The sequence below is a fragment of the Dyella lipolytica genome, from assembly GCF_030160075.1.
GTDB lineage: Bacteria > Pseudomonadota > Gammaproteobacteria > Xanthomonadales > Rhodanobacteraceae > Dyella_B > Dyella_B lipolytica.
The window spans coordinates 913418-1025873 of sequence record NZ_BSNQ01000009.1; the positions used below are offsets into that span (position 1 = coordinate 913418).

Genomic DNA, 112456 nt, shown 5'->3' on the forward strand with positions numbered 1-112456 from the left:
CCGTCTATACGCAGCCCGATCGTCCCGCGGGTCGCGGGCGCAAACTCACACCTAGTCCAGTGAAACTGGCTGCACTGACGGCAAACATTCCGGTCGAGCAGCCCGAAACGCTGAAATCCACCGAAGCTCGCGACACGCTCGCGGCTTATCGACCTGACCTGATGGTGGTGGTCGCCTACGGACTCATTCTTTCGCGCAAGGTACTGGCGATTCCGCGGCTGGGCTGTTGGAACGTGCATGCCAGCCTGCTGCCGCGCTGGCGCGGCGCGGCGCCGATCCAACGTGCGATTCTTGCGGGCGATACGGAAACCGGTGTCGATCTGATGCACATGGAAGCCGGTCTCGATACCGGCCCAGTGTTGCTGGAACGACGCACGCCGATCAGCCGCGACGACACCGGCGGCTCGCTGCACGATCGCCTTTCGCTGCTCGGCGCCGACGTGTTGACCGAAGGTTTACGCCGCACGCTTGCGGGCGAATCGCTGCACGCAACGCCACAATCGGACGACGGCGTGATGTACGCGCACAAGTTGGAGAAGGCCGAAGCGCGGCTCGACTTCACGCGCCCGGCCATCTCGCTGGAGCGTCAGGTGCGTGCTTTCGATCCGTGGCCCGTGGCCGAAGGCGATATTGCCGGAGAAAACCTGCGTATCTGGGCGGCGCGAGCGGTCGAACAAAATCATCAGAGCACCCCAGGCAGCGTGGTCGCCGCACAACGCGACGGCATCGATATCGCGTGTGGCGAAGGCGTACTACGGGTGACAGCACTGCAGCGCGCCGGCGGCAAGCGCATCAGCGCCGCCGACTACCTCAACGCCCGTCCCGAATTGCGCGTCGCGCGATGAACGATACCCGCGCCCTCGCTGCGCAGGCGCTGGCCGATGTCGCCTTGCACGGCATGTCGCTGCGCGAAGCGATGGAACAACGCGCGCCGAAGCTACGCGACCCACGCGACCGCGCGCTGTTGATGGCCTTGCTGAGCGACGGCGCACGCTGGTGGCTGCGCTTCGACGCCGCACTCGACCGCCTGCTCGACAAACCGCTGCGTCGCAAAGAACCCGAAGTGCACGCACTGCTGGTCCTGGGCCTAGTGCAACTGGACATTCTCGAGCTGCAGGATTACGCCGCCGTAGCCGCCACGGTGGAAGCTACGCGCGCACTCAACCGCCCTCGCCTGGCCGGGCTGGTGAATGCCGTATTGCGTCGCTGGCAACGCGAACGCATCAACCTGCTTGCGGATTTGGATACACAGCCGCAGACACGCTACGCCATGCCGCCATGGTTGGTGGACGCCATCAGCAGCGATTGGCCTGCGCAGGCCGATGCCGTGCTTGCGGATGGCAATCGCGAACCGCCGCTGATGTTGCGCGCCAACCGCCGCCGCGTCACGCGTGAAGCATTGATCGAACAATTACGTGCAGATGGCTATACCGCCGATGCACATCCCTGGCTTGCCGACGGCATCGTGCTGCCTCACAGCAGCGATGTCACACGTATGCCCGGTTTCGCACAAGGGCTTTTCGCCGTGCAGGACGGCGCTGCACAAGTGGCCGCCGATGTGGCCAACGTGCGTGATGGCCAGCGCGTGCTCGACGCTTGCGCTGCGCCGGGTGGCAAGGCCTGTCATCTGCTGGAGCGCGCAGACGTTGCATTGACCGCGCTGGAATTCGACACTGCACGCGCCACGCGTATCCGCCAGAACCTGGATCGCCTCGGCTTGCAGGCCGATGTGCGTATCGGCGATGCGGGCGATCCTTCCGGCTGGTGGGATGGCAAACTGTTCGACCGCATCCTGATCGATGCTCCTTGTTCGGCCACCGGTGTGCTGCGGCGACGGCCCGATATTCGGCTGCATCGTCGCGCCAGCGATATCGCGGCGCTGGTCGCGCAACAACAACGCATCTTGACCGCATTGTGGCCACTGCTCGCGCCGGGCGGGCGCCTCGTCTACATCACGTGTTCGTTGTTGCGCGCGGAGAACGAAACAGTGATCGGTAACTTCCTGGCCGGTCGCAACGATGCGAATGTGCTGCCGCTGCAGTTGCCAGTCGGACAAGCCGCCACGAACGGCTGGCAGATTCTGCCTGGCGATGGCGACCTCGACGGCATGTACTATGCGGTGCTCGAACGGCGTTGATGAGAGCACTTATGCAGCTCACTTTTCAGCTGATCGCGCGTGACAACGGTGCGGGCCTGAGCCGCGACCTGATCCTGCTGGCGGAAGCCCTGCAACGCGCAGGTTGCGATACGCAAACGACAGGTCTGCCGCACCGCGGCCGTCTCGCCGAATGGCTTACGCGCGTGCAACTGTCGCGCAAGACGCCAGGCTTCGACGTGAATGTGATGCTCGAACGCATCCGCCCGGAGTTTTACCGAGCGGCACACCGCAACGTGCTGATTCCGAATCCCGAGTATTTCCGGACACAGGATCGCGCGGCGTTGGCAGGCATGGATGCGGTATGGGTAAAGACGCGCCATGCCGAACGGTTGTTCCAGACGCTGGACGCAAAGACCCGTTACATCGGCTTCACCAGTCCGGACCGGTTTGAGCCGGGCGTTGCTCGCCGTCGCGCCTTCTTTCATGGCCCCGGCCGCAGCGCCAACAAAGGCACCCAGGCGTTGCTGGCGCTTTGGAAGAAGCACCCGGAATGGCCCACGCTCACCGTCGTGTGGCGACGCAAACGTGTCGATATCGATGCCTTGCCTGCGAACGTCACGCTGATTCGCGAACATGTGAGCGATGCCGACTATCGCCGGCTGCAGAACGAACATCGTTTCCATCTGTGCCCGTCGCAAACCGAAGGCTATGGCCACTACCTGGTCGAAGCGATGAGCTGCCGCGCGGTCGTCGTGACACTCGACGCCGAACCCATGAATGAGTTGGTGACGTCAGAACGCGGCTTGCTGGTACCTTCGCAAGCGGTGGGCACGCAGGACCTCGCCACGCTCTACGGTTTTGCCGAGGCCGCGATGGAACAAGCCATCGAACGCTGCCTGAGCATGGATGTCGCAACTGCCGAGCAGATGGGTCAAGCCGCGCGCACCTGGTACGAGAGCAATCACGCCGACCTGCCGCGACGTTTGCAGGAAGCGATGCGTGCGTTGATCGATCAGGAATGAACGCTGCTGGCGAATTCCGCCAGATGCCCGTCGATCCCGTGTTCGCAGCGCACGATATGCTGTTCGATGCTGTCGTGTAGCAGCCGATTGTTCGGCAGGCTCAGATCGTTGAGGTTTTCCTGCGCGCGCGATGAGTGCTCCAGATGCATCGCCAGCGCCGCCCATTTCAATGCGCGGCGGCGAAGGCCGGCATTCTCCAGGCGCACGACCAGTTCGCGATCTTCGGCGCCATAGCCTTCCATGCGTTCGTCGAAGCCGTTGACGCGCAATAAATCTTCGCGCCAGAAACTCATGTTGCAGCTCATCACACGACCGCCGTTGCGCGATCGCGCTTTCCAGCGGGCCAACGCCGGCTGGCGGAATGCATAGAGCCGGCGCGTTCCGTCGAATTCATGAAAGTTCGCTTTCACCCACGGCGCGTAGACTGGACGTCCCCCGGCCAGCAAGCGCTCGCTTTCTGCGTGATTCGCCTTCAACCGGCCACCCTGCAAGAAGTAGCCCGGTTCGGCCAGCATCAGATGATCGGCGATGAAGTGGGGATGCATCAGCATGTCCCCATCGAGCAGCACAATGTAGTTGCCCACGCTGGCCGCAATACCGCGATTGCGGCAGCGCGCGGCGCGAAAGCCCCGGTCTTCCTGCCAGATATGTCGCAACGGCACGGGAAAATGCTCGCCCGCACGCGCGATCACCGCAGCGGTGTCCGGCCCCGAGCCATCGTCGGCAATCAGGACTTCATCCGGGAGACGTGTCTGCGTCGCTACGCTTTCCAGCACCCGCTCCAGCGCTTTGGGCCAGTTGTAGGTGATGATGATGAGCGAGACTTTCATGCACCGCCTGCGGGTTTGGCCTGAAGCCCTCGGTCGAAAGCCGTACTCAGCGCCAGTGGCAGCCAGGTAATCAACCAACCCGGCCTGGGGCTATCGAGTAGATACGGCAAATCGAACTGTACCGCGACCGTGCCGAATACCCAGAGTCCCAGTATCACCTGGCCAAGCGTTTCATGCCGATGACGCCAGGCGCGCCAGCCCAGCGTCAGCCATATGCCTGTCCACAGCAGCACGCCTGGCAGGCCGAGTTCGATCGCCAATTGGCTGAACATATTGTGCGCGTGGACCAGCACTTCGCTGCCTGCTTCGAGCTGGAACGCGCTGCCTTGCCCCAAGCCGCGCAAGGGGTGCTGCATGAAGAGATCCATCGATTGCTCGAAGATTTGCGGCCGCAACGACCAGCCGCGCGCAAGCAGGACGGAAAGACCCGCGGCGACGCTCAGCGCCCCCAGCAAACAGATCAAACCCGCGTAGAGCCATGCGCGCCGACCGCCTCGAGACAGCACGACAACCACCAGCGCCGCGAACAGCGCTGCCCAGGCGCTGCGCGTGAAGGTCAGTAATACAAACGACGCCAACGCACTGATGGCGAGCCATTTCACGAGAGCTCCACGCCACCCGTCGAAGCGCCACGGCCACAAACACAGCAGCGCCGCAGCCATGCCGGCAGCGGCCAGGTTGGGGTTGGCCATCACGCCGATGCCGGTCAATCGACCATCGCTAGTCGGATGCAGCATATCGTTGACGATGACGCCCACCGCCACCAGCGCCATGACCAGACTGCAGCCGATGAGCACGCGCCTGGTGCGATATTCGTTGCCGCCAAACACCCACTGACACGCGACCAGGAACAGAAGAATGCTGAGGTTGCGCGCCGCCTCGTCCGCAGGACGCGCAGCGTGTGTCCAGGCTAGCGACACCCAGCCCCACACTAGCAAGACCGTGGCCCACGACATCAGCGGCAGACGCCAGAAAGCGAGCAATCGCTGCGGCTTCATGGCAATCAGAACCATCATCGGTAGCCACATGGTCAGCGCCAACACGTACTGATAAGCCTTGCCTGGATTGTAAGAAGCACCGGCAGGCATCACGGCCATACCCACGATCAGCCATGCCATGCCGAGAATCAGCAGGCGGCGCAACCATCCCGTGGCGGCGGTGTCTTCTCGTTCTGTCCAACCATCCAACGCCATCATTCGCGTTGACCTGCTTGCGTACGGAGATCGGCCGGCGGTTGCGCGAAATCGGCCAGGTGTGCATCCACGCCGAACTCGCTACGCACAAGGTGCTGTTCCTGGCTGGCCGTCAACAGCCGGTTGTTGGGCAGGTCAGGATCACTGGGATCGGGCGGTGCCACGCTGCGATGTTCGAGATGCAAGGTCAGCGCCGCGAACTTGATCTGGCTGCGCCGCAAACCGGCGTTGCGCAGGCGGATGTCGATTTCCAGATCTTCGCTGCCGTAGCCGTGCATACGTTCGTCGTAACCGTTCACGCGCAGCAGATCCGCGCGCCACAAGCTGATGTTGCAGCCCATGGGATGGCCGGTGGAGCGCGTCTTGATACGCGCCAGCCACGGCAATCGCAAGGTGTGATGGCGGCGGCCGAAGTGGTAGGTGCGCCGATCGTCGTCGTCGCGGAAATACGCATCGACAAACCATCCGTAGCGCGGCGTGCCTCCGCCGAGCAGGCGCGCCGTTTCGGCCTCCGTCGTGCGGATGCGGGTTCCCTGTAGAAACCGTCCCGGTCGCGCCAGACTCAAGTGATCGGCCACGAAGTGCGGGTGCGCCAACATGTCCCCGTCCAGCTGGATCACGTAGTCGCCGCGTGCCGCGGCAATGCTGCGGTTGAGGATCCGCGCTTTGCGGAACCCCTCGTCCGGCTGCCACACATGCCGCAGGGGCACCGGAAAGGTCTTCGCCACATCGCGCAGCAGCTCCGCCGTATCCTCGCGCGAGCCGTCGTCGGCAACGATCACCTCGTCCGGCAGCCGGCTCTGTACGGCCAGGCTGCGCAGCACCAGGGCAAGGGCCTCTTTCCAGTTATAGGTGGAGACCATCACGGTCACACTGGCCACGGAGGTTTTGGACATGACGATCTCGGTTTCTGATTCCAATCTACGAAACGCCGATGCATTCATTTCGTCATACAGTCCGGCAAGCTTCGAGCTACGCAAGGGGTGGTTCTGGACCCGCCCCCGCGCGGCAGCATCTTAACTTACCGCATCGATTTGAAATGAGACGCGTCTGGAACACCGGAAACCTTGGACAGGCTCCGAGAGATGCCCGCTAGAATGCACGCATGGCGCTTCTTCTTCCGTTAACCCTGGTTGTGATCACCCGCAATGAGGCGCAAAAAATCGCGCGCTGCCTGGACAGCGTGCCTTTTGCGGCCGAAAAGCTGGTGGTGGACAGCGGCAGCACCGACGACACGGCGGCTATTGCCCGTGCCCACGGCGCACGTGTGGTCCATCAGGACTGGCTAGGGTTCGGCCCGCAACGCAACTTCGCGGCCACGCAATGCAGCCACCCGTGGATTCTTGCGCTGGACGCCGATGAGTACCTCACGCCCGCGCTGGTCGACGAGTTGCAACAGCGCCTGCCCGCGCTGATGGACAGCGATGCGGCAGCCGCGATTCTTCGCCGGCATCTCATCTATATGGGCAAGCCGATGCGCTGGTACCGCCCCGCGGTCGGCGAGAAGATGGCGCGCTTCTACCATCGCGAACGCGCCCGCTGGAACGATGTGCGCGTGCACGAGTCGCTGCAGTTCGATGGCCCTTCGGTCACGCTGGCTTCGCCCTTCCTGCACGACAACAATCCCAGCCTGGTGGAGAAGCAGCTGAAAGTGCTGCTGTATTCCGAACTGAAATGCCGCGACTGGCTGGACAAGAACAAACCTGCACGGATGTGGCAGACACCGTTCGTGTTCGTGTTGGCGTTTCTGAAGGATTACTTGTTGCGCCTGGGTTTCCTCGACGGATGGCGCGGTTACGCGATCGCGCAAACAGCGGCCAGCTATGCGGCGTACAAGCGTATGCGCTATTACGAAATGCGCCAGAATCCCGTCTCCCGCGACACCGCGGCAACCGCGCTTACCCGCAGCGGACTCGATCACTGATGGCTAAGTCAGCTCCGCAAAAGAATGCTGCTTCCAAAAAGCCTGCTCTAAAAAAGCACTACTTGCTGTATGGATCGGAACGCTACGCACTGGCCATTCTGCGCCCGCTGCAAGACGCGATCCGCGCACGCGGCGACGAAACCGCGTGGTTCTTCGATGGCCCAGGTGCCGAAGATCTGGTCGACGGCGAACGCCTGCTGAGCGTGGCCGAAGTACGTCGCTGGAATCCGATCGCGGTGATTACCCCCGGCAACCACTTGCCGCATTTCTTTCCCGGCGTGAAAGTAGAAACTTTCCACGGCTTCAACGCAGGTAAGCCGCGTCATGTCTATATCCGCGGCTTTTTCGATCTTTACTGCACCACCGGCCCGCGCGATACCGCGCAATTCGGTGCATTGGCAAACAAGCTCGGCCATTTCACCGTCACGGAAACCGGCTGGCCCAAGCTCGATCCCTTTATGAAAGAAATCGCGGGGCCGCTGCCGCCGGTACGCACGCCGCCGGTGATTCTGTATCACTCCACGTTCTCGCCTTCGTGGAGCGCCGCGGAAATTTTGTACGAGGAAGTGAAACGCCTTTCGCGCGACGGACGCTGGCGCTGGATCGTCTCGTTCCATCCCAAGATGGCGGCGGAGACGAGAGCGAAGTTTAAGGCGCTGCAGAACGATTACCTGACGTTCGCCGAGAACGACAACATCCTCGAGCTGTTCCCGCAGGTGGACATGATGTGTTCGGACACCTCGTCCGCACTCAGCGAATTTTTGCTCACCGGCAAACCCGTGGTGACGTTCAAGAATCGCGCGCCCGGCCCGCAGCTCATCGATATCGACGATCCGGCGCAGTTCGAACCGGCGATCGAGCGCGCCCTGTCGCGGCCGCCTGAGCTGATGCAGGCGATCAAAGCGTTCGGCGATGCCATTCATCCTTATCACGATGGCCATTCCAGTGAACGCGTGCTGGATGCGATCGATGCGTTCATTGCTGCCGGCGGCCGCAACCGCAAATCCAAGCCCTTGAATTTCTGGCGCAAGTTGAAGCTGCGGCGCCGCATCGGCTATTGGGGCCCGGCTTAATAAAAGCCGCCTACTGCTTCTAGCTCGCTAGAATCACGACCACCCACTCACGGATGGCCTGACAACACGTGTCGACCCACAGCTTTCGCCGATCCGAAGACCTCCGCAGCTTATGGCCCTGGCTACCGCTATGGACCGCCGTCGCCTTGCTGGCGATCTTCTCGCACGGGCCGATGCCGCTGTATTCCACGCGCACCCTGGCGGTTGCCTGGGAGATGTGGCGCGATCACCACTGGCTGGTGCCTTACATCAACGGCGAGCCGTACAGCGAAAAAGTACCGCTGCTGTTCTGGCTGATTCATGCCGGCTGGTTTGTGTTCGGTGTCAGCGATGTATGGCCGCGCATCCTGGAAGTGATCTTCGGCGGTGTGCAGCTTGTGTTGCTGTCGGTGCTCGCGCGGCGCCTGTTTCCGGAACGGCCGTGGGTCGCCAAAGCCGCGCCGTGGATGTTGCTGGCGTTGTCCTACGCGTTCCTGTTCGGTCTGCAGGTGATGTACGAGGTGTTGCTGGCCGATTGCGTGCTGGCGGCACTGCTTTGCCTCACACCCACGCCGCGGCGCGCTGAGCCGCGCTGGCTTCTATTCGGGTTGCTGATTGGCGCAGGTCTGCTTACCAAGGGACCGGTCATGCTGCTGCACATCGTTTTTCCCTGGCTGCTCGGCCCGTTGTGGAATGACTGGGCGCGCGACCATCGCGCTCGCTGGTATCAACGTGGTGTGCTGGCGATGCTGCTCGGCTTTGCCATGCTGGTCGCCTGGGCGATTCCCGCCGGCTTCAGCGGCGGCGAAGCCTATCGCCATCGCCTGTTTTTCACCCAGACCGCGGGGCGGGTAGTGAATGGCATCCAGCACGATGAACCACTGCAAAGTCATCCGCAGTGGTTCGGGTGGTACTTCGTCTGGTTGCCGATGCTGTTGTTCCCCTTTAGCGCGTGGCCGCGCGTGTGGGTTGCGCTGGGCACGCTGCGCAAGCCGCTGGATAACGGACTTCGCTTTGCACTTTGCTGGCTGCTGCCCTCGCTGGTGCTGTTCTCGCTGATCAGCGGCAAGCAGTGGTACTACCTACTGCCGGAGTTTGGCGGCTGGACGTTGCTGCTAGCGGGCGCCATCGCGGTGCTGCGCGAACGCCGTGTCGCGCTGGCGGAAAACTACTGGCTAGGCAGTTGGCCGCTTGGCATCGGCGGCATTGTGCTCGCAGGCGCGTTGTTCGCGCTGCCCTACTTGGCGGCGGGCCATCAGCTTCACGACGAGTGGATCAACGGCGCCGCACCTTATAGCCGCACTTTCAGCGTGGTGTTTCTGCTGCTGGGCTGTCTGCTGCTACTGCGCGGACGCGGTGAAATGCGACGCATAGCGGTGGCCGGCCTGGCCGGCGCGCTGGCGCTGAACACGCTATTCACGCTGACCCTATGGCACAAATACGACCTCAGCCCGACCACCGCGCTGGTGTCCGCCGCCGAAGCCGATCATCACGCCATCGCTTTCGAGGGCAGCTACGACGGCCAATTCCATTTCGCCGGACAGCTGACGACATCGATCACCGAACTGCACGACGGCCAAGCGCTGCAAGACTTCGCAAAAAGTCATCCGGACGGCCTGATCATTACCCATCCGGACAAGCTGAGCGCGTCGGATCTGCGTTACGCGCTGCAGATACAGCCGTTCCGTTCGTCCTGGCTGGTAGTGTGGTCGGCACCGACGCTGGCCGATCTGCGGGCTCACCGCACACCGGCCGAACCCGCGCAACCGCCGCGCGTTTTTCCCGCGGCTCATGCGCAGTACGGCACACAGCAGTGAGTGCGGCGTTGATCGCGGGTTTGCGCGCGCAATGCGGCGGCCCGCGCGATGGTGCACTGCTGCGTTTCTCGCTGGGTAACGCCTTGCTCGAGCAGGGCGATCACACCGCTGCCGTTGAAGAGCTTCGTCAGGCCGTGTCGTTCGATCCCAACTACTCCGCGGCCTGGAAACTGCTCGGCAAAGCCCATCTCGCCGGCGGCGATAAGCCTGGCGCAGCGGAAGCATGGCGGCAGGGCATCGCGGTCGCGCGCCAGCGGGGCGACAAGCAGGCGGAGAAAGAAATGAGCGTGTTTCTGCGCAGGATCGAAAAGAGCGAGGAATAACGCCCCTCGCCTCTCAATACGGACTCGGCCGGCTATCCGCCGAATATCGCTTGTAATGCCATTGATACTGCGCGAAGGCGATATTCACGCAATCCTCCACGCCACGATTGAGCGCGGCGCACGCACGCGGCAGATCGGCATCGGTGAGCCCTTCCGGCGCAGGCAGGAAATGGATGCGATAACCCTCGCCGCGCGGCAAACGTTCGGCGAATGCGAACAGCACGGTGGAACCCGTACGCGCCGCGAGCCGCGGCAGCAGTACCATCGTCATGGCCTCACGACCAAAAAAGGGCGCAAATTCGCCTTCGCCCGCGCGCGGCTTTTGATCCGGCAAGATACCTACGGTGCCGCCGCTCGCCAGTCGCTTGTACAACGTGCGCACCCCGGCGCCTTCGGCACGCACCTGTTCCGGCGCCAAGGCGCCGCGCACCTTGCGCAACAACGCCTCCACCGCGGCGATGCGCGGCGGCCGATACAGAATCGCTATCGGCGTCTTGCGGCATAGCCAGTAGTTGAGCAGCTCCCAGCAGCCCAGGTGCGGAGCGGCGATGATCACGCCCTTACCCGCCGCCAGCGCCGCATCGAACAATGCTTCGCCGCGCACTTCTCGCACGAGATCCAGCGCGCGTTCGGCGCCGGCGCCCCAGATCTTCACGATTTCGGTGACTGATTTGCCGCCCTCGATCATGGCGTCGCGTACCAAGGTGGCCCTGGCCGCGTCGTCGAGCTCCGGCCGCGCGATGGCCAGATTGATTGCCGTATAGCGTGCCATCCGTCCACCGCGCCTCAACGTCAACCGCCCGAAACCCGCGCCGATCGCCTGCAGCACGCGCAGGGGCAGCAGGCCAAGCAGGCGCAGCAACAGATAGACGAGGTAAATGTCGGGGCGCATGGGTGAAGGGGCGGCCTGATGAGATGGGACGCGTAAGGGTAAAGGGGTGCGCGGCGACTAGCGAGGGCGAGGTCTCGATCGCCCCTTTACCCATCCCCTTTTCCCTTGCACAGTGGCGACCGTCTTCAACACCGTCATCACTTCATGATTGCCCTTATCCAGCGCGTGCTCTCTGCCCGTGTCGATGTCGAAACGACCCATGGTGAACAGGAAACCGTCGGTGCCATCGGCGCGGGCTTGCTGGCGCTGGTCGCGGTGCAGCCGGACGATGGCGAAACCCAGGCCAAGCGCATGCTGGAACGCCTGCTCGGCTACCGCGTCTTCGCCGACGACGCCGGCAAGATGAACCGTTCGTTGGCCGACACCGGCGGCGGCCTGCTGCTCGTTAGCCAGTTCACGCTGGCCGCCGACACTCGCTCCGGCATGCGCCCCAGCTTCACCAGCGCCGCTTCGCCGGAACACGGACGCCGCTGGTTCGAGCGTCTGGTCGAATTGGCGAAATCTGCGCATCCGACAGTGGAAATCGGACGCTTCGGCGCCCATATGCAAGTACATCTGGTCAACGATGGCCCCGTAACGTTCTGGCTCGATGTGCGTTAAGCCAACAACGTGACGACGAATCGCTCATAACCGCAGTATTCACGCCGAAATCAGCGATTTGGCGCGATTTTTGCGTGTGCTTATCGTTGAATTTTTTATCTTGAAACTGGTCAAAAAAGCAGCATATCGCTATACTGATTGGTTCTACTCCCGCGGCGGTCGGTATGAATAGCAAAGCCCACGAGCAACAGTCGGAAATTAAAGCGCTCATCTCCAAAGGTTTGGAGCAGGGCTATCTGACTTATGCCGAGATCAACGATCACCTCCCCGACGACATTGTCGATCCGGAGCAGATCGAAGACATCATGGCGGTGCTCAAGGGTGTCGGCATTGACGTGCACGACGCCGCTCCGGATGCCGACCCGCTGGCTGATAACGCCCCCGGTGCCTCCACCGACGACGAAGCTGCCGCCGAAGAAGCCGTGGCGCTGCTCTCCGCCGTCGACGCCGAAGTGGGCCGCACCACCGACCCCGTGCGCATGTACATGCGCGAGATGGGTACGGTCGAACTGCTCACCCGCGAAGGCGAAATCGCCATCGCCAAGCGCATCGAGGAAGGCCTCACCCAGGTGCAGACCGCGCTGGCCAGCTTCCCGCTGACCATCGAACTGCTGCTGGAAGAGTACGACCAGCATCTGGACGGCAAGCGCCGCCTCAGCGAAATCCTGGCCGGCTTCGCCGACCTGGAACAAGCCGCCGACGCCGCCCTGGCCGAAGCCGAGGAACTGGCCGCCTCCGGCGCCGGTGAAGACGACGAAGAGGAAGACGTCGAAGCCGCCGGCGACGACGAAGAAGCCGGCCCGACCGGCCCCGATCCGGAAGAAGTGAAGCGCCGCATGGAACTGCTGCGCGACTACTACGGCAAGTTCCAGAAAGCCGCGCCCAAGGCCGCCGACATCACCGACAAGAAGGTGACCAAGCTGCGCGACCAGATGGCCGAGGAATTCCTCAAGCTCAAGCTGCCTTCGGCGCTGATCGACGGCTTCGTGCGCAAGCTGCGCGACGTGGTGGGCGACATCCGTCATCACGAGCGCGTGCTGATGGACATCTTCGTCAAGCACGTGAAGATGCCCAAGGCCGAATTCCTGAAAGCCTTCCCCAGCAACGAGGGCAACCTCGAGTGGGCCGCCGAGCTGGGCCGCAAGCGTCAGAAGTGGTCGCCGAACATCAAGAACCACCGCGAAGCGATCGATGCCGAGCAGGAAAAGCTTGCCGCGATCGAAAAGAAATTGTTCCTGCCGTTGACCGACATCAAGGAAATCAACCGCAGCATGTCGGTGGGCGAAGCCAAGGCACGCCGCGCCAAGAAAGAAATGGTGGAGGCCAACCTGCGTCTGGTGATCTCCATCGCCAAGAAGTACACCAACCGCGGCCTGCAATTCCTGGATCTCATCCAGGAAGGCAACATCGGTCTGATGAAGGCCGTGGACAAATTCGAATACCGCCGCGGCTACAAGTTCTCCACGTACGCCACGTGGTGGATTCGTCAGGCCATCACGCGTTCGATCGCCGACCAGGCGCGCACCATCCGTATCCCGGTGCACATGATCGAAACGATCAACAAGCTCAACCGCATCTCGCGTCAGATGCTGCAGCAGTTTGGTCGTGAGCCGACGCCGGAAGAGCTGTCCAAGGAAATGGACATGCCCGAGGACAAGATCCGCAAGGTGCTGAAGATCGCCAAAGAACCGATCTCGATGGAAACGCCGATCGGCGACGACGAAGATTCGCACCTGGGCGATTTCATCGAAGACACCAACGCCAGCTCGCCGATCGATTCGGCCACCGAAACGGGTCTGGTGGAAACCGTGCGCGACGTGCTCGCCGGCCTCACGCCGCGGGAAGCGAAAGTACTGCGCATGCGCTTCGGTATCGACATGAACACCGATCACACGCTGGAAGAAGTCGGCAAGCAGTTCGACGTCACGCGCGAGCGCATCCGTCAGATAGAAGCCAAGGCGCTGCGCAAGCTGCGCCATCCGAGCCGCTCCGAACAGCTGCGCTCGTTCCTCGATATCGACTGACACCGGCGCATATCGTCACGACAAAAGCCCCGCACATGCGGGGCTTTTGTTTTAGCGGCATCAGCCGAGGTCGTAGAAGAACTGCTCCCGCACAATCTTGCCGTCCTTCACCTGATACACGCAGATCTCCTGCATGTCCATGCGACCGCGGCCTTTCATCGTGATATCCAGCTGCATGGAGATACTGAACCAGTTGCCCGCGATCACCGGATCGCTAACGCTTCCACCATGCACCGCCTCGACGGCCGCCTGGAACTGGCGCCCCTTCTCGTAAATCGCTTCCAACCCTTTCACGTTACCTAGAGCACCCGGCGGCAATCCCTCCGGCTCGATGCTCACCGCATCCTTGGCATACAACTCGGTCTGCGCTTCTTCGTATTTGCCCTCGCGGCATAGCTGGACCAGCCGTTTGGCAATCGCTTCGGTGTTCATACGGATTCTCCGTGGGTGGGGAATCTGAGCCTAATCCCGGCGGCATGACGAAACGATGTGCCATCGCACCACACCAACCACCCTCGACGCTGGACGCCCCTGCCCGTTAACATGACGGGCTTACCCGCCGGCCGCGCCATCGCGCCATGCCGCATATGGGCCTATAGCTCAACGGTTAGAGCAGGGGACTCATAATCCCTTGGTTCCAGGTTCGAATCCTGGTGGGCCCACCATCCTGAGCAACCTGGCATTAAAGAATGCGCGGTTAACCATAGTTTGGCCGCAATGGCCAAACTATGAGAGAAATCTCACAAGTTTGGCCGCGAACTACCGGAAGGGAAACCATGCGTTCCGTCGCGCCTCCGAGTTAGTGGCCCGATATTGCAAAGAGCAGTAGGTCAGCTTTGGCGAAGCGGACATTACTCCGGCTTGAGCACCAACAGTCCGTTCGACGCAAGCAAGCGCGCAAGAACGTAGTGGCCGAAAGCTGCGTATTCGTCCTCGGACAGCTCTAAAGCGGAGAGCTCAGATCGCTCGTAGTCCTTGAAGGTCACGAAGATATCGTGCCGCCACTGTCCAGGATTGCCAGGGGCCTGATTTGTGACGTCATCTAGTACAACCCGTAGCATCCCATCTGTGAGTTCCAATACGCTGCAGACTACCGCTCGCGCACCCCGTTCCTTATCACTGCTATCCATAAGCACCCCTAAAAACCTGCTGATCGTCGCACCCGACCCCAAAACATAAAAAGGTCTGCTGTTGGTCGAAAGCAGACGTCAGCGACCGGCTTACTGCTGCAACAGAGAACATCGGGCGCATTGATCGTCACCTTTAATCAACGCCATTGCCCGACTTCGGCATGAATCGGTGTCCAGTAAGAACTGAATCGGTGCCCATAAATCGCATCGACTTTCGTGACGAAAGCGAAGTGTTCGCTCTTGTGGACTGCGCGAATTGTCCAGACGGGCGAGGATACACCTCATCAATTCTCAATAATCGATCTGCCATAAGATATTTAAGAGATGCGAACAGTAGTGCTTGCATTGCGACGATGCTTGCTAGCATCCACAGTGTAATTACTGCGACGGGAACGTGATCTTTGAGGAATGGGCTGACCAAAATCATCAAGAGATAGACGAGCAGCCCGGCTATGACAAAATAATCAAACTTTCGCCGATAGGTGAGTCGCGGATTCTCACGCCTGTCCTCGATGTCTAAGCCATCCGGCTTAAGTCTTACGAGGCCACGAGTATCCTTAAACGCTTTCAGTACCGTGATTGGACTGTCGCGGTCCAGGGAGAAACGTATGACGTCACCTGGTAGCTCGATGCCAATAGCATCCTTTACAGCGACCTGAAGTGCAGCGGATGAGGCTGTTCGCCACTTCTCCTTGCCGCAGACAAGTGCATAGAAGCGTTTCGTTTTGCTTTGCGAAAGGCGTAGGTTGCCATGCTTGAACTTAGCAAGTGCCAGCATGGCTCCTAAGGGTGCCGTAATGGAAAGTAAAACCAGGTGGCTTTGTTCAACGAGGCTGGAAAGATTTGCAACATCCATTGGATTCCTTTTTTTGAATGGAAGCAAACGTTTATTAGGGACAATTGTCACGCCAAATAGCGCTCAGGCCATAGAAGTCTGAGCGCTTTCCCGGTGTGCGGGTCTCCGCAAAACTCGCAGGTCGGCAAACGACGCCTTCTCCGGCGTAGACTCCGATGCGGCGGTTGCCAAGGTGATGCGAAGAAGTAGTTGTCTCTGGAACTCTGGTTCTTATTTTTTTCAAATCGAACCAATTCCAGTGCCAGGAACACGCCGGCGAGGTTCGATATAAAGGCAAATGGTGCCGCTGCTTGTTTTCCTGCTTTCGTCAGCAGAGCACCCTCGCCGCATTGCTTCTTGTAAAACGTATCCAATGAAGTGCCAATGATGGATTCAGCATCAACTCCTGGAAAATTGGCCGCAAGCTTGGTTGCTATGCCACGATCGATCAGCGGAGTTCTAATTTCTTCGATCGTCAATCCAAGCTTTTCTGCGAGGTGTTTATCTTGCTGAAGTTCGTCATGCGTATGCGCGTATATGCACGATAGGCAGGCGCCTTCATTGGGTAGGCTGTGAGAGTGAACAACAATTTCACTGATATCCGTGGTGGACGCATCCAGGACCTCCGCGGGAAGCTCACCCTGAATGGAACGCCGCGCTCGCCGGCTGTCCGTGGTTACAATGACACGAGTGGCTTTCTTTCCTGGCCGATCGGCAAGATGCCGGTGCAGGTCGCATTGAACCGGGGTGATGTGAAGCCCAGGAAGGTTCACTCGCTCTGCAAGGAGCTCGGCCTTGCCGCGACCTACATCACCTAAATCAAAATATAGGCATCTATTGCTGTTTCCAGCGGAAACTTTTTTCGGGTCGACGATGGCAATTTCGCCATGAAGCTTAAGCTCGTCGGCTGCCCAGAGAAATCCGTTCGCGACGCCCCCTGCTCCGACCAGGACAGTGTCTGTCAATTGAATGGGACGTTCGAGATCCTCTGCAGTCACCCCTAATGCCGCAAAGTTGAACACGAATGGCTCAGGTACGATTGCAAATGGCGAGGACGCGTCCGCTTGTTGACCTACAGAGCAGGCGATGACGTGGCCTGCTATGTAGCAGGCAGCGGCTTTCCGGAATAGGCCGTGTAAATCGGTGGGGGCATCTACCTCATAACTATGACTTTCAGAACCGGGAATAACATTCCGGATGACGATCCCGTCAATGGATACCTCCACGCTCAAGTGCATTGGCGCATTGGTCACAGGATGAGCTTGGATGCAGAGCTCCACATCGCAAGGCTCATTAGGTTCTGCAACAGCGATGGTGCGTTCAAGAAGGCGTTGGACGTCTTCCGCTAGCTTGATAGCAGGGACTGAGTTTCCGCATGTGACTCGGACACGAATCGCCAGTTTTTTTGTGGCTTCTTCATGCGACAAGCCCGTGGCGCTCATCAGTGTGCGAATATTCTCTTCGGTGTCGTACATAAGAATTTATTTCACAATCTGGAGAACATGGTCGAACTGGACTTCGCGCCAGTTGTCGGTGGCGTCCAGCTGATATACAGCCGCCTTCTTGGAAAAATCTGCTACACAGGTGTCGGACGCGAAGCGGGGCAAGACGAGTGACAGCGCGCCAATATGCCTTACCACTGCCCATGCATCGTCAGCAGATGAGTGGAACGCCAGGCCCGGATGGGAATGGACTTGTGCAACAATTTTTGTTCGACTACGGCGAAGTTCCGCCATGAGTAGGCGCATGGATGAAGCAGGGATGCGGAAGTAGTCGATGGAAACTTCCTGTTGCGGTAAGTACACGTCGGTGATTTGAATACTTTCGCCGACGTCTCGTCCAAGCCATAGCACGACGGTTTCGCAGTTCCTTTTAGCTCCTTCCTGCAGATGGCTAATAGTTTCTGCGACTATGGAGACCGGGCATTGGAATACTGTGCTCATGGACCTACAGCCTTACGCCATGCACTGGATAGTTGAACGAGTAGACCCGGCAAGTTCATCCCATCCTGGCCCCGGTAATTTTCCCAGCGGTCGCCAAGATGGCTGCTATGTGTGTGGTATTCCCGAAAACCGCGCATACATATAAATGGCTTGCCGGTGATGGGGTGCGCATCTTGGTGAAAGACGCTGCCGGGAAGGTTTTTCGGGTCAGAGCCGTCCGCGGACATCAAGATCGCTGACGGTGGGAGTTCTGGCCAGTTGTCGCAGAGGAGCCGTACTCTCAAAGGCCGGCTGCCCAAAAATGTCACCTCGACGTGTGGATAGTCCTTGGAATGGACTATCCACCGTTTCGCTTCTACAAGCCGCTCCGACAGGAATTCGACATCTTGTTCGAAGTGGGATTTGGAGAGGGCTTCATGCACCGCCGCCGCCCTCGGGTTTATGCCACTCAATTTCGACGATGTTGTGGAGGGCGTTGCCCTCGAATGACTTACTCACGTCGACCGGGCGGTTGTCGACAAAGGCCTCCCAGTCGGAGGTGTTCGTCAGGCCCAGCTTCTCGGCGGCAGCCTTCAAGATGACACTCAACGGCTCGGTGCTGTAGGTGCGACGGTAATCCTCTACGTTCGGGAAGGTGCCGCTGGTCGTGATGACCGCGACGGCTATTGGTTTCACATCGTCCTGCTGGTCGTTCATGTCGATGGGCCTTTCAAGGAGGGGGGCGTGGCTATGTTTATCCCACGAACATTCCCGAGTGTCAATAGCAATGACATGAAATGTCATTGCTATTGACATCCCCTTCTGCCTGGCGGAACCTTAGGCTCGCCTACCCACGTAGCCAAATAATGGAAAACAAAGAGTATTACGAACTTCTCGGGTCAAAGCTCCGCGAGGGGCGTGAAGCTGCTGGCCTAACTCAGGATCAGCTCGCAAAAGCTGTCGGTCTCTCGAGAACTTCGGTGACAAATATTGAGCGAGGCCGTCAACGGCTAATGTTGGATCAGTTTGAGTCGCTCTGTTCTGCGGTCGGTAAAACTTCTTCCGAAGTACTCAGCAGCACGGCGTCGCTCAATTACCGTAACGCGCAGCCAGCTAAACACGATCTTCGCTCTATGCCGGAGGTGGCGCGTTTTGTTAACGAAGTCAAGAAAGGTAGTGGTGGTCTGAAATGACTGCATCGCGACCTCGATACGCGCGCATCAACAAGATGGTTGAAGGGCTACTGTCGGACAACAACGTACATGCCGCACCAGTTCCGGTCGAGATGATCGCGAAAAGCCTGGGCGCAACGATTGCTTACCGAGATTTCGATGAAGATGTCTCCGGCCTACTTATACGTCAGGGTGACTCGTCCGTAATTGGAGTTGCGGAAAACCAATCCCAAGAACGACAACGGTTCACGATTGCCCATGAGCTGGGCCATCTACTCCTGCATGAAGGGCAGGAAGTCCACGTAGATAAATTATTCAGAATTAATTTCAGGTCGAAAGCCTCCTCGACAGCGGAGGACGTGCAAGAAATCGAAGCAAATACCTTCGCTGCAAATTTACTCATGCCGCGCGCTTTTTTAATCAAGGATGCGGCAAAACTCGACCTTGATTTCGAAGATCAGGGCCATGTGCAATCTCTAGCATCGCGTTACGAGGTTAGTGCCCAGGCAATGACCTTTAGGCTTCTAAATTTATTCGGATACTCAGAGAGCGCCTGAGAATGTTTGGCTTTGGATTGTTCAAGCAGTTTTTGGTGCGGTGGAAAGGCATTGAGCCAGCACCACAACAGGTGCGAACTTCAGAGAAAAATGACTCTGGTTCCTTTCGTACCCAGCAAAGTCGTTTCTCTATCGCTCGATTTGAAGGTTTAGGCGATCCTCCGGCAGGGCATTGGAAGCACTGTCATCCATCGACGATGAAGCGATTCAAGGCGGAAATGACATGCCCGAATGGACATGGACTCGTCTTGAAGTCTCATGCAATTAAGCCAGATGGCATCGTTTTTCCGAGCGTCGTATGCCAGGCTCGGGGATGCACCTTTCACGAATTCGTTTTGCTACGAGGTTGGGACAAGGGCGAGCTTCGCTAACGTTGTATGGGATCGTTTTTACACCGTTCACGTAGACGTCTCGTCTGACGAAAAGCATGGTGCGCAAGGTTCTCAATGTCGACAACCGCAGTACCATCATGTTCAGAACACCGATGGAGTACGTGAAGGATGGGCCCGGACACTGAGTTCGTTTATGTCGATCCCTATAAGGATGAACGGCCTTCGCCGAACCATTATCTCGCGGAAGAGCACCGTTATTTCTCCGCGCATCATTTGTTGCTTGAGACGGCACGGGAGGCGGCCGAGAGTCCACGCGAAGATCCTACCGGTCAGCGTCAAGCCGCGCTGACATCAATAGCGATGAGCGCGTTGACGGTTGAGGCATTAGCCAACGCGGTCGGCAATCTAGTGATAGAACGTTGGGCTGCTGACTTTGACCGCCTCTCGCCGATACCGAAACTGCGCCTGATCTGTCAGGCCATTAGCTTCGACATGCAGCCCGGGCATGAGCCCTGGCAATCGATTGGTTGGCTGGTGAAATTGCGCAATCGTATTGCGCATCCCCAGCCAGAACATGTTCAAGCTCGGCGTTGGCTCAACGCCGAGGAAGCGCGCGAGCTATCTCGGAATAGGATGGAGATCGACATCCCTGACTCCGAGTTAGAAAAGGAATTAACGCTTGCCAATGCCAAGCGAGCCGTTGCGGCGGTCGATGCATTGATCAAGCTTCTGATGGACGTCATGCCATCCGAGCACAAATACGCGTTGGAATCGAATCTATCAATGTCTGGTGCGTATGAAATGCCGCCGGACGTTTAGACCAACGAGCCGGCTCAGGGATTTATACCCGGGTTTCCTAGAACGAGGAGTTGATATGATCGGGCAGCGGCTGGGTATTGCCGCCGTACCGATCAAGATTGCGCAACTGCGCTATGCCACCCTCATCCAGGGCGAAATCCCACATGATCAGACTCTCGGCAACCAGCACACACGACAGCAGTAAACACCGGCGCCGATAGCTACCGCCAGTATCGCCAACGAGACCATAATGATGATTAGAGCTTGGCCCTAATATCCAATGAAAGATTCTTCACTATGTCCTGATAGAGGCCGCCACCCTTATAGGGCAGAATCATGTAACGGGTGTAGGTGACGTATTTCGTGTTGAATTCCTCAATCTCATCGCAGAGTTGTTCAACAATCTGTTTAGTGCGCGGCGTATTCCATGGCACGTTGCCAGAAGCAAGGATATTGACGTATTTTCGCGTGAAGCCGGTTAACTCCTCAACGTGGTTGGCGGCACGCTCAATACGATTGGATAGCGCGGTTGCGCGACCAATTCCCTCAATATGCGCCGTGTAGCCATTAATTCCCTGCATTGCTCGCAGCGCCGGATAGAAGGGGTTTGCTAGGTTATAGAAAAACTCAATCGGCAAAACCGGCTGATTCTGCTGTATCGAGCGACGGCGATCGCCGATGCTCTCTTTGGCATTCACGATGGTAGCGATGCACTCATCGTAAGTTTGCATGAGCCGATCACTAGTCAGGTATTCAACGAGAGCTTCCTGCTTAGCAGAAAATATCTGAGATATTGAGTAGCCAACAAAGACAAGCCCAAAGATCACTTCAATACAGGCAACTAAGCGGGCCCATCCCAGTGGTTGCAGGTCTCCATAGCCAAGTGTCGTAGCAGTTGTGACGCTGAAGTAAATGCAATCTAGAAACGTTGCGGTGCTTTTATCTGGTGTTATGAATTCATTCCCTATAGCCTCTCCAAGGACCTGGTAGATAGCACCAAAAATTAAAATCCCAAAGAGGAAAATAGCTAATAGTTTTGCTGCCAGTTTCGCAATTTGCTTGGATGAAGGTGGCATTTATGAAGCTCGCAATAATATTGGGCAGCTATTCGATCCAGGCTCATGTCGACGCCAGTCCACCTGGTCACCGTGAGCATTCCCTTCACGGCTTGGGTTTTGCTGTCACTGCGCTGCTAACGAGTTCACCCTCGAATAATTTTGAGTACCCATGAGCATTACAGTCATAGGCGTACATAGTTCGGAGTAACCAGAGCTTTTGCCAGAGTTCGTCCTTACTATCTAGGAGTAGGACATTGAGGCCAAGCGAAGCTGCTTCGCTCGCATCGATCACTGAGCCATGGGAATGATAGTGATCGCGGCTCGCTAACTTCTTCACCACCGCATCAACTTCTTCTGGGGTCTTGCCGCTCATCATTCCTGATTTAAGAAGAACAGTTGCTAATTTAGTAGTTTGAGCCTGGAAAGTTTGCGCGATCTGTAAAGTGAGGGGATCAATGGCGCCTGCTGGCGCATTGAGCAGAAAGTGAATTGGGGTCGGGCCGAGATTAGGATCTATAGGTCCAAGCTCAGAGCTTGCAGACATAACAATCTGCTTTGCGCAAAGCGCAATGACGGTGCCGTTACTCTTCGCTCGCCGCGGAACAATGACACGTAAGTCAGGGGCTAGCTGACGAAGCAGCGCGCATATCTTCTCTGTTGCGTCGGTAAAACCGCCATGCGTTTCAAGCAACAAATCGACACCTTCTTTCTTACGAGCATTTAGTAGCTCGAGAAAGAATTGATCATCACCTGGATCTATTTGCGCTTCGGTGCGATCGATATCAGTGAAATAGACAATAAGATCACGGCCCGTAGACTCCTGAATGTCTTTGATCAAGAGTTGCCGTAGATATCGATCTTTGTGAGTCACCCAAAAAAGGGGCGACTGTGCAGGTATGGTCTTACCCCGCGGAAAGCACTCCGTCACTATCGACATCCTCATCGACGATTACTTCGCGACCTGGACGCGCTTCACGGAGGCGTTGAATATCCGCCAACAACCCTTGAAGTGGGTCCACTCCCGGGGCGAACGCAACATCGTCACGCACCAACTCCTGCCGAGAACGCATACCGAATGCATCTATGTCAGTGGCACTGACAACGGATGCTCCATGAACTGAACTCGACAAGTATTTGTACATGATGTCCCCCTTGGGGAAGTTTCCACTATTGGCGGGGAATTTTAAATGCCACCCTAGCTCAGGCGATGAGATTAGAGTCGCACGGTAGGCCACCTGTGCCTTGAGATTACTTTAGCAAAAAAACGTTAAATTTCAATGAAATATTGGAAATATTTGAGCTTAAACCACACATTTAGGAGAAATTCTGACTTTCCCGAACGAACGAACGTGCAGCAATCCGAAGCTCCTAGCGAAGCACTCAGGCTCCGGTGATTGGACACCCTACCTACTGATGGGTTCACATGGTGGGGTAACCTTTTCTCGCCATGCCAGCTCATCCTAAAACCACCGATGCGCAAATCGTCAAGGCCGCGCGCCGCTTAGTTGAGCGCGAAGGGCGAGACGGATTTTCCATGAATGATGTCGCCGAAGCGGTGGGTATCCGCGCGCCGTCGCTCTACGGCCGTTTCAAAGATCGCGCCAGTCTCCTGGGTGCAATAGAGCTTCATCTGTGCGCCGAACTTACCCGAAAGCTCAGTAAATTGATGATCGATGACGATCCCGAGGCAACGTTGACGGGTCAGGCAAAAGCCATTCGACGCTTTGCGAAGAGCAACCCCAACGGCTATTCGCTGCTCTTCGATATCCGCTCCGTTCCCACCGAAGAGGGCACGTTGGCTCGAGCCGCAGCCGTGGCTCCGTTGCTGCCATCGCTCGCAGCGTTGGCCGGCAAGGATGATGCGTTCGCCGCAGCGCGGGTGCTTGTGCCGTTCGTGAATGGGTTCATTGCGATGGAAAACGCCAATGCGTTTCGCCTCGGTGGCGGACTGGACGCTGCGTTCGAGAACGGCGTGTCGGTCATATTGCGCGGTGTGACCCGGTCTTCTTAGGTTTGACGCCGAAGGCTAACGCTATTAGGCTTCAAGCACATTGATGCGGCATGAGGAGACCGACATGCAGTTCATCCTGGGCGTACTGTTGTTCGTGGTCGTCGTTGGTTTGGTCGATGCGCGTGTGCCGTGGCCGAAGCCGCGGAAACGCGGAGGTCGGTCATGATCGCCGGTCATTTTGGCTTTGCTGCCGCCGTCAAAAGTCGCGAGACCACAACACCTCTTTGGGCGCTGATGCTGGCGACCGTTTGGCTAGATATCGTGTTCGTGCCGCTCTTTATGGCAGGCATCGAGACGGCGCAAAAAGTCGGCGACGCACATGGCGGATACGGAGCGTTGATCATCCACGCCGACTACACCCATTCGTTCGTCGGCATGGCGGTATTGTCGATCGTGCTGGGTTGCCTCTGCGGCCTATTCTGGGGACGACGCTCGGGCATCGTCATTGGACTCGTCGCTGCATCGCATTGGTTCTTGGACTTGTTCGTTCACCGCGCAGACCTTCCTATCCTGCCCGGCAACATCGGCAACCTTCCGACGTTTGGCTTTGGGTTGTGGCAATACCCATGGGTATCGGCCGTTATAGAACTCGCGTTGGTTCTTGGGGGAGCTTGGCTGTATTGGCGTGCAGCGAATCGCGCAGCGGCAGCAGCAGGAAAAGGGCAGCGTGCGGCCGCGATATCTGCCGTTCTCATTGCCATTTTCGGCGTGCTAATCCTATGGATGGATTTCACTGCAGCTTAGCGAGCGCTCATGAACTCCACGACTCAGACATTGAATGCGATTACACCGCTTCGCGTCGGCGCAACCATAGGCAAAGTCAAAACCCTTTTGCGATGGGAAGCACTTCTCATCATGATCGGCGCGATCATTGTTTACGCGAAGCTTTCTGGCCACTGGGGAATGTTCGCGTTGCTGTTCTTAGTTCCGGATCTCAGCATGCTGGGCTACCTGATTAATCGTTCGGTAGGTGCTGCCGTCTATAACGTCGGGCACAGTTACGTTTCACCGGGTGTTTTGGCGCTATTTGGATTAGCACTAGCGTCGCCGCCGCTTTATAGCTTCACGCTTATCTGGGTCGCTCATATTGGGTTTGACCGAATGCTTGGCTTTGGTCTGAAGTATGCGTCGGGTTTCGGCGATACACATTTGGGTTTTAAAGAGCAGCTGTCGTGACCTCATTCCTCTCCATTCGCTTGCGAGTTTGTCCGTCCAGCGAGGGCGTCACGGCATGACCCACAGCCGGTTACTCGGCTGAGGTGTCTTGTATCTCGGTACACGCACGGCCCTGGAAGGTTCCTCTAGCGTTCGGCAATACGCGGCTCACTGATAGGCGCGCCGGCCGGTGATGCTTGTTTTGCCGGGAAGAGTGCAAGCAGCGTGACTCCAATCACGACAAACATCACGATGTCCTGGGGACTATCCTTCCTGTGCATCCCATGCGCCAAGGCCTCCGCCGATTGGATGGTCATCGTGAACGCGTGGGCAAGGCTTGACCAAGCCCCATAGGCGATCATGGAGCGATGCTTCGCCGGGTGCTTGACGGCCAGCAACAGAAAAATCCCAAGCACCGTGTTAAGGCTCAGGAACATCGGCATGACATCGCTATGCCCCAGCCATTTGGAGTGCCACAGTTCGTCAAAGAGCAAGTAGCCCCAAAAGGAATAAAGCAAGCCCACCACCACCAACACGACCTGCAAGGCGCGTTCACGCTTCATACCATCCTCCGTTTTGTGCGATGAATGGATACGACAACGCGTGCAAAATTAGGCTTCATGCCCCTTTTCGCGAGTGTCAGCTGCAATGCGTCCGATGCTGGAGCCCTGCGAGCACCCGCAGTGCGAACAGAATGCTTCTCCTCCTCGAATAGGCTTGCCACAGGAACTGCAAGGCTTAAGGAGCGGTCCTCGGAACAGAAAATAAAGGACGAATCCAATCAAATTGGGTATGAGGAAAGCGGCAATCACCCAGGCCCAAGCAGGCAGCTGACGCCTTTTTGCGTCTCCATAGATGTATCCGAGGGCAAGGAAAAAAGCTGCGGTGAAGACGCCAAACGTCAAGCCAAACCAAAGCGCGTCCGGCAGGCTACTGAGAAATCCTTTGAAAGCCAGGAAGGAACGGCCCTGGCTGGAAGCAAAATAGGCTACCCACATCGGGATGGCCAATGCTGCGATGACCATTGCAGACCTGGGTAGAATCTTTCTTGTTGCGGCTCTCAACAAGATAGCCGCAACGACAAGCCCGACCAAGAACGCTATCAAAAGCACCGCTGATTGCTGTGTCATGCAACACCTCTCTTCTCACCAGGCGCCGCGAACATCCATAAGGCCGAGCAAAAAGATGGCAGCAGCCAAAAGACGAGAACGCCTACCTGGAGTTGAGCATTGTCGAAATACATAGGGGTCGCCAGGAGCTTGGCCACCTGATACACGAGTGCCGATCCCACAATGGACATCGAGAGCGCAACAGCGAATGCAGCCCAGATCTTGAATCGCATGTTGTGCTGTCGCATTGCGTCGGGATGGTGCGCAAGAACCTCATGGACCTGTTCCGCCTGCGGCCTCAGGGCTGCCAGAATCCTGGCATTGAGAGTTGGATTTACCTCGAAGGAAAAACCGCTGAGGCCCGCGATAACCCGTTTGCTGGCGCTGAGATACTCCTTGCATGGAGTGCAAGTGGAGAGATGCTCTCGAAGAGATTGTTCTTTCTCCGCGGAGATGGCGCCCACCAGACTCTCGTCGATCATGCGTTGGAAACTTTCGTGGTGGTCGATATTCATGCTGTTTCTCCCTCGAACTGCGGCCGCAGCGTTGCCAATCCTCGATAAATTCGGGAAGCCACGGTAGAGACCGGCGCTCCTACGATCACAGATATCTCCTGTAGAGATAAATCTTCTTGAAAACGCAATACGAGGGCTTCGCGATAGACGGGCTCTAGAGTTTGCAGCGAGTGAGCAAGCCGCTCGGCATCTTGTGTCCGTGCTGCAAGCATGTATGGCGAAGGCTCACCGGAAGCAGACGATGAGCGAATACCATCCCCCTCATTTGAGTCCAGACTGAACATCGGTCGCTTACGCATGGCATCGAAAGCAATATTGCGTGCCACCCTGAAGAGCCATGGTTCAAAGCGGGAGTGCCCGTCGTAGGATGCACCTCGCTCCAGAACTCGGAGCCACGTCTCTTGCACGAAGTCGTCAACTCCATCGCGTCTGCCCAACAGGGAGACGAGATAACGAACAAGCCGGAATTGGTATTGCTCGATCAGCGTTTTAAGGACAACGACATCTCTCTGGCGCAACCCAAGCGCGATTCGTTGCGTATCGCTTTCCATGAACGCCCTCGAAGTCAGCTCATAATCGAACATACGACGGGTATACGGACCATGGACCCGAAATTACGAAAAGTAGAACTAGCGGCTATTGGAAACCCGAAACTCGCTTCTGGACTAGTGGTTATCGATTGATTTCGCGTAACTCTATTGACTCAACACCTCGTTAACCACCCGCCGGAAAGGTGGCCTACTGGCCGCGCCGTGGGCCGGCCAAACTATGGTTTAAGGCGTGGCCAATCTATGGTTTCATTAAAAAGGGATCAGAGCACTTTTCTAGCTCACACGTCCCGTACTGCGAGAACAATGCAAGGTGACGTGACGGTCGTGCATCAGCTCAGGCATCCACGCCATCACGCCAGACGAATCACTGCTACACGTCCACCATTTCGCTCCTGGTAATCCAGCCATCGCCGATTTTTATAAAGCGCATATGCGCTGCTTCGGTGGAGCCTGCACTTATTCCGCTATTCGGTTTGCCGCAGGCACGCGATCATGGTTCGTCGGCCTTCACGGCATTTCTACATAGTTGCGTGATAGCTTCAAACGGCTATCGGGGAATTCGGGAATTCATTTGGGTCGGCCAGGAACGGCCAATTCGCTGCACGTCATGGCCGTCGGTGTTGGCGGCGTCCCTTGGGTGTTTCTATTGGTTGGCAAACTCTCTGGCTTCGTGCTGGTGCGTTTCATCGTGCTGTTTATCAGCAATCGAACGCGAGTTCGATAGACGGTGAGTTGCGCACCCATGTTGTCGCCCGCATGGCCGATTGGCTTTTTTTTGTGAGTCGCATGGGTGAAGCACCATCGATGATTCGGTGAGGGTGCGAACCTTAGTTAATAGGATGAAAGAGATAGCCAGTGTGCTGTGCTTTTGATTACTCGAATGTCATCGAAATAAAGGCCTTCAGCTGTATCACTTCAACAAGGAAGGAATCCATATGCGCTTTAAAAATCATCGTTTAGGTTACCTGCTGGCGTGCAGTGCGTTGTCGCTGACCGCCATGTCTTATACGTGCACTGCATTCGCGACACCGGTCACTGGAACGGCAAAGGTCCACCTGACCCACGTGTTCGCGACGCTGCAGACCGGGCAGCCTGACCAGAAGCCGGAGGATATCGCCGCCTGCCGCAAGCAGGTATCGTCCGTGAACTCTCGGTACCTGGGTATTCCCGTCAACACGCGCTATTCGATCGATGTACAAGCGTTGATGATGAGCGCATCGTCGATGCTGCCGTCTCCGCACGCTACAAAGCCGGTAATGCTCACGATCAAACTCGCACCACTGGGCATTGCGGGGCAGTACGCGTTCGGCGCGTTCCGTCCTAGTGCGCTGCCGAACAATTATGTGTTGTTCTCGATCGGCACCGATTTCAAGGGCGCCAAATCCTCGATCCTGGTTCTCAATGAGGGTAAGGCTTTCAACTGCCTGGTCAGCAGTGATGCATCGCCGTTCAACGGTGGCTTGAGCGAAAAGCTCGGGGTTGATCAGAAATAAGGCACAGGCACGCAGGTATGCTTCAATGGTACCCGTGAGGACTTGGCGCGCTGTGCTTTTGCATAGCGCACCATCTCCTCACAGCTTTTTTGTGATCGCGCTAATGTGAGGAGCGCGTCGTTGGCTAGCGGCCACCGCACACCGAGGCGTCAACCCACATCGACCTTCGGACTTATCCGAAAAAGCCGGCACACTGTTCTCACTCAATGTGCCGGAAGGCCATCACACGGACACGCGCGGTTTATCCACCCAGCTCAGGGGTCAGCGTGTCGACGTAGTGATGCAGGAAGTAGATGGCGGCGTTTAGGCCGTTGAGCTGTACTGGATTGAGCGGCAAAAAACCGCCGCTTTCGCCGCTTTTCTGCTCTCGCTTGAAGGCGCTGTGCTTCTCCAAGATGCCTTCAATCACCGCCACGGCAAGTGCGGTGCCGGCCATGCGTGAAGCGTTGGTCAACCGCCTTTCCCGCTCCAAACTCAGTGGAAAGAGCGTGCCGTCGACCGATGAAGTGGATTTCGATTTCGGTTCGTTGCGAACCAAAAGGCGAGCGTGTGCCGTATGATCCCTGAAGGCCATGATCAACTCTCTATTAGTTGGTTGTGGTTTAGCGGGTCGTGGGAGTTACCGCTCTCGCGACCCGCGCTTCTCCAAGCATTGCTGCATGGGTCATCGGCGATTACACATTTACAAAGCGCGCCGGTGACTGTGTGACGCTAACAAGCCGCGTCACGGCTGTATGTAGGATTTGTATAGCGCGTGTTGTGCGTGTGGTTTAGTGTCGTCCGCTGGTGTACGTACGACAACAAACGGGCATCTTCACCCCGTTAAAGCCACGACGTCAGTGCTCGGCACCATGGCAAGTCTTCACCTGCGTGCTGTCGCTAGCGAAGCCACCGCAATCAAGACTTCCATTCCTCGGTGTAGGCAAAGCGCGTGGGTCGCAGCGACATGTATTGCACGACGCGTGGTCGTTGTGCGCGGTTCGGACTGCTGCCATGCGGCAGCAGGTGATGCCAGATGATCATGTCGCCGCGCTTTGCGGCAACCGGCTTCATCGTCAAGGTGTGCCTCGCATGATTTTGCATAGTGACACCTGCGGGAACGCTTTTTAGCCACTGCTTCACCGTGCGATGAAAGCCCGGCACGCAGCTGAATGCCCCCTGGTCTTCAGCAACGTCGGCGAGATACAGGATGCCCTGCAAGTCAAAGCAGTGCGGCTCGGCGAGCGTAGCGTCCCAGTGCAAATGCGGTCCGGGAAACCGCCAGTTGTCGCGCTCCGGCGGATTGAATCCGCCTTGGTCGATGGTTACCCAAAGATCTTCGCGCCCCCACAGTTGGGCATGGGCTTTATGAATACGTGGCGCGCGACGATTGGCTACTAGCGCTGGATGTCGCAGTAGCGGCACCCAGATGGAATGGCCCAGCGCTTCGCGATACCAGGATTTCGGGTCGTCGCGGTCCATTCCTAAAAAATCGTAGACGGCCATCTCTGCGATTTCCGCCGCTTCCGCGCTGATCGCGTTGCGCAGGATGACGTAGCCATGCTCGTGCCAGTGTGCAAGGTCGTCCGCACTCAGGCCTTCGACGTGGTCGAGATTGCCGACTTCGGCGCCAACGGTCTCGCCTGCGAGTGCACGCCGCAAGCGATTGAGCGAGGCTTCGTTCAGTTCGCCGCCATTGCGCTCCCATATCCAGGCTTCGAATTGCGCATAGCTGGGTTGCTGGTGGTGCAAATAACGCAGGGTTTCCAGCACATTAAGACGCAAGCCAGCCAGCAACGTCTTCACGACGTCCTGCGGTAGTGGCGCAACAGATCCCGGCGCGCACTCGCAAGCCCAGTAAGTATGCAACTCCTCGATACCAAGACTTGTCCCCGTCTCGATCATCCGTGCTCCTCACACCTTCAAAAATAATGGCAACGTCCGCTTCGCGTCGAAAGCGGGCCTTAAACGCCTGGGCTGATCGCGGACACTCGCGCCATTACTGATGCCCCCTGCAATCATCTTACGCCAACATCTGTTCTCGAAAACGAACGCCGCAGCGTTTCCCACGACAGGGTTGTGTTTACGTTCTTGCAGTAAGCGGCTGCTTTACTGCAGCAAGCGGTGTGTGTAGGCCTCGCCCGCGCACATACACTGTCTGTGCCACATCACCACAGACCATCCATGACGTTGATCTGCCTGCTTAGTTCGCATCCTGCACAGCACCCGTCCTGTGCATTTCATCATCCAAACGTAGCTAGGAGTTACCCATGAAAAACGTCAATTCCGTTGTGCTTGCCCTGTGTCTGGTTCTCGGTGCCGACGGCGTCTTTGCGCAAGACAGCGGGATGGCCAAGGACACGATGCACAACGTAAGCGCCAGTGATCACGCCATGGTGCCGAAGGAACTGATTGGCGCCTGGACGCTTGTCCGCTGCGACAATGTTTACCCCGACGGCCACCGCGTAGAGCTATACGGCCCTAACCCGGAAGGTATGTGGCTTATCGATGCCCAAGGTGATTACATGATGCAGATTGTGCGGGCGAAGCGAATGCCATTCGCGGCGAACGACAAGTCCAAGGGAACGGCAGACGAATACCGCGCTGCGTCCATGGATAGCAATGCCCACTACGGTCACATCAGCGCCGACGCGAATGCTATACACAGTCAGATCGTGCACGCATCGTTCCCAAACTGGGATGGCAGGAACGGAGACTCGGGTTACACCATTAACGGCGATGAATTGACCTATCGCGTGGCCAAGCCGTCGAGCGGTGCGGCCGAAGGTGCCCATGGCGAAGTCGTGTGGCGACGCGTTCACTCCTAAGAGCGTGCATCGAAGTCGCATAGGCTCAATCGGGGTCAGGTTGGCTTCAAAAGTCCAACCCGACCCCGGTTTTGACGATCAACCCGAGAAGGAAAATCCCGTTACGTTCACTTCCATGTTGTGTGCGCAAGGTGCGCTGACTTCCCCTCTCGATAGAGCACACCATTCTTGATCAGGTGCCCGGTACGGCGACCCAAGCTGAGCAACCATCCGCGTTACATGCCCTCACCGCCGCTGGATATGTCAGCTCTTTGATGCCACCCGGATAATGAATTTCATAAGCGAAGTACTGCAGGGCAGTACCACTGTAATTTATCTGCCCGGTTCCGCGGTTTTCGACTTGATAGTAGGCTGCCCCGGCGACGGCATTCCATTCGGCATATACATACGTCCATGCCGCGGATTGTGGTACCGCCACCGTTCTTACATTGGTCGGTACAGTCGGCGTCAATGGCAACGTGCCATCTTTAATTTGCAAGCCTATAGACGTGTACGCCTGCAGCAGCGTCGGCAGCCCACTCACTCCTGTCGTGCTTGGATTCGCCCAAAGGAAGGGCATAAGCAGAATGACGGATTGGTCGAACTCGGCAGCAGAAAACATCACCGACGGCGTATCTGGCGTGTTATCGACGATGCCCCCCTCCGCGGCCTGAGGTACCAGGATGGTCCGCTGTGTACTGAGGTTTACATAGCCTTCAAACTGGTCAAAAGCAGAAATATAAGCACTGTCCTTGAGGGAGTATTCATCCATGCCGACCCAGTTGAACAGTTGGATGCCATGGGCGGCGCGTGCGTAGCCGCTGCTGAAAATCGCCGCAATCGGGAAGTTGGTGGTATTGGCGTTGTTGTGAATGGTGTTTATCGCATTGACCAGGGCCGGGTTAGCGGCACCGTTTACGTCGCCGAGACCGCAGCCATCGGGTTCGTCCACCGGATAGAACGCCGCCACTGTGCTGGCGCTTGGATTATTGGGAACCAGGTAACCGTTAGCGATAAGCTGATTAACGAATGTCGCAAACGTCGACGAGGACGTCGACAAGGTTCCATAGGGACAGCCCACGCCTGGCGCTGTATTTGTAAATAGAAACGGACCTACTCCAACGATCGCTTTAATGCCGTATTGCTTGTCCGTAGCAAGCTCCGCCAAGATGTCCGATGTTGCTTGGTTAACATCACTGACATAAACGCCAACAAACGTGATGTTTGTGTGGTTGTAGTTCGCGCTTACATAACCATTGTTTGCGAAGTAACCAAAGTATTGGAGATGTTGCTGGGCGGCGGCGGGCAGAGCCGCTGTCATGGTCGCAAGGGCACATGCTGTCAGTGCCGTAAGTTTTCTCATCACCATATCATTTCCTTTTGAGTACAGTCAGAGTGAAGGTTCGTTCTTTCGATATCCTGGCGAATCAGCGGGGTTCTTTGCTGACTGCCTAGACCTGGTTGTCATCAGTGATTTTTAAGTTCGCAGCGCACCTCTGGCTGCAAGCGTGCTGAGCCGATGCACTTTTAAGTGCGGCAAAGAGAAACGTGCGATCCCCTGATCCCATCGACACCGAGACGTACCGTATAGCAACTTACATGATTAGAAATGACGATCAGGTACCGATTTGTGGCATTTAGCAGAGCACTTTGATGCAAAACGTATAGCCGTCCAGCGTAAAGAGATCGCATTCATTCTTTACCCATGATCGCAGTCAGCAATTCGCGGATACATCGCCTTGATGGCGCTGAATTTGAATAATGCGATCCAAGCTGTGCACGCAGCTCCCTACTCTGCGCACCGCACATCTTACGAAATCCATTCCCTTCCCCTGTGACACAATTTTTACGGCGACAGGATCATTGGTAGCGTCCGAGAGCGTCCCTATTCCTGCAATTTATCCCAAGCATGTTGTACGTATGTAGCGAATTTTCTTGTAGGCCTTTCCCTACAAATCAATAGACGCTATCGGGTGTCAACGGAATCGGCGGCGCATCAATGGGAGCAATTGGCTCTTATGAAGTTGCGTTGGAAATGGATTTTCTAGAGAGACCCTCCCTGACAAGGTAGCGCCGCCGCTTTAACTCCCGCGTCGAATGTCCGCTTTCGATCCAAAACGGACCTTCGCATTCACAGATCCAACATTGGCTTTTACGTAGTCACCTTCGCGCCTTTTAGGTGGCACATTGCCAGCAAGGTATTTTCATCTGTAGAGTTGCGTGACGCAGAACTCAGGGGGAGCAGATGCGCCGGTATCTATTTGTGATGCTGAGCTTGTTGACGATCACAGCTCACGGGCAAGCGATTTATAAATGCGCTCAGAAGGATGGGACCACGGCCTTTCAGGACAGCCCATGTCCTGGCGCGCCTAATGCGCCGCCCATGTCGCTGTCCAATCCAGACGCCGCCGCGCCGCCGGCCCGTTCATACGGAAGCACGCCAACGGCTGGCACAGCCACTGGCCGGCTAAGTCCGCAACAGGCCCGGGCGTTAATCGATCAATTTATGCATGCGCATCAAGTCGACTCCGCGATGGCGGTAGCTAGACGATATGGGCAGATGGACTATTTTTCGCAACGCAATGTCCAAGGCTCGCAATCGCCAACGTTGCCATCCCAACCACCGGGCGCATTGCAGCCACAAGGCGACCTATCGCCGCAGCAACGAGCGCAGTTGAAACAAGAGTTGGATGCTCTACAGACATCTCTGCAAACGCTTTCTGCGAAGAACGCTGCACCTGCACCACCAGGCCTACCGTCCGATGCTCACCAGTTGCCATGGACATTGGTGTTTATGACCAATGCGGATGGATCAGTCTCGCCGCGTGGCCCCGTTCGCTATAACGGTGTCTCGTTCAGCGGACCTACTGAGAAGTTCACGCATCAAGCGCTGTTCGCAGGCGTCGATCTCACTTCGATGCAGGGCCGTGGCTTGTGGGCCCATTTTGAAGGTCGCGTTCTCGTTATCGACAAGTTTCAATAACGACTGCGCTTGAATGTGCATGAAGGCCTCGAATGAACTCGGGGCCTTTTTCATTCTGCATTTAAGGTCCGCTTTCGACCCAAAGCGGACGCTTTCGAACCGCGACAAAATTTCCTAATCGCGATTAGGGGTCGCTGTCGAAGCTAAGGACGAGAGATTCGTTCCAAGCGTCGCCCTGCTTGATGATGGCACTCGGACGCTGACCTGCTGCAGGGCCGCCTCGGAAAGATGAAAGGGCTAACGCGCCTTTTCTCTAAAACCAACTCAGCTGAATCCAATCAGTGGGGTTGCTGCATCTAAGGGATTAAGACCGCCATGTCGGCCGGTAACCCACAGAGAGCATCTTCCGTGATTAACCGCATCTCCGTCGTTCGAGCCACCACTCACGCGCTCCGACTCGCCCCCTTATGCGCATCCCTTTCCCTGTTTTGCGCCGCGACTCCTTGCATGGCCACTGCGCCTGCAAACACACATCTGCCCGATACACCGGTTGGCCACCTCGCCGGCGAGCTGATCCAACATGCCAATAACGACAGCCCTGCGCAGATCACGCAATGGGTGCCTCATGTTCTATCGGCATCCATGGCTTCCGACGACAAAGGGGCATTTGTCACGGACCTGGCTTCGGCGGCACGCGACAGCGGCGGCCTGGACGTGTTCGATGTACGCACCGACCCGCACCAGCCGGGGCTGCTCGAAGTTGCCGTCAAGGGACGTCGCAACGCACAGGCCGCGCTGTTCTGGCTGACCGCTGAGCCAGCGCATCCGGATCGGCTTGCGCAAGCGATGCTAGTCCCGATGGACAATCCGCTTTATGACGGCTGGCCCAAGAGTTCGGTATCGCATGCGGAGATGGGAAAACAGATACACGCCGTGCTGGATCGACTGGTAAGCGTGTCGGACTTCTCCGGTTGCGTGACCGTTTTCGATGGCGGCGAGACCGTGTTCGACGAATGCCGTGGCCTAGCCGATCGCAACTTCAACGTGCCGATCGATCACCAGACGAAGTTCCACGTCGGCTCGATCGGCAAAATGTTCACCGCGGTCGCCATCGCGCAACTGGTCGAGGCCGGTAAGCTGTCGTGGAACGACACGCTGGCGAAGCTTGTTCCGGAATATCCCGATCAGGTGGCAGCGAAGAAGATCACCGTGTGGGAACTCCTGCACCATACGTCGGGCTTGGGCGATTTCATGGTGCCGGACTATTTCGAGCATTCCGAACGCTACGTCAACCCGGTGGACTATCTGGGGCTGATCGCCCGTCAGCCCAGGGTGGGCGAGCCGGGCAACGGGTTGAGTTACAGCAACGCCGGTTACGTGCTGCTCGGTCGCATCGTCGAAAACGTCTCCGGCGAAAGTTACTTCGACTATATCCAGCACCACGTCTTCGAACCCGCGCAGATGATATCCAGCGGCTTCGACAGCGAGGACGAGATCGTGCCTGGGCTTGCGGTCGGCTACTACCATGACGATGGGGTGTTCTCCCGTACGTGGAAGGCAAACTGGGTGCTGGGCGTCTACAAGGGCAGTCCTGCAGGCGGCGGTTATTCCACCAATGCCGACCTGTTGCGGTTCGCCGAAGCCTTGCACGGAGGCAAGCTGGTCAAGCCCACAACGCTGGCGAAGATGTTCGACGGCGAAGTGCCGAACGACGGCCCCGGTGCCATTGGAGCCGGAATCGACGAACGGCTCTCGCACGGTCGCCACATCCGTGGTCATCAGGGCGGCATCGAAGGCACGACGGCAAACCTGGAGATGGTTTGGGAAACCGGTGCGGTCGTGGCTCTGACCAGCAACGAAGGGCCGTCGCAACACTGGTTGCTGGCCGAGGAGATTGCCGACTTGCTCGCCGCCGAAGGCACAAAAAACTGAGTTCCGGAAACGGAAGGCGCGTCACTCCATCATCTGTTACTAAAGCCGTCCGGCTCGATACACCCTCTGGAGCAAGACCATGGATTACTTTTTGATTCCCCTCGTCGTGATGTCGGCCCCTGTGTTCATCATCTTGATCGTGCTGCGCTACAGCTACCGGCGGACACAGGCGCGTTACAACACGTTGCTGCAGCTGGCCGACAAGGGCGTAGCACTGACGCCGGAAGTGTTGCTTGAACCGCGCGTGGTCTATTGCGAGCGGCGCAGGGCGTTGGTGCTGATCGGTGGCGGTCTGGGACTGATAGCGATGTTTCTGGCATTGCCAGGCCAGCTTGATAACGGGCTGGGCATCGATCGGTTATGGGGTATCGGCCTGTTGCCGTTAATGACGGGTTTGGGTTACCTCGCCAGCTGGTGGTTGAACCGACGCGGAGATGTGCGTGGCTGATAGCGCCGCCGAGGCGCGCATCGATCAGGCCCTGGTAGCACGCGTGCAACTGGACGGTGACCGTCGTGCATTCGAGCAACTGGTACGCCGGCACCAAGGCTTGGTGCGAGCACAACTGCGTCGGCTGCTACACGGCGATGACGCCGCGGCGGACGATATGGCGCAGGAAACCTTTATGCTGGCCTGGCGAAACCTAGATCAGTTCCGCGGTGAGGCGCGGTTTTCCAGCTGGCTCTATCGCATTGCCTATACCTGTTTCCTGCAGGCGCGCCGATCTCCCGTGCGGCACGACGGTGTCGACGATGGGGTGCTGGAACAGTTACAGGGTCCAATACACGCGATTGACCTACAACTCGACCTGGAGCACGCCATGCAGCGGTTGTCCGTAGCCGAGCAGGTAGTGCTGCTGCATTGTGTGCAGATGGGCGTCAGCCACGAAGAGGCTGCGTATGTGCTGGCGATGCCGCTCGGCACAGTGAAGACTCACGCGATGCGCGGCAAGGCAAAGTTGAAGACGTGGCTGGCGGATTGGCGCGATACGAGCACCGAGGAAATATCATGAACGAATCGCACGACGACACCATCGAAGCGCTGTTGCGCCAGCAATTCGACGGACCCGTTGCCGACGACGGTTTCAGCGATCGCGTCATGCAGCATCTGCCAACGCGTCGCCGCCGAGCCTCATGGCCATTGTGGATGGGTACGCTGTTGGGGATAGCGGCATGCTGGATCTGCATAGACAGTGTGCCGCTGCTTCATGCCGGCTGGCGTGATTGGTTGGCCGGAGAACCATCCATGTCTGCCATTGGCATGTGGGTGATGATGGCTGCCATGTCGTTGCTGGCATTGATGTGGAGCATGGCGGAAAGCAGCAATCGCTGACATCCAGAACGTGGAGTAGCACGATGGGAAGGAGTTATCGCGATGGGCGGCACACTCCCGCACATGTCCGCTATCGAGCCAAAGCAGGCCTTCACGGGGTTTGCGCGTCAAGCTCAACAACGGGAAGCAAAATTTTTCTGGGCAGCTCGTCGAGTTCCGGTTTCGCCATTCGTCGTCGTAGTGAATAGACAGGTTCTAAGGCACTCGCACCACGACTATCCTGAAGACTCACGAGTGGAGATTTGCCATGGCGAAGCTTGTGTTCGGATTGATGCAGTCCCTGGATGGCTATGTCGACCACCAGGCATTAGGGCCTCCTGATCCGTCGGCCTTTCACCACTTCATAGAGCACGTGCGCAACCTGACGGGCATGGTGTACGGACGCCGCACGTACGAGATCATGCGTTATTGGGACGGGGATCAACCTGGTTGGGACACGGGGGATCACGACTTCGCGGCGGTGTGGCGAAGCAAACCGAAATGGGTCGTGTCGCGCTCGCTGACATCAGTCGGCCCCAACGCCATCCTTGTAGCCGGTGACATCGAGGCGGCGATACGGGGACTGAAGGCCGAGCGCTCCGGGGAGATCGATGTCGCCGGCCCAGATCTGGCGCGAAGCCTGACCGACCTTGGCCTCATCGATGAGTATCGGCTCTACCTCCGCCCTGTCGTGCTGGGTCACGGCACGCCATTCTTCGCGGGTCCTCGCCCGCCGCTCCGCCTGGTGGCCAGCGATCTGATCGGCGAGGACATGATTAGGTTGACGTACGTTCCTGCTTAATGGCGCGACGCGCCCGACGGACGACGTCGATGCAATACCCGTAGGCTGCGTGAGCGGAAGGCCCACGGGTACCGGCTACTCGAACGAACCCGTCTACACCGCCCAAAGCTTGCGCACTTCTTCCGTGATAACGTCCGGAAACTCCTCCGGGAAAAACAGCTTTGCTCCTTCAATGCGACGCACGCCATGTGAACGCGGCAGTGCATTGTCGAGGTAAGCAGCATCGTTCTGCGAAAAAATGGTGTCGCCGGTGCCCCAGACAATGCGCGCAGGTACTTGGATCTGCTTGAGCAACGCTTCTGTGCCGGCCAGCGGATTCGGGGCGAGGCCAATAGCGTAAGCGTTGGTCAACGCCTTGCGCTGCGGCGATTCGACCAGAGGACCGAGATACATGTCGATGGTTTCGTCGGCAAGCCGCTCCGGATAAGTAAAGGTCATGCCGCCGAGGCCTTTGTCCGAACGCGCCAGGTTCTTGTCGGCGACCCATGGGGCGAGCCATTCGTCCGCAAATCGACCCTTCTTTGCCAATTCGATGACCGGAACCACGGCCGGTGGCGGACAGTTATTTTCCACGTCGCAGTTGGTGAGGAGCACCGTGCGAACGCGATCAGGATGACGCGTAAGGAAGAGCTGCGCGACCGCACCGCCACTGTCATTGGCGACGAGATCGACGTCGCGTATAGAAAGCTCGTCCAATAGTGCCGCGAGCATCTGAACCTGAGTGGCAGGCGTTATGTTCACACCTGCGGCTACTTGGGTGTAACCCAGACCGAGTGAATCGGGTGCGATACAACGACGATAAGGTGACAGGCGATCCAGCGCGCCACGCCACTGAAAGCTGTTGAGCGGAAAGCCGTGGAGGAATAGCGCCGCCTGCCCGCTGCCGCGATCCGCATAGGCGATATTGCCAAAGCGCGTGCCGGCAAAACGCCGTGATGCGTTCCAAGCGTTGGCTTCCTCGCGCAAACCGGTCGATCCAGAGGCCATCGTGTTACGCGTGCCAACACGGGATGTACAGCTGGCAACCGCGCCAGCGGCCAATGCACTTACGCTCAAACCGAGAAATTGTCTGCGCAGCATCTAAATGTCCTTGTAGGGCGGTGCTCAAAAAACGGTAATGATTAACTGCAAGCGGGGTCCCCAGCAATAATATTCTAAGCCGTGCATTCACGGCGCTGGATGCGTTACTCCACAATTTTTGCGCCAGTCCATCTCGCGGTCCTCGAAAATTTCATGCGCAAAAATTGTGTACGGCCTGCATCGCCAGCAAGTAGGCACCGGGTCCGTAGTTGATGCGAGCGACGAATGATTGGACTGGGCGTTGTGCATCAAGTCGCACTCAGCTCGAACATCAAATGTTCGGACCCGACGGAGCGAAGGAAGTCTGCGGCATCGAATGCCTCCCCAAGGCTGAGTGCACCGCTTCGAGCGAAAGAGGGTTCGAGCATGCGTGCGGCCGCCTCGACAACAAGCGGTGCCGTAACGGCGTAGATGTCTTGCCCCTGCGCCGCAGCGCGACGTATGCCCGCACTATCGTGCGCGATCACCTCGATGGCGAATGTCTGAGCAGATCGCCCATGCGCATCGACAGCCACCGGCTGGGGTGTCGCCTCGGCACGCACTTCATTGAGCGACGAGGTATTGAGATATGCGCGCAGATTTCGCACGTGCAGGTGGCGCGAGATCGTAATGATCTCGCTGAAGGGCATTTCTTCCATTTCCTGCACACCGTGCGCCGAATCGAAAGTCCATTCCGTCTTCGTTGTAGGAACCGTCATTGGCACCAAACTGCCGTTTTTGACAACTACGCGCGGTACGTGATTGCGCTCGCCGGTTTTTCGAGTTCCCTTGGTCGGCCACCAATGATCGAGTGCGATAGCGACCGTCATGTCGTCGACAGAGTGTTGGCCGACCAATGTGCTGGCGAGAAGATCGGCTAGACCGCCATAAAACCCAGCCGCAGGGATGATGGTCACTCCCCTTGCGCGCGCACGCTCGTGGTAGAGCTCAAATGTCGAAAGTGCGCTGGCTTGTTCAGCCGTCACATCCACATAGGCACTCCCCACTCGCAAAGCGGCCTCGATGATGGGGGACGCCGTATCCAGGAATGGGCCGGCGCAGTTGATCACCACGGCGCAGTCAGCGAACGCCTCATCCAGGGCCGCCGCATCATCAAGGGCCGCGATGCGCGCCGTCACGCCCGCTGGGACGCGTGGCATGTCGCGCCCCACGGCAATCACGGGCAGGCGGCGACGCAAAAGTTCAGCGATGACGAAGGCTCCGGTGTGACCCGTCGCACCATAGACAGCTACAAACTCTTTGTTTTTGCTCATCTTAGTATCCTTGTCTTGACGATACAGACCTGTCTGTTCTTCAAACGCTACAGAAAGGTCTGTATCATGTCAACAACAAGGTTAATCAGGTGCCCGCGATGACTGTCCGTTCGCCGACGCAAAACTTAGACACCCGGACTACCGAATCGGTGGCAGTGCGCGAACGGATTCTGGAATGCGCATCGAACCTTTTTTACCGGCAAGGCGTGCGCGCTGTTGGTGTTGACCTAGTGGTTGCACAGGCAGGCGTCGCAAAAACTAGCCTGTATCGACACTTCCGCACGAAAGACGATCTCATCGTTGCGTTCTTGGAGCGCGAGGACGTCGACTTCTGGGCGACATGGGATGCTGTCGCGGCTCAACACACGAATGACCCAGCCGGCGAACTAGACGCACATATGCGCTGGATCGGGGAGCGTCTGTCGCGTTCGAACTATCGGGGTTGTCCGCAGATCAACGTCGCTGCCGAATTCCCCGAACAGGACCATCCGGCGAGACATGTGGCTCGCGCGCATATGCACGGGCTCCGATCACGCTTGGGTGCAATCGCAGAGCGACTCGATGTGGCACAACCCGATGTTCTGGCGGCGCAACTGGCGTTGTTGGTGAATGGCGCATTCGTCAGTTCAGAACTTCTTACAACTGACGATGCGACGCAGATTCTGCTGACAGCCGCTCATGCGCTTGTCGAGGCTGCGCAATAAGCGAAGTACGTGTCTTTTTGTTAGCAGCACGATCATGTAATAGATCAACCCGCGACCCGGAACTCCCCAATCCGGGACAACAAGATGCTGCGTGCTTCCTTCAGCGGCAGTGTCATGCCGGGTTTGAATCAAGGAACACGTAGAGCGCCGCGATCTTCTCGTCGCGAACGATGATCACATCCCAACCTGTGTAGTCGGGCGACTCGCCGCGCGGGCCAGAACCCCACGCCAGGCGGCCGGCGTTGTGAAGAGCCTGCGGTTTGCTGTGCGGTGTGTAGACGAAGTGCGGGTGCGTCGCGCGAAGGTCGCCGGCAAATTTGTCGAGAGCCTCGTGCCCGATCAGCACACCCATGGGGGTGTAAACCGCACTGTCTTCGGTATAGAGCTCCTTGATCGACGCACGACGACGCGTCGCGTCACCTTCGCCAAAAACTTCTTGAAGATTGCGATGAAGCAGTTCATCGATGCGACTACTCATGACACTTCTCCTAAATCATTGACTGTGGACCGGATGGCGGTCATTGGGTGTGGAAAACTTTTTCGCACTTCCGCTTCGTATTGAAGCTACGTCAGGAAGCTGGTTCGTGTGACGTTGCGCTATTGAGCGAGCGCCATGGTCTTTGCGATGGCTGTAACGACTGCAGGTCGTGCGGAGATGTCGTCATACCAACGCCTAACGGACGGAAACTTTTCTAGCGACGCACCGATCGCCTGGTGTCGCCAGATCCAACCGAAATGGGCGATGTCCGCGATGCTGTATGTGTCTCCCGCAACGTATAGGCGATGCTCAAGGTTGTGATTGATCACACTCAGCACCCGATCAACCTCTGCTGAAGCGCGTGCCTGGGCCTCGGGTTGTGGCGAAGACTGCATCGCGACTTGAAATGCTTGTAGAAATGCTGGACTCAACCCGGATGCGTGAAAGAAGAGTTGTTCGAAAACCTTCCCTCGGTGGGCAGCATCCTTCGGCAAGAGTTGTCCGGTCTTCTCTGCGAGGTAGACAAGAATCGCGGAGGATTCGCTGAGTACCACGTCGCCTTCTGCGAGCGCGGGAGAACGGTCGATAAGAACGGGCACTTTTGCGTTGGGATTCATCGCCCGGAAGGCTTCGGTCTTCTGCTCACCTTGACGCAGATTGACCGGAACGAGTCGATAATCCAGCTTCATCTCTTCCAGCGCGATCGGAACTTTGACGCTGTTGGGCGTAGCGAATGCGAGAACTTCTAACATGATCATTCCTTATTTTGATCGCGGCTGGAGCGACCTTCGCCGCTCCAGCCGATATGTCAGGACCGACGGCCATCGAGACTCACGCGGCCGCCACCGAAAGCGATCACGTGCAGCAGACCGCCCGCTATCGCAACGTTCTTGAAGAAATGGATGAACTGGTTCTGGTCGCCGAAGTGGTTGTGGAAGAACGCGGCGGTTGCCAGCGTGAACACGAACATCACGCTCGCGACGATGCGAGTGCGGTAGCCGAGCAGCAGCGTGATGCCACCGACGATCTCGGTAAACGCGGCAAGACCGAACGCGATCGACGGCAACGGCAATCCGACGGACTGGATGTAACCAATCGTCATCGCCGGTGCGGCGAGTTTCGAAAACCCGGCAAGGAGGAAGAGTGTGCTGATCAGCACGCGGCCTACGGCCGGAACGATCGTGGTGACAGCGCTGGGAATGGTCGAGGGGGCGACCGTGGTTTGTGCATACGTCTGGTTGTTCATGGGAATGTCCTTGGTGGTTGATCGCCTATGGCGACGTTTGAGGTGTGTCGAACTGCGTGGCCGGTTCGAATGCTCCCGGCCACTCCATGCGTTTTCGTTAGATCTGAGCCTGTCCGCCGTCGACGAAGAGTTCGGTACCGGCGACGAAGCTCGAGTCGGAGGAAGCGAGGAAGACGGCGGCGCCTGCCACTTCGTCGGGATCACCCACCCGCCCGAGCGGAATCGTTGAAGCCATGTAGTCGAGCAGGCCCTGCTGTTGCGCGGCGTCGGGGCCGGCAAGATCGACGAGGCCAGGTGTCTTGATCGGGCCCGGGCTGATGACGTTGACGCGGATGCCGCGAGCTTTGAGGTCGAGCGTCCAGCTTCGTGCAAAGTTGCGCACGGCCGCCTTCGAGGCGCTGTAGACGCTGAAGGCGGGTGTGCCTTTGATGCTGACGTTGGAAGCCGTGAGGATCACCGACGCACCATCGACCAGCAGCGGCAGTGCTTTCTGCACGGTGAAGATCACGCCCTTCACGTTGCGGCCGAACGTGTCGTCAAACTGTTCTTCCGTGATGGATCCCAAAGGCAGCATCGAGCCGCCGCCAGCATTGACGAACAGCACGTCGATGCGACCCGCCTCGGTCTTCACACGCTCGTAGAGGCGATTGAGATCGCTGAGGTTGGCGGAGTCGGCCTTGATCCCCGTGGCCTTCGGACCGATCGCCGTAACGGCGGCATCGAGTTCGGCCTGGCGGCGGCCGGTGACAAAGACCTGCGCACCTTCGATGGCAAAACGCTTGGCGGTGGCGAGGCCGATGCCGGCAGTGCCACCGGTCACGACGGCGATTTTTCCTTCCAGTTTGCGAACCATGATGTGTCTCCGGGATGAGGTGGTGTGGTGCGACGAGACAAATCTATGGCGTCGTGCTACTTTTCGAAATAGCAATGAATGAAAACTACCGTTGCAGGATTGTTATGTCGAAGCTACCGGATTTCGAAGGGCTCGCGATGTTCGGCAAGGTCGCCGAAGAAGGTTCGTTCGCTGCGGCGGCAACCGCCATGGGCGTCTCGGTCGCGACGGTTTCCCGCGCCGTTACCCGTCTTGAAGAGCGACTGGGAGGCCGATTGTTCAATCGCACCTCCCGACGACTTGCGCTCACGGACTATGGCCGCTCGCTCGCCGAGCGCGCTGCAAAAATTTATGCCGATGCCGAGGAGGCAGAGGATGTCGCACGCGAGACTTCAAGCCGTCCGCGTGGTCTCGTAAAGCTCGCGGCACCGCTTTCGTTTGGCACTCGCTGGGTCGCGCCATTGTTGCCCGAGTTTTTTCGGACCTATCCGGATATCTCCGTCGATCTTCATCTCGCGGACGCGCAAGCCGATCTGATTGGCGAAGGCTTTGACGCCGCTCTTCGCATCGCCATCATGGAAGACTCGTCACTCGTCGCACGTCTCATTGCACCCGTGCGTCGGTTTGTCGTCGCATCGCCGGCCTATCTGTCTCGCTATGGTCGCCCCCAGCACCCACATGATCTTGGCGCCCATCAATGCCTGACCTACGTCAACAGGAACAAGCGCGACGTATGGCGCTTTACTCACAAAAACGGTGAGGAATGCACCGTCACACCCACCGGCGTGTTGCGAGCAACGAGTTTGGAAGGATTACTTCCCACCGTGCTTGCCGGACTTGCCATCACTGAACTTCCCGAGTTTGCCGCTACGCCGTATTTCCGAGACCAGCAGCTGGAACCCGTTTTGATCGATTGGCGCTTGCCCGAAGGCGGTCTGTATTTCGTAACACCCACGGCCCGTGCACGGCCGGCGAAGGTCAGTGCGTTGGCCGATTTCTTCATTTCAAAGCTAGCCGCGGCAGAGTGGAGAGCAGAGACGGTTACGAACCAGAAATCACCTAACCGCCGCAGAACGTGATGTTGAGCTTCTTCAAAATCTGTAGCGCGCGAAGTCTCATCGCGTCCATCCGAAGCAGACCTTAGTAGCGGTCATTTGCGGGCGCCAGTAATAACTAAACAACGTTTCGGTCGGGTCTGAACACGGCGCGGGTGCTGACGCTCGCAGATTGCGGCAATTGCCGCTATGGGTTAATAGCGGACACTCGCAAAGGAAGCTGCCCAACTCTACAAACTGGACGTGACTGTGGCTGGGCATGCGCAGTTTAGGTTCGGAACAGCAGAGGAGCTACGCGCGATTTGCGCCCGCGGGGTCATCCGCTTGCAAATCACCCATGTGCGCTTTACAGTGAACCATATGGTTCACTATCAAACCCGCCTCGACACAACGTTCGCCGCGCTCTCCGATGTCACCCGACGCGGCGTGCTGGAGCAGCTTGGGGGTTCAGACGCCTCAATTACCGACCTTGCCCAAAGGTTTCACATGACCCTCACGGGCATGAAGAAGCACGTCAGCGTCTTGGAGCAAGCGGGGCTCGTGATCACGGAGAAGGTCGGGCGCGTACGAACCTGCAAGCTCGGACTGCGCCTGCTGGAAGAAGAGGCCGCTTGGATCGAGCAGCACCGCCAACTCTGGAGCGCGCGTTTCGACGCGCTGGACAAGATTGTTGAGGACTTGAACCGCAAGGAGAAGGCAAATGCCAGAAGTAAAAGAAGGTAGTTCCGCCGCCATGAATCGCACCGTTGTGCAGCGCAAGTCCGACCGCGAACTCGTCGTGACGCGAACATTCAATGCCCCGGCGCACATCGTCTTCGAAGCATGGAGCAAACCCGAATTGTTCAAGCAGTGGTGGGTTCCGAAGTCGGTAGGCATGTCGCTGCTCTCGTGCGATATGGATATTCGCACCGGGGGCAAGTATCGCCTCGTGTTCAGCCATCCGGCCTTCGATCAACCGATGGCGTTCTTCGGCACGTACAGAGAAGTAACGCCGCACAAGCGTCTCGTATGGACGAACGAAGATAGCGATCAGGGCGCCGTGACCACGGTGACCTTCGAAGAAAATGCCGGCAAGACGCTGGTCACCTTTCACGAACTCTACCCCACAGAGGCGGCCCTCGAGGAAGCCCTCGCCGGTTCGGCGGAAGGCCTGCCCGAACAGTTCGCGCAACTGGATGAGTTGCTCGCACGCAGATCGTGACCGCACCGTGGCGACCGGCGCATGGAAAGGATGGCGATGAAACACACGATCACTGGCCGCGCTGGCCAATTCGGCGCCGCGTGAGGACGATATGCTCAGACGCGATTTCCTGAAGACTGCCATGGCGACCGCAGTGCTGACTGCGGTCCTTCCTGTTCAAGCCAAGGAGACTCTCGCCATATCGAATGAGCATTTTGCCGACGTCAATGGCCAGCATTTCTTTTACAGCGTGCATGGCGCCGGCAAGCCGCTCATTCTTCTCCACGGTGGCATCGACCCAGACAGCTTCGGAAACAATCTGGCCGAACTGGCCAAGGGCAGGCAGGTGATCGCCGTCCATCTCCAGGCACATGGGCGCACGCCAGACACCAACAGGCCACTGCGCAGTGAAACGATGGGCGACGACATTGCCGCGCTGATCGGCCATCTGAACCTCCGCAAGGCCGACGTCATGGGCTACTCGCTGGGCTCCACCGTCGCGCTGCAGACCACTATCCGCCATCCGGACGTGGTCGACCGGCTCGTGCTCGTGTCCGCGGCAATGAGGCAGGACGGCTTTTATCCGGAGGGGGTGGCGGCCTTCAAACAGTTGGAGGCTAACGCTGCCACGTTCGGCCCTGGCGTCAAGGCATCGCCGTTAGGGAAGGCCTATCCCGATGTCGATTGGACCAACCTCTTCAGGAAGGTCGGTGACCTGACCAAACGCCCCTTCGACTGGAGCACCGACGTCGCCAAGCTTCAGGCACGCACACTGCTGGTCTATGCCGACGCTGACGCTATTCGGCCCGAACACATGGTCGAGTTCTGGAAGGCGCTGGGAGGCGGCCAGCGCGATGCCGGAATCGATGGCTCCCTGCGGCCCGCAAACGAGCTCGCCATCTTGCCGAACACCACCCACTACACGATCCCCGTTGAGCCGATGCTGCCGGAGATCGTCGAACGCTTCCTCGGCGCTGCATCGAAGGCAGTAGGTTAGGGACCTGCGAAGCGCTCGCGGAGCTATCAGGGCGCGGGTCTGCAGTCATTCGCTCGACAGCCTTCCCTCAAGTCCCCTGCACTTCCCGCCGATAGCTTCCAGGGCTCAACCGGAGGCATGGAGGGATATGAATATCGAACACTTCAAACGCGAACACGTGGAATTGCTGGCCTCGGTCACTAAGCTGCGTGAACTCGTGCAATCCGGCGTACAGGAGCATGCACAGGCCATCCTTGGCCAACTCATCGCCATGAGTGCAGTCATCAAATTGCACCTGGCTGCCGAAGACCGCGTGTTATATCCGGCACTTCTACAGGCCACAGACCCGCAGATTGCGCAGACCGGCAAACGGTTTCAGGACGAAATGGGCGATTTGGCGCAGGTCTACGCCGCCTTCGCCTCGCGCTGGAACCTGGCAACAAAAATCGGCCAGGATCCGGACGGTTTTCGCCGCGATGCGAATGACGTGTTCAAGGCGCTGCATTTGCGCGTGCAGCGCGAGAACCGGGAGCTGTACCCGTTGGCTGAGCAGATCTAGGCTGCTTTCGGCTGGGTCAGCCTCCATCGCTCTTCCGATCGAACCATAGGTCGTTCACGGTAGCGGTGACAAAATGTTCCAGCGATGAGTGCACCCTGAGTGCATGCTATTCGATGTCGACGATGGGCCGGAAGCGGACACACCGGTACACCTACTAAGGTTGCAAGTGCATACCGTCTTCGGCGAACACTACCGGTCCCTTGTAGTGCTCACGAATAGATGCCTCGACGCTGACCCGCTGTTGATCAATCGAAGGCGACAAATGACTGAGCAGCAGCTTTTTCGTTTCGCTGTCGGCAGCCACCACGCCAATCGTCTTGGGCGGCGTGTGCAAGGTGTAGAGCACGGGCCGAGATCCAGGTGGATCAAGCACGACGCAATTGAAGACCAGCAGGCTGGTGTGTCGTGCAATGCGACGCAGGTTGTCGATTCCGTTGGCATCGATGTCACCGCTGAAGGTGATGCTTTGACCGCGATAGTCGATGCGATAGATCACTGCGGGTGCATCGCCGTGATGACCAGCTATCGCGCTAATATCCAGGCCGCTTTCTGAATAAATCACCTTCGGTGTCTTGGGGGCATGCGTGGACGCATCGATATCCGTTGCATTGATCGTCATGGGGGCTGCGAAGTCGCGCAGATAACTGTATGCGCCATCGGGACCGAACAGCAGATCGATAAAGTGGCTGGTCGATGGGAACGTGGCCTCCTCGCCTTCGCCACGATGCCCTGTGGGACCAAAGACCCGGACATTGACTGGGCCATCACCTGAAACCGCACGCGCTTTGAATAGCCCAGGCAATTCGCCGGTGTGATCGATATGCAAGTGCGTTAGCAGGACGATATCGATCTTCGCTAATGACAGCTTTGCCTCGCCCAGGCGTACAAATGTCCCAGGCCCCGCGTCGACCATGATGCGTGGTTCTCCGTCGACTAACACGACATATCCTGCTCCAGCCCGGCCTGTCGCTCCGGGGCCACCGGACCCCAGCACCAGCAGCTCCAAAGGCGACGCAACCGGCGCGGCGATGCTGCTGCCAGCGGCGAACATCAAAAGCGCGACATAGAGTGAGAACTTAAACATAGATACCTCCACTAGCGTGTATGCACTCGGCAAATTGACTCTATGGACGGTTACGGCGAGGGCTGGATCGGTATGACGTCAATGCAATCTATGGCCCCGCCGCGGTCAAGCCAAACTTGGTGGCACGTGCATCGATTTCCGGATCGAGCGCGCGCGCAGCGACCAGATCGGCCTTGCCGGCGTCCGTCTGGCCGTTGCGGATTTTCGCTAAGCCTAGGCCATAGCGCGACCACGCGGAACGCGGGTTTCTTGCGACGGCCTGCTGATAGGCCTTAATCGATTCGGAATAATGTCCCAGCCGCAGCTGCACCATGCCGAGACTGTCGATGTAGGCCGGATTTTCGCCATCGCGCTTGATCGCCTTGCGGCAATCGCTCAAGGCATCGTCGAGCATCTGATTGTTCAAGCCACGCGCCCAGCAGCGCTCGTTGAGCGCGGAGCCGAGCATGGCGTCATTGTTGCTATGCAAGCGAATCCAGTCGTCGAGTATGGGTAGCGCCGCAGCGGGTTGATCCAGTTGAATGTACAGGGTAGCAATCGAACGCGCCTGCGACGATCCCGCAGGTGCCAAGGCGCTTGCCGCCGTCACGTCGGCTGCCGCACCCGTGCGATCCTTGTGCGCGATGCGAAATTGGGCACGCAGCAGCAAGGCATCGACGTTCTTCGGATCCAGGCTCAAGGATTTGTCCAGATCGGCGAGCGCCGCGTCGGGCTGTTTGTCCGCCGCATGCGCCCTTGCACGGGCAAAATAGTAGGCAGCTTGATCGGGCGCCATGCGGATCGCGTCGTCCAGATCGGCTACCGCAGCGTTCGGCTCACCGCGAGACAAGTGAGCTTCGCCAAGCAGAGCGTAATCACTCGCGGTCTTAGGCGTATCCGCCGCCGCAGTGCCGGCATCGGATTTGTCGCTGTCGCTCGGCGCTTCGGCGAAGGCAAACACACGCCCTCCGTTGTAGGTGAAATAAGCTTTCTTCTTGCTGTTGGCAATGAACATGCGATGGGCGAGGAGAAAATCCATGCCAAGCAGCATGTCGGTTTTGTCGTCGCCAAGTCGTCCGTCTATCACCAGCATCTGACTGTGCTGGATCGTTTCCGTGCCGACCGAGAACGAATCGATAGGTACCGTCCATGTCTTGATCAACTTGGCGCCAAAGCCGTAGGTGCTGTTGCCCGCTTTGACATCGGGCGCATTGAGATCGATGCCAATCCGCTCGGCGGCACTTCGACTTAGCATGGTGGCGTACGCCCCCGAGTCGAGTACCGCTTGCACCTTCTTGCCATTTATCGTCACGCTGAGCAACGTGCGTCGGTCGATTCCGTTGGCGGCCGGCTCGATATCGACGACGTTGTACTTGCCATCCTTGGACCAATACGCCAGCGACACTTTATCGCAGTGTTCCGCCTTGAACAGAGTCAATTTGCCATGTGCCAGATCGATTTCCAGATCGGCGAAATCGAGCAAGTTGGCGCCAAGCAATGCATAGCCCGAATCTGTACCGCCGACGATGAAATCAATATTCTTGAGCGTCGTATCGAGGATGCCGAATTCCTTGACGCGCGTGATCTGGGCATCCGCAAGGCCTCCAATACCGCTGATGCGAAAACCCATCGGCGCTTGTCGCAGCTTGAGTCCCAGCGACGCCGCGTTGGCACTCGACATGATGTTGAAGAACGCCCCAGTGTCGAGGGCGAAGCGCGTATTGTTCCCGTTGATTTTCACCATGGTCGTGGCCCGCCCACCGACCATTTCCACCGGCAACGTGCCGTAATCCTTCAATTGGCAGCTGTCAGCCCAAGCTTGGCTTGCGAGCAAAACGCCGATGCACAGGCAACAAAAACGCGACACCCTCATTACCATCCCCTTAGCAGAGCGCAGGCCTAGCGGCTGCATGTCATTCGCCGCCAGTTATTTCATAAACTTTTCGATCGTATATTGCGATGCTTGTTCAAAGGACTGGGCGATTCGATCGATGTACTCGCCCAGCTCCGGTGGCTCCTGCGTTTCCAAGAGATGCGGAAGAAGCACGGCGATGATGATGGCGTCCGCGAATCGCTTTCGTACTTCCCTGGCTACCGCGTCGCTGGATTCCCACCCGCTTGCACCGAAAGCATTGACGACGTGAATCATGGAAACGGCGTTCGGTGTCGCTTCCGGATGGATCTCCGCTTCAAAGTCTTCTACATCTCTTAGAGAGGCGTGCCGTGCATCGACATGGAGATCGCGAAGGATGCGCACGAGTATCTCCGTCGCCAAGTCGTCATAGGGGTTGCCACCCCCCATACAGAGCACGATCGATCCAGGCGCTACGGCAAGCGGCCCCTGCCAGCGTCCTGCAACATGCTCGCGTTGCTGCCGAAGGTAATGCACCAGGTCTTCATCGAGAACGGAAGTACGACGGCGCCACCGCGGTTGCGAAGGCGTTTCCCTTCCAAGCGACTCGATGACTTTGACGACCGCTGTTCTCGCCTTGAGCAGTTGTTCCGGACCGATCGCTTTCTGCGCAAGATCCATCTGCGCAAGCTGTAGCGCCGGCAACAATACGACATCGCAATATCTGGCTATCGACCGTTGCCTTAAGAAGGTGCGCGCGGCCGCAATGATTTCATCGGCGTCCCCAGAAAGCGCACGCTGATAGAACCGCTGCGGCAACGTCAATGCAGGCGTGTCTCCAAGCAGAATTCCCAACAACGTGAACCCCCTGACATGTCGTCCCATCACCACCAGGCAAAGTGTCAGAGGCGTAGACAGCACCAACCCCATGGGCCCCCAAAGCCAACTCCAGAAGATGGCCGAAACGACGACGGCTAGGGGCGACAAACCCGTCGCATGGCCATACAGCTGCGGCTCCAGCAGCTGACTCACGATCGCTTCGACAACGACGAACAGGCCCAGGGTCATGAGTAGAAGCGACCACCCCGGGGTAACGGCCGCAGCGAGCAACGCGGCAAGCAGTGCCGCCAGCCACACGCCCACGTAAGGCACGAAGCGCAGCACAGCGGTAAGCGCACCCCAAAGCAATGCATTGGGAAGTCCGATGGCGGCCAGTCCCAGCCATATCGCGAGACCCACGCCGAAATTCACCGAAAACTGCGAGACGAAAAAACGGGAAAGACGCTCGCCGGCGTCATTGATCCCTGCTGTCGTTGCGCGTAGATCGGCGCCGCCGATGGCGCGGATAAAGCGATCACGCAAAGATTCATATTCGAGCAAAACAAACACGAGAACGACCAGCACGATCCCGGCGGTCTCCAAGGGGCTCCATAGCGAGGACAGGACACTCCTTATCGCGTTCCACGGGCTGGCCAGAACCGGGACCTCCATCGCATTCGTATATGAAGGTGCGACAGGTGCTGCTTGGCCCTGCCCCGCAACACTGCTGGCGCCAAATGCGTTGATGACCTTGCCGGCTTCGCCCTGCATCGCCCCCAGGCGAGCTATCGTCAGGTCATGCAGTATTTGCAGTTTGGCCTGAACGGTCCTTTCGTATTGGGGAAGACTTTCTGCCAGATGCACGATCTGGGAGCCGATGACTGTCATAAGTCCGGTTGCAACCGTGGCCAGCAACAGCACGGCGATGAGCACAGCGTACGCATGGCCCAACCTCATCTTCAGCAGCAGGCGCACGAAAGGCGCCATCAACAAGGCCAATATCAAGGCCAGGATGATGGGAACCATCACCTCTCTACCGAAATACAGCAATGCAAGCACCACCCCCGTGGCGATGACGATCAATGATCGTTGGCTTGCAGATGCGATAGGCTGCGGATCTGACGTGAAGGGCATGATGGAAATGTCCGTTGAAGTGGCTGTTCCGCAAGGGTTGGTCGCGCAAGTGGCGTTTAGACTACACGGACTTCATCCCCGGGCGCGGCTCATGCGCCCGGTATATAGCAGAGCCTTGGTGCTATTTCTCTGCCATCCCTTCAGCCTGATCCATCCGCATGATGAAACCCCAGCCGTAACGTCCTCTCATGTCGGGCGTATTGCCATCGATGGCGACGACAATGTCGTTCGCGCCTTCGTGCAGAGGGAGATCGAAGCGGTCGTTCTCCAGTGATAGGCGGCCATCGGGGGCTTTGCGGCCCCCTTTTACGTTGTAGAGATTCTTACCGGAAAATACGGGTTTGCCATCTGCGTATACCCAAATCTCGCGCAGCCAGCCGACGGCCACGTGCCGAACCTGTTCGCGATCGGACTGCACGGTGGTGCGAAGCCAGATCACTTGCGGAGGCGACGGTTTGGGTGTCGGGGCGTGAAATCGGCTCAAGTTGATAAGGCCGCCGTAGTCGGCCGTGACCGGCGACCAACGCGAGCCCGATGAAGGCATGTTCGACAGACTGAGGCGGTCCGTGGTGTCCATCGATACGGGATCGGTGCCTTTCCATCGAACGAGATAGCGGTGATCACCCGCGGCAGGGTCCGCGGAAGCGTTGGGCTCGAGGCCATCGGTCACACCGGGCGCAAGCGTAAGGTTGGCGTAGTAAGCAGTGCCCTCGAACGCGATGGTTCCGGTGCTCGCCTCGCCTTCCAGATGCGCGACGCGTAGCGATGGTTCCGCTCGTCCATTCACGTATACGTTCATACGCTTGCCTGACATGACGAGCCGAAGGTGATTCCATTCGTTTTCGCGAAAGGGCGCCGACGCTTGATACTGCGGATAGACATCCCACAGTACGCGGCCTTTGATGATGGGGACGTACTGCAGACAGTCCTGAGATGCCGGGCAGTCGGGACTGACCCGGATGTAAAGCATGTCGGCGGTGTCGCCGTCTTTTTGGTGAAAACGAATGCCTGGCATTTCCTCGCCAACGGGCTTGATGTCGAACTCGATGGTGCCGCTGTCGAAGTGCTTGTCTTTCAGTGCAACAAAGCCTTGCTCACTCTCGGACGTCACCTGAAGAATGCCGTGCGGGAAGGCTTCCCTGGCAATGAACGTCGCTTGGCCGCTCACCTGCCAGTTGTCGGCGACCAATGGAATCGGCAAGGGAGTGACCGTCGAGGCGAAGGCCGACGCGGCGCCCAAAACACCGAGCGCACAGACCGCACGAATAAATCGCTTTTGCATGGGTATCTACCGCAGCTTGAGTGCGTGCACCCTAGCGGCGTGTTCCGCTGGCGTCTCGCCGGATGATACGAAGTGGATCGACAGCGCATCCATACGGCAAATCTATGTACCTATTGGATTTTTCAGCCGCCGTAATGATCGGCACTCATCAAAATGAAGGGTGCCATTCATCGTCCGCTTGGTGCCGACGCTTGACCGTTTGAGGACCGGCTTAGGCCAATTCGTAACATATACGCCCACGTAACCCTTGGGAAAACCTATTTTTGCCTCGTTGCCATGCGCATCTATCCAACGAGGCATTTATGAAAAAGATTGTTTTCATCGGGAGCATCCTTCTGCTACTCGGCACCAACGTCACTGCCATGGATCAACCCGAAGGTACCGCCACTACGGCATCGCAAGATGTGGCAGATATCCAGCACGTTATGGAAACGTTTCACCATGCCGTAGTCACGCATGACGGAAAAGGTGTTTCCGAACTCTTTCTCGACCACGGCAGTACGTGGGTGACCGTACTGTCTGACAAAGCGTTCGCCACCATGCGGGCGAAGAAGGCCTCGACGCAGAAAGTTCGCGTCAGCAGCTATCAGGATTTCGCCACCTTCGTATCGAGCACAACATCGGATCTCGATCCTCGTCATACCGACATTCGTATTTCGAGCGACGGTGCAGTGGCCTCGGTCTATTTTCACTTCGACTTTATGATCAATGGCAAAGTCGAGAACCGCGGCGACGAAACGTGGCAACTGGTCAAGACGGGGGATGGCTGGCGCATCGTTGCCATCACTTATTCGTCGAATCCCGCCACGGCGTGATCGATCAAGCGTTCGCCGAACCAGGTGGAGTGGGCTCGATTGACGCACCCATGTAGGATGACATGAGCGTTCGGCGAGATTTGCGAGGACGATGGCGCGCCCGATTTGGAACTATGCTCGTCGTATGGAAAACGGCTCCTATTCCAGGTTACGTCTGGCGTTTGTCTCACTGTTAGCCTGGACGGCCGTCGGTGTCGTTTTCGCGATGCCGCGTTTTGCGTCGAGCGCAGCGTGGTGGCACCTGTTGCGCGCCTCGCTGGCGGATTGGTGGGCATGGGGATTGCTGGTCCCGGCGATCATTGCGGTGGATCGACGCTTGCCCATCGCCGTGAACAGCCTCGGAACGCGGCTTGCCGCGCACATTGTCATCGGCGTTCCGATCACCTTGGTTTACAGCTACGTCAGTGCGCTGCTTCAGGTGATCCTGGGTGCGATGGCATGGACAGACGCGATGAGCCTCGGTCCTTTACATGAGACCCTGAAGGGTGGATTCCTGTGGAGCCTCCTTGTCTACCTGCTCGTGGTCGGCAGTTGGCAAGCGGTGCAATACAGCCAGCACTATCTTGCTGCGCAGCTAAGGCTCGAACGGCTGGAGCGCAATTTTTCCGAGGCGCGCTTGAATGTCCTGCGCATGCAGCTCGATCCGCACTTTCTTTTCAACGCGCTCAATACCATCTCCTCCCTCGTCGTCAATCAGCCCAAGCTTGCGCGTGGAATGATCGAGCAACTGGGCGATCTGCTGCGTCTTTCGCTGGAGTCCGGACGTCGTCAGCAAGTACGCCTCAGCGAAGAGCTGGAATTCCTCGGCCATTACCTCGCCATCCAGAAGACCCGCTTTGGCGATGCGTTGCATGTCGTCGTCGAGGTTCCCGATGCCGCTCGCGACATCATGGTGCCAAGCCTGATCCTGCAACCGCTGGTCGAGAACGCAGTTCGCCACGGATTGTCGCCGCGACCGGGCGGCGGTACCGTTTGGGTACGGGCGACGATCGACGACGCCATGTTATGCATCCTCGTCGAAGACGATGGCGTCGGCCTCGGCGCTGACTGGATGGACGATCGCGTTGGCTTGGGGCTAGGCGTCACCCGCGAGCGTATCGTCACACTCCATCCTGCGCAGGATGCAGGTCTCCAGATTGGTCCACGCGAAGGTGGCGGCACGCGTGTCCGTGTCTCGATACCCACGCGCGTGGTGGAGGCGCATGGCAATGAGTGAGAAACGTACTTATCGGATTCTTATCGTCGACGACGAGCAGCCGGCGCGCCAGCGTCTGCGCGAATTGATGGACAACGACCCCGACGTCGGCGAAACGATGGAGTCCGAGAATGGGCTCGACGCCGTCGAAGCGATCCTGCACAAGCAGCCCGACGTTGTTTTTCTGGACGTTCAAATGCCGGGCCTCGATGGCCTTGGTGTGATCGATGCGATCGGCATCGAGCGCATGCCCGTGACGGTCTTTGTGACGGCCTTCGATCAGCATGCCGTGCGCGCCTTCGAATCGGCCGCCATCGACTATGTGCTCAAGCCATACGGCGATGAGCGCATGGAGGCCGCCTTCTCACGCGCAAAAGCGCGCCTGGACGATAAGTATGTGCGCGAATTCGGCCAGAGTGTGCTCAAACTGCTCGATGACCGTCGGCTGGACAAGCCGTTTCTCGATCGCGTCGTCATCCGGGAACGCGACAAGACCGATCTGATCCGCGTCGAATCGATCGACTGCATCGAAAGCGCGGGCATCTACGTAGCATTGCATGTGGGGCGCGAACGCATCATCCATCGCGCCGCCCTGGGCGAACTCGTCGGACAGCTCGATCCGCGCCGCTTCGTTCGCGTGCATCGCTCGACCGTCGTCAACATCGACAGCATTCTGCATTTGGAGCCAGCCACGCACGGGGAATTCGATCTCGTCTTGCGCGGCGGTCATCGTGTCCATGTCAGCCGCACGTTTCGACCGTTGCTCGAAGCCCGGCTCGGTCAACCGTTGTAACTTTCCCTCACTGTCGGAGGGACATCAGTGATCGAGCTCTTCCATCGCCTCGACGCGATCCGGATAGAACGCAACGTGGTCCTTGATCAGCGCGACGGCGTCGTAGGGTTGCTCATACGTCCACACCGCATTCACAGTGCGCTCGCCACCGACCGGCACGCTGTAGTAAGCGCACTCGCCTTTGTAGGGGCAGTAGGTGGCGTGGTCTGTACGCTCCAGCAATGTCATGTCCACGTTTTGGCGAGGGATGTATTGGACCGGCGGGTAACTCGCTTCTTTCAGCGTGAGCGCATGGCGTGTGTCGGCGATAACGCGGCCCGCGACTTTCACGACGACGCGCCGAGCATTGCGTTCGACCGTAATGGGATGATCCGGTCCAGGGACTTTGATCGTTCTGGCGGTGGACGATGTGGACTGCGTCATAGTCGTATCCCCTCAAAGGATGATGGTGGGAGAGTCGTTTCGCGTTGTAGAAGACGATGATCAAGCGAGAAACCTTTTGAGCATCGTCTTCGATCCGGGTTCCTGCCGTTACCGTGAGAAATGTATACCTCTGCAGCGCGTCTTAAAAAAGACTTTGTAGGCTGGGGGCATACCTTTCAAGCATGGAATAACGATGGCGCCGGGGCGCCTCCGTTATTTCGCAGGCTTAGCCACCGCCGAAGATCGCAAGCGCCTCGTCGTTAAAACCATTGACGAAGCCATGCTCGTCCGGACCGACATTGGAGCGGAACTGCTTGGCGGCATCGACCACGATCTCGTCCGCATCCGTGCCCAGGATCGCCATCGTTTGCTCGATGAACTGATCTAGCGGCATGGCTTGTTCGGCCTCTTGGCTGTTCATGAGTTCGGTGCGCACCCACGGTGGCGCGATCTCAAGTACGCGAACTCCGGTATTCCGCAGCATGAAACGTTGCGACAGGATGTACGAATGAAGCGCCGCCTTGGTCGACGAATAGATGGCGGTAACGGCCAACGGTACGAAGGCAAGAACGGAACTCGTGTAGGCCACGACAGCGTTGTTCTTGCTTTTTAGATGCTCGATCAGCGCCGACGTCATGCGGATCGGCCCGATAAGGTTCGTCGTGATGGTCGAGGTCAACAACGCGTCGTCGATCTTTCCGGCAGCGGTATCGGGTTGCATGATGCCGGCATTGTTGATGAGCACGTTTAGTTCGGGATGATCGACGATCAACTTTGCTGCCACGCGATCGATGCTAGCCGGATCGTTGATATCGAGCTCGATCGCTTCCATGCCAGGATTGGCTGCAATCACTGCATTGAGATGACTACGCCGCCGACCGGCGATGATGACCTTGTTACCCAGCTTGTGCAGCGCTTCGGCGAGCCCGCGGCCGATGCCTGAGCCACCGCCGGTGATAAAGATCGTGTTGCCAGTGAGTTTCATGGGAGTTCTCCTTGGAAGGGTTCAAGCGGGAAAGCGATTGCCGAACATGGGCAATCCGCTCTTGGATTCGGTTTGCGTTGCTTCGTCTTGCAAGACGTCCCAGTGTTCGGCGAGCTTGCCGTCTTCGATCCGGACGACATCCGCAGCGATCCATGCCGCTGGACGGCCCATACCGGAGAAACGTCCGTGCACGATGACGTAATCGCCCTCGGCGAGAATCAAGCCGCGCTCGTAACGCAAGGTGTCGGGAATATGGCGGATCAGGTTGAACAGGCCGTCGCGGCCCGGTTCGATATGCGCGCTGTGCTGGATGTAGTTGTCTGACCAAAAGCGCGCAGCGGCTTCGTAGTCGCGCTTGTTGAACAGCGTGTCGAATGCCTTGATGACAAGGGCCTTGTTCTGTTCGGGCGACGTCTTTGACATGGTCGTTTCCTCTGCGATGGCTGAGCTCAAGTGACGATGCGTTCCAGCGGTGGTTGGTCGGTGCGCTCTCAGCACTGGACGTTTGCCCGCCTTGCGCTAGAATGAAATCACGATGGTGATCACCATCGACATGAGATAGAATGGCACCGTCTTGGGCGATTGTCAATGGTGATCGCCATTGTGTTTTGGGCGGACCACGAACGGGGCGTCGGAGAGGAGTAGGAATATGGGTGTTTCGAAGCAGCAAGCTATTGAAAATAAACGCGCTATCGTCGCCGCTGCGGAAAAGCTTTTCCGCGAGCGCGGGGTGGCCGCGGTGGGGTTGGCAGAGCTGACCAAGGCCGCGGGTTTCACCCAGGGCGGCTTCTACAACCACTTCACATCGAAAGACGCCTTGGTCGCCGCCGTGATGGTCAAGGCGATGGAGGATGGCGCAGCCCAGCTCGTTGCCAGCATCCAAGCGTCGAAGGCGAAGTCGATCGACCCCATGAAGCAGCACATCAATGGGTACCTGTCGCCGGACCACCTAACCGATATCGAGACGGGTTGTCCGTTGACCGGATTCGCCGGCGATGTGCGGCGACTCGGCAAGGAAGCGCGGCAATCCTATGCGCACGGACTGGCTTGGAATTTCGATCAGCTGGCGAGTGTGATCGACGGCGAAAATCCGCAAGAGAAGAAAAAGAAGGCGATCGCACTTTTCAGTCAGATGGTCGGATCGCTGCTACTTTCGCGCGCTGTCGTGGAGGCGGATCCTGCCCTCGCCAAGGAAATACTGGAGGACGGGCGTCAACAGTTGCTGCAGGCCATCGGCGCTTGAATCGGGTCAGCGTGACACGTGAATGAGTGTAGCGACCGGCCGGACGTTACCGGCCGGTCGCCGAAGAAACATCGCCGAAATTTATTGCCCGATGTCGCGTAGCCGATGGCCGCTCATCAGGTTGCGTTCGATGTGCTCGAGCGTCACACCCTTCGTCTCCGGCACTAACCAGAAGGTCAACCCGATGAAGACCAGGTTGAGTGCTGCATACAGCCAGAATGTCTCGGTATGACCGACGCTGTTGAGCAAGGTGAGGAATGTAGCGCCCACGATCATGTTAGCGACCCAATTCGTAAATGTGGAGCAACCGATACCGAAATCGCGACCCTTGAGCGGCTGCACTTCCGAACATAGCGTCCAGATCAGCGGGCCGGCGGACATCGCAAAACCGACGATAAAGACCAGCAGCATGCCAACGGTGAACAGCTGCATCGCATGCGAAACTGCGCCCACACCCATCATTGCGCCGACCACGCCGAGCCCGATCGCCATCACGGCGAAGCCGGTGTACAGGATCGGCTTGCGACCCCACTTGTCGATCAAGCCGATGGCGATAAAGGTTGCCAGCACATTGGTCAGACCGACGATGGCCGTAAACCACATCTGCGACGTGGTGTCGTAGCCCATGTCCTTGAAGATCCGCGGCGCGTAGTACATCACCACGTTCATGCCGGTGAATTGCTGCATCAGCTGCAACAACACGCCTAACCCCACCGAACGGCGGAAATTGCTGTTCTCCAGAAACAGGTGCCAGCCGCGTTGCGGTGTGCGCAGCTGTTCTTTGATCTCATCGGCCTCGCGCGTCACGACATCCGGATCACCGCGTAGTTGCTGCAGCACGTCGAGTGCTTCGGCATCACGGTTGCGCATCATCAACCAACGGGGACTGTCGGGAAGGAAGAAAACGCCAAACAAGAACAGCGCCCCGGGGATGGCGATCACGCCAAGCATCAGGCGCCAGTTTCCGCTGTAGCTGAAGGCGGTATCCGAGAGAAATGCAACCAGGATGCCGATGGTAATCATCAGCTGATACAGGGAAACCATCGCGCCACGGATGAATTCCGGTGCGACTTCCGCCAAATAAAGCGGTGCGGTAAACGTCGATATGCCGATCGCCAGACCCAGCACCACGCGTGCGGCGATCAGCGTGTAAGGCGACCAGGCGAATCCGCAGAGTAGTGAGCCCACGACGAAGAGTATCGCGCCGAGAATCAGTGAGCGCTTTCTGCCTAGCGCGGCCGACATCCAGCCGGCCAACAATGCACCGATCGCGGCGCCGAACATCATGCCGCTGACGATCCATTCCACCATGTGGTCGGAGATTGCGAAGTCGCGTTGGATGAACTGCGTCGCACCCGATATCACGCCGATATCGAGACCGAACATAAGCCCGGCGAGCGCAGCGAGCACGCAGGTAAATACCGCGGTGGTTTTCGCGTGCGTCGCAACGGGTGTGGCAATGGCATTCATGGATGACTCCCCGGTCGGATAAACGGTATGGACGCCTGGACTGGCATCTTCATGTCGGTGTCGTGGAATACATGGCGTGACCGGTTCGCACGGGGCGGCCGGAAAAACGCGGTTCGGGTAGGCCGGTGAACGGCACATCGACGGCAAACAGGCCTCCGGCATGCGGATCGTTGGCCAGCGCTTCGGCGCCAAGGCCGTCGCGCGCGCTGGTGATGTAAAGCGTATTCAGATGCTCGCCGCCAAAGGCGACGCGGGTCGGTTGCCGGGTCGGCACGGCGATGACGAGATCTTCCTTTCCGTCGCGGTCGTAGCGCACCACGCGCCCCAATCCCCACTGTGCGTTCCACAGGCCGCCTTCGGTGTCGATGGCGGAGCCGTCGGGGTCGCCGTCGAGATGCGACACATCGACATGGACGCGTATATCGGCAACGTGGTCGCCATAGGCACAGCGACGCACCAAGCCGGTCATCGAATCGCAGTAATACATCGTCGCGCCATCGGGACTGAAGGCGATGCTGTTGCTGATGGCCACTGGCCCAAGTGCCAGTTGTTCGAGGTCGAGGTTGATATGCAACCGGTAAAAGCTACCCGCTGCGCGACGTATTTCACCGGCAGCCGGCTCGTGCAGCGTTCCGAATACGAATCGACCCTGACGATCGCATGCGCCGTCGTTGATGCGCGTCGGTAACCCCGGCTCCACGTCGGCGATCCTGATCAGTTCGCCGGTTTCCTGGTGAAAGAAGGCGAGACCGCTGGCCAGGCCTAGCAAGAACCAACCGTCCTCTTCGCATAACGCGAACGATGCCAGTCGTTCGGGCATAGGCCATTGGCGCGTACTGTTGTCTGCGGGCCGAAACCGCCAAAGCGAGGATTGGTGGATGTCGGTCCAATACAGCGCTTGTTGGCGCGCGCACCACGTCACGCCTTCACCCAGCGTATTGCGTGCGTCCAGCACCAGCGTGGCGCTTGGCGTCATGCCCATCCGCCGTCGACGATGAAGTCGTGACCGGTGCACATACGGCTGTCGTCTGCACCGAGGAACAGTGCTGCACGCGCGAGATCGTCCGCGGCGAGGTAGCCGGGCATGCACTGTTTTTGCTGTATTTCGCGTTCGCCGGCTTCATCCAGCCACAGCTCGCGTTGCTTGTCGGTGATAACCCAGCCAGGCACGAGCGCATTGATGCGAATGCGATCCTTGCCCAACTCACGCGCGAGGCCGTTGACCAGACCATGCACCGCCGATTTGGCCATCGCATACATCGGATAGCCGGCGTTCTTGATCATCCACCCGGTGGACCCCAGGCAGATCACCGAGCCGCCGCCGAGTTCGCGCATGCCAGGCACCACGGCTTGCGTCGCAAAGTATTGATGGCGCAGATTGACGGCGATGCTTTGTTCGAATTCCCCGGGCGTGGTGTCTTCCAGGCGATGGCGCCGATCGTTCGCAGCATTGTTGATGAGCACGCCGATCGTGCCGATGTGCGAACTCGCCGTTGCGATCGACGTGCGCAATGCCTCTATATCCGTCACATCGCATGGCAGGAATACCGGCGAATGACGCACGTCGGGCAGCGCAGCGCGCAAGGCCACCGCGCCCTTCTCGTCGATATCGAGGAATGCGACGCGTGCGCCCTGTTGCGCGAAGTGGGTAACGAACGCCGCGCCTATACCCGTGGCGCCGCCGGTAACCAAGACGGCGCGATCGACGAGACTTGGATAAGTGGCAAACGAAGACATGTCGAATCTCGCAGGAAAAGAAGTGCTTACCACTCGGCCACGCTGCCGTCGGTATGACGCCAGATTGGATTGCGCCAACGATGGCCGATCGCGGCGCGTTCCGCGACATACGCCTCATTAACCTCGATACCCAAGCCCGGTCCGCCGGGGATCGATACAAAGCCATCTTCGTAGGCGAAGACGCTGCGATCGGTGACGTAGTCGAGCAAGTCGTTGGCGGCGTTGTAGTGGATGCCGAGACTCTGCTCCTGGATGAATGCGTTGTGGCAGATCGCATCGAGTTGCAGGTTCGCGGCCAGCGCAATGGGGCCGAGTGGGCAATGCAAGGCCAACGCCACATCGTAGGCTTCCGCCATTGCGGCGATCTTGTGCGTCTCAGTGATGCCGCCTGCATGCGACGGGTCGGGCTGAATGATGTCCACGCCACCGGTGGTGAATACCCGCTTGAAGTCGTAGCGCGAATACAACCGCTCGCCCAATGCGATCGGCGCGGGAGAAATGGCCGCGAGCTCCGGAATGGCTTCAAGATGATCGGAAAGCACCGGCTCTTCGATAAACATCAGCTTGAACGGCGCGAGTTCGCGCATCAGCACCTTGGCCATGGGCTTGTGCACACGTCCGTGGAAATCCAATCCAAGCCCGATATCCGGACCGACGGCATCGCGCACGGCCTGCACGTTTTCGAGGACGCGTTGCACCTTGGCATGGGTGTCGACGAAGTGCATTTCTTCCGTGGCATTCATCTTGACGGCGGTGAAGCCACGCGCGACGGCATCCTTCGCCGCCTTGGCCGTATCGGCTGGGCGATCACCGCCAATCCACGAATACACGCGGATGCGCTCGCGCACTGGACCACCCAGTAACGTATGCACGGGCACGCCGAGATGCTTGCCTTTGATATCCCACAACGCCTGATCGATGCCTGCAATGGCGCTCATCAGCACCGGGCCGCCACGATAGAAACCACCGCGGTATAAAACACTCCAGTGATCTTCGATATGGCGCGGGTCCTTGCCGACCAGGTAATCGGCCAGTTCTTCGACGGCGGCAGCGACCGTATGCGCGCGGCCCTCCACGACCGGTTCGCCCCAGCCGCTGATTCCCTCATCGGTATCGATGCGTACGAACAACCAGCGCGGCGGAACGAGAAAGGTCGTGAGACGAGTGATCTTCATGCATGGGTTCCTTGAGATGCGATGCCTGCCTTCCAGGCCTGGGCAAAAGCGTGGGCGCGGCGGCGTATGTCGTCCGTATCGCGACCTGGGACGTAAAGCGCCGAGCCGAGACCGAAACCGCTGGCGCCTGCTGCGATGTAGGGCGCCATGGTTTCGGGTGTAATGCCGCCCACCGGCAATATGGCGAGATCGCGCGGTATCACTGCGCGCCATGCCTTGAGCACGACGGGCGTAATCTGCTCGGCGGGAAATAACTTGATCGCATCGGCGCCAGCGTGGATTGCCGCAAACGCCTCCGTAGGTGTCGCAACGCCGGGGACGCAATACATCCCCGCGCGCTTGGCGGCGGTGATGATGGCGACGTCCGCATGCGGCATGACGATCAGACGACCGCCCGCGGCAGCGATCTGCGCCACATGTTCGCTACGCAGCACGGTGCCGGCGCCGATAAGACAGCGCTCGCCTAAGGACGACGACAGTTGTCGGATGCTATCGAGCGGTTCCGGCGAATTCATCGGTACTTCGATGACGCGAAATCCAGCGTCGTAAAGCGTATGGCCCACATCGAGCACCTCCTCGGGGCGTATGCCACGAAGAATCGCCACCAAGGGGAGGTCATCCAGCCAAACGCGAATCATGCGTCTACTCCAGAAAATGCGTACGAGGCTGACTGGGTCAGCAAACCGCTCACCGATGCTAGTTGCCACAGTCCTTGCGCCGCCGCATCGCCTACGACTATCGGTGGCGCATAACCGAAATATGTGGCAGCTACGGCATAGCGATCGCAAAGCGAAGCCTCGCCGATCAGGCACAGCGGCACGCGGTTGTCGCCGCCGTCGCGTACCAATGCAATGCGAAACTCTTCACCGATCAAGAGTCCGGAGAGAAATTCCGGCACGTCGTCCTGATGAAGCTGATTCGCCAATAGCAGGGCTCGCGAGGAGAACAAACGGCTGAATGCGCCGGCCGCTGCACTTTCTTTGGCGCTACGTAGTCCGCACAGGAATGCGTCGTTCGGGACGGGTTGTTCCTTTTCGACCGATACACCTGCGCCGAGTATGGAGTGCTTCATGAGCAGCGCGTAAATCTCGCCGGTCATGATCGTATCGAACGCAGTAATGCGACCGTCGCTGACGGTCGCCCATTTACTATGAGTGCCCGGGAGTACGAAACGGGCATTCGCCCGATGTTCCGACTGCTGCGCCAGCGCGCCAATAATTTGGGTTTCCTCACCGCGCATGACATTTGCAGGCGGGTCTTGACGCAATCCAGGTGCGATCCACATGTTGCGGTCGGTGCACGCGTCGATGTGGAACATGCCTTTAGCGATGGCGGCGACATCCGCGGGCACGTTGATGTAAGGCACCTCATGCCAGCCTTGTCGGCTGCCCACCATGCCGGCAGCCACGATGGTGCAAAGCGGCCATCCGGCTGTGATGGCACGCAACGCCGCGGGAAACCCGCCCTCCGGTAAATGACGTATGCCCCATGCGTGCTGGCGCGTCGCCACGACCTTGCCATCTACACCGTATAGATAAGCACGCAGGCTGGTGGTGCCCCAATCAAGGCCGATGAGTTGCACTGCTACGCTCATACCAGCTTCCGGACGCGACGGATGTTCACGGCTCTCATAGGTGCTCTTTGGGGGTGCCAGTGCGATCAAGACCAGGTCGTGTTGCAAAAACTTATCTTTACCAGTGATGCCACGCGCGTGCCGCGTCGATTTCCATCGGTGTCGACGCGCTGGCATCGATGATCCAACGCGCTCAATACAGCGGGAATGTAGGTTTAATGGCTATGTTGCGGCGCGCAACGTCTGCGACCCCCTCCTTTTAGTATAATAATACAATATGTTTAGAGGCGACAGGTGTCGATTTAGCCTGAAACGGCGGTGGGATGTGCTTGGCGAAACGCGCGGTTTTTGCGTGGCGTTGTTTGCACGACCATGGTGACGTCGCTGTCGCGACCACCGATGGCCGCCCAGGTAACGCGTTCGTCATTCGGCCGGATGGTCAGTAGTCGATGGCCACCACGCAAATATCGTGGCGTCGACCCATAGGCATGAAACGAAAGGGCCAAGGTGACCGATATTGAGCACGGTCCGCGTGCCGCTACGGCAACTCGATGACGCCGCCTGGGCGATCTTCTATCGAGCTTATTATATTATAATTTATGCATCTCACCGGGCGAGTCGACTCGCCCCAGATCGTGTTGTAGATGCATCTAGTCTTAGGAGTTCAATGCCATGATGAAACCCATCGCCGTGCGCAACCTGCACAACCAGGTGGTGCATGAGTTGGGACGGCTTATCGTCAGTGGCGAGCTGAAGGCCGGCGAAAGCTTTCCGCGGGAAGAGCTGCTGGCCGAGCAGATGAACGTAAGTCGCACTGCATTGCGCGAGGCGATGAAGGTACTTTCCGCCAAGGGCCTGATTGAATCGCGGCAGAAGACAGGTACTCGCGTACGCGATCCCATGCACTGGAACCAACTCGACGCCGAGGTGTTGGGTTGGCGCTGCGCGTCGATGCCAACAGATAGCTTCGTCGAAAAGCTGGTAGAGATGCGCGAGATCATCGAGCCGGCAGCAGCCGCGGCGGCCGCACGTCGCCGCACGCCGCAACAGTTGGCTGCATTGAAGGATGCGTATGCGGCCATGGCGGCCGCGGCCGATCTCGATGCATGGGCCAAGGCCGATCTGGCATTTCACGAGTGCTTGCTGCAAGCCGCAAACAACGAGCTGATCTCGTCGCTATTCTCGGTGATCGAAACCGCCCTGGACACCTACTTCCGTATGTCTGCACGCAACGCTTCCAACTTCAATGTCGCCCTGCCACAACACCTGAAAGTCTACGAAGCGGTACGGGGCAAGCAGCCGGAAGCGGCCCGGCAAGCGATGATGAAGTTGGTCAGTGATTCGCAGGACAATATTCGCCGCGGTGCCGCTAGCAAGTCGCCTGGCAAACGAAAGTAACCTGCCCCACTCGCCGTATCGTGCGAGCGGGGCAAGTCGCCGGCATCTCAAAGATCAAAGACGGCTGATGCGATACATCACGATGCCGTGCGCCGGCAGGTGGGCCTTGATGGAGCCGTCGCCCTCCGTTTGCGTGTGTTCCCAAAGATCCCGCAAGCGATAGCGCGCAGCTTTCTTCAAACCTATCTCGCTGGCGTCGACGCTAACGTCGCGTGCGGCATCGGTTTCGTTGAATACCGCCACGGCCTGGCTGCCATCCTTGAGCGGCTTGACGATCACATGGATGCCATCGGTGTCGCGCGCTTGTTTACCTTGCACACCCAGCGGATCCTGATCCACCGCAATAACCTCCTTGTTGAGCAGGATCTGCAGCGCATCCGGCTTAATCGTGCGCAAGTCGGTACCGATCAGCAGCGGCGCAGCCATGATCGACCACAAGCTGAAGTGGCTTCGGTATTCGATGTCGGTCATGCCGCCATTGCCCACTTCGAGCATGTCCGGATCGTTCCAATGGCCTGGACTGGCATAGCGATCAAGCACCACGTTCTGCTTGAAGATCTTCAGCATCGAAGCATATTCGTCGCGAATGTCGTCGGTGGTGCGCCACGAATTGGCGTCGACCGGCGGCTTGCCGGCCCACAACCAGGGCTTGTTCTCGCCCCATTCGCAGACGCTGTAGAACATCGGCCGGCCGCTTGCACGCAAGGCTTCGGCCATGGCGGTGTAGCGCTGATGTGCGTCGACCTTCTGGTTGTTGCAGTTGTCATACTTCAGGTAGTCCACGTGCCAGGACGCGAACGTCGCGGCATCCTGCTTCTCGTGGCCGAGGCCACCGGGAAAGCCGCGGTTTTCCTGCAGCGGCTCGCAGGTGGATGTGCCGGCGCTGGAATACAGGCCGAATTTCAGGCCGCGCTGGTGGATGTAGTCGGCGAGCGCCTTGATGCCGCTTGGAAAGCGCTTGGGATTGGCTTGCAGCTGGCCGTCCTTATCGCGCTGCCAGTTGGCCCAGCAGTCATCGATGTTGACGTAGCGATAGCCGGCGTCGCGCAGCCCCAGGCTGATGAACTTGTCGGCGATGCCGCGGATCATCGCTTCGTTGTACTCGTCGCGGCAGTGCGTGGAATTCCAGTTGTTGAAGCCCATCTGCGGCAGCGTGGGTATCGTCTGGTCCGCGCGAACTGGCCCGGGATTGGCCGAGATAGCAACAACGAACGCGAATGGCGCTGCGATACGCAGCAAACCTCCAAGGGAACGGCTCATCGATTTCTCTCCACTAGGGGTGAAACAGGAACGGGTAGGTGTCGGAGCTGGTTGCGCAACGCGCTAAAGCAATCGCAGCTGACCATGCCTCAAGGTGCCGGCACGGTGGTCGTGCCCAGCACGGGATGCTTCAGCGTATTCAGCACAGGCCGTCCTTCTACCAGCAAGTCCAAGACAACCAGCTGATTGCCGTGGGGCTTTAGCCAAGCTCCTGGCATGTATAAGGTTCGCTGCGGACCGATGCTCCAGGTGCGGCCCAGCGGATGTCCGTTGAGCCAGACAAAACCTTTGCCCAGGCCAGCCGTGTCCAGGAATGTGTCTGCCGAGGCATCACCCGAGACAGGTGCGTCGAACGTACCGCGAAAGAAACAAGGCGCATGTCGGCACGCGGCCCCGGCGTAGTGCAAGGCGTTGCTATCGTTGAACGGCAACGAATAGATTTGCCAATCCAGCAACGGACGGCCGTGCAAAGTGACACTGCCCAGGATGCCCTTGCGCTCGGTGATCATCTTCTCGCTGAAGTTGATGCGTCCGTCGTTTTGCACCAGCAGATCCAGCGTATCGCCTTTAGCTAGTTTCAGCGTCAGGCTGTCCTGTTTCAGCCGACGATCGAGCGTACCGATTCGCTTGCCGTCAACGTAAACCTGGGCATAGTCGTGCAAACCGTCGATGCGTAACTCGCCGGCGAAATCGGCGGTCATGCGCTTGCGATAGAGGATGTCGCCGTAGGCCTGCCCCAGCGCTTCCATGGTTTTGAGTTCATGTGATGTCGTCGGTGCCGGCAGCACATTCCACAGCGACACCGATTCATCCAGCTTGATACCGCTGATGGCCTGGGTCGCCGGAGTCGCCGGCACCGGCGGCGGAGTTGCTCCGGTCGCCTCGATGATCACTTTACGCAGCGCGTCGTATTTCGGCGTGGGACGTCCGCTTTCGTCCAGCGGGCTGTCGTAGTCGTAGCTGGTTACGTCCGGCTGATAGCTGTCGTCGTCCCAGTTGGCACCGTTCATCCAACCGAACGACGTACCGCCATGGAACATGTAGAAATTGACCGAATAGCCTTGCTGCAGCATCCAGGCCAGCTCCACGGCGACTCGCTTGGCGTCGATCACATGGTGTGGCGCACCCCAGTGATCGAACCAGCCCACCCAATATTCGCCCGCCATATACGGACCGCCAGGCTGCCATGTGTGCAATTGCGCGAATTTTTCGTGCGCGTGGCCGACGCCGAAGTTGATCACCTTGAGCAGGTCCGGCAGAGAGCCTGGTTGCTCGGCACTGTCGGACGTGTAGAGCAGCGATGCATTGAAACCGCTGTCGATCAGTCCCTGGCGGATCTGCTCCAAGTAAGGTTTGTCGTGGCCAAAACTGCCGTACTCGTTTTCCACCTGCACGGCGATGATGTTGCCGCCGCGGTTCAACTGCAACGGTGCGAGTTCCTGGCCCAAGCGATGCAGCCAACGCTGGGCCGGCTGCATGAACTTTGGATCGGTGCTGCGCACCTGGGTGTCCTTATCCTTCAACAACCATGCCGGCAAGCCGCCGAATTCCCATTCGGAGCATACGTAGGGGCCGGGGCGAAGGATCACGTACAGACCTTCTTGCTGCGCCTCGCGAATGAACTCGGCGACATCATTCTGTCCAGTGAAATCGTAATGACCCGGCGCCGCTTCATGCGCGTTCCAGAACACGTAGGTGGTGATGGTGTTCAAGCCCATCGCCTTGGCCATTTTCAGACGCGCGCGCCAGTACTCGCGTGGAATGCGCGGATAGTGCATTTCGCCGGCGATGATGCGGAATGGTTTGCCGTCGAGCACGAAGTGCCCTTGCTCGACGGTAAGACCACGCGTTGTGGCGGTTGGCGCAGCAAAGACGTTGCCAGCCAAAAGGACGCCGAGCCCGACGCCCATCGACACGCTTTTCAATATATTCATCGAAATCCCTTGCATCGAAATCCCTTGCCTCAAACTGCCGACGTGCCTGCTTTCAGCCAACACGTCGGGCAATACGCCAAAAACCTACTGAAGTCGTGACATAGACGTCCGTTCAGAAGGTGCCGCGAACACCCACGGTATAGACGGTGCCATCCGCCTCGGCGTAGAGGAACCGATTGGGATAAACGGAATAATCGTAGAGATGCGACTGCGTCAAATTGGTGCCGGACACGAACAGCGAAACGTGGCTATTGAGTTTGTAGCTAGCACTCAGATCCAGCTCGCCATACGACGTGCGAGTGACAGGCTGAGCACCTGCCCCGTACGAAAGACTCTCCAGATACTTTCCACGCCAGTTATAAGCCAGGCGCACCTGCCAGCGACCTTTTTCGTAATAGCCGCTGAGGTTGGCCGAATCGCCGATGCCAGGGACGGCAAATGCGCCAGAGGTGCTGATCGTCCCCGGACTAAGCGTGGCGCTGCTCTTGACGTGGGTGTAGTTGAAGGCCATGCCCAGGCCGTCAAACGGCGCAGGCAAGAGATGGGCGAACTGATAGTTAAAGGTCAGTTCCTCTCCGTAAATATTCGCCGAGTTTAAATTGATCGGTTCGCTCAGCGACCAGGTCTGGCCGAGGAACTGCACCGGCGTGCTCACGATCGTGCTGAAATTGCTGACCTTTTTATAAAAGCCTTCGAGAGCGAAATAGCTGACATCGTTCATATACCACTCGATGCCGGTGTCGTAATTCCTCGACGTGTATGGTTGAAGTTCGGGATTGCCCTGACTGATCGTCAACGATTCGGGCCGCGTTCCGAAGCTCTGGTTGTAATACAGATTGTTCAGCTCAGGCGGGGTCAGGGTTTTGGAAACGGCAAAACGGTAAATCAGATTGTCGAGCAGATTCACCTTCAAATTAAGCGACGGCAACCATTTGTGGTATCCGCCCGTAGCGGACTGTGGTTGCAGCGGCCCGTATGTCACCTGGCTAGCACTGGTATCGCTTGGGCTCACGTAGTAGCTCACCGGCGCCTGAAAAATAGCATCGGACTGCGAACTCACGTGGAGATAGCGCACGCCGACATCGAGGGTCCAGGGCTTATCCCATACCGTGCCGTCGAAAACAGCTTTGGCGAACGCCGCCTTGTTTTGTTCCTGCACCTCGTTGAAGCTGCCAGGATTGGGCTGCGGCCCAAAGCTGCCGTACTGCGCAAGCGCGGCGAGCAGGGCGGTGCGCTTGGCGGGCGTCAATTGATTGTAGGCGGCCGGCGTGGTCAGCCAATTGATATACGCAAGAGGGTTGTATTGAATCCATTGCGACGGCAGCCCAGGTTGCGAAACGCCGCTGATCGGAGCAGGTGGCGTGTACACGTAGGCACCAACAGCACTGGCGGGCACGGACACCGCATAGCCGCAGTACGCATTGCAGAGGATGCCATCCGGCGTGGTCACGTCCACCGATTTGTTGTATTCCCTCTTCTCCTGCAGGCCGAACTCAAGGCTGGATAAAACGCCGCTATCGAAACTCTTGCTTAGATTCAGCTGATACTCGGTGATGCCATCGGTGACATTGTTGGACTGGCCACCCGCGTTGCAGCAGTGTGCATACAGGTCGTTGAGGTTGGTGGTGGAAATGATGTTGGTGTAGCTGGGCGGCTGATTATCGCCATTGTTGGTCCAGGTCGGATTGACACCGACATTTCGCGCACCGATCACGGTGAAATAGCCGTCCGGGCTTTCCTTGTTCCACGCCTTGGAGTTGGATACGTCCAAGGTGATGGTGGTTGATGGGTCGACGTTGAAAGCGAAATTCAACCCGTTTTGCATCATTATTTCGTTGCTTGGATTGTACGAGACGACGTAGTCATTCGACATGACGCCGGTATTCTTTCGCACATAGTTCAATACGGTGTTGTTGGCATCGGTGGTAAGCGATTGGAAATCGCTGCTGTTCCCATACTCGCCAAATTCGTGCGTCAGCGGGTCGATTCTGTAGCCCGCATACAGCGTATCGAACTTGATAGTCAGTTGATCGATGGGGCGCCAATCCACGGCACCGCTAAAGCTCTTGCGCGTGCGCTCCTCGACGACGACGTTGTTGGCGAGCGTCTGAGGTATGGCGACGTTCGTGTAATTGGGATTACTTAATCCGGAAAGCTGGGAAATGTTTTGATTGACGTACCAGGAATCTGCCTGCGTATTTATCTGGGTATCGTCGCGCTTGTAGTACTGCACGGAAGCCAGGAAGCCGAAGGTGTGGTCTGAATTGGTCCAGCCGGTCAGGCCCGATACCTTGGGAGTGGTCTTGCCGGCCCAACTGCCGGTCAGATTGCTGTTGACCCCTGCTGCACTACCCGTCGCGTGGAACCCATGAAAGTCCAGCGGGCGCGCCGTCTGAATATCCACGACGCCACCGATGTCGACTTCAGGGATGTCGGCCGATGACGTTTTGTTGACCTGAGCGACGCTGATGATATCCGCCGGAAGTACGTCGAAATCGAAAGCGCGCGTGCCGGACGCGGTGGCCATCTGGCGGCCGTTGACCGTCACGGCAACGAAATCGGGACCAAAGCCGCGTATGGCGATCTGGTCGGATTCGCCGCCGCTTCGATTCACCGATACGCCGGGCACACGCTGCAAGGCATCGGCAACATTCGGATCGGGGAATTTCCCCGCCTCTTCTGCGGAAATCGAATCGACGACGTTGACTGCGTCCTGTTTGATCGCCTGAGCACGGCGGATCGCATCAAGCTGACCGCTGACGTTGACCACACTCAGGTCAGTCACTTTCTTGTCGCTGGCTTTTTTCTTGTCATCGGCAGCGCTGCCTTGGGCCGATGGCGCAGACGTGGGTGTGTCGGCGGCTATCGCGGGCGCGCTTGTTTGTGCGTGCGCTTGCGTGCTGTAACCGACCACACAAGCGCCACTCATTATCGCCAGCGCCTGACACACCGAGAACGCTAATTTGGTTCGTTGCATGGATTTCCCCTTAAATGCGTAATTCACGTAGACATGTGCGCAGCGGCGGACATGACGTCATGCCCCGCTATGCCTGTCTGCTCTGATTGGTGTCGCACCTGCCCCATCGACCACGCCATGCAAGCGCCGCCCCCGCCCGTTGGCGATTCGATAACCATGTCGTGAAGCAATCCGAAGGGTCAGCCGGATGACCGGTCCGCTCGTTTCGGATTGTTTGCTGCCGCCGCCAGCGTGTCTCCAATAGTATTATTTAATAATAATAATATTCTCGCATTGAGTGACAAGCTGCAGCGCAGCATCGCGGGAACAGGACATCACCTGCCGCGTTAACGGGATCGAGCTACGGGAGTTGGACTAGGAAGGCTCGCGGTCGACGAGAATGAGCTGCGGGCGGCCAGGAAAACCCGGAACCATAACTATGCTTTATATCAGTGGCCAAACTATGGTTTGCCGCACTCCTGTGCGCTTACCCATAAAATGCCTGCTCTCGATCGACAGCGGGCATCCGCTTTAACGAATCACTGAGCTGTTCTCGAATCAAAAGAAGCATATGCGCATCCTTCTGATCGAAGACGACGAAATGGTAGGCGTCGATTTGGCCAAAGCCATCGGCGATGCAGGATATTCCGTGGACTGGGTGCAAGACGGAATTGCCGGGCAAATCGCTCTCGCCGACGACAACTACGTGGCGGTGTTACTGGATCTCGGATTGCCAAGGCGCTCTGGTTTGGAAGTTCTGCGAACGGCGCGTACTCGTGGCAATCGCACACCCATCCTGGTGTTGACCGCACGAGACAGTTTGGACGATCGGGTTGCGGGGCTTGATGTAGGTGCCGACGATTACATCGTCAAACCATTCCAAACGCGGGAATTGCTGGCTCGCCTGCGCGCGGCTATCAGACGTCGCGATGGGCACGCGCAATCGTTGCTTGGCACCGAGGCATTGCAGATCGATCTGTCTACCCGCGAGGCTTCCTGTCGCGGCGTTCGCCAATCGCTTTCAGCCCGCGAGTTCGCCTTGCTGCATGCTTTGCTGGAACAACCTGGTGCCATCCTATCGCGCGAACAACTGGAACAACGGATCTATGGGTGGAACGAGGTCGTCTGCAGCAATACCGTGGAAGTGATCATTCACGGACTGCGGAAGCGTCTGGGCGCCGACATCATCCGCAACGTGCGGGGACTGGGATGGAGAGTGCCGAAGGTGGGCGAGTGACTTCGCTGCGGCGGCAACTTCTGGCCTGGCTGATTCCAGCCTATCTCCTGGTCGCGGCGGTCTGGATGGGAGTCAGTTACCGCCAATACGAAACCAATATCAGCGCGTTTATGGATGGCCAGATGCACGCGCTGGCGAACACTTATGCCCACTCATCGGCCACCGTCGCCGGGCAACCTGGGGTGCGAGCGCTCGACGAGCAACATGTTCAGCACGACGGCACCCCGATCGTGCAGCTCTGGGAAGATGGCGGTCGGCTCCTGGCTACTTCTTGGCCGATACCTTCGTTGGGGCTGCAGCCGAGCGAAGGTTTTCATACCGTTGACGCGGATGGTCAGAGCTGGCGCATTTATACCGTGCTGTCGTCCCAGACCCGGGTGCAGATCGTACAGAGCAATGATTTTCGCCAGCGAGTCATACTCGATTCGGCCCGGAAATCGGTAGAGCCGATGGCACTCCTTATCCCGCTTTCCGTCCTGCTGGTTTGGGTTGCGACACTTCTTGCGCTGCGCCCGGTCGACCGGCTGGTGCACGCTATCGCGCAGCAGGACGAGCGCAGCCTGGAGGAACTGCCGCTGAGCAAAGTCCCGCGGGAGCTCATGCCGCTGGTCGTCTCCATCAACGGGTTGTTGAAGCGGCTGCGGAATGCATTCGCCGTCAGGCAGCGCTTCGTGCAGGATGCGGCGCACGAACTCCGTACTCCACTGACCGCGCTTACGTTGCAGGTAGAAGCCTTGCATCACAAGCTGGGTGGTTCGGCGGTGGACGCAGAACTCGTGCGGCTCGATGCCGGCATCGAACGCATGCACAGGTTAGTCGCCCAACTGCTGAAGCTCGCGCGACAAGAAGCCGCGCAGCCGATCGATGGAAGCACCCTGGTCGACTTGCAGCAACTGGTTAAAGAGTCCATCGGCAGTTTGATTCCGCTGGCCGAGAAGCGCGCTATCGATCTTGGCCTCGAGGCCACGGAGAGAGCAGTTGTGCGGGGTGATGCAAACGATTTGCGCAGCGTGCTCGAAAATCTGCTGGACAACGCGCTGCGCTACACACCCGCAGGCGGAAGCGTTGACGTCACACTGCGCCGCGACGGCGGTGAGGTGGCGATCGAGTTCGCCGACACCGGACCCGGCATTCCTCCCGAGTTGCTCGAACAGGTGTTCGAACGTTTTTACCGGGTGCTTGGCACCGGTGCTCAGGGCAGCGGTCTCGGACTGGCCATCGCTCAGTCTGCTGCCGAACGTGGTGGTTTCCACATTGAACTTCAGAATCGCCATGATCAAACTGGCCTAGTTGCTCGCGTGCGCTTTCCGCAGGCCATCTTAAGTCTCACTTAAGTATCGTTGGTTAGCGTCTATCCGGTGAACCCCAGATAGAAGAGGCTGCGTCGATGAACGTTTCATGGCTCGCAATGGTTCTGTCAGTGAGTCTCGCCGCAGCGATGCCGGTCGCAACGGAAACAGACCAAGGATTCGTCGCTGGAGCAGACCACGTGCGCATCCACTATCTGCAATCGGGTCGGGCAGACGCGCCACATACGCTGCTACTCATCCCTGGCTGGCGGATCAGTGCTTCCATCTGGTCAAAGCAGCTCAGCTATTTTTCCGAACATCAATACCATGTCATCGCGATCGATTCGCGCTCACAGGGCTCCTCGGACGTGGTGCAGACGGGTAACGCACCGGAAAACCGTGCCGCGGATATTCAGCAAGTTATTTCCGAATTGCATTTGACTCATGTGATATTGATTGGCTGGTCACAGGGTGCGCAGGATGTAGCCGCCTACGTGAATCGATTCGGCACGAGCGCAGTAGAGGGTTTGGCGTTGATCGATAGCCCGGTCAGTGCGGGTCCGAACGACGTCACCGAGAATCCGGAATTCGTCAAGATCATTTTGCAAGGCATCGCGTCTTACGCCAAAGATCCTCGTGGTTATTCCGACCGCATGATGCACGCCATCATCAGCACTCCCACCGCCCGGGAAACCTATGCGCAACTGGATGACGCGTCCTTAAAGACACCGACCGATATCGGTATCTCGATGCTGGTCCAGGATTTGTTCACCACCGATCGTCGACCGACCCTAAAGAAATTCGACAAACCGACACTGGTCGTCGCGTCTGGCAAGAGCCCATTGCTGGATGCGCAACGGCGCATGGCTGTCGCGCTGCCCGAAGGGCAATTCGTCGCCGTCGACAACGCTGCTCATGCGGTGTTTTTCGATCAACCTGACGAGTTCAATCACCGGCTCGCGGCATTTGTCGCATCTATCGCTGCCAGCAAAGACGCGCGAACTCCCTAGGAACATGCATGATCCGCGTAGTTCCATCAAAATACGATCCGATTACTCTGTGGCTGCATGGCGCACTCGCCATCGGTATCGTTACTCAATTGTCGTTGAGTTCGGTGATGCATATCCCGGCGGGTCCAGGGCTGGGTGTACGCGATTGGCACCGCGAAGCGTTCGAGATTCACGCGCGCGTGGGACTCGCGGTCGCGGTCATCTGTGTCCTGCATTGGTTGTGGCTTTGCTCTCCGTTTTCGCGTCCGGGGGTAAGCTCTCTTTTTCCTTGGACTCGACGTGACAAGCGAACGCTGCTGTATCAGGAATTTAAGAATCTTCTGCGACTGCAATCTCCGTCGACGCGTCGAGTAAGCCCCTTGGCGGGCACGGTGCATGGGCTCGGCCTACTCGCGGTGAGCGGTAGCGTGACGGGTGGAATCATCAATTACTTCGGTTACTTCGTGGGAGCACCCATTCCGCGCTGGGTGCTTCATTGGGTATCTGTCAGCCATATCGTCTTCGGTTACCTGTTATGGGTTTTCGTGACCGGACACGTGCTCATGGCTTTGCAGCACTGGATTACTGATAGCTTCGATCGAACACAGGCTGCGCCGTGATCCTGAAAATAAAAAGTCGCTGATCCCTACTCTTTTGGAGTAAAGAAATGGGGATCGCGCTCGCGGACCTATCGCCCGAGTTGTCAGCAATACGACAGCTTCTTCGAGCCGCATTCCTCTCGCAGGCGGTAGCCCTGTCGGAGGTTTCTTGATCGGTCAACCGTTTATGTAGTGCAATGCTGCACGAGATCGGCATGAACGTTCGTCACAGTAGTGACCTATTTGCGTGTCATGAAGATCTACCATGTAGCCGGCGCCACGAAGGGGCAACGCCGGAAGTATCGGGAGAGGTTGTGGCCCAAGTGCACAAACAGGGGTGTTTATGAGCATTATTTTTCCGTCTTTATTCAGCCTCGTATTCGTCTTTATCGGCGTGGCCATACTCGGCTATGCACGGAAAATGGATTCCAAGGCCAAAGAGAGTTTGGCCTGGCCATCCACCGACGGCGAAATTTCGCATTCTGCGGTTCTGTATCAAACAAACACGTCGACGGATAGCGCGCAGACGTACAAAGCCGATATCGCCTATCGGTACAAGGTCAATGGAAAAAGTTATTCCTCCTCTCGAATTTCCTTGCTGGATCTCTCGTCCTCGACGCGAAGTGCACAAAACACCGTCGATCGCTATCCAGACAACTCGAGCGTCCAGGTTTATTACAATCCTGCCAATCCGGCGGAAGCGGTGCTGAAGCCCGGCGAGTCGAGTGGACTCACTTTTCTCTATCTCTTTGGAGGCTTGTTCGCAGTCGCAGGGCTCTTGTTCCTGATCGCGAGCATCACCGGACATGTGCACATGGGCACCACGCGCGTGAGGTAAAATTTCATGAAGCTACAGCTTCATGTCTTCTGTTTGCTTGCTTTCGCGCGCGTGCCCGTAGACGCTTTCTTCTTCAGTTTGCTCTGATTGTAAGCAATTGCAGCACGGATCAGATTTTTTAGAGCACGCGCATTGACCTTATCGCCCTCGAAAAAATCGATCGCTCGTCTCTGGTTGCCTTCGAGGCCCGCGTTGAAGAGTTTGTCAGGATCCGGAAGGCGCGCGCCGTGGTCAAAGGTGAGCTTCACCTTCCCTTTGTGGGCGTTGGCGACCGCGATTAATCCGTCGCGATACCACGTCGGGCTTCCCATCCACTTCCATTCCTCGACGATCTCCTGGTCAGCCTCAAGGATGCTCTTGCGGATGCTCGCTAACGTGTTGCCACGCCAGTCCGCAAGCCCTGCGATCAGCTGGTCAATGCGTTCCGATGGATTCATTGGATTTTTATGCCTCGAATTCTGGTCCCGTTTCACGCGACCACAACTGTGATGTAGCGACTACATTATTAAATGATGGGTGTCAGAGGTTTGTCTATTTTGCCCTGTCTCGTTCGTCCTTGTATCAGGCACTTCTCGTCCACAGGAGACTGATCATGACTTCCACCCAAATTCTCGTTCCCGCTGCCGAGCTCGTGAAGCGCAACGACATGACTCTGCCGAACGAAAGCGATGAATATCGTCGCGCGCGCAATGCGCTGCTCGCCGAAGAGATCGAGCTGCGCCGGCATATCGAGCGTGTCGCCGAGCAGCGTCGCGCACTCCCGCCCGGAGGCGCGGTGATCGGTGACTATCGTTTCCAGGGCGAGGGTGGACCGGTCGATTTCGCAGGGCTTTTCGGCGACAAACAGACTCTGGTTGTTTACAACTATATGTTCGGCCCACAGCGCGAGCGCCCTTGCCCGATGTGCACGTCGTTACTGAGCGCGTGGGAAGGCGAGGCGCGCGATATCGATCAGAAGATTGCGCTGGCCATCGTGGCACGCTCGCCGATCGAGCGCCTTGTCGCCTTCAAGAAAGAGCGCGGTTGGCGTCATCTCAAGTTGTATTCCGATCTCAACGGTCACTTCAGCCGCGATTACCACGGCACCGACAAAGACGGCGGGGATGACCCGGCGTTTACCGTATTCACCCGCCGCGACGGCACCGTCCGCCATTTCTGGAGTGGCGAAATGGGGCTTGCTACGGCGGATCCCGGTCAGGATCCTCGCGGCGCACCCGACCTGATGCCGATCTGGACGCTGTTCGACGTCACACCCGAAGGGCGAGACCCTCACTGGTACCCGAAACTCGATTACTGAAGCCGACCAGCGCACCCGCTGTCTAACGACCCGAAGGGGCATGCTCTTCGGTGCAGGAGCGTTTCCGCCTATTGCGGTGCCGCATGCGCCGCCCCCGGGCAGCTGCTAGTGTCACCCAATATGGATCGATCTAAATACGGTATTTAGGCGGTCCAGGGTGATGTAACGGGGATACGGCCATGGCTCTCCCGGTGCCACGGTGCGGTCGGGAATGATCCAGCGAGTCCAGGGCGGCCATACAGCATGATCCAATCCATTCACTTGACCCGGTCGAGCGCGAAGCAGCGCTTGGCGAAAAGACTGGTCATGTCGCTGCTTGTCTTGCTGCCGATGCTGGGCGCTGCGTCGGCACAGACCACACAAGTACTCGACCATGGATGGCGCTTTCGTCTGGCCGACGGCGATAGCCAGGCCAAGGCGCACCACGAGGCTGCGAGCTGGCATTCCGCGACCGTCCCCGGCATGGTGCAGAGCGATCTGCTGGCGACGAAGCTGCTGGCCGATCCGTTCTTTCGCGACAACGAAGCGGGCGTGCAGTGGGTCGGTCTTTCCGATTGGCAATACGAAACGAGCTTCACCGCCGACGAGGCCACGCTCAAACGCGATCACGTGGAAATGGTGTTCGATGGCCTCGACACGTTTGCCGATATCTATCTCAACGGCCACAAGCTGATCAGCACGGACAACATGTTCCGTCGTTGGCGCATCCCGGTGAAAGACACGCTGCACGAAGGCAAGAACACACTGGAAGTGCGGCTCTATTCGCCCATCAAGCGATTGCAACCCTGGCTGCTCAAGCAGCCGTATGCGCTGCCGGGTGAATTCGATTCGGCCTTTGGCGATGAACCCAAGGGCAAGCAGACCGCCAACTACGTTCGCAAGGCCAACTATCAGTACGGATGGGACTGGGGTCCGCGCATCGTCACGGAAGGCATTTGGCAACCGGTCCATCTCGACAGCTGGAACAACGTGCGCGTCGACGATTTTCATATCGATCAGACATATGTAGCGCGCGCTGCTGCGCAGGTCGACGCACAATTCGATATTGACGCCGATGCCGGCAAGACACTGCATATCAGCGTCGACGCCATCGGGCCGGATGGCCAATCGGCGGCGCACGTCGAACGTGATATTCCAGTCGGTCCGGGCAGCAATCAGGTCAGCGTGCCATTACGCATCGTCGATCCGAAGCGCTGGTATCCCGCCGGTTACGGCGCCCAGGACATGTACACCTTCAAAGCAGATATCCGCGACGCCGGCGGCGAGCTGTACAGCGCACAGCATGCGGTCGGCCTGCGCACCATCGAGTTGCGGCGCAAGCATGATGCGTGGGGCAAAAGCTTCGCCTTCGTGATCAACGGGATTCCGGTGTTCGCCAAGGGCGCCGACCTGATTCCGTTCGACAGCATACCGACACGGGTCAGCGACGCGCAGATGTACGCGGTCCTGCAGTCGGCGCGCGATGCCAACATGAATATGGTGCGCGTGTGGGGCGGTGGGCACTACCTGCCGGACGCGTTCTACGCGATGGCCGATCGTCTCGGCATCATGGTCTGGCAGGATTTCATGTTCGGCGGCGCCATTCCTCCGCACGACGACGCCTTCGTCGATAACGTGCGGCAGGAAGCGATCGAGCAGGTGAAGCGATTGCGCGATCACCCCAGTATCGTGCTTTGGTGTGGCAACAACGAAGTGCAAACGGGTTGGGAAACCTGGTCGGATCGGCAGGCCTTCAAGACGTCGATCTCGGCGGACGAGCGCGAGCGTATCGTCACGGGCATGGTCAACCTCTTTAGCAATGTCTTGCGCAATGTCGTCACCCGCTATGACAACACAGTGCCGTATTGGGCCAGTTCACCCAGCACGGATTACGACGGCGCGGCCAACGTGCTGGACGATGGCGACTATCACTATTGGAATGTATGGTCGGGCGAAGCCAAGCCGGCCACCGAATACCTCAACGTGACACCGCGCTTCCAATCCGAATACGGCTTGCAGTCGTTTCCTGATATGCGCACCATCCGGGCATTCGCCGACCAGGGTGATCTGCAGCCGGAATCGCCGGTGATGCGCGCGCACCAGAAGTACGACAGCGGCAATGGCAACAAGCGTCTGTTGCTTTACATCACGCGCAGTTTCGGCGAACCGAAGGATTTTCCCTCCTTCGTCTACCTGAGCCAGGTGATGCAGGCCGAAGGCATCCAGCTGGCTGCCGAACATCTGCGTGCGTCGCGTCCGCAGTCGATGGGCTCGCTGTACTGGCAGCTCAATGACGTCTGGCCGGGGGCATCCTGGTCCAGCATCGATTATTACGGCCGCTGGAAAGCCTTGCAGTTTCATGCGCGCCGTTTCTACGCGCCGTTGCTTGTGGCCGCCTTGCGCCATGACGGCAACACCACGGTGTCGCTGGTATCGGATCGTCTCACGCCACTCGCTGCTCATTGGCGCATGCGTGTGATGGATTTCTCGGGCAAGGTGCTGAACGAGCACGAGGCATCGATCGCGTTGCCTGCGCTCGCCAGCACCAAGGTGGCGACCTACTCCGATGCCCAGTTGCTCAAGGGTGCCGATCCACACACCCATGTCGCTGTCTTCGAGCTGATGGATGGCGCCAAGGTGGTCTCCCAGAACATGGTGTTTTTTGACGAAGCGAAAGATCTCTCGTTGCTCTCCCCGCAGATCCAGACCAAGTTCGAATCGCGTTCGGATGGCTATCTGCTGACGCTGACCACCGACAAGCTGGCACGCAATGTCTGGGTGTCCTTCGGTGATCTCGATGCGGATGTGTCGGATAACGCGTTTGACATGTTGCCGGGGCAGAGCGTCACTCTCACCGTGCACAGCAAGTTGCCCCTCGATACGTTGAAGCAAGCCTTGCAAGTGCAGAATCTGGCCGATGTCATGGCCAAGACTGCCCACTGACGTGTTCACGCCAAAAGGAATCTGACCCTCCATGTCGACGCGCCGGGATTTTCTGAAGTGGTGTAGCGCTGCTGCAGCATCGGGCATCGTAAGCAGCACCATGCCCGGCATGGTCGTTGCGCAAACACCATCGACGTACGTGAGCAAGCGGCCGCCCACGGGCAAACGCAAGTTCGTCAGCGAGGCGGTGGAACGCCAGCTTGCCAGCGTGAAGTCGACCATCGGCGATCCGAAGCTCGCATGGATGTTTGAGAATTGCTATCCGAACACCTTGGATACGACGGTGGAGCTCGGCACGCTCGAGGGCAAACCGGACACCTTCGTGATTACCGGCGACATCGACGCCATGTGGCTGCGCGATTCGTCGGCGCAGGTAGCACCTTATCTTTCTCTAGCGAAAAGTGACCCGGCGCTGCAGCGATTGTTCCGCGGCCTGATTCGCCGTCACGCCCACTGCATCCGTATCGATCCTTACGCCAACGCCTTCATGCCCGATCCGCATGCACGACCGTTGATATGGGCGCGGCATGACGATACCGATATGAAGCCGGGCGTCGGCGAGCGCAAATGGGAAATCGATTCGCTGTGCTATCCGATTCGCCTGGCGCACGGCTACTGGCAGGCGACCGCAGATACCGAGCCGTTCGACGACGATTGGCGCGCCGCCATGCATCGGGTGCTCACGACCTTTCGCGAACAGCAGCGCAAGCACGACCGTGGCCCTTACCACTTCCAGCGCACGTCCGAGATTCCCACAGAAACGCAGTTTCTCGGCGGCTACGGCAATCCGACCCGACCGAACGGGATGATCCATTCGATGTTTCGTCCGTCCGACGATGCCTGTCTGTATCCGCTTTCTGTTCCTGCGAATTTGTTTGCAGTGGTCTGCCTTCGGCAGTTGGCGCAGATGAGCCGTGCCATTCATCAGGATCTTTCCTTTGCCTTGGACTGCGAGGCGCTGGCTGACGAAGTGGAGCAAGCTGTTCGCCGCGACGGTCGTGCGCATGACGCCGACGGTCACGAGATCTGGGCGTACGAAATCGACGGCTTCGGCAATCAGCTGCTTATGGACGATGCGAACGTGCCGGGCTTGCTGAGCTTGCCCTATCTGGCTTGCTGCGATCGCACTGACTTGGTGTATCGACACACGCGGGAATGGACATGGAGTTCGCGCAATCCCTACTTCTTCAAAGGACGCGCCGCGGAAGGTATCGGCGGCCCGCACGAAGGCCTGCGGATGATCTGGCCGATGTCGATCATGATGTATGCCTTGACCAGCGACGACTCCGCACAGATTCGGCAATGCCTGACCTGGTTGCGCGACACCGACGCAGGAACCGGATTCATGCATGAGTCGTTCGATCAGGACGATCCGTCGCACTTTACCCGCAGCTGGTTCGCCTGGGCCAATACCTTGTTCGGCGAACTCATTATCGATGTGCAGCGCAAACATCCTGAGCTGCTACGCAACTAACTCGTTTCACGACAGCCGTTGAAATCTGGAGAAATCGCTATGGTGTCCCGCCGACAGTTTCTGCAAGGTGTAAGTGCATTGGCCGTACTTGGTAGTCCGTTACCGGGGTTTGCAGCACGGTTGGCGGATGGCTCCGGTACGAAGAGAAACGCGGCGACGCAAATGGGTGGCGTATCGCAATATGTCGATGTGTTCGTGGGCACCGGCGGGCACGGGCACACGTATCCAGGCGCTTCGATGCCTTTCGGCATGGTGCAGCTCAGTCCCGATACCAATGATGCGGGCTGGGATGCGTGCTCGGGGTATCACCAGGCCGACGGCTCGATCATGGGCTTCTCGCACACCCATCTCAGCGGCACCGGCGCCAGCGACATGCTCGACGTGCTGGTGATGCCCGCCCAAGGCCCCGTGCTGTTGCAACCGGGCAGCCGCGGTTTGCCGGACGCGAACTATCACTCGCGTTTTGATGGCGCGGCAGGACCGGGGCCGCAGCTGACGGCGAACAGCAAGGCCACACCAGGCCACGGTTATCGTTCGCGCTACGAACGAGCCTCCGAACACGCGCGGCCGGGTTATTACCAGGTGCACCTGACGGATCACGATATTCGCGCCGAACTGACCGCCAGTATGCGCGCGGGCCTGCACCGCTACACGTTTCACGGTACGGGCAGCGGGCACTTGCTGGTGGATCTAACGCACGGTTTCCACGACAACGCCAAGGTGCCCTGCGCCGTCAGCGACGGGCAGCTGCGCTTGATCGGCAACGACACACTGGTCGGCGGCCGGCGTGTGCATCAATGGGCCAATGGCCGGCATCTTTATTTCGCGATGAAGGTGTCGCGCCCGTTCACGCAGGCAACCCTGTATTCGGAAGATGTCGCCTTGCCGAGCGGCACGGGCGAAGCGCACGGCACGCACTTGAAAGCCGCGCTGCATATCGACGATGTGGCACACGCGCCCGTGTTGGTGAAGGTTGGCATTTCCGCCGTCGATATCGATGGCGCGCTGCGCAACCTCGAAGCGGATATCCCTGGCTGGGATTTCGAGCACATCCAACAAACGGCCGCCGAAACCTGGGAGCGCGAGCTAAGCCGCATTCGCGTCGAATCCTCGTCGGAACGGACGCTGCGCGTTTTCTATAGCTCGCTTTATCACACGATGCTGGCGCCGACGTTGTTCAGCGACGTGGACGGTCGGTATCGCGGCATGGATTTGGCCGTACACCAGGTGCCGGAAGGACAGCACAACTACAGCACTTATTCGTTGTGGGACATCTATCGCGCCCAGCATCCTCTGCTCACCTTGTATCAAGCCGATCGCGTGCCGGATTTCGTCAATGCCCTGGTGCGCATGGCCGAGGAAAGCCCGGACGGCCCGCCCGTGTGGCCGCTGCAGGGCGTGGAAACCGGCTGCATGATCGGCTACCACTCGGCGGTGCTGATCGCCGAAGCGCAAGCCAAAGGCTTTACCGGTATCGATTACGAACGTGCATGGCCGATCTATCGCAAGCGCGCCATGGATGACGACTACCGGGGCTTGCCGTATTACCGCAAGCTCGGCTACATCCCCAGCGACAAGGAAGGCGAGGCCGTCAGCAAGACGCTCGAATACTCCTATGACGACTGGGCAGTGGCGCATATGGCCGAAGCGGCCGGCGCGAAGGACGATGCGGAGGCGCTGCGTCGACGTTCGCGCAACTACCGGCATGTGTTCGATACGAAGATCGGCTTCGTGCGGCCCCGTGGTAGCGACGGCCAGTGGCTGGAGCCGTTCGATCCCCGCGGCATGGGACATTCGAAAGAGTGGCGCGACTTCACCGAATCCAACTCCTGGCAAGCCACCTTTCTCAACCAGCACGACTTGTACGCATACATGAGTCTGTTCGGCAGCACGGATGCGTTCGAACGCAAACTCGACGAGCTGTTCACCACCAGCTCCGCGCTGCCGCCGGATGCTCCGCCGGACATCGCCGGCATGGTTGGCCAGTACGCGCACGGCAACGAGCCCAGCCATCATGTGGCCTATCTGTATGCCTATACCGGCGCGCATTACAAAACCCAGGCGCGCGTGCGCATGTTGATGGACAGCATGTATCCGCCGGATCCCGACGGCCTGGCGGGTAACGAAGACTGCGGCCAGATGAGCGCGTGGTATGTGTTGAACGCGCTCGGCCTGTATTCGGTGGATCCGGTGAGCACGAACTATGTGTTCGGCAGTCCGGTGCTGGATCATGCAGAACTATCGCTGGGCGGCGATCGCAAATTGATCATTCGCACCGTCGGCAATGGTCAGAATCGGCCGTATATCCAGTCGGTTCAGTGGAACGGTAAGCCATGGACGCGCAGCTGGATCAGCCACGCCGAGCTGGCCGCCGGCGGCACGCTGGAATTTCATATGTCCGATACGCCAAACAAGCAGTTCGGCGCCGCATTGGCAGATCGGCCGCCGTCGTTTGGTGCGGCGGCCAGCGAAACTGTCGCTATCGACGCAGGCTAGTATCGCGCGCCTTGGCGCGACGGTAGGTTGGGAAGCGCGCAAGCTCACCCCAACCTACCGGCCACGCGGGTCTATGGTGCCCGCGTGAAATCCGTAGTCCAGTTCGTCTCCCACGTTTTTCCATCGTCACCGGAGAAAGCCTGCTCCCAATGCGCGGTAGTAGGCGATATGTTCGACCAGGTGAAGCGCACCTTGACCGGTTTGCCGCCCAGCGTGTCATCGGAATAGAACACGCCCACGCCGTTGACGAAATGGCCTTTGACCGGCGGATCGAGCGGCGCAAAAGGCATGCGGCTATCGAGCCACCAGATGGCCCATTGCCCAGTGACGCCGTCATACGCACGCAACGTGACGCCGCGATACACGCCACCCGGCACATTGAAGATGCTTTCGTCCTCGTTGGCCCAACCGCCCATCAGTTTGCGCATGCTGAGGTTGCCGTCGAATTCCACCCAGTCATGGCTGCCGGCCAGGCGCTCCTTCAGTTTGCGGTGATGGGCGTGCCATTCGCCGACGAAAAAGTCGAAATCGTGGAGACCGGAAAGGTTGGCGGCGGATGACGCGGCTTTTGGGTTATCTTGGTTGGCGTAGGCAGGGCTCGCCAAGCCCACCACAGCGGCGACGACGGTAACGGCAAGCGCGACGTAGAAACGTTTCATAGAGTGATCCTCGTCCAGTTGTGCGGACCATCTTGTCGCGCTAAATATGTCGCCCGATGTCATGTATTTTTGATGGGGTCGAAAATGCTGGCGAGCCGTCTCCTGTCGATCCTGATGTTGCTGCAGACGCGTGGCCGCATGAGCGCGACGCAACTGGCGGCGGAACTCGAAGTCACCGTTCGCACTATCCATCGCGATATCGATCAGTTGAGCGCCGCCGGCGTGCCGGTTTACGCCGATCGCGGACGCAACGGCGGCTTCCAGTTGCAGGACGGTTACCGCACGATGCTCACCGGCCTCAATCAATCCGAAGCGGAAACGCTGTTTCTCGCCGGCCTGCCCGGCCCCGCCGCACAAATGGGCCTGGCTGATGTGCTTTCCACGGCACGGCTCAAGTTGCTGGCCGCGTTGCCCGCCAACATACAGCCGAGTGCCGAGCGCATCGCCGCGCGCTTTCATCTGGACGCCGGCGCCTGGTTCCACAGCGTCGATCAACTGCCGTCCTTGCCGGTGATCGCGCACGCCGTGTGGGGCGAGCGCATGCTCAAGATGCGCTATCAACCTTCTGGCGAGCCGGATGCGCGGACGCGCACGGTGGCACCGCTAGGGCTCGTGCTCAAAAGCGGCATCTGGTATCTGGTTGCGCAAAACAGTCGTTCCGTCTGCACGTATCGCGCCGCGAACATTTACGACGCGGAGGTTTGCGACGAAACGTTCACGCGCCCCAAGCAGTTCGATCTGGTCGCGCATTGGGAAAGGAGCGTGCGCGACTATGAAGCGAGCGTCTACCGCGACTACGCCGATGTGCGCCTGTCGCCCGTGGGCCTGAAGCGGCTCAGCTTGCTCGGCCCGTACGTCACCAGCTCCGCCTCCAGCACAGCCGGCAAGCCCGACCGAAAAGGTTGGGTGCGCTGTCGCCTGCCGATCGAATCGCTCGACTTCGGCATTCGCGAACTGCTGCGGCTGGGCGATGAAGTGGTGGTGATCGGTCCACCCGTCCTGCGCGCCCAACTGGCGCAAACCGCCGATCGGATCGCCAGGCTTCACAGTACGCGCATCGCCAAGCGGGGACACTGAATCGTGCCGCGCACTCTTCTCCGCCGGGAAGATGGAACTTCCAACCCTTCGCCCTCCCAAGCGCGTCGTTCGTTCCAGACCGTTTTGCTGATCGAGCTATGGGAACGCTTTGGCTATTACGGTATCGCGGTGTTGCTGGTGTTGTTCATGGTCCAGCGGATGGGTATTGAGGACGCCCAGGTCAATCTGATCTGGGGTGCGTTTTCCGCGTTGATTTTCGCCGCGCCTGCGGTCGGCGGCTGGATCGGCGACAAGGTGCTGGGTGCGAAGCGTTGCATGGTGCTCGGCGGTGCCACGCTTGCCTTGGGGTACTTGCTGCTGTCGCTGTGCGGGGATCACTTGCAGCGGCTTTTCATGGCGCTCGGCGTAATTATCGTCGGCAACGGGCTGTTCAAAGCCAACGCGGCAAATCTCGTTCGACGCGTCTATGAAGGTCTCGACGCCAAACTCGATAGCGCTTTCACGCTCTATTACATGATCAACAATATCGCTGCCACGGTGGCGGTATTGCTGACACCCTGGATCAAGGATCACTGGAGCTGGCATACCGCCTTTGCCGTGTGCTGCGCCGGACTGGTCATCGGCCTGATCAACTATGCATGCATGGCCCGCACGCTGACGCGCATGGGTTCGTTGCCCGACACACACCCCTTGCGCTGGGACCGTCTGGCGATGGTGCTTGGCGGCAGTTTCGTGGCGCTGTTTGTTGCGGCTTTCGTCATTCAGCACAGCGAGATCGGCGTCGACTGCGTATATGTCGGCGCTGGCGCAATTCTCTGCGTTTTCGGCTACATGATCGTAAACGGATCGCGCTCCGAGCGCGCCGGACTGGTGGTGGCATTGATTCTGCTTGCAGAGGCGTCGTTGTTCTTCATTTTCTATCAGCAGGTGGCGACGTCGTTGACGTTGTTCGCGCTACGCAATGTCGATGGCGACCAGACGCTGTTTGGGCGGCATCTTTTCAATTGGTCACCTGCACAATACCCGGCGATCAATGCCATCTGGATCATGCTGCTCTCGCCAGTGCTGGCGTGGATCTATCGACGGCTCGGCAAACGTGACCTTCCTATCGCCGCGAAATTCGCCATCGGCTTTGCCGCCGTCGCCGTCGGTTTTTTTGTCTTTGGTTTCAGCCGTCATTGGGCTAGCGGTGGGAAGGTGCCGTCATGGGTCATGATTCTTGGCTACGGCTTCTACTCGTTGGGCGAACTGCTGGTCGCCGCACTCGGCCTTGCGATGATTTCACGCTACGTACCTGCGCGCATGAGTGGCTTCATGATGGGTGCTTTCTTTGTCGCGGCGGGCGTGTCGGAATACCTTGGCAGCGTTGTCGCAAACCTGGCCAGCGTCCCGAAAAGCGTCACCGGTCCACTGGTCAGCCTGGCGATCTACGCGAGACTGTTCGACAACCTCGCGTTGCTCGCGGTTGCGGGCGCGGTGGCTGCGCTGGCACTGCTTCCGCTTCTGAGGCGACTGTCCGCCATACATGAAACATCGCAGCTCCATGTTGAACGACTCGAAGACGGCCAAGCAGTCACAGCGAGGTAACCCCGATGCGTAGCGACGTCTTGATTGTCGGAGCCGGCCCCACCGGTTTGGTGCTTGCACTCTGGCTCACCAAGCTCGGTGTCAACGTCCACATTGTCGATAAGACATCCGAGCCGGGCACGACCTCGCGCGCCTTGGCCGTCCAGGCGCGGACGCTGGAACTTTATCGCCAGCTCGACCTCACCGATGCCGTCGTGGGCAGCGGCCACAAAGTGCCCGCGGTCAATTTGTGGGTGAAGGGCGAGCGCGCGACGCGAGTCGGGTTCGAGGTGATCGGCTCGGACCTCACGCCCTATCCGTTTTTGCAGATCTTTCCGCAGGATCAACATGAGCGCCTGCTTGTCGGACGACTCGAAGCACTCGGCGTAAGGGTTCAGCGCAACACCGAGCTGATCGGCTTTACCGACGAAGGCGGACGCATTGTCGCGCGCCTACGCGGACCCGATGGCAGTGAGGAAAGTTGGGAGGCCAGCTATATCGCGGGCTGTGATGGCGCACGCTCGCTGGTGCGCGAAACCGTCGGCACAGGCTTTCCGGGTGGCACCTACCGACAAGTGTTCTATGTTGCCGATGTCGAAGCCTCCGGCCCCTCGATCAACGGCGAACTGCATATCGATCTCGATGAAGCGGATTTCCTCGCCGTTTTCCCGTTGGCCGGCCAAGGACGAGTGCGTTTGATCGGTACGGTTCGCGACGAACGCGCGGATCGCGCCGAGACGCTCAAGTTCGAGGATGTCAGCGATCGAGCCATTCAACATCTGAAGGTCAACATCGACAACGTGCATTGGTTTTCGACGTATCGCGTGCACCACCGCGTGACCGAACAGTTCCGCGTAGGCCGGGCTTTTTTGTTGGGCGACGCGGCACACATTCACAGCCCGGCCGGCGGCCAAGGCATGAACACCGGCATCGGCGATGCGATCAATCTGGCCTGGAAACTGGCCGCCGTGCTGGCCGGACGCGCCGGTGATGCCTTGCTCGACAGCTATGAGGCCGAACGGATCGGCTTCGCGCGTCGACTGGTTGCCACCACCGATCGGGTTTTCAGCTTCGCTACCGCGGAAGGTCGCATGGCGGATATCGTTCGCACGCGTTTGGCACCCGTTCTGATTCCCGCCATCACCCGCTTTGAAGCGACGCGCGAATTTCTGTTCCGCACCGTTTCGCAAATTACGCTGAACTATCGCGGATGCCCGCTTAGCGAAGGTTCGGCCGGTCACATTCACGGTGGCGACCGACTACCCTGGGCCGCGGTAACTGATCACGACAATTTTGCCGGCCTCACCGCGATCCGCTGGCAGGTGCATGTTTATGGCAACGCACGCACCGAACTCGTCGACTGGTGTGCCGGCCATGATTTGCCGTTGCATGTCTTCGATTGGCGACCGGAACACGAAGCAGCCGGCTTCGTGCGCAACGCACTCTATCTTTTGAGGCCGGATACTTATGTCGCACTGGCGGACGCATCCGGTACGCCGGAAGCGATCGGCCGATACTGCAATTCTCGCGGCATCACGTTTTGAGCTCCCTCATTTGAAATCAGGATGCGTTTGTCGCTGAAAATCCGCGGGCTACATCGACGCAGCAATGCGCCCCACCTCCGTGAATAGCGCACTCGGACGCGCAGCATCCGCCGTCGCTCCCGCGTAGTAGGTCGCAACCAGCAGCGGCTTGCGTTGCGGTGGCCAGATGATGGCGACGTCGTTGGTGGCCCCATAGCCACTGCCTGTCTTGTCGCCGACACGCCAACCGGCAGGTATACCTGCTCGCAAAAGATCCTTGCTGGTGGTGGTTTCGCACAGCCATTCGATCAGCTGTTTGCGTGACGTATCGGAAAGTGCGTTGCCAAGCACGAGAGTTCGCAGATCGCCGAGCATGGCGTTAGGCGTGGTGGTATCGCTGACATGATCGGCGCTGGGTACATTGAGTTCGGGCTCGATGTGATCCAGGCGCGTCAGGGGGTCGCCGAGTTGCCGCGCATAGGCCGTCACCGCGGCAGGTCCGCCCAGGCTCGCTACCAGTAGATTTGCCGCGGTGTTGTCGCTGACGGCGATGGCGGCCTGACAAAGTTCGGCAACGGTCATGCCCGGTGCGCCGACATGTCGACTGGTCACCGGTGCATAGGACAATACCGCCTCCTGGCCGAACACCACGCGACGATCCAGCCGCTCTGCGCCGTGATCGACTCGCGCGAGTGTCGCGCCCACCAACAGCAGCTTGAACGTGCTGCACATCATGAAGCGCTCGTCGGCACGATAAACAATGCGACGTTCGCTGCCGGTATCCAGAATGGCCACGCCCAGTCGACCGCCGTACCGACGTTCCAACTCCGCCAGGCGTTTCTTGGTGTCATCCGCATCTGCCGCGATGGAGAACGATGGGCGGATGGCAAGGGCCGAAGCGCCGATCAAGACGCTTTTCAACAGGTTTCGACGATTCACGGGATCGCTCCGCAAGAAGGGACAGGACGTTGCGCGAGAACGCCATCCTAGTTGCCGTAGCGGATCTTTGGCGGGAAAAGTTATGGCAAGTTTGCGGCAATCCGGTTCGCGCGTGACGCTCATCGTTGCGAACATCACGCGCGCAGGCCGCTGGTGTCAAATCGCTCGCACGAAATCCATCACCCAATTCGTTTCCCAGGTCTTGCCGCCGTCGGGAGAGTACGCCTGCTCCCAACGCGCGCTGGTCGATGTGATGTGCGACCACGTGTAACGCACGCGGACGGGTTTTCCGTTGAGCGTATCGTCGGAGTAGAAGTTGCCTACGCCGTTCACGAAGTGGCCTTTCACCGGCGGATCGAGATTGCCGAACGGATCGCGCCCGTCGAGCCACCAGATGGCCCATAGACCGGTTTTTGGATCGTAGGAACGAAGTCCGACACCGCGATACGCGCTGCCAGGCACACTCATGACGTTGTCATCTACATTGGCCCAGCCGTTCATCAGCTGGCGCATGCTGCATGTTCCGTCGAATTCCACCCAATCGTGACTGCCGGCCAGGCGTTCCTTCAATTTGCGATGGTGAACGCGCCAGTTGCCGACGAGAAAATCAAAGTCGTGCAGGCTGCTCAGATGGGGCGCGGCCTGCATCGGCTTGGGTGTGTCCTGTGACGCGTAGACGGGTGCTGCGGCACTCATAACAGATGCCAACATGACAGTTGCGAGCGTGACACGAAACGGTTTCATGGAGTGCTCCTCCTGGGGTGTGGTCCGCATCTTGGCGCACTAAACATGTCAGCTAATGTCATGTATTTCGGTCTGACTTTGGTATGGCTTCGCACGCTTAAATTGGCTCTTGCGAATCGCCGACACCCCTGAGCTGAATGTGCGCTGGGCGGCGTGACGACATAGCATGTGATACAGCCGCGACCGTAGTTCCCTTCGACGATCGGAATAGGAGCGTTGCAAATGCGCATCAGTGTGCTGGGCCGCGTTGTATTTGCCATAGCGTTTATCGGGCTAGGCATCCTTAGTCTGTTTTCGGGCGATTTCGCCTCGGTGTGGCAGCCTGTTCCGCCAGGTATTCCCGGGCGCGCATTTCTTGCCGTCGTTTCGGGGGCCGTCATGCTTATCGCCGGCCTCGGCCTGCTTAGCAGACGCACCGTGGTGCCAGCGTCGCTGGCGCTGACGATCTATACGCTTGTCTGGCTGCTGGCTCTGCATGTTCCGCGCATCGTGGCCGCGCCGACGCAGGAAATCACCTGGGGCGGTGCTGCCGAAATCCTTACATTGGTTGCAGCGAGCTGGATGCTTTATGCATCCGCGGCGACGCCCGCAAGCCGTTTCTACTTCGCTCCGCTCGCCGGCGCGAAAGCGGTGCACATCGCACGATTTTTGTTTGCCGTCGCGTTGCCGCTACTCGGCCTGGAACACCTTCTCTATCTGCAACCCACTGCAGACATGGTGCCGGCATGGTTGCCCGATCGTCTTGGCTGGGCCTATGTGACCGGCCTGGCGCACATCGCTGCCGGCGTCGCGATCCTTTTTGCTGTTCTGCCGCGCCTGGCCGCCACACTGGAGACAGTGATGACGGGCATCTTTACGTTATTCGTATGGATTCCCACCGTAATGGCTACGCCGGCACAACGATTCGTTTGGACCGGCCTGCTGATTTCGACGGTCATTACCGCCGCAGCGTGGATCGTCACCGAGTCGTATCGCAGCGCGCCGTGGTTTTCGTTTAGCCGATCGCGAAATCAGCTGACCGATTTGGCAACACGCTAAGCGGATAAAAGCAGAGGGCCGCCCATTTGGATGTCTACCGTAAAGCCGCTTCCGTAACAGCGGCAACGAATGACCCGACTGATCAATCGGCGGCATGTTTTGGTTTGCGAATACCCAATATGACGAGCCACAAGCAGATGCCGATTTCCCCAAGGGATGCGGGCAGCATGACCAAGCTCGGTACAGTGTGGCCTGGAAAGAGCATGCGTCCGAAATAGTCAATCAAGTAACTGAAGCATCCCAGCATCAGTAACACACCGAGAAGTTTGGGAAGAAAGCCGGACTTGAATACGAGATAGCCGAACGGAAGTAGCCACAGCCCCCAGAAGATCTCGGAAATAAAAACCCGATTGTCGTACGCATCCATCGACAACATGACTCTTGCACGCAACTGATCGGACGTGAACAACTTCTGGTATTTATCACCGTCGATGAGCGACAGAACATCAAGCTGATTAGCTATAGCAACAAAGTAAATGGGTACACAGGCGACAGCTAACGCCACCATCAGCACAGCTGCATTTTTGTCCACTGGGCTGAGCAGTTTGTATAGCGCCAAGGGTAAAATAAGGAAAGCAACATAGCCTAGCGCGCCTGCCGCGATGCCAAGGCGGAATAACGGCTCAAGTGTCACGATGTTGGCGACTACCAGCGTTGCATCACCATGAGCGCTGATGCGCGACGGAACGTAGATGAGACTGAATATGCCGGTTATTACGGTAACCAAATACAACAAGCCAGCCAGTCTCGCCGTCTTCTTGTTCGTATCCATATTCTCGTACCCCTTACGTTCTGACGCACGAAAGACACGATCCTAATTTACGAATTACTAGCGGCACGCGCGGAGCTATCAGATATTGCGTAACCCTACGACGGTAGCGGCGTCCGTGGTTCTTGAGCTTACCGGCTAGCGATTAATCGCGCTTCTGTCCGATCTCTTCCAGTTCGTCGAGAACGTCTTGCGTGAGCACTAGATCGGCTGCCGCCAGATTTTCCTTCAGATGTCCGAGTGACGACGTGCCCGGGATGAGCAGCATGTTGGGTGCGCGTGCGAGCAACCAGGCAAGTGCAACCTGCATCGGCGTCGCGCCGAGTCGTTTGGCGACGGACGACAAGGTCTCGGACTGGAGCGGCGTAAAGCCGCCAAGCGGAAAGAAGGGAACATAGGCGATGCCCTTCTGGCTAAGCTCATCGATGAACGCGTCGTCATGGCGATGCACGAGGTTGTAGTGATTCTGCACACAAACCACCGCGGCGATGCGCTGCGCCTGCGCAACTTGCGCAGAGGTCACGTTGCTCAGGCCAAGGTGCCGTATCAGCCCTTGCTGCTGCAGCTCCGCCAATGCCGTGAACTGCTCCTCGATCGATCCGTCACTGGGCTCGTGAACATTTCCCATAACACGCAGGTTTACGACGTCCAGCACATCGAGACCAAGGTTGCGGAGATTGTCATGGACGGCACGTGTCAGCTCGGCAGGGCTCTGCGCCGCATTCCATGACGCGTCTGCGCCGCGCGTCGCGCCAACCTTGGTCACGATCACCAGGTTCTGCGCATAGGGATGCAGTGCTTCACGGATCAGCTGGTTGGTGACGTGCGGCCCGTAGAAGTCGCTGGTATCGATGTGATCCACGCCGGACGCTACCGCCTCGCGAAGCACCGCAAGCGCGGCACCGCGGTCCTTCGGTGGCCCGAACACGCCAGGACCCGCCAACTGCATGGCGCCGTAGCCCAGTCGGGTCACCTTGCGGTCACCCAGGGAAAAAGCCCCCGATTTCTTAAGTTTGGTCATATGGCCTCCAGGAAAGTGCGATCGAAATGTGGGTAGGGTGCAACTATAGGCACTGATCAGCCGCGCGATAATCCGATGTAATCGGCACAGGTTGTGCGGAGTATCGAACAATGGCGACAGATCTCCAGGACCTCTTTGCATTTCTGACCGTGGTGCAAGCGGGAGGCTTCCGTGAAGGAGCCCGAGCCAGCGGCAGCTCCGCCTCAAGCCTAAGCGAGGCCGTGCGGCGACTGGAAAAGCGCCTTGGCGTCCGGCTACTTAACCGCACCACCCGCAGTGTCTTGCCGACGGAGGCCGGCGCTCGCCTGGCCGAACGACTCGTGCCCGCGCTCGGTGAAGTGGAAGCTGCGGTGGACGTCGTCAACAGTTTCCGGGACCGACCGACGGGAACGCTCCGACTCAACGTGCCAGCCAGCGTCGCCCGCATCGTTCTTCCTTCGATCGTCACGCCATTCCTCAAGACCTATCCCGAGATCAAGCTGGAAGTGATCGTGGAGGATAGCTTCGTCGACATGCTCGCGGCGGGTTGCGACGCCGGCATCCGCTACGACGAACGGCTTGAGCAGGACATGATCGCCGTACCCATCGGCCCGCGCTTTCAGCGCTTCGCGACCGCTGCGTCACCGGACTACCTCAACGCCAGAGGTCGACCCGAACACCCGCGCGACCTGCTCGATCATGCCTGTCTACGCGGACAGTTTGCTGGCGGCGTCATTCCCACTTGGGAGTTTGAACGTGACGGAGAGATCGTACGGGTTGATCCCAGCGGTCCGTTGATGGTTCGCCTAGGCGCTGCAGTGGACCTGGCCGTTGAAGCGGCCGTGGGTGGCCTGGGTGTGATCCATCTCTTCGAGGATTGGTTGCGCCCCTACTTCGACCGTGGCGCGCTCGAACCCGTGCTGGAGCCTTGGTGGCAGACGTTCACCGGTCCATTTCTCTACTACCCGGGACGCCGTCATCTGCCTGCGCCGCTGCGCGTGTTTATCGATTTCATCAGGTCACGGTGATCGCAAGCCGATACGCTCACTGATTCCGCGAAACCCAGCCTAGCCCCAGCCTCTTCTGCAGCGACACGAAATCCTTCAGCAGGTCGGCCCGCCCTTCGACGAGATTCTGTTGCGCGGTAAATTGCACGCGTTGCGTGTCCAGCAGATCGATCATCGAAGACGTACCTGCTTCGTAACGCTGGCGCATCGGCGTCGATGCATCATCTTGTCGATCCGGCGGCCGCTCGGGCCAAAGCTTTCCAGTGGTGTGCATCGTTCTAGGAAAGTCGTGATTGGGTATCGTATATTTTGTGGAGGTCAATACCCGTTCCCATCTCGAGCCATGAATCGCTGGAAAGCCGCCACCATCCATCTGTTGATCAGCGTCTTACTAGCCGCACTGATAGGTGCGTTGCTCTACTTCGTCTGGTTTCCCTCACCGTACTCTTCCGCCGCCGGGGCCAATGGACTGATCCTGCTGCTGATGGGGGTCGATGTCTGCATTGGTCCGCTACTCACGCTTCTGGTAGTCAATCGCGATAAGGCAGCCAAATTGTTGCGGCTGGACCTTACTGTCATCGGCGTATTGCAGGCCATCGCTTTCGGCTACGGCCTACATGTCATCATCAGCGCACGACCGGTGTTCATCGTTGCCGAAGTGGATCGGCTGGTGATGGTGTCAGCCAATCAACTTAGCGATGACGACCTGGCCAAAGGCGAGCGAACGGAATTTCGCAAGCGTTCGTGGACCGGACCGGTATTGGTGGGCGCGCTTCCGCCCAAGGATGGTGGGTCTAGAAATTTTGCGCTAAAGGTCATGGAGAGCGGCAAGGATATCGACCAGCTGCCCCAGTATTATTTGCCTTACGACCAAGTGATAGACGCCGTGATGAGGCGCGCTATGCCATTGGCGTCGCTCAAGAACGCAACAGATTCGCAACGGGCTTACCTCAATCGCCTGCAGGCGGCAGCACCTTCCCAGACACTGGAGGTGCTACCTCTCCAACGCGGCGACCATAGCTACTCGGCGATTATTTCATCCGCAAGCAAGCGCCCGATCGCCGTACTACCCATCGATCCCTGGGGATGAGGCATGGCGCGACCAGCGAGCTGATCGATAGCTGCCGGGTTCTACCGTAGGCAGCCATCGCGTGTGGATGAGTACCAATCCATAGCCGATACGCTCACTGAGTCCGCGGAACCCAGCCTAGCCCCAGGCTCTTCTGCAGCGACACGAAATCCTTCAGCAGGTCGGCCTGCCCTTCGACGAGATTCTGTTGCGCGGTAAATTGCACGCGTTGCGTGTCCAGCAGATCGATCATCGAAGACGCACCTGCTTCGTAACGCTGGCGCATCAGCGTCGCGGAACGATCGGCGGATGCGTCGATCTGCTGCAATCGCGCGACGCTATCGCGCTGATGACCGTAGCGGGACAGCGCAGTATTGGCATCTTGCAAAGCGGCGAGCACGGTCTGCGAATAGCGGGCGATCGCCTCGTCTCGGCTCGCCTCGGCCTGACGGATGCTGCCGCGCGTGCGCCCGAAATCGAGTACATCCCATTGCAGGTAAGGCACGCCCAACCAAGTGAGCGCGCTTTTCCGCGTCAGATGTCCGGGGTCGGCGGCGTTGGAGCCGATGAAACCCAGCATCGTCACCTTGGGAAACAGGTCGGCGGTGTGTTCGCCGATCTGCGCATTGCTCGAGGCAAGCCGCCGTTCGGCAGCGCGGATATCCGGCCGCTGCTGCAGCATCGTCGCCGGATCGTCGATGGGCACCGTCGTCGGTAACGCGGGCAAAGGCGTGGGTGCCGACAGTTCGCGATCCAATGCACCGGGAGCCTGGCCGGTGAGCATGGCAAGCTGGTCCAGCGATTCGGTGACCTGCTCGTCGAGCGGAATCAGTGTGGCGCGAGTGTTTTCGACTTGCGTGCTCTGTCGTTCGACATCCGCATCGGTGCCGACACCGCGTGCGCGGCGCTGCTGGATCAGCGTGAGTGTCTGCTGTTCGAGTTCGGCTGATTGGTTGGCCAACGCGAGACGCTGCTGCTGATCGCGCAGACCGATGTACGCCTGGGCTACTTCAGCGGCCAGCGATACCTGAGTATCGGCGAGATCTGCATCGACCGCTTCGGCCTGCGCGGATGCCGCCTCGACGGCGCGGCGCGTTCCGCCGAACAAGTCGATTTCCCAAGAGGCGTCGAAGCCCGCGGTATACAGCTGCAGCGGACCGCGCCCTTGCGAAGCGTTCGCAGTCTGGCCTGTCGACGCAGCGTTGCCGCTCGTTTGCTGTGATGTCTGCAGACTGGACAAGTCCGGCTTACGCATACGCAGCGCTGCCGCATCGGCCGAGACCTTCGGCAGAGCTTCAGCTCGCTGCTGTTGCAGCTGCGCACGCGATTCGCGCAAGCGCGCCTGCGCCGCCTGCAGGTCCTGGTTATGCGCCAGCGCCGCATCGATCAGCGCATCCAGCTGCGGATCGCCCAACGTGCTCCACCATCTGCTCGGCGCATGCGTCGATGCGGTGCCGGCGGCCGGCGCACGCACGAAAGCATTCGCATGCACGGCGTTATTTGCCACCTCCGGCGCGCCACGATAATCGGGTCCCACGGTACAACCCGACAGTGCCGCGATCGAGGCGATCAACGCGACCCGCAGGACACGCGAGGAGCATGACTCGTACGTAGACATAACGAACATCCTTAATGGCCCTCGGCCGCCGGCGCGTGATAGCGCGGCGTCTTCAGCAGCAGCGCAAGCGGTATGCAGCACGCCAATGCAATGGCGAGTATGTAAAAGGTTTCCGAAAAGGTGATCACCATGGCTTGCTGCTGGATCTGCGCGGCGAGCTGACCGAGCGCACGCATCTTCGAATACGCCATGTCACCGGTACGCGCGAACCAATTGGCCGCGTAGGCGGCGAGTCGGTCCTGGCCAAGCAGCGAATTGGCAGTCAGCGACTCGCGAATCGACGCCACATGAAATGTATTGCGCCGGTCGATCACCGTACCGATGATCGCCAGGCCGATCGAGCCGCCGAGATTGCGCGCCATGTTGTAGACGCCGGCCGCGTCACCCGCTTCCTCGCGCGATACGGCTGCCATCGAGGCTTGATTCAACGGCATGAACACCAGCATCTGGCCTGAGCCGCGAATCAGCTGTGACCATAAGAAATCGTGACCGACGCTTTGCGCAGTCAGGTGAATATCCAACATACAGCTCACGACGAAACACAGCAGACCGATGATGGCCAGTATTCGAAAATCGACCCTGCCAAGTAGTCGCGGCAGTATTGGCATGACCAGGAAGGCCGGCAGGCCGGACATCAGCATGATCCAACCGGACTGTTCCGCGTTGTATCCCGCGATCAGGCCGAGAAATTGCGGTATCAAATAGATCACCGAATAGAACACGCCACCGACGACCGTCACGATGATGATGACGCTGGCGTAACGCGGATTTCGCAGCAGGCTCAAGCGCATCACCGGCTTTTTGGCGGTGAATTGCGAGATCGCAATCAACAGCATGCCTGCTAGCGATAGCAGGCTGAGCCAGACAATCATGTTGGATTCGAACCAGCGTTCGCGCTGCCCCTCTTCCAGCACGACCGTCAATGAGCTGAGGCCGGCCGAGAGGCCGACGATGCCCACCCAATCGGCCTGCTTCACTGCATCCCAATGCGGTCGATCCGATGGAAGACCGATCAACAACAACGCGATCAACCCCATGCACACTGGCAGGTTGATGAAAAAGCACCAGCTCCAACTGATGTTTTCCGTGAGCCAGCCGCCCAGCACGGGACCGAGCAAGGGACCCAGCAGCACGATCAAGCCAAAGATCGTCATGCCGACCGGCAACTGCGACATGGGCAAACGACTGCGAATGATGGTCTGGCCGGTTGGAATCATCGCTCCACCGGTCAGACCCTGACCGATGCGGCCGATCACCATCGCCGTCAACGTATGCGACACGCCGCACATCATCGAAAACAGAATGAACAGGATGGAACCGCCAAGCAAAAAATTGCGCAGGCCGAAGACTCGCGTCAACCACGCGGCAAGTGGAATGATCACGATCTCCGACATCAGATAGCCGGTCGAAATCCAGGTGCCCTCGGTGCCGGTGGCACCGATTTCGCCCTGGATTTGTGGCAGTGCCGAATTGGTAATGGAGATGTCGAGCGTGGCCATCAGTGCGCCGAGCGCACCCGCCGCCACCGCGGTCCAGTCCGCTACGCTGGCACGTTCGGGATGGCTGGCCGGCAGGGCGGCCGTCTCAGCCATGACCGTTTGCTGCCGTCGTCGGTTGCGGATGATCGCTCGCCGAGCGCGTGTCCACCTCCACCGTCACCGACAAGCCGGGTAACAGCAACTTGCGGGTTTGCTCATCGGTATCGAGGCGGATCCGCACGGGTACGCGCTGCACGATCTTGGTGAAGTTGCCGGTCGCATTCTCCGGCGGTAGCAGCGCGAATTGCGAACCGGTGCCCGGCGCGAAACTGTCGACCACGCCGTGCAGATCCGCATCAGGCAGTGCATCGACATGCACGCTCGCATGCTGGCCCGCGCGCATCCGGCCGACCTGGGTTTCTTTGAAGTTGGCGGTGAGATACACGCTCTGCACCGGTACCACCGTCATCATGCGCGTACCGGGTTGCGCATACTGCCCGACACGTACCATGCGGTCGCCCACGCGTCCTGCCAACGTACTGCGAACCAAGGTGTCCTGCAGATCGAGTCGCGACTGCTGCGCAGACGCTTGCGCCGCCTCCAGCTGTGCGTGGGCCTGGGCGATTTGCGCGGTCAGGTCGGCAATTCTCGCCTGCGCCTGGTCGACGGCGGCGGTGTCTGCGGCCAGCGTCGCGCGGGCTTGATCGCGATTGCTGACCAGCACCGATAGCTGGTCGCCGCTCTCGGCACCCGTTTTGGCCAGCGGTCCGTAGCGACGCACTTCGTCTTCGGCGTGGCTGCTGCTGATCTGGGCGGCCTGCTGTTGCGCCTTGGCCTGTTCGATGGCGGCACGCTGCTGCTGAATGCCTGCCTGCGCACGCAAGATGTCGGCCTGGCGGGCATCGACCGTCGCCTGAGCTTGATCCAGCGCGGCCTGGTATTGGCGACTGTCGAGGCGCACCAACGGATCGCCCGCGTTCACCGCCACGTTGTCGCCGACGTAGACGTCGGTGACATAGCCGCTGACTTTGGGCGCGATCGTGACGCTGTCGGCCTGCAGATACGCATCGTCGGTGCTCTGCATAAAGCGGCCGACCAGCCACCAGTAGGCCGTGGCCAGCACGGCGGCAATGATCGCCAGCATGCCGATCGGCAGCAGGAACTGACGTGCTTTCGACCGGCGTGCCGGCGGAACGGCGGAATCTTTCGATGCGGCGCCTGATGGTGATCCGGTGGGAGCGGGCATGCCTAGTCGTCCAGAATTATTCCAAGTGGAATATTTATTCCGATTGGAATACATTTGTCAAATGTTATCTTTGCCAGCGTGAGCAGAACAGATCGACGCATGAGAGCCAGCGCATGAATCAGACCAGGCGCCCGCGCCGCCCGCCGGACGGCGGTTATGCACGCGGTGACGAAACACGCCAGCGGATCATCGCCGCGGCAGTGACCTTGTTCGGCGAGCACGGCTTCGCCGGTGCATCGACGCGCGATATCGCCGCCGCCGCCGGGGTCAACGCACCCGCGCTGCAGTACTACTTCGAAAACAAGGAAGGGCTCTACCAGGCCTGCGCCGAATACATCACGAACGATCTCAAGGCCCGTTTCGCACCGGTGATGCGACAGGCCAACGATGTATTGAAAAGCGATGGCGACACGGACGCATTGATCGATGCGTACTTGGGCATCCACGAAGTGACGATGGACTGCGTACTCCTGCAACCCTATGCATCGAAAAAACGTCTCTTCGTCGCGAGGGAACTCGCCGACGAGGAACCCGACGTGGCGTCCAAGCTACTGCATCAGCGACTGAAGAAGCCGCTGAACAAGCTGATATTGACGTTGCTTTCGCGCATCATGGGCACCAGCCCCAACGATTCGGTAACCCGCATCCGGATGCTTACGCTGAAAGGCCAGATCATGCCTTTCTATCATCCGCCCGGCGCTTGCCTCGATTTGCTTGGATGGAAAGAAATCGATGCCGCCAAAGGCGCGCTGCTCAAGGCAACCGTGCTGGCGCAGACACGCACCTTGCTGGATAGCTGGCGTGTCGGCCCAGGTGCCCACCGGTCCGCGCCATAACGCAATTGCCAGGAAGCACAAACGAAAGGCTGGCCTGCATCGCAACACTACGACGTCGGGAGCTTATTTAATGGCCGTAGATACGTCGGCAACGAGGCGTACGAGTCCCTTGATATCGTAATTCGGTGGATCGACCGTGGTGCCGAGCCTGACGATCACCAGATGCTTCGCGGGTACGATCACGATGCGCTGTCCTTGTGCACCCGACGCCATGTAGGCATCTGGCGGCATCCCTTCGATACGGGCTTGGGTGTCGCCCTTGGCCGCCACATTGGTCCAAAAACCGGAGCCGTAGGGACTATCGAGTGTCGGGCTGCTCGAATAAGTGTCCCACTGCGCAGGTAGGATGCGTTGACCGTTCACCGTGCCGCCATCGAGATACAGCTGCCCGAAACGGGCCCAGTCACGAGCAGACGCATATATGCGCGTCGAGCCAATCAAGGTTTGCGCGCTATCGAATTCCATCAGCACGTGGCGCATGCCGATCGGATCGAACAATTCCTTGTGCGCGAAACGGATCAGTCCCGGTGCGCCACCACTCACCTTGTCGCGTATCACACCCGCCACTAGCAAGGTATTGCCGCTGCTGTATTCCCATGTCTGACCAGGCGTGGCCTTCAGCGGCGCCTGCGCCGCGTAGGAAGCCATGTCATGCATCCTGAAAAGCATGATGGATACCGGATCGAATCCGTTGTCTTCTTCGGCGAGGGAAAGGCCCGATGTCATCCGCATGAGTTGATCGAGCGTGATGCCGTGGCGCGGGTCGCCCGAGTCTTTCCAAGCCGCGATTGGTGCTGGTGCGTGGATATCGAGCTCGCCCTTCCTAACCAGGATGCCCACCAGCGCATTGACGACGGATTTGCTGACGGAAAAACCTATTTGCGGTGTGTCAGGGCCGAATCCTTCGGCGTACTGCTCGGCAACGATGTTTCCGTCATGCAAAATCACGATCGCATGGGTATGGCGGAGCGGGCCGGTCGCCGGCTCCTCGAACGCACGTGCCAGTGCGTCGCGGATGAGAGGATCACTAGGGTTTACAACGGCTTCGGTCTCGGCTGGACCTGCTGCACCGCTGGCAGCCTGCAAGGTGCTGGCATCCGGTGTTTGCCAGGCTAGCGCGCAACCGTAGTTAGGGTAGTAGGTTGCGACATTTTCAAACCTTCCATGCCAGTCGGTGGTGATGCGGCGATGCACGCGATCCACTGAATAGTGCAAGTGCGGCAACAGCAGGGCCAAGCCCTTGTCTGCGGCGTAGTTCTCGGCGAAAACGCGATCCGGCGCGAGTCCCGACACAAAAACACCGGAACAGAGCACGTCGGAAACACTGGCCGTCGCCACGCGAATCGCATGATCCGGGCGCTTCCAGAGGCCCAGTCCCGCAAGGGCAAGTAACACGGCCACGACGATGCAAAGCAACCAGGCTCCGATCGACTTCTTCGATATGGACACGAATTTCCCCTTTTCGGCTGCTGGATGTACGTTTCCCGGTACACGCCGCAACCCCAGAAACTACCCTACTATCACGCGATGACGACATCTCCTTTACCGCAACCCAAAGACGCCCATCGCGGCAGCCTGGCCTGCGTCGGCATGGGCATGACCCTGGGCTCGCACCTCACGCCGCTGGCACGTAGTCATATCGAACAGGCGGACGTGGTATTCGCGGGGCTTTCCGACGGCATCGTGGAGATGTGGCTGCACCGCATGCACCCGGATGTACGCAGCCTTCAGCCCTACTACCAGGAAGGCAAGTCGCGCATGAAGACCTACCGGCAGTGGGTCGAGCTGATCATGACCGAGGTGCGCGCGGGCAAGCGCGTCTGCGGGGTGTTTTACGGCCACCCCGGGATCTTTGCGTGGTCGCCGCACAAGGCTATCGAGACGGCGCGCGCGGAAGGCTTCGAGGCGCATATGGAGCCAGGCATTTCGGCCGAGGACTGCCTCTACGCCGATCTGGGGATCGACCCCGGCCGCTTCGGCTGCCAGCACTTCGAGGCCAGTCAGCTGCTTTTCTATGAGCGGCGCATCGATCCCGCCGGCTATCTGGTGCTGTGGCAGGTCGGCCTGGTGGGTGATCGCTCGCTGGGGCGCTTCCAGACCGGGCCGGCGTACCGGCAGGTCCTGGTGGACCTGCTCAGCCAGGACTACCCCCTCGACCATGAGGTGATCATTTATCGAGGAGCAACGCTGCCGATCGAGAAGCCGCGCGTCCGTCGCGTCGCCCTGCGCGATCTGCCCCATGTACCGTTGACCGCGGAGGAAACGGTGGTGTTACCCCCGAGCCAACCCCTAAAACTAAACCTTGCCCTGCAAGCGCGGTTGGACGCATTGGACAAGCTGGAGAAGGCAAACACCGTCGCGTAAGGTAAGGGCCGCCATAGGGGTGATCTTCATGCCACGGCCGGCTCGGGGAAAAGCAGCTTCGCCAGCACTTCGCACTATCAAGAAGTACGGATGACGGCCGTCATCAAGTTTTATCAAGCTGATGAGCACATGGCATCGCTATACCGGCTTCTTCAAACTGCTGCATGACCATCAAGGAAAACAGGGGAATCACATGACAGACACGATTGATTTGCTGGAGGCCATCGGCCGAGACGCCTCGCTGCGTCATGCATCGACCGAGGAACTGACCGCCATGCTCGAAAAGGCACAGGCTCCCGAAGCGCTCACCGTCGCGGTGGCATCCGGCGATAGCTCGCAGTTGTCCAAGGAGCTTGGATGCCCGACGTGTGAACCGCCGCAGTCCACCCAGACGCCCGGTCACGAAGAAGAGCCGGCAGAGGAAGAGCCGCTCGAAACCCCGGCGCCTGACAAAAGCAAGACGCCCTCCAAACAATAAGCGACATTGACATGCCTGGGCTGCCGAGCCGCATCTGGCCATGGCCCGCAATCGCGGCTATGGCTTGGTGCGTGCTCGTGCAGCCCGGCCATGCCGCTGCACCGGTTACGAATCCAGCCCAATTCCTCGACCAGACCGAGAGGCTGCGCACGGTAGATCACCCGCGTTTCGTCCAAATGCTGGAACAGATCCACCACGAAGCACCCCGCCTGACGACCGACGAGCAATGGCATCTGCGTTATCTGGATGCATGGGAAACGATGTTCGAGGGTAACTACGCCACGTCCGAGGCCGAGCTTCGCGACGTGATCGATCACTCCGGTGACGAGACCCTGGCTGCCAAGGCATCGGCGCAGCTCTTGAACAATCTGGCGACCAACCGACGCTACGAGGAGGCCTTCGCGCTTGCCAATCGCGTGGCGTCCAGTCTGCCCCAGGTCAAGGATCCGCTGGTGCGCTACACGCTCCTGACGGGCCTGTCGCAGATGCTCGACTTTGCTGGTCAAACCGATTTGGCCATCCAATACGCACGCATGGCGGAGGACGCGGTTCCTCCTGGCGAGAACTTATGTCGCCCCTTGTCCATGCAAGCCGCGGCGCTCTACAACGGCAAACGGCTGACATCCGCCAGCCCGGAACTGCAACGAGCCATCGATGCCTGCGTAGCCGTCGGGGATCCGGTCTTCGCCAATGCCATGTGGCTGACTTTAGGCAGCCTCTATCTGGACGAAAACCAACCCGTCAAGGCGATGGCACTGCTCGATCGGATCGCCCCGGGTATCCGTGCCAACCACTACTACCCGCACATGCTCTCCGCACAGGTGGAGCTCGCGCAGGCCTACGCCAAACTAGGCAACGACAACGACGCCCGGAAAGCAGCCCTCGCCGCCGTGGCCATGAGCCACACGGGCGACATCAGCGAGTGGCTGATGGTGGCCTACGACGTGCTTTACCAAGTCGAGAAGAGGCAAGGCCATGGTGCCGCCGCACTCTCGTACTACGAGCACTACGTCACCCAGGACAAAGGCAATCTCAATGACGTCAGTGCCAGGGCGCTGGCCTACGAGGTGGCCCAGCAGCAGATGCTTGTCCAGAAATTCGAAACGGAAAAGCTGAGCAAGCAGAACAGCATCCTGCAATTGCAGCAGGCATTGGACACCAAGGCGGTCGAGGCCGGTCGGCTCTATATCGCCCTGCTGCTGGTGGTGCTGGCATCGGTCATTTTCTGGCTGTACCGGCTGAAGCTCTCGCAGCTTCGCTTCAAGAAGTTGTCTCATCAAGACGGACTCACCGGCATCTTCAATCATCAGCACTTCATCACGGAGGCCGATCGGGTCCTGCGCGTATTGGAGAAAAAGCTTGGCCTAGCTTGCCTGGTATCGATCGACCTGGATCACTTCAAACAGGTCAACGATACCCACGGTCACGCCATCGGGGATGTCGCGTTGAAACATATCGTCGTCATCTGCCAACAACACCTGCGCCCAACGGATTTGTTCGGCCGCCTGGGTGGTGAGGAGTTCGGCATGCTGCTGCTCGAGTGCTCACGCAACCAAGGCGTTGCCATCGCCAATCGCATCCGGTTAGCTATTGAAGCGACGCCCGTCGAGACAGACGGGCGTGTCCTATCGCTGTCCGCCAGCGTTGGCGTGGCCTCCACCGATGCCTTCGGCTACGGGTTGCAACGATTGTGCAGAGAAGCGGATGCCGCCCTCTATCGGGCTAAACGCACCGGGCGCAATCGTGTCATTGCCGATACCGAAAACGACGATTTCGTCGAAGCCTGAAGCGGGAGAGCGCATCGTAGTTATCGGCGACACGCAGTGCAGGTGACTGCGTGTCTTTCCCGGTGGCCTCGCTCATCGTGACGCCACGCCGCCGAATGGCTCAGCGCAGTTGCTGGATACGGATCATGTTGCCTGCGGGATCGCGGACAGCGCAGTCGCGAACGCCATACGGCTGATCGGTTGGCTCTTGAACGATATCGGCGTCGCGGGCCTGCAGCTGCTCGAAGGCACCTGCGAGGTCCTTGGTGGCCAGCAGGATGATGCCGAAGGTGCCCTTGGCCATCATCTCGGCGATGGTGCGTTGTTCGTCGCCGGTGATGCCGGGGCTGGCGTCCGGCGGATACAGGACGATGGAAATGCCTGGCTGACCCGCCGGGCCGACCGTGATCCAGCGCTTCCCGCCGTATCCGACGTCGTTGCGGACCTCGAAGCCGAGGGTGTCGCGATAGAAGGCCAAAGCGGCGTCCGGGTCGTTCTGCGCGAGGAAGCTGGAGTGAATGGTGATGTCCATGGTGTCTCTCTCAGTGGTGGTGAAGTCCATGGCGATCAGTCTATTTCCGGCTCGGTGGGTGGCGCTTCTCGATTCCTGACCGGTCGTGTCACTTGTTTCGCCATGCACGACGGGATCCCCAACGCTGCCTGCGACTCCTGGCGCCGATAGGTGCCGGGCGACATGCCGACCAGCTCGGTAAAGCGTGTGGTGAAGGTGCCCAGCGATGCGCAGCCGACCTCGAAACAGACCTCGGTAACGCTGAGGTCGCCACGACGCAGCAACGCCATCGCGCGCTCGATGCGTCGCGTCATCAGATAGGAGTAAGGCGACTCGCCATAAGCGAGCCGGAACTGGCGACTGAGGTGACCGGCTGACATATGCACACCACGGGCCAGCGACTCGACGTCCAGCGGTTGCGCGTACTCCCGGTCGATCCGATCGCGAACGCGGCGCAGTCGTGCGAGATCGCGCAAATATTGCGCGGAGTCGGTTTTGTTGGTCATTGGCATGATCGTTTCACGTCGCACCGAAGTGCTCAAGCCCGTTGACGCGATGTATCCGGTGCCCGCTCAACCAAATGAGGCGCAAGCGGGCACTCACGACAGATGGCAGTGCGACAGAACAAGCTGGCATGGGTACAGGCGCTGCGGGGAGCCGCGGCGTTCATGGTCGTGATGGTCCACAGCCGCAGTGTGCTTATGGATACTGCGGCGGGCAAAGTCGTTGCCAATCATGTCCTGTTGCCGATGGGCATGGGCGTCGATCTATTTTTCATCATCAGCGGTTTTCTGATGGTGTTCACCAGCCAGGACTTCGACGGTACCAAGGCTTACGCCTGGCGGTTCATGGCCAAGCGGGCAGCCAGAATATGGCCTCTGTTCGCGGTGGTGACGCCCGTCGCGCTCGTGGTGGAACACGGCATACATGGTTTCCTCGATCCTTCTATCCTGCTTCCCTATCTGGAAGGGCTGGCCTTCATTCCGCACGATCCGAGTGCGTCTGGCATTTATTTTCAGATGGCCGTCGGCGTGGCCTGGACGCTGTGCTTCGAGTGTTATTTCTATCTGCTGTTCGCCGCGTGCATGCTGTTCGGACGGTGGCGCTACGTCGCCATGGCCGCATGGTTTGCCTTGACCTTGGTGGTTATTCCGCTCATTCGCGGCAACTACAACTTGAACGTGGCCTCCCAATCGTTAGTGGAGTGGTCCAGGTATGCAAACCTCGCTATCAATCCCATCGTGTGGGATTTCGTTGTCGGCATGCTCGGTGGGTGGCTCTACGTCTCTGACTTCAAGATCGAACGGATTGGGACGATCTACGCCATGGTGATGGTGTCAGGGCTGCTGCTGTCGATCGGATGGAATCGCCTGGGCATGGTGAATTTCTTTGGTCCACACGGCTGGGCAGCGCCAATGACCATCCTATTCTTCGGTGCCGTCATGCTTGCGAAGATCGGTGCGATCAACGTGCCCGCTTGGTCTGTGTGGCTGGGAGATATTTCTTACTCGCTCTATCTGGTTCATGTTTACGTGTTTGAAATCCTGCAGCGCGTTGCCGGTGCCATTCCTATGAATCACGACACGTCCAATGCAGTGCTTTTTATCATCCGCCCTGTCGCTGCGGTGATCTGTGCCTGGGTGACGTTCCGTTACGTCGAAGCACCCCTTTCCACCCTTGCGCGCAAACTCCTTGGGCTTTCAAACTCAGTAAGACAACGAAAGCGAACTCATCCAGGTTAAAGCTGCCGGCTGTTTCGGCGACGGAATGGGGTTGACCGTATAACTGAGCTGATTGGACAGATAAACGCCACGCGTCAAACGGTGGACGTAGGACAGCGCGTAGTTACGGCTGAAGTCCACCGCGGTGAAACCACTTGCCTGTCGCATGCGTTGAAAGGAGCCGCTCAATTGATTGAAGGTATAGCCCAGCGCCAACACGTCATAAGGCTGTCCAAAAGGACCTAATACGTAGAACGTAGTGCCAATATCCCCGCTATAGACGTTTCGATCGGGCGGCGCATAGTCGGCCTTCACATTGATGTAGAACCCGCGGAACGGTTGCATGGCATCGGTTGGGATCAACTGATAGTCGCCCACCAGATAGTAGGCATAGTTGCCATCGCTATATCCACCATGGAAGTTGGGAAAGCGGCTTTCGTTATAGATCACACCCTGACGTATCCACGTCATTCTTTGCTGAGGAGCGGGATCGATCTGGTAGCCAAGCTCATTGATATAAAGCGCCTCGGCACCGGGAATATGCCACTTCAGCCCCCAGAAATTATTACTGTCCCAATCCGCTTGGGGTCCGTTGGGATCCACGCTACGCGTGACGCCGAAACGCTCGTAAAAGTGTTTGCTCGCCGAAGCCAAGCGTAGATTGACCTCGGGCGCCGACTTGTTAAAGATAAATCCGACTTCGTATGGGATGGAACTTCCGACACCCGCCGGCGATGTCGTCGAATTGGTTCCTAGGGAAAAGCCGTAAAATTGGTTTCCTAGTTCGTCATAACCATATTGCAGCTGCTGCCGCCCATCGTTGAAACGTTGATTGACGTAAAGGCTGTTGATGGCGAAGCCGGTCGGATTCTCCTGTTTGTAGGAGAACGCTTGCACATTCGCGTTGAACACCAACTGCGATGCTCCAGCGAAACCCATGCGGGATAAATCGTAGGTGACATAGATGAACGTGTTAGCCCGATACGTGGGATCTTGTCCAATATAAAGTTGGGGGCGGGCGCCATGATTCAACAAATCGAAAGTGCCGCCCAGGTAAACGCCACCTTCAATCATCCAGCCGCTGTCAGCCAGTTTGCCGCGAGATCCGCCTAGTCCAGGCGACAAGGTTTCGCAGGTGCTGATCGAAGGGTTCGTCGTACCCTGCGGCTGCAAAGTGTCGTAACGATGGCAACGAGCGGCATCGGTATCGCCGTTTGCATCGGAGGAGTCCGCCAAGGATTGATACTCGGCGTGCGCATCATCGCAAATTGCCGAGAAAGCGATAAGCAAACTGCCTGCCAACACGAGCGCAGCACGGTAATCATTCTGAAACATAACAATTCGGCGCAACTGCGTACTCAAAGGGTGCAAAAGCACATCGCATTGATGTGGGAAACTTGGCCTCGTTCGCTACGGTAAATACGCCAGTGACCTATATACAGTGCCAGAAGGCATGCTCAGTTCAGCAAACCAGACTGCGCCTTGGCTCGAACGCGGACGTTCGCTGGTGGCGTAATGTCGCGAAGTCAGTTCTCGTTGGCGCCCGTTACAACCCGTTTGTAGTCACTGACCGTTGCGGTCTCCGCGGTGCCATGGTTGTAAGAGTTCGTGACCTCTTCGTGGATCGTGTTGTGATCCGCACTCATCGCGGCATGAATGACCGTGTGCACGTTCTCGCCATCGGCTTCGCTATCTAGCTCAACGGTCCACGTGTTTTTCTCAACTACCGTCGTAAATTCGGTGCAACCTTGCATGTTGTCGCACCACACGCTTTTGTAGGACTTCGCGTGAGGATCCCACCAGGCATAGCTTTGGCCAACGACGTTTCCACTGGTGCCTCGCGACCAAAAGTCCTGGACGATCGAGAAACCGCCCGGACCTTTCGTAATGGTCATCACGCCACGATCGATGCCCCCTTTGGGCGAACTCCTTCCGGGCTCTGTGCGAATGGTGACGTTCCATTTGCCGATCCGGGGGTAAAGCGCGGACATCTCTGGAGGCGGCATGCTCGTCGCCGTCGAGGCAAAGGCCGTCGACGTTTTATCGTCGACCGTAGCGGGACTGCTACCAGCTGCGACCACGCAAGGCATGGCGGACAAACAACAGAAGAGCACAATCGACATCTTCATAGGCCACCTCTTTGGACACGACAAAAGTGCCCGCTTCGGAAGCGGACACTCTCAGTTTGCCCATGACGCCGTCGAACGGCAGATTGTTGCCAAGCGAATACTCAGGTGGTGCGGCCGGATTCGAATAGAAACCAAACGCGGCGTTCCGCCTCATCGATCCAGTTTTCCAACAGGCTGGCGGTGGCGACATCGTTGTAGCGATCGCACAAGGCATGCGTTTCCCGCATGAAGGCGGCAAGGCGCGTATTGTCTTCGCGCAACTCGGCGAGCATGTCGGCCGGCGTGACGAAATCCGCGTCGTTGTCCGAGAGGCGCTGCAGCCGCGCGGCGTGGCCGATCGAACGCAAGGTAGTGCCACCGAGCTTTCGTACGCGTTCCGCGACGGGATCGATCGTGGCGTAGATTTCGTCGGATTGCTCATCCAGCAGCAGGTGGTAGTCCCTGAAATACGGCCCCGACATGTGCCAGTGAAAATTTTTGGTCTTCAAATAGATCGCGAAAATATCAGCGAGTAGCGCATTGAGTTCCGCCGAAATATCGCGTTGTGCGTCTTTGCCGAGCGCATTGGGTGTTTTCAACGGCGCATCGCGTCGTTGCTTGGCTTTGGTGACATTGACCATGGCATGCCTCTCTTGCAGGTGGGGGATGGGGCGAGAGATCCGAATCGCATCGAAGCGTTGGAACCTGTGACCATACGTCAGCAAGGCGATAACAGGCAACTACACAAGTTTTGGCGCCGATCATCGCAATAAACAGACATTGGCTCCGCTCATTACGTTGATGCCCGACGGGGCAGAAAGGCCAGCGCCAGACACGCCGCCAAGGCGATAAGATCCAACCACGCGAACCAGTCACCCCAACGCGCATACAGCGTGTGCGTTTCGCGTAGCGGCAGATCGCCCACCAGTTCGGCGTCATGCTTTTCGCTGGACGCTTCAGCCACGACGCGACCGCGATCGTCGCTCAAGGTAAGTCGTCCGGAACGGGCGGCGCGCGCGATCGCGAAACCGCTTTCCACGCCGCGCATGATCGCCATGCGGCTATGCAGCCAGCCGTCTATGTTGAAATCCCACGCGGGTACCAGCAGCAATTGGGTATCGCGCGCTGAATAGGCGTGGCCGATATCGTGGAAATCCATGTCCTTGCAGATCGCCAAGCCGATGCGCGGTGCGCCACCGAGC

The 112456-nt window shown here is 58.7% G+C and carries 114 protein-coding genes and 1 tRNA gene (2 of these 115 cut by a window edge); 56 read left to right on the forward strand and 59 right to left on the reverse strand.

The features are described from left to right. The 3 genes in view from fmt to QQL64_RS17300 are tightly spaced (at most 11 nt apart) and all read left to right on the forward strand, a layout consistent with a single transcriptional unit that may run on beyond the window. Nucleotides 1-845 carry the 3' portion of a methionyl-tRNA formyltransferase gene (fmt, locus tag QQL64_RS17290; protein ID WP_284401864.1) on the forward strand. It extends 88 nt beyond the left edge of the window, so the window shows 845 of its 933 coding nt (coding positions 89-933); its start codon lies off the left edge, out of view; it ends in the stop codon at nt 843-845. Further along, on the forward strand, nt 842-2137 hold the full coding sequence (gene rsmB, locus QQL64_RS17295) for a 16S rRNA (cytosine(967)-C(5))-methyltransferase RsmB (RefSeq protein WP_284401866.1): 1296 nt from the start codon (nt 842-844) through the stop codon (nt 2135-2137). The genes fmt and rsmB overlap by 4 nt, the downstream gene beginning before the upstream one ends. A gap of 11 nt (nt 2138-2148) precedes the next feature. Beyond that, on the forward strand, nt 2149-3120 hold the full coding sequence (locus QQL64_RS17300) for a glycosyltransferase (protein ID WP_284401867.1): 972 nt from the start codon (nt 2149-2151) through the stop codon (nt 3118-3120). On the opposite strand, the gene QQL64_RS17305 is transcribed toward QQL64_RS17300, so the two are convergent. Genes QQL64_RS17305 through QQL64_RS17315 form a run of 3 tightly spaced genes read right to left on the reverse strand, consistent with a single transcriptional unit; the run spans nt 3111 to nt 6039 of the window. Continuing rightward, nucleotides 3111-3950 (reverse strand): glycosyltransferase family 2 protein, encoded by an 840-nt coding sequence (locus QQL64_RS17305; protein ID WP_284401868.1) that lies wholly within the window; start codon nt 3948-3950, stop codon nt 3111-3113. The genes QQL64_RS17300 and QQL64_RS17305 overlap by 10 nt on opposite strands. Further along, complete coding sequence (locus QQL64_RS17310) at nt 3947-5146, reverse strand: O-antigen ligase family protein (protein ID WP_284401869.1); 1200 nt, start codon at nt 5144-5146, stop codon at nt 3947-3949. The genes QQL64_RS17305 and QQL64_RS17310 overlap by 4 nt, the downstream gene beginning before the upstream one ends. Then, nucleotides 5143-6039 carry a glycosyltransferase family 2 protein gene (locus QQL64_RS17315; protein ID WP_284401870.1) on the reverse strand — a complete coding sequence of 299 codons (897 nt, stop codon included), beginning with the start codon at nt 6037-6039 and terminating at the stop codon, nt 5143-5145. The genes QQL64_RS17310 and QQL64_RS17315 overlap by 4 nt, the downstream gene beginning before the upstream one ends. A gap of 209 nt (nt 6040-6248) precedes the next feature. Between QQL64_RS17315 and QQL64_RS17320 the strand changes: the two genes are divergently transcribed. From QQL64_RS17320 to QQL64_RS17335, 4 genes are all read left to right on the forward strand, one after another. Further along, entirely contained in the window at nt 6249-7067 is an 819-nt protein-coding gene (locus QQL64_RS17320; RefSeq protein ID WP_284401872.1) for a glycosyltransferase family 2 protein, read from the forward strand. Beyond that, complete coding sequence (locus tag QQL64_RS17325) at nt 7067-8140, forward strand: CDP-glycerol glycerophosphotransferase family protein (protein WP_284401874.1); 1074 nt, start codon at nt 7067-7069, stop codon at nt 8138-8140. The genes QQL64_RS17320 and QQL64_RS17325 overlap by 1 nt, the downstream gene beginning before the upstream one ends. 68 nt (nt 8141-8208) lie before the next feature. Beyond that, nucleotides 8209-9936, forward strand: a complete 1728-nt coding sequence (locus tag QQL64_RS17330) for an ArnT family glycosyltransferase (RefSeq protein ID WP_284401876.1) — start codon at nt 8209-8211, stop codon at nt 9934-9936. Then, a complete protein-coding gene (locus QQL64_RS17335) occupies nt 9933-10259 on the forward strand; it encodes a tetratricopeptide repeat protein (RefSeq protein WP_284401877.1) in 327 nt (108 codons plus the stop codon). The genes QQL64_RS17330 and QQL64_RS17335 overlap by 4 nt, the downstream gene beginning before the upstream one ends. 13 nt (nt 10260-10272) lie before the next feature. Here the strand turns inward: QQL64_RS17335 and QQL64_RS17340 are convergent, their stop codons facing one another. Beyond that, nucleotides 10273-11151: an LpxL/LpxP family acyltransferase gene (locus tag QQL64_RS17340; RefSeq protein ID WP_284401880.1), complete on the reverse strand. Its 879-nt coding sequence runs from the start codon at nt 11149-11151 to the stop codon at nt 10273-10275. Between the two features lie 144 nt (nt 11152-11295). On the opposite strand from QQL64_RS17340, the gene dtd reads away from it, so the two are divergent. Together dtd and rpoD are read left to right on the forward strand one after the other, a co-directional pair. Continuing rightward, the gene (dtd, locus tag QQL64_RS17345) at nt 11296-11751 is read left to right on the forward strand and encodes a D-aminoacyl-tRNA deacylase (protein WP_284401881.1); all 456 of its coding nucleotides are present in this window, start codon (nt 11296-11298) and stop codon (nt 11749-11751) included. A gap of 164 nt (nt 11752-11915) precedes the next feature. Next, nucleotides 11916-13775 carry an RNA polymerase sigma factor RpoD gene (gene rpoD, locus QQL64_RS17350; protein WP_284401883.1) on the forward strand — a complete coding sequence of 620 codons (1860 nt, stop codon included), beginning with the start codon at nt 11916-11918 and terminating at the stop codon, nt 13773-13775. 60 nt (nt 13776-13835) lie between these two features. On the opposite strand, the gene QQL64_RS17355 is transcribed toward rpoD, so the two are convergent. Then, complete coding sequence (locus tag QQL64_RS17355) at nt 13836-14207, reverse strand: SnoaL-like domain-containing protein (protein WP_284401885.1); 372 nt, start codon at nt 14205-14207, stop codon at nt 13836-13838. A 157-nt stretch (nt 14208-14364) separates the two neighbouring features. On the opposite strand from QQL64_RS17355, the gene QQL64_RS17360 reads away from it, so the two are divergent. Beyond that, nucleotides 14365-14440 (forward strand) — tRNA-Ile (locus QQL64_RS17360). A gap of 186 nt (nt 14441-14626) precedes the next feature. Here the strand turns inward: QQL64_RS17360 and QQL64_RS17365 are convergent. The 6 genes from QQL64_RS17365 to QQL64_RS17385 form a co-directional block, all read right to left on the reverse strand. Beyond that, nucleotides 14627-14761 (reverse strand): hypothetical protein, encoded by a 135-nt coding sequence (locus QQL64_RS17365; protein ID WP_284401887.1) that lies wholly within the window; start codon nt 14759-14761, stop codon nt 14627-14629. Between the two features lie 277 nt (nt 14762-15038). Further along, nucleotides 15039-15761 (reverse strand): hypothetical protein, encoded by a 723-nt coding sequence (locus tag QQL64_RS17370; protein WP_284401889.1) that lies wholly within the window; start codon nt 15759-15761, stop codon nt 15039-15041. Between the two features lie 47 nt (nt 15762-15808). Further along, a complete protein-coding gene (locus QQL64_RS17375; protein ID WP_284401891.1) occupies nt 15809-17215 on the reverse strand; it encodes a ThiF family adenylyltransferase in 1407 nt (468 codons plus the stop codon). Nucleotides 17216-17221: 6 nt separating this feature from the next. Further along, complete coding sequence (locus QQL64_RS17380) at nt 17222-17683, reverse strand: Mov34/MPN/PAD-1 family protein (protein ID WP_284401892.1); 462 nt, start codon at nt 17681-17683, stop codon at nt 17222-17224. Beyond that, nucleotides 17680-17910, reverse strand: coding sequence for a putative metal-binding protein (locus tag QQL64_RS18280; protein ID WP_404601075.1), 231 nt, complete (start codon nt 17908-17910; stop codon nt 17680-17682). The genes QQL64_RS17380 and QQL64_RS18280 overlap by 4 nt, the downstream gene beginning before the upstream one ends. Nucleotides 17911-18097: 187 nt before the next feature. Next, nucleotides 18098-18379, reverse strand: a complete 282-nt coding sequence (locus QQL64_RS17385; protein ID WP_284401893.1) for a hypothetical protein — start codon at nt 18377-18379, stop codon at nt 18098-18100. Between the two features lie 149 nt (nt 18380-18528). Here QQL64_RS17385 and QQL64_RS17390 point away from each other — a divergent pair, with 149 nt between their 5' ends. The 4 genes from QQL64_RS17390 (at nt 18529) to QQL64_RS17405 (ending at nt 20726) form a co-directional block, all read left to right on the forward strand. Further along, nucleotides 18529-18855, forward strand: a complete 327-nt coding sequence (locus QQL64_RS17390) for a helix-turn-helix transcriptional regulator (RefSeq protein WP_284401895.1) — start codon at nt 18529-18531, stop codon at nt 18853-18855. Further along, nucleotides 18852-19391 carry an ImmA/IrrE family metallo-endopeptidase gene (locus tag QQL64_RS17395; protein WP_284401897.1) on the forward strand — a complete coding sequence of 180 codons (540 nt, stop codon included), beginning with the start codon at nt 18852-18854 and terminating at the stop codon, nt 19389-19391. Before QQL64_RS17390 ends, QQL64_RS17395 begins: the two co-directional genes overlap by 4 nt. A 500-nt stretch (nt 19392-19891) precedes the next feature. Beyond that, nucleotides 19892-20542 (forward strand): hypothetical protein, encoded by a 651-nt coding sequence (locus QQL64_RS17400; protein ID WP_284401899.1) that lies wholly within the window; start codon nt 19892-19894, stop codon nt 20540-20542. Nucleotides 20543-20597: 55 nt separating this feature from the next. Beyond that, nucleotides 20598-20726 carry a hypothetical protein gene (locus QQL64_RS17405; protein ID WP_284401901.1) on the forward strand — a complete coding sequence of 43 codons (129 nt, stop codon included), beginning with the start codon at nt 20598-20600 and terminating at the stop codon, nt 20724-20726. A 52-nt stretch (nt 20727-20778) separates the two neighbouring features. Here the strand turns inward: QQL64_RS17405 and QQL64_RS17410 are convergent, their stop codons facing one another. Then, nucleotides 20779-21597 carry a potassium channel family protein gene (locus tag QQL64_RS17410; RefSeq protein WP_284401903.1) on the reverse strand — a complete coding sequence of 273 codons (819 nt, stop codon included), beginning with the start codon at nt 21595-21597 and terminating at the stop codon, nt 20779-20781. 85 nt (nt 21598-21682) lie between these two features. Continuing rightward, nucleotides 21683-22417, reverse strand: coding sequence for an SDH family Clp fold serine proteinase (locus QQL64_RS17415; RefSeq protein WP_284401905.1), 735 nt, complete (start codon nt 22415-22417; stop codon nt 21683-21685). 609 nt (nt 22418-23026) lie between these two features. On the opposite strand from QQL64_RS17415, the gene QQL64_RS17420 reads away from it, so the two are divergent. The 3 genes from QQL64_RS17420 to QQL64_RS17430 all read left to right on the forward strand — a co-directional run bounded on the left by QQL64_RS17420 (nt 23027) and on the right by QQL64_RS17430 (nt 24766). After that, a complete protein-coding gene (locus QQL64_RS17420) occupies nt 23027-23590 on the forward strand; it encodes a TetR/AcrR family transcriptional regulator (protein ID WP_284401906.1) in 564 nt (187 codons plus the stop codon). A 129-nt stretch (nt 23591-23719) separates the two neighbouring features. Next, complete coding sequence (locus QQL64_RS17425; RefSeq protein ID WP_284401908.1) at nt 23720-24334, forward strand: hypothetical protein; 615 nt, start codon at nt 23720-23722, stop codon at nt 24332-24334. Between the two features lie 9 nt (nt 24335-24343). Beyond that, the gene (locus QQL64_RS17430) at nt 24344-24766 is read left to right on the forward strand and encodes a DUF4260 domain-containing protein (RefSeq protein WP_284401909.1); all 423 of its coding nucleotides are present in this window, start codon (nt 24344-24346) and stop codon (nt 24764-24766) included. Between the two features lie 125 nt (nt 24767-24891). On the opposite strand, the gene QQL64_RS17435 is transcribed toward QQL64_RS17430, so the two are convergent. The 4 genes from QQL64_RS17435 to QQL64_RS17450 are packed head-to-tail and all read right to left on the reverse strand — an operon-like array spanning nt 24892 to nt 26920. After that, complete coding sequence (locus tag QQL64_RS17435; RefSeq protein WP_284401910.1) at nt 24892-25308, reverse strand: DUF6632 domain-containing protein; 417 nt, start codon at nt 25306-25308, stop codon at nt 24892-24894. 48 nt (nt 25309-25356) lie between these two features. Then, on the reverse strand, nt 25357-25875 hold the full coding sequence (locus QQL64_RS17440; RefSeq protein WP_284401911.1) for a PLDc N-terminal domain-containing protein: 519 nt from the start codon (nt 25873-25875) through the stop codon (nt 25357-25359). Continuing rightward, nucleotides 25872-26369, reverse strand: coding sequence for a hypothetical protein (locus QQL64_RS17445; RefSeq protein WP_284401913.1), 498 nt, complete (start codon nt 26367-26369; stop codon nt 25872-25874). The genes QQL64_RS17440 and QQL64_RS17445 overlap by 4 nt, the downstream gene beginning before the upstream one ends. Further along, on the reverse strand, nt 26366-26920 hold the full coding sequence (locus QQL64_RS17450) for an RNA polymerase sigma factor (RefSeq protein ID WP_284401915.1): 555 nt from the start codon (nt 26918-26920) through the stop codon (nt 26366-26368). Before QQL64_RS17450 ends, QQL64_RS17445 begins: the two co-directional genes overlap by 4 nt. A gap of 998 nt (nt 26921-27918) precedes the next feature. Here QQL64_RS17450 and QQL64_RS17455 point away from each other — a divergent pair. Beyond that, entirely contained in the window at nt 27919-28413 is a 495-nt protein-coding gene (locus QQL64_RS17455; protein WP_284402244.1) for a hypothetical protein, read from the forward strand. A gap of 241 nt (nt 28414-28654) precedes the next feature. Here the strand turns inward: QQL64_RS17455 and QQL64_RS17460 are convergent, their stop codons facing one another. Both QQL64_RS17460 and QQL64_RS17465 read right to left on the reverse strand, forming a co-directional pair. Continuing rightward, the gene (locus QQL64_RS17460; protein WP_284401917.1) at nt 28655-28867 is read right to left on the reverse strand and encodes a hypothetical protein; all 213 of its coding nucleotides are present in this window, start codon (nt 28865-28867) and stop codon (nt 28655-28657) included. A gap of 443 nt (nt 28868-29310) precedes the next feature. Beyond that, nucleotides 29311-30297, reverse strand: coding sequence for a phytanoyl-CoA dioxygenase family protein (locus tag QQL64_RS17465; protein WP_284401919.1), 987 nt, complete (start codon nt 30295-30297; stop codon nt 29311-29313). Between the two features lie 365 nt (nt 30298-30662). On the opposite strand from QQL64_RS17465, the gene QQL64_RS17470 reads away from it, so the two are divergent. Then, the gene (locus QQL64_RS17470; protein ID WP_284401921.1) at nt 30663-31220 is read left to right on the forward strand and encodes a lipocalin-like domain-containing protein; all 558 of its coding nucleotides are present in this window, start codon (nt 30663-30665) and stop codon (nt 31218-31220) included. 172 nt (nt 31221-31392) lie between these two features. On the opposite strand, the gene QQL64_RS17475 is transcribed toward QQL64_RS17470, so the two are convergent. After that, nucleotides 31393-32568 carry a hypothetical protein gene (locus tag QQL64_RS17475; RefSeq protein WP_284401924.1) on the reverse strand — a complete coding sequence of 392 codons (1176 nt, stop codon included), beginning with the start codon at nt 32566-32568 and terminating at the stop codon, nt 31393-31395. Between the two features lie 897 nt (nt 32569-33465). Here QQL64_RS17475 and QQL64_RS17480 point away from each other — a divergent pair. From QQL64_RS17480 to QQL64_RS17505, 6 genes are all read left to right on the forward strand, one after another. Next, on the forward strand, nt 33466-34182 hold the full coding sequence (locus tag QQL64_RS17480; RefSeq protein WP_284402246.1) for a DUF4124 domain-containing protein: 717 nt from the start codon (nt 33466-33468) through the stop codon (nt 34180-34182). Between the two features lie 447 nt (nt 34183-34629). Further along, on the forward strand, nt 34630-36054 hold the full coding sequence (locus tag QQL64_RS17485) for a serine hydrolase domain-containing protein (protein WP_284401926.1): 1425 nt from the start codon (nt 34630-34632) through the stop codon (nt 36052-36054). Nucleotides 36055-36133: 79 nt separating this feature from the next. After that, nucleotides 36134-36502 carry a DUF6249 domain-containing protein gene (locus QQL64_RS17490; RefSeq protein ID WP_284401928.1) on the forward strand — a complete coding sequence of 123 codons (369 nt, stop codon included), beginning with the start codon at nt 36134-36136 and terminating at the stop codon, nt 36500-36502. Next, entirely contained in the window at nt 36495-37064 is a 570-nt protein-coding gene (locus QQL64_RS17495) for an RNA polymerase sigma factor (RefSeq protein ID WP_284401930.1), read from the forward strand. The genes QQL64_RS17490 and QQL64_RS17495 overlap by 8 nt, the downstream gene beginning before the upstream one ends. Next, the gene (locus QQL64_RS17500; protein ID WP_284401931.1) at nt 37061-37384 is read left to right on the forward strand and encodes a DUF5056 domain-containing protein; all 324 of its coding nucleotides are present in this window, start codon (nt 37061-37063) and stop codon (nt 37382-37384) included. The genes QQL64_RS17495 and QQL64_RS17500 overlap by 4 nt, the downstream gene beginning before the upstream one ends. Before the next feature lie 247 nt (nt 37385-37631). Continuing rightward, the gene (locus tag QQL64_RS17505; protein ID WP_284401933.1) at nt 37632-38165 is read left to right on the forward strand and encodes a dihydrofolate reductase family protein; all 534 of its coding nucleotides are present in this window, start codon (nt 37632-37634) and stop codon (nt 38163-38165) included. 93 nt (nt 38166-38258) lie between these two features. Here the strand turns inward: QQL64_RS17505 and QQL64_RS17510 are convergent, their stop codons facing one another. Together QQL64_RS17510 and QQL64_RS17515 are read right to left on the reverse strand one after the other, a co-directional pair. Continuing rightward, nucleotides 38259-39245: an alpha/beta fold hydrolase gene (locus tag QQL64_RS17510; protein WP_284401934.1), complete on the reverse strand. Its 987-nt coding sequence runs from the start codon at nt 39243-39245 to the stop codon at nt 38259-38261. Nucleotides 39246-39493: 248 nt separating this feature from the next. Continuing rightward, nucleotides 39494-40498: an NAD(P)H-binding protein gene (locus QQL64_RS17515; RefSeq protein WP_284401936.1), complete on the reverse strand. Its 1005-nt coding sequence runs from the start codon at nt 40496-40498 to the stop codon at nt 39494-39496. A 98-nt stretch (nt 40499-40596) separates the two neighbouring features. Here QQL64_RS17515 and QQL64_RS17520 point away from each other — a divergent pair, with 98 nt between their 5' ends. After that, nucleotides 40597-41202, forward strand: a complete 606-nt coding sequence (locus tag QQL64_RS17520; RefSeq protein ID WP_284401938.1) for a TetR/AcrR family transcriptional regulator — start codon at nt 40597-40599, stop codon at nt 41200-41202. 112 nt (nt 41203-41314) lie between these two features. On the opposite strand, the gene QQL64_RS17525 is transcribed toward QQL64_RS17520, so the two are convergent. The 4 genes from QQL64_RS17525 to QQL64_RS17540 form a co-directional block, all read right to left on the reverse strand. Beyond that, nucleotides 41315-41680 (reverse strand): nuclear transport factor 2 family protein, encoded by a 366-nt coding sequence (locus QQL64_RS17525; RefSeq protein ID WP_284401940.1) that lies wholly within the window; start codon nt 41678-41680, stop codon nt 41315-41317. A 119-nt stretch (nt 41681-41799) separates the two neighbouring features. Further along, entirely contained in the window at nt 41800-42432 is a 633-nt protein-coding gene (locus tag QQL64_RS17530; RefSeq protein ID WP_284401942.1) for a glutathione S-transferase family protein, read from the reverse strand. A 56-nt stretch (nt 42433-42488) separates the two neighbouring features. Continuing rightward, nucleotides 42489-42926, reverse strand: coding sequence for a DoxX family protein (locus QQL64_RS17535; protein ID WP_284401944.1), 438 nt, complete (start codon nt 42924-42926; stop codon nt 42489-42491). Between the two features lie 97 nt (nt 42927-43023). Next, nucleotides 43024-43779, reverse strand: a complete 756-nt coding sequence (locus QQL64_RS17540; protein WP_284401946.1) for an SDR family oxidoreductase — start codon at nt 43777-43779, stop codon at nt 43024-43026. Between the two features lie 104 nt (nt 43780-43883). Here QQL64_RS17540 and QQL64_RS17545 point away from each other — a divergent pair, with 104 nt between their 5' ends. The 5 genes from QQL64_RS17545 to QQL64_RS17565 all read left to right on the forward strand — a co-directional run bounded on the left by QQL64_RS17545 (nt 43884) and on the right by QQL64_RS17565 (nt 47528). Continuing rightward, nucleotides 43884-44837, forward strand: a complete 954-nt coding sequence (locus QQL64_RS17545) for a LysR family transcriptional regulator (protein ID WP_284401947.1) — start codon at nt 43884-43886, stop codon at nt 44835-44837. A gap of 300 nt (nt 44838-45137) precedes the next feature. Next, nucleotides 45138-45536: an ArsR/SmtB family transcription factor gene (locus QQL64_RS17550; protein WP_284401949.1), complete on the forward strand. Its 399-nt coding sequence runs from the start codon at nt 45138-45140 to the stop codon at nt 45534-45536. After that, entirely contained in the window at nt 45514-46014 is a 501-nt protein-coding gene (locus QQL64_RS17555; protein WP_284401951.1) for an SRPBCC family protein, read from the forward strand. The genes QQL64_RS17550 and QQL64_RS17555 overlap by 23 nt, the downstream gene beginning before the upstream one ends. 121 nt (nt 46015-46135) lie before the next feature. Further along, the gene (locus QQL64_RS17560; RefSeq protein WP_284401953.1) at nt 46136-46990 is read left to right on the forward strand and encodes an alpha/beta fold hydrolase; all 855 of its coding nucleotides are present in this window, start codon (nt 46136-46138) and stop codon (nt 46988-46990) included. A 127-nt stretch (nt 46991-47117) separates the two neighbouring features. Then, the gene (locus tag QQL64_RS17565; protein ID WP_284401955.1) at nt 47118-47528 is read left to right on the forward strand and encodes a hemerythrin domain-containing protein; all 411 of its coding nucleotides are present in this window, start codon (nt 47118-47120) and stop codon (nt 47526-47528) included. Nucleotides 47529-47682: 154 nt separating this feature from the next. On the opposite strand, the gene QQL64_RS17570 is transcribed toward QQL64_RS17565, so the two are convergent. The 4 genes from QQL64_RS17570 to QQL64_RS17585 all read right to left on the reverse strand — a co-directional run bounded on the left by QQL64_RS17570 (nt 47683) and on the right by QQL64_RS17585 (nt 53678). Beyond that, nucleotides 47683-48612, reverse strand: coding sequence for an MBL fold metallo-hydrolase (locus tag QQL64_RS17570; protein ID WP_284401956.1), 930 nt, complete (start codon nt 48610-48612; stop codon nt 47683-47685). 88 nt (nt 48613-48700) lie between these two features. Continuing rightward, complete coding sequence (locus tag QQL64_RS17575; protein ID WP_284401958.1) at nt 48701-50425, reverse strand: aspartyl protease family protein; 1725 nt, start codon at nt 50423-50425, stop codon at nt 48701-48703. 93 nt (nt 50426-50518) lie between these two features. After that, the gene (locus QQL64_RS17580; protein ID WP_284401960.1) at nt 50519-52396 is read right to left on the reverse strand and encodes an AI-2E family transporter; all 1878 of its coding nucleotides are present in this window, start codon (nt 52394-52396) and stop codon (nt 50519-50521) included. A 121-nt stretch (nt 52397-52517) separates the two neighbouring features. Beyond that, nucleotides 52518-53678 (reverse strand): 3-keto-alpha-glucoside-1,2-lyase-like domain-containing protein, encoded by a 1161-nt coding sequence (locus QQL64_RS17585; protein WP_284401963.1) that lies wholly within the window; start codon nt 53676-53678, stop codon nt 52518-52520. Nucleotides 53679-53980: 302 nt separating this feature from the next. On the opposite strand from QQL64_RS17585, the gene QQL64_RS17590 reads away from it, so the two are divergent. The 3 genes from QQL64_RS17590 to QQL64_RS17600 all read left to right on the forward strand — a co-directional run bounded on the left by QQL64_RS17590 (nt 53981) and on the right by QQL64_RS17600 (nt 56481). Continuing rightward, complete coding sequence (locus QQL64_RS17590) at nt 53981-54493, forward strand: DUF4440 domain-containing protein (RefSeq protein ID WP_284401965.1); 513 nt, start codon at nt 53981-53983, stop codon at nt 54491-54493. Between the two features lie 124 nt (nt 54494-54617). After that, nucleotides 54618-55709 (forward strand): sensor histidine kinase, encoded by a 1092-nt coding sequence (locus QQL64_RS17595; protein ID WP_284401967.1) that lies wholly within the window; start codon nt 54618-54620, stop codon nt 55707-55709. Beyond that, entirely contained in the window at nt 55702-56481 is a 780-nt protein-coding gene (locus QQL64_RS17600; protein WP_284401969.1) for a LytR/AlgR family response regulator transcription factor, read from the forward strand. Before QQL64_RS17595 ends, QQL64_RS17600 begins: the two co-directional genes overlap by 8 nt. 24 nt (nt 56482-56505) lie before the next feature. Here QQL64_RS17600 and QQL64_RS17605 read toward each other — a convergent pair whose 3' ends face one another. The 3 genes from QQL64_RS17605 to QQL64_RS17615 all read right to left on the reverse strand — a co-directional run bounded on the left by QQL64_RS17605 (nt 56506) and on the right by QQL64_RS17615 (nt 58312). Next, nucleotides 56506-56904 (reverse strand): DUF427 domain-containing protein, encoded by a 399-nt coding sequence (locus tag QQL64_RS17605; protein WP_284401972.1) that lies wholly within the window; start codon nt 56902-56904, stop codon nt 56506-56508. A 226-nt stretch (nt 56905-57130) separates the two neighbouring features. After that, nucleotides 57131-57889, reverse strand: coding sequence for an SDR family oxidoreductase (locus QQL64_RS17610; protein WP_284401973.1), 759 nt, complete (start codon nt 57887-57889; stop codon nt 57131-57133). Between the two features lie 21 nt (nt 57890-57910). Beyond that, nucleotides 57911-58312 (reverse strand): nuclear transport factor 2 family protein, encoded by a 402-nt coding sequence (locus QQL64_RS17615; RefSeq protein ID WP_284401975.1) that lies wholly within the window; start codon nt 58310-58312, stop codon nt 57911-57913. A gap of 226 nt (nt 58313-58538) precedes the next feature. On the opposite strand from QQL64_RS17615, the gene QQL64_RS17620 reads away from it, so the two are divergent. Then, nucleotides 58539-59132: a TetR/AcrR family transcriptional regulator gene (locus tag QQL64_RS17620; protein ID WP_284401976.1), complete on the forward strand. Its 594-nt coding sequence runs from the start codon at nt 58539-58541 to the stop codon at nt 59130-59132. A gap of 81 nt (nt 59133-59213) precedes the next feature. On the opposite strand, the gene QQL64_RS17625 is transcribed toward QQL64_RS17620, so the two are convergent. Genes QQL64_RS17625 through QQL64_RS17650 form a run of 6 tightly spaced genes read right to left on the reverse strand, consistent with a single transcriptional unit; the run spans nt 59214 to nt 65108 of the window. Next, nucleotides 59214-60602, reverse strand: coding sequence for a sugar porter family MFS transporter (locus QQL64_RS17625; RefSeq protein ID WP_284401978.1), 1389 nt, complete (start codon nt 60600-60602; stop codon nt 59214-59216). Between the two features lie 49 nt (nt 60603-60651). Beyond that, nucleotides 60652-61578 (reverse strand): SMP-30/gluconolactonase/LRE family protein, encoded by a 927-nt coding sequence (locus tag QQL64_RS17630; protein ID WP_284401980.1) that lies wholly within the window; start codon nt 61576-61578, stop codon nt 60652-60654. After that, the gene (locus QQL64_RS17635; RefSeq protein ID WP_284401983.1) at nt 61575-62339 is read right to left on the reverse strand and encodes an SDR family NAD(P)-dependent oxidoreductase; all 765 of its coding nucleotides are present in this window, start codon (nt 62337-62339) and stop codon (nt 61575-61577) included. The genes QQL64_RS17630 and QQL64_RS17635 overlap by 4 nt, the downstream gene beginning before the upstream one ends. Nucleotides 62340-62365: 26 nt before the next feature. Continuing rightward, nucleotides 62366-63514 carry a galactonate dehydratase gene (gene dgoD, locus QQL64_RS17640; protein ID WP_284401986.1) on the reverse strand — a complete coding sequence of 383 codons (1149 nt, stop codon included), beginning with the start codon at nt 63512-63514 and terminating at the stop codon, nt 62366-62368. After that, nucleotides 63511-64152 (reverse strand): 2-dehydro-3-deoxy-6-phosphogalactonate aldolase, encoded by a 642-nt coding sequence (locus QQL64_RS17645; protein WP_284401989.1) that lies wholly within the window; start codon nt 64150-64152, stop codon nt 63511-63513. Before QQL64_RS17645 ends, dgoD begins: the two co-directional genes overlap by 4 nt. Continuing rightward, entirely contained in the window at nt 64149-65108 is a 960-nt protein-coding gene (locus tag QQL64_RS17650; protein ID WP_284401991.1) for a 2-dehydro-3-deoxygalactonokinase, read from the reverse strand. Before QQL64_RS17650 ends, QQL64_RS17645 begins: the two co-directional genes overlap by 4 nt. Before the next feature lie 651 nt (nt 65109-65759). Here QQL64_RS17650 and QQL64_RS17655 point away from each other — a divergent pair. Continuing rightward, nucleotides 65760-66485, forward strand: coding sequence for a FadR/GntR family transcriptional regulator (locus tag QQL64_RS17655; RefSeq protein WP_284401993.1), 726 nt, complete (start codon nt 65760-65762; stop codon nt 66483-66485). 54 nt (nt 66486-66539) lie between these two features. On the opposite strand, the gene QQL64_RS17660 is transcribed toward QQL64_RS17655, so the two are convergent. The 3 genes from QQL64_RS17660 to QQL64_RS17670 form a co-directional block, all read right to left on the reverse strand. Continuing rightward, a complete protein-coding gene (locus QQL64_RS17660; protein WP_284401995.1) occupies nt 66540-67745 on the reverse strand; it encodes a glycoside hydrolase family 27 protein in 1206 nt (401 codons plus the stop codon). A gap of 89 nt (nt 67746-67834) precedes the next feature. Beyond that, the gene (locus QQL64_RS17665) at nt 67835-69679 is read right to left on the reverse strand and encodes a glycoside hydrolase family 35 protein (protein ID WP_284401997.1); all 1845 of its coding nucleotides are present in this window, start codon (nt 69677-69679) and stop codon (nt 67835-67837) included. 112 nt (nt 69680-69791) lie between these two features. Then, the gene (locus tag QQL64_RS17670; RefSeq protein WP_284402001.1) at nt 69792-72656 is read right to left on the reverse strand and encodes a TonB-dependent receptor; all 2865 of its coding nucleotides are present in this window, start codon (nt 72654-72656) and stop codon (nt 69792-69794) included. A 550-nt stretch (nt 72657-73206) separates the two neighbouring features. On the opposite strand from QQL64_RS17670, the gene QQL64_RS17675 reads away from it, so the two are divergent. From QQL64_RS17675 to QQL64_RS17695, 5 genes are all read left to right on the forward strand, one after another. Further along, nucleotides 73207-73872 (forward strand): response regulator, encoded by a 666-nt coding sequence (locus QQL64_RS17675; protein ID WP_284402005.1) that lies wholly within the window; start codon nt 73207-73209, stop codon nt 73870-73872. After that, nucleotides 73869-75206 carry a sensor histidine kinase gene (locus QQL64_RS17680; RefSeq protein WP_284402007.1) on the forward strand — a complete coding sequence of 446 codons (1338 nt, stop codon included), beginning with the start codon at nt 73869-73871 and terminating at the stop codon, nt 75204-75206. The genes QQL64_RS17675 and QQL64_RS17680 overlap by 4 nt, the downstream gene beginning before the upstream one ends. A gap of 155 nt (nt 75207-75361) precedes the next feature. Continuing rightward, nucleotides 75362-76171: an alpha/beta fold hydrolase gene (locus tag QQL64_RS17685; RefSeq protein WP_284402008.1), complete on the forward strand. Its 810-nt coding sequence runs from the start codon at nt 75362-75364 to the stop codon at nt 76169-76171. Between the two features lie 8 nt (nt 76172-76179). Continuing rightward, the gene (locus tag QQL64_RS17690; protein ID WP_284402009.1) at nt 76180-76770 is read left to right on the forward strand and encodes a cytochrome b/b6 domain-containing protein; all 591 of its coding nucleotides are present in this window, start codon (nt 76180-76182) and stop codon (nt 76768-76770) included. A 322-nt stretch (nt 76771-77092) separates the two neighbouring features. Next, complete coding sequence (locus QQL64_RS17695; RefSeq protein WP_284402010.1) at nt 77093-77587, forward strand: DUF3592 domain-containing protein; 495 nt, start codon at nt 77093-77095, stop codon at nt 77585-77587. A 20-nt stretch (nt 77588-77607) separates the two neighbouring features. On the opposite strand, the gene QQL64_RS17700 is transcribed toward QQL64_RS17695, so the two are convergent. Beyond that, on the reverse strand, nt 77608-78024 hold the full coding sequence (locus tag QQL64_RS17700; RefSeq protein ID WP_284402012.1) for a DUF1801 domain-containing protein: 417 nt from the start codon (nt 78022-78024) through the stop codon (nt 77608-77610). A gap of 155 nt (nt 78025-78179) precedes the next feature. Between QQL64_RS17700 and QQL64_RS17705 the strand changes: the two genes are divergently transcribed. The 4 genes from QQL64_RS17705 to QQL64_RS17720 all read left to right on the forward strand — a co-directional run bounded on the left by QQL64_RS17705 (nt 78180) and on the right by QQL64_RS17720 (nt 85776). Beyond that, nucleotides 78180-78884 (forward strand): DUF899 family protein, encoded by a 705-nt coding sequence (locus QQL64_RS17705; RefSeq protein WP_284402014.1) that lies wholly within the window; start codon nt 78180-78182, stop codon nt 78882-78884. A 243-nt stretch (nt 78885-79127) separates the two neighbouring features. Continuing rightward, nucleotides 79128-81806: a beta-mannosidase gene (locus QQL64_RS17710; RefSeq protein WP_404601057.1), complete on the forward strand. Its 2679-nt coding sequence runs from the start codon at nt 79128-79130 to the stop codon at nt 81804-81806. Between the two features lie 31 nt (nt 81807-81837). After that, on the forward strand, nt 81838-83280 hold the full coding sequence (locus QQL64_RS17715) for a glycoside hydrolase family 125 protein (protein ID WP_284402017.1): 1443 nt from the start codon (nt 81838-81840) through the stop codon (nt 83278-83280). Nucleotides 83281-83319: 39 nt separating this feature from the next. After that, nucleotides 83320-85776: a GH92 family glycosyl hydrolase gene (locus QQL64_RS17720; protein WP_284402018.1), complete on the forward strand. Its 2457-nt coding sequence runs from the start codon at nt 83320-83322 to the stop codon at nt 85774-85776. A 71-nt stretch (nt 85777-85847) separates the two neighbouring features. On the opposite strand, the gene QQL64_RS17725 is transcribed toward QQL64_RS17720, so the two are convergent. Continuing rightward, the gene (locus tag QQL64_RS17725) at nt 85848-86435 is read right to left on the reverse strand and encodes a hypothetical protein (protein ID WP_284402020.1); all 588 of its coding nucleotides are present in this window, start codon (nt 86433-86435) and stop codon (nt 85848-85850) included. A gap of 84 nt (nt 86436-86519) precedes the next feature. Between QQL64_RS17725 and QQL64_RS17730 the strand changes: the two genes are divergently transcribed. Genes QQL64_RS17730 through QQL64_RS17740 form a run of 3 tightly spaced genes read left to right on the forward strand, consistent with a single transcriptional unit; the run spans nt 86520 to nt 90583 of the window. Next, the gene (locus tag QQL64_RS17730; RefSeq protein ID WP_284402022.1) at nt 86520-87512 is read left to right on the forward strand and encodes a helix-turn-helix transcriptional regulator; all 993 of its coding nucleotides are present in this window, start codon (nt 86520-86522) and stop codon (nt 87510-87512) included. A gap of 3 nt (nt 87513-87515) precedes the next feature. After that, nucleotides 87516-89060 carry a peptide MFS transporter gene (locus tag QQL64_RS17735; protein WP_284402023.1) on the forward strand — a complete coding sequence of 515 codons (1545 nt, stop codon included), beginning with the start codon at nt 87516-87518 and terminating at the stop codon, nt 89058-89060. Between the two features lie 5 nt (nt 89061-89065). Then, nucleotides 89066-90583, forward strand: a complete 1518-nt coding sequence (locus tag QQL64_RS17740; protein WP_284402025.1) for an FAD-dependent monooxygenase — start codon at nt 89066-89068, stop codon at nt 90581-90583. A 48-nt stretch (nt 90584-90631) separates the two neighbouring features. Here QQL64_RS17740 and bla read toward each other — a convergent pair whose 3' ends face one another. Continuing rightward, the gene (bla, locus tag QQL64_RS17745; RefSeq protein ID WP_284402027.1) at nt 90632-91501 is read right to left on the reverse strand and encodes a class A beta-lactamase; all 870 of its coding nucleotides are present in this window, start codon (nt 91499-91501) and stop codon (nt 90632-90634) included. Nucleotides 91502-91657: 156 nt separating this feature from the next. After that, entirely contained in the window at nt 91658-92245 is a 588-nt protein-coding gene (locus QQL64_RS17750) for a hypothetical protein (RefSeq protein WP_284402029.1), read from the reverse strand. Between the two features lie 222 nt (nt 92246-92467). On the opposite strand from QQL64_RS17750, the gene QQL64_RS17755 reads away from it, so the two are divergent. Beyond that, nucleotides 92468-93283, forward strand: a complete 816-nt coding sequence (locus tag QQL64_RS17755) for a DoxX family membrane protein (protein ID WP_284402031.1) — start codon at nt 92468-92470, stop codon at nt 93281-93283. A gap of 82 nt (nt 93284-93365) precedes the next feature. Here QQL64_RS17755 and QQL64_RS17760 read toward each other — a convergent pair whose 3' ends face one another. Both QQL64_RS17760 and QQL64_RS17765 read right to left on the reverse strand, forming a co-directional pair. After that, entirely contained in the window at nt 93366-94055 is a 690-nt protein-coding gene (locus QQL64_RS17760; RefSeq protein ID WP_284402032.1) for a DUF4386 domain-containing protein, read from the reverse strand. A 142-nt stretch (nt 94056-94197) separates the two neighbouring features. Next, nucleotides 94198-95073: an aldo/keto reductase family oxidoreductase gene (locus QQL64_RS17765; RefSeq protein WP_284402034.1), complete on the reverse strand. Its 876-nt coding sequence runs from the start codon at nt 95071-95073 to the stop codon at nt 94198-94200. 110 nt (nt 95074-95183) lie between these two features. Here QQL64_RS17765 and QQL64_RS17770 point away from each other — a divergent pair, with 110 nt between their 5' ends. Then, nucleotides 95184-96080 (forward strand): LysR family transcriptional regulator, encoded by an 897-nt coding sequence (locus QQL64_RS17770; protein WP_284402036.1) that lies wholly within the window; start codon nt 95184-95186, stop codon nt 96078-96080. A gap of 16 nt (nt 96081-96096) precedes the next feature. Here the strand turns inward: QQL64_RS17770 and QQL64_RS17775 are convergent, their stop codons facing one another. Then, nucleotides 96097-96267: a TolC family protein gene (locus QQL64_RS17775; RefSeq protein ID WP_284402038.1), complete on the reverse strand. Its 171-nt coding sequence runs from the start codon at nt 96265-96267 to the stop codon at nt 96097-96099. Nucleotides 96268-96402: 135 nt separating this feature from the next. Between QQL64_RS17775 and tfpZ the strand changes: the two genes are divergently transcribed. Next, nucleotides 96403-97149 carry a TfpX/TfpZ family type IV pilin accessory protein gene (gene tfpZ / locus QQL64_RS17780; RefSeq protein WP_284402040.1) on the forward strand — a complete coding sequence of 249 codons (747 nt, stop codon included), beginning with the start codon at nt 96403-96405 and terminating at the stop codon, nt 97147-97149. Nucleotides 97150-97243: 94 nt separating this feature from the next. Here the strand turns inward: tfpZ and QQL64_RS17785 are convergent, their stop codons facing one another. From QQL64_RS17785 to QQL64_RS17795, 3 genes are read right to left on the reverse strand one after another with little or no spacing between them, the layout of a single operon-like run. After that, a complete protein-coding gene (locus tag QQL64_RS17785) occupies nt 97244-98746 on the reverse strand; it encodes an efflux transporter outer membrane subunit (RefSeq protein WP_284402042.1) in 1503 nt (500 codons plus the stop codon). Between the two features lie 11 nt (nt 98747-98757). Beyond that, nucleotides 98758-100338 carry an MDR family MFS transporter gene (locus QQL64_RS17790; protein ID WP_284402044.1) on the reverse strand — a complete coding sequence of 527 codons (1581 nt, stop codon included), beginning with the start codon at nt 100336-100338 and terminating at the stop codon, nt 98758-98760. Then, nucleotides 100331-101470, reverse strand: a complete 1140-nt coding sequence (locus tag QQL64_RS17795; protein ID WP_284402046.1) for an HlyD family secretion protein — start codon at nt 101468-101470, stop codon at nt 100331-100333. The genes QQL64_RS17790 and QQL64_RS17795 overlap by 8 nt, the downstream gene beginning before the upstream one ends. A 113-nt stretch (nt 101471-101583) precedes the next feature. Between QQL64_RS17795 and QQL64_RS17800 the strand changes: the two genes are divergently transcribed. Then, nucleotides 101584-102306, forward strand: coding sequence for a CerR family C-terminal domain-containing protein (locus tag QQL64_RS17800; protein WP_284402048.1), 723 nt, complete (start codon nt 101584-101586; stop codon nt 102304-102306). 63 nt (nt 102307-102369) lie between these two features. Here QQL64_RS17800 and QQL64_RS17805 read toward each other — a convergent pair whose 3' ends face one another. After that, nucleotides 102370-103755 carry a serine hydrolase domain-containing protein gene (locus QQL64_RS17805; protein ID WP_284402050.1) on the reverse strand — a complete coding sequence of 462 codons (1386 nt, stop codon included), beginning with the start codon at nt 103753-103755 and terminating at the stop codon, nt 102370-102372. Nucleotides 103756-103833: 78 nt separating this feature from the next. Between QQL64_RS17805 and QQL64_RS17810 the strand changes: the two genes are divergently transcribed. The 3 genes from QQL64_RS17810 to QQL64_RS17820 all read left to right on the forward strand — a co-directional run bounded on the left by QQL64_RS17810 (nt 103834) and on the right by QQL64_RS17820 (nt 106935). Continuing rightward, the gene (locus QQL64_RS17810; RefSeq protein ID WP_284402053.1) at nt 103834-104670 is read left to right on the forward strand and encodes an SAM-dependent methyltransferase; all 837 of its coding nucleotides are present in this window, start codon (nt 103834-103836) and stop codon (nt 104668-104670) included. A 121-nt stretch (nt 104671-104791) separates the two neighbouring features. After that, nucleotides 104792-105148, forward strand: coding sequence for a hypothetical protein (locus QQL64_RS17815; RefSeq protein ID WP_284402055.1), 357 nt, complete (start codon nt 104792-104794; stop codon nt 105146-105148). 71 nt (nt 105149-105219) lie between these two features. Next, entirely contained in the window at nt 105220-106935 is a 1716-nt protein-coding gene (locus tag QQL64_RS17820; protein WP_345782664.1) for a tetratricopeptide repeat-containing diguanylate cyclase, read from the forward strand. A 100-nt stretch (nt 106936-107035) separates the two neighbouring features. Here QQL64_RS17820 and QQL64_RS17825 read toward each other — a convergent pair whose 3' ends face one another. Beyond that, nucleotides 107036-107446: a VOC family protein gene (locus tag QQL64_RS17825; protein ID WP_284402056.1), complete on the reverse strand. Its 411-nt coding sequence runs from the start codon at nt 107444-107446 to the stop codon at nt 107036-107038. Nucleotides 107447-107481: 35 nt separating this feature from the next. Beyond that, nucleotides 107482-107931 carry a helix-turn-helix transcriptional regulator gene (locus QQL64_RS17830; protein WP_284402057.1) on the reverse strand — a complete coding sequence of 150 codons (450 nt, stop codon included), beginning with the start codon at nt 107929-107931 and terminating at the stop codon, nt 107482-107484. A 102-nt stretch (nt 107932-108033) separates the two neighbouring features. Between QQL64_RS17830 and QQL64_RS17835 the strand changes: the two genes are divergently transcribed. Next, the gene (locus tag QQL64_RS17835) at nt 108034-109167 is read left to right on the forward strand and encodes an acyltransferase family protein (RefSeq protein WP_284402059.1); all 1134 of its coding nucleotides are present in this window, start codon (nt 108034-108036) and stop codon (nt 109165-109167) included. On the opposite strand, the gene QQL64_RS17840 is transcribed toward QQL64_RS17835, so the two are convergent. The 4 genes from QQL64_RS17840 to QQL64_RS17855 form a co-directional block, all read right to left on the reverse strand. Further along, a complete protein-coding gene (locus tag QQL64_RS17840) occupies nt 109132-110508 on the reverse strand; it encodes a hypothetical protein (protein ID WP_284402060.1) in 1377 nt (458 codons plus the stop codon). The two genes, QQL64_RS17835 and QQL64_RS17840, sit on opposite strands and share 36 nt — an antisense overlap. Before the next feature lie 164 nt (nt 110509-110672). After that, entirely contained in the window at nt 110673-111275 is a 603-nt protein-coding gene (locus QQL64_RS17845; RefSeq protein ID WP_284402062.1) for a hypothetical protein, read from the reverse strand. Between the two features lie 101 nt (nt 111276-111376). Next, a complete protein-coding gene (locus QQL64_RS17850) occupies nt 111377-111895 on the reverse strand; it encodes a Dps family protein (protein ID WP_284402064.1) in 519 nt (172 codons plus the stop codon). A 152-nt stretch (nt 111896-112047) separates the two neighbouring features. Further along, nucleotides 112048-112456, reverse strand: partial view of a nitrilase-related carbon-nitrogen hydrolase gene (locus QQL64_RS17855; protein WP_284402065.1) — the end only. It continues 1019 nt past the right edge of the window; 409 of the gene's 1428 nt are visible here — the last part of the coding sequence; its start codon lies beyond the right edge, outside the window; the stop codon is at nt 112048-112050.

What these genes read in the sequence shown, in the direction of transcription:
- QQL64_RS17400 (WP_284401899.1), top strand. Translation starts at nt 19,892, where the DNA reads ATGGGCCCGGACACTGAGTTCGTTTATGTCGATCCCTATAAGGATGAA.
- QQL64_RS17560 (WP_284401953.1), top strand. Translation starts at nt 46,136, where the DNA reads ATGGCGACCGCAGTGCTGACTGCGGTCCTTCCTGTTCAAGCCAAGGAG.
- QQL64_RS17635 (WP_284401983.1), bottom strand. Translation starts at nt 62,339, where the DNA reads ATGTCTTCGTTTGCCACTTATCCAAGTCTCGTCGATCGCGCCGTCTTG.
- QQL64_RS17720 (WP_284402018.1), top strand. Translation starts at nt 83,320, where the DNA reads ATGGTGTCCCGCCGACAGTTTCTGCAAGGTGTAAGTGCATTGGCCGTA.
- QQL64_RS17445 (WP_284401913.1), bottom strand. Translation starts at nt 26,369, where the DNA reads ATGAATATCGACCACCACGAAAGTTTCCAACGCATGATCGACGAGAGT.
- QQL64_RS17790 (WP_284402044.1), bottom strand. Translation starts at nt 100,338, where the DNA reads ATGGCTGAGACGGCCGCCCTGCCGGCCAGCCATCCCGAACGTGCCAGC.
- QQL64_RS17305 (WP_284401868.1), bottom strand. Translation starts at nt 3,950, where the DNA reads ATGAAAGTCTCGCTCATCATCATCACCTACAACTGGCCCAAAGCGCTG.
- QQL64_RS17815 (WP_284402055.1), top strand. Translation starts at nt 104,792, where the DNA reads ATGAGCACATGGCATCGCTATACCGGCTTCTTCAAACTGCTGCATGAC.
- QQL64_RS17530 (WP_284401942.1), bottom strand. Translation starts at nt 42,432, where the DNA reads ATGTTAGAAGTTCTCGCATTCGCTACGCCCAACAGCGTCAAAGTTCCG.
- QQL64_RS17375 (WP_284401891.1), bottom strand. Translation starts at nt 17,215, where the DNA reads ATGTACGACACCGAAGAGAATATTCGCACACTGATGAGCGCCACGGGC.
- QQL64_RS17620 (WP_284401976.1), top strand. Translation starts at nt 58,539, where the DNA reads ATGGGTGTTTCGAAGCAGCAAGCTATTGAAAATAAACGCGCTATCGTC.
- QQL64_RS17695 (WP_284402010.1), top strand. Translation starts at nt 77,093, where the DNA reads ATGAGCATTATTTTTCCGTCTTTATTCAGCCTCGTATTCGTCTTTATC.
- QQL64_RS17605 (WP_284401972.1), bottom strand. Translation starts at nt 56,904, where the DNA reads ATGACGCAGTCCACATCGTCCACCGCCAGAACGATCAAAGTCCCTGGA.
- QQL64_RS17660 (WP_284401995.1), bottom strand. Translation starts at nt 67,745, where the DNA reads ATGAGCCGTTCCCTTGGAGGTTTGCTGCGTATCGCAGCGCCATTCGCG.
- dtd (WP_284401881.1), top strand. Translation starts at nt 11,296, where the DNA reads ATGATTGCCCTTATCCAGCGCGTGCTCTCTGCCCGTGTCGATGTCGAA.
- QQL64_RS17800 (WP_284402048.1), top strand. Translation starts at nt 101,584, where the DNA reads ATGAATCAGACCAGGCGCCCGCGCCGCCCGCCGGACGGCGGTTATGCA.
- QQL64_RS17810 (WP_284402053.1), top strand. Translation starts at nt 103,834, where the DNA reads ATGACGACATCTCCTTTACCGCAACCCAAAGACGCCCATCGCGGCAGC.
- QQL64_RS17845 (WP_284402062.1), bottom strand. Translation starts at nt 111,275, where the DNA reads ATGAAGATGTCGATTGTGCTCTTCTGTTGTTTGTCCGCCATGCCTTGC.
- QQL64_RS17585 (WP_284401963.1), bottom strand. Translation starts at nt 53,678, where the DNA reads ATGCAAAAGCGATTTATTCGTGCGGTCTGTGCGCTCGGTGTTTTGGGC.
- QQL64_RS17565 (WP_284401955.1), top strand. Translation starts at nt 47,118, where the DNA reads ATGAATATCGAACACTTCAAACGCGAACACGTGGAATTGCTGGCCTCG.
- QQL64_RS17340 (WP_284401880.1), bottom strand. Translation starts at nt 11,151, where the DNA reads ATGCGCCCCGACATTTACCTCGTCTATCTGTTGCTGCGCCTGCTTGGC.
- QQL64_RS17645 (WP_284401989.1), bottom strand. Translation starts at nt 64,152, where the DNA reads ATGATTCGCGTTTGGCTGGATGACCTCCCCTTGGTGGCGATTCTTCGT.
- QQL64_RS17315 (WP_284401870.1), bottom strand. Translation starts at nt 6,039, where the DNA reads ATGTCCAAAACCTCCGTGGCCAGTGTGACCGTGATGGTCTCCACCTAT.
- QQL64_RS17370 (WP_284401889.1), bottom strand. Translation starts at nt 15,761, where the DNA reads ATGGATGTTGCAAATCTTTCCAGCCTCGTTGAACAAAGCCACCTGGTT.
- QQL64_RS17450 (WP_284401915.1), bottom strand. Translation starts at nt 26,920, where the DNA reads ATGGAAAGCGATACGCAACGAATCGCGCTTGGGTTGCGCCAGAGAGAT.
- QQL64_RS17520 (WP_284401938.1), top strand. Translation starts at nt 40,597, where the DNA reads ATGACTGTCCGTTCGCCGACGCAAAACTTAGACACCCGGACTACCGAA.
- QQL64_RS17540 (WP_284401946.1), bottom strand. Translation starts at nt 43,779, where the DNA reads ATGGTTCGCAAACTGGAAGGAAAAATCGCCGTCGTGACCGGTGGCACT.
- QQL64_RS17300 (WP_284401867.1), top strand. Translation starts at nt 2,149, where the DNA reads ATGCAGCTCACTTTTCAGCTGATCGCGCGTGACAACGGTGCGGGCCTG.
- QQL64_RS17385 (WP_284401893.1), bottom strand. Translation starts at nt 18,379, where the DNA reads ATGAACGACCAGCAGGACGATGTGAAACCAATAGCCGTCGCGGTCATC.
- QQL64_RS17785 (WP_284402042.1), bottom strand. Translation starts at nt 98,746, where the DNA reads ATGTCTACGTACGAGTCATGCTCCTCGCGTGTCCTGCGGGTCGCGTTG.
- QQL64_RS17765 (WP_284402034.1), bottom strand. Translation starts at nt 95,073, where the DNA reads ATGACCAAACTTAAGAAATCGGGGGCTTTTTCCCTGGGTGACCGCAAG.
- QQL64_RS17525 (WP_284401940.1), bottom strand. Translation starts at nt 41,680, where the DNA reads ATGAGTAGTCGCATCGATGAACTGCTTCATCGCAATCTTCAAGAAGTT.
- QQL64_RS17675 (WP_284402005.1), top strand. Translation starts at nt 73,207, where the DNA reads ATGCGCATCCTTCTGATCGAAGACGACGAAATGGTAGGCGTCGATTTG.
- rsmB (WP_284401866.1), top strand. Translation starts at nt 842, where the DNA reads ATGAACGATACCCGCGCCCTCGCTGCGCAGGCGCTGGCCGATGTCGCC.
- QQL64_RS17825 (WP_284402056.1), bottom strand. Translation starts at nt 107,446, where the DNA reads ATGGACATCACCATTCACTCCAGCTTCCTCGCGCAGAACGACCCGGAC.
- QQL64_RS17830 (WP_284402057.1), bottom strand. Translation starts at nt 107,931, where the DNA reads ATGACCAACAAAACCGACTCCGCGCAATATTTGCGCGATCTCGCACGA.
- QQL64_RS17610 (WP_284401973.1), bottom strand. Translation starts at nt 57,889, where the DNA reads ATGAAACTCACTGGCAACACGATCTTTATCACCGGCGGTGGCTCAGGC.
- QQL64_RS17740 (WP_284402025.1), top strand. Translation starts at nt 89,066, where the DNA reads ATGCGTAGCGACGTCTTGATTGTCGGAGCCGGCCCCACCGGTTTGGTG.
- QQL64_RS17430 (WP_284401909.1), top strand. Translation starts at nt 24,344, where the DNA reads ATGAACTCCACGACTCAGACATTGAATGCGATTACACCGCTTCGCGTC.
- QQL64_RS17755 (WP_284402031.1), top strand. Translation starts at nt 92,468, where the DNA reads ATGCGCATCAGTGTGCTGGGCCGCGTTGTATTTGCCATAGCGTTTATC.
- QQL64_RS17835 (WP_284402059.1), top strand. Translation starts at nt 108,034, where the DNA reads ATGGCAGTGCGACAGAACAAGCTGGCATGGGTACAGGCGCTGCGGGGA.
- QQL64_RS17595 (WP_284401967.1), top strand. Translation starts at nt 54,618, where the DNA reads ATGGAAAACGGCTCCTATTCCAGGTTACGTCTGGCGTTTGTCTCACTG.
- QQL64_RS17625 (WP_284401978.1), bottom strand. Translation starts at nt 60,602, where the DNA reads ATGAATGCCATTGCCACACCCGTTGCGACGCACGCGAAAACCACCGCG.
- QQL64_RS17475 (WP_284401924.1), bottom strand. Translation starts at nt 32,568, where the DNA reads ATGGTGATGAGAAAACTTACGGCACTGACAGCATGTGCCCTTGCGACC.
- QQL64_RS17700 (WP_284402012.1), bottom strand. Translation starts at nt 78,024, where the DNA reads ATGAATCCATCGGAACGCATTGACCAGCTGATCGCAGGGCTTGCGGAC.
- rpoD (WP_284401883.1), top strand. Translation starts at nt 11,916, where the DNA reads ATGAATAGCAAAGCCCACGAGCAACAGTCGGAAATTAAAGCGCTCATC.
- QQL64_RS17420 (WP_284401906.1), top strand. Translation starts at nt 23,027, where the DNA reads ATGCCAGCTCATCCTAAAACCACCGATGCGCAAATCGTCAAGGCCGCG.
- QQL64_RS17490 (WP_284401928.1), top strand. Translation starts at nt 36,134, where the DNA reads ATGGATTACTTTTTGATTCCCCTCGTCGTGATGTCGGCCCCTGTGTTC.
- QQL64_RS17570 (WP_284401956.1), bottom strand. Translation starts at nt 48,612, where the DNA reads ATGTTTAAGTTCTCACTCTATGTCGCGCTTTTGATGTTCGCCGCTGGC.
- QQL64_RS17310 (WP_284401869.1), bottom strand. Translation starts at nt 5,146, where the DNA reads ATGATGGCGTTGGATGGTTGGACAGAACGAGAAGACACCGCCGCCACG.
- QQL64_RS17650 (WP_284401991.1), bottom strand. Translation starts at nt 65,108, where the DNA reads ATGAGCGTAGCAGTGCAACTCATCGGCCTTGATTGGGGCACCACCAGC.
- QQL64_RS17535 (WP_284401944.1), bottom strand. Translation starts at nt 42,926, where the DNA reads ATGAACAACCAGACGTATGCACAAACCACGGTCGCCCCCTCGACCATT.
- QQL64_RS17440 (WP_284401911.1), bottom strand. Translation starts at nt 25,875, where the DNA reads ATGACACAGCAATCAGCGGTGCTTTTGATAGCGTTCTTGGTCGGGCTT.
- QQL64_RS17770 (WP_284402036.1), top strand. Translation starts at nt 95,184, where the DNA reads ATGGCGACAGATCTCCAGGACCTCTTTGCATTTCTGACCGTGGTGCAA.
- QQL64_RS17615 (WP_284401975.1), bottom strand. Translation starts at nt 58,312, where the DNA reads ATGTCAAAGACGTCGCCCGAACAGAACAAGGCCCTTGTCATCAAGGCA.
- QQL64_RS17730 (WP_284402022.1), top strand. Translation starts at nt 86,520, where the DNA reads ATGCTGGCGAGCCGTCTCCTGTCGATCCTGATGTTGCTGCAGACGCGT.
- QQL64_RS17465 (WP_284401919.1), bottom strand. Translation starts at nt 30,297, where the DNA reads ATGATCGAGACGGGGACAAGTCTTGGTATCGAGGAGTTGCATACTTAC.
- QQL64_RS17500 (WP_284401931.1), top strand. Translation starts at nt 37,061, where the DNA reads ATGAACGAATCGCACGACGACACCATCGAAGCGCTGTTGCGCCAGCAA.
- QQL64_RS17325 (WP_284401874.1), top strand. Translation starts at nt 7,067, where the DNA reads ATGGCTAAGTCAGCTCCGCAAAAGAATGCTGCTTCCAAAAAGCCTGCT.
- QQL64_RS17670 (WP_284402001.1), bottom strand. Translation starts at nt 72,656, where the DNA reads ATGCAACGAACCAAATTAGCGTTCTCGGTGTGTCAGGCGCTGGCGATA.
- QQL64_RS17355 (WP_284401885.1), bottom strand. Translation starts at nt 14,207, where the DNA reads ATGAACACCGAAGCGATTGCCAAACGGCTGGTCCAGCTATGCCGCGAG.
- QQL64_RS17850 (WP_284402064.1), bottom strand. Translation starts at nt 111,895, where the DNA reads ATGGTCAATGTCACCAAAGCCAAGCAACGACGCGATGCGCCGTTGAAA.
- QQL64_RS17470 (WP_284401921.1), top strand. Translation starts at nt 30,663, where the DNA reads ATGAAAAACGTCAATTCCGTTGTGCTTGCCCTGTGTCTGGTTCTCGGT.
- QQL64_RS18280 (WP_404601075.1), bottom strand. Translation starts at nt 17,910, where the DNA reads ATGTCCGCGGACGGCTCTGACCCGAAAAACCTTCCCGGCAGCGTCTTT.
- QQL64_RS17515 (WP_284401936.1), bottom strand. Translation starts at nt 40,498, where the DNA reads ATGAGCAAAAACAAAGAGTTTGTAGCTGTCTATGGTGCGACGGGTCAC.
- QQL64_RS17390 (WP_284401895.1), top strand. Translation starts at nt 18,529, where the DNA reads ATGGAAAACAAAGAGTATTACGAACTTCTCGGGTCAAAGCTCCGCGAG.
- QQL64_RS17630 (WP_284401980.1), bottom strand. Translation starts at nt 61,578, where the DNA reads ATGACGCCAAGCGCCACGCTGGTGCTGGACGCACGCAATACGCTGGGT.
- QQL64_RS17760 (WP_284402032.1), bottom strand. Translation starts at nt 94,055, where the DNA reads ATGGATACGAACAAGAAGACGGCGAGACTGGCTGGCTTGTTGTATTTG.
- tfpZ (WP_284402040.1), top strand. Translation starts at nt 96,403, where the DNA reads ATGAATCGCTGGAAAGCCGCCACCATCCATCTGTTGATCAGCGTCTTA.
- QQL64_RS17705 (WP_284402014.1), top strand. Translation starts at nt 78,180, where the DNA reads ATGACTTCCACCCAAATTCTCGTTCCCGCTGCCGAGCTCGTGAAGCGC.
- QQL64_RS17320 (WP_284401872.1), top strand. Translation starts at nt 6,249, where the DNA reads ATGGCGCTTCTTCTTCCGTTAACCCTGGTTGTGATCACCCGCAATGAG.
- QQL64_RS17405 (WP_284401901.1), top strand. Translation starts at nt 20,598, where the DNA reads ATGATCGGGCAGCGGCTGGGTATTGCCGCCGTACCGATCAAGATTGCG.
- QQL64_RS17795 (WP_284402046.1), bottom strand. Translation starts at nt 101,470, where the DNA reads ATGCCCGCTCCCACCGGATCACCATCAGGCGCCGCATCGAAAGATTCC.
- QQL64_RS17725 (WP_284402020.1), bottom strand. Translation starts at nt 86,435, where the DNA reads ATGAAACGTTTCTACGTCGCGCTTGCCGTTACCGTCGTCGCCGCTGTG.
- QQL64_RS17505 (WP_284401933.1), top strand. Translation starts at nt 37,632, where the DNA reads ATGGCGAAGCTTGTGTTCGGATTGATGCAGTCCCTGGATGGCTATGTC.
- QQL64_RS17455 (WP_284402244.1), top strand. Translation starts at nt 27,919, where the DNA reads ATGTCTTATACGTGCACTGCATTCGCGACACCGGTCACTGGAACGGCA.
- dgoD (WP_284401986.1), bottom strand. Translation starts at nt 63,514, where the DNA reads ATGAAGATCACTCGTCTCACGACCTTTCTCGTTCCGCCGCGCTGGTTG.
- QQL64_RS17480 (WP_284402246.1), top strand. Translation starts at nt 33,466, where the DNA reads ATGCTGAGCTTGTTGACGATCACAGCTCACGGGCAAGCGATTTATAAA.
- QQL64_RS17580 (WP_284401960.1), bottom strand. Translation starts at nt 52,396, where the DNA reads ATGCCCTTCACGTCAGATCCGCAGCCTATCGCATCTGCAAGCCAACGA.
- QQL64_RS17600 (WP_284401969.1), top strand. Translation starts at nt 55,702, where the DNA reads ATGAGTGAGAAACGTACTTATCGGATTCTTATCGTCGACGACGAGCAG.
- QQL64_RS17590 (WP_284401965.1), top strand. Translation starts at nt 53,981, where the DNA reads ATGAAAAAGATTGTTTTCATCGGGAGCATCCTTCTGCTACTCGGCACC.
- QQL64_RS17410 (WP_284401903.1), bottom strand. Translation starts at nt 21,597, where the DNA reads ATGCCACCTTCATCCAAGCAAATTGCGAAACTGGCAGCAAAACTATTA.
- QQL64_RS17665 (WP_284401997.1), bottom strand. Translation starts at nt 69,679, where the DNA reads ATGAATATATTGAAAAGCGTGTCGATGGGCGTCGGGCTCGGCGTCCTT.
- QQL64_RS17715 (WP_284402017.1), top strand. Translation starts at nt 81,838, where the DNA reads ATGTCGACGCGCCGGGATTTTCTGAAGTGGTGTAGCGCTGCTGCAGCA.
- QQL64_RS17750 (WP_284402029.1), bottom strand. Translation starts at nt 92,245, where the DNA reads ATGAAACCGTTTCGTGTCACGCTCGCAACTGTCATGTTGGCATCTGTT.
- QQL64_RS17435 (WP_284401910.1), bottom strand. Translation starts at nt 25,308, where the DNA reads ATGAAGCGTGAACGCGCCTTGCAGGTCGTGTTGGTGGTGGTGGGCTTG.
- QQL64_RS17555 (WP_284401951.1), top strand. Translation starts at nt 45,514, where the DNA reads ATGCCAGAAGTAAAAGAAGGTAGTTCCGCCGCCATGAATCGCACCGTT.
- QQL64_RS17655 (WP_284401993.1), top strand. Translation starts at nt 65,760, where the DNA reads ATGATGAAACCCATCGCCGTGCGCAACCTGCACAACCAGGTGGTGCAT.
- QQL64_RS17485 (WP_284401926.1), top strand. Translation starts at nt 34,630, where the DNA reads ATGGCCACTGCGCCTGCAAACACACATCTGCCCGATACACCGGTTGGC.
- QQL64_RS17545 (WP_284401947.1), top strand. Translation starts at nt 43,884, where the DNA reads ATGTCGAAGCTACCGGATTTCGAAGGGCTCGCGATGTTCGGCAAGGTC.
- QQL64_RS17710 (WP_404601057.1), top strand. Translation starts at nt 79,128, where the DNA reads ATGATCCAATCCATTCACTTGACCCGGTCGAGCGCGAAGCAGCGCTTG.
- QQL64_RS17510 (WP_284401934.1), bottom strand. Translation starts at nt 39,245, where the DNA reads ATGCTGCGCAGACAATTTCTCGGTTTGAGCGTAAGTGCATTGGCCGCT.
- QQL64_RS17775 (WP_284402038.1), bottom strand. Translation starts at nt 96,267, where the DNA reads ATGCGCCAGCGTTACGAAGCAGGTACGTCTTCGATGATCGATCTGCTG.
- QQL64_RS17690 (WP_284402009.1), top strand. Translation starts at nt 76,180, where the DNA reads ATGATCCGCGTAGTTCCATCAAAATACGATCCGATTACTCTGTGGCTG.
- QQL64_RS17395 (WP_284401897.1), top strand. Translation starts at nt 18,852, where the DNA reads ATGACTGCATCGCGACCTCGATACGCGCGCATCAACAAGATGGTTGAA.
- QQL64_RS17380 (WP_284401892.1), bottom strand. Translation starts at nt 17,683, where the DNA reads ATGAGCACAGTATTCCAATGCCCGGTCTCCATAGTCGCAGAAACTATT.